The sequence below is a fragment of the Nitratidesulfovibrio sp. HK-II genome (assembly GCF_003402415.2).
Classification (GTDB): domain Bacteria; phylum Desulfobacterota; class Desulfovibrionia; order Desulfovibrionales; family Desulfovibrionaceae; genus Cupidesulfovibrio.
The window spans coordinates 1,057,412-1,172,754 of record NZ_AP036014.1; the positions used below are offsets into that span (position 1 = coordinate 1,057,412).

General features: G+C 67.8%; 87 protein-coding genes, 1 other RNA gene and 2 pseudogenes (1 of these 90 cut by a window edge). 52 read left to right on the forward strand and 38 right to left on the reverse strand.

Translation table 11 applies throughout. The annotated features are described in order from the left end of the window. Nucleotides 1-425, reverse strand: the 5' portion of a protein-coding gene (locus RVX_RS04250; RefSeq protein WP_230404365.1) for a TerC family protein. It extends 694 nt beyond the left edge of the window; 425 of the gene's 1,119 nt are visible here — the first part of the coding sequence; the start codon lies at nucleotides 423-425; its stop codon lies off the left edge, out of view. A 350-nt stretch (nucleotides 426-775) separates the two neighbouring features. Between RVX_RS04250 and RVX_RS04255 the strand changes: the two genes are divergently transcribed. From RVX_RS04255 to RVX_RS04275, 5 genes are all read left to right on the forward strand, one after another. Then, nucleotides 776-904: a hypothetical protein gene (locus tag RVX_RS04255; RefSeq protein ID WP_268914464.1), complete on the forward strand. Its 129-nt coding sequence runs from the start codon at nucleotides 776-778 to the stop codon at nucleotides 902-904. 608 nt (nucleotides 905-1,512) lie between these two features. After that, complete coding sequence (locus RVX_RS04260) at nucleotides 1,513-1,872, forward strand: TraR/DksA family transcriptional regulator (RefSeq protein WP_116304867.1); 360 nt, start codon at nucleotides 1,513-1,515, stop codon at nucleotides 1,870-1,872. Between the two features lie 337 nt (nucleotides 1,873-2,209). Next, nucleotides 2,210-3,772: a fused MFS/spermidine synthase gene (locus tag RVX_RS04265; RefSeq protein ID WP_116304868.1), complete on the forward strand. Its 1,563-nt coding sequence runs from the start codon at nucleotides 2,210-2,212 to the stop codon at nucleotides 3,770-3,772. Nucleotides 3,773-3,999: 227 nt separating this feature from the next. After that, nucleotides 4,000-4,425: a CreA family protein gene (locus RVX_RS04270; RefSeq protein ID WP_116306328.1), complete on the forward strand. Its 426-nt coding sequence runs from the start codon at nucleotides 4,000-4,002 to the stop codon at nucleotides 4,423-4,425. 191 nt (nucleotides 4,426-4,616) lie between these two features. Further along, a complete protein-coding gene (locus RVX_RS04275; protein WP_116304869.1) occupies nucleotides 4,617-5,351 on the forward strand; it encodes a DUF4412 domain-containing protein in 735 nt (244 codons plus the stop codon). 184 nt (nucleotides 5,352-5,535) lie between these two features. On the opposite strand, the gene RVX_RS04280 is transcribed toward RVX_RS04275, so the two are convergent. After that, complete coding sequence (locus RVX_RS04280; protein ID WP_116306330.1) at nucleotides 5,536-5,841, reverse strand: DUF5334 domain-containing protein; 306 nt, start codon at nucleotides 5,839-5,841, stop codon at nucleotides 5,536-5,538. A gap of 55 nt (nucleotides 5,842-5,896) precedes the next feature. Continuing rightward, on the reverse strand, nucleotides 5,897-6,676 hold the full coding sequence (gene msrB / locus RVX_RS04285) for a peptide-methionine (R)-S-oxide reductase MsrB (RefSeq protein WP_420192414.1): 780 nt from the start codon (nucleotides 6,674-6,676) through the stop codon (nucleotides 5,897-5,899). A gap of 371 nt (nucleotides 6,677-7,047) precedes the next feature. Between msrB and RVX_RS04290 the strand changes: the two genes are divergently transcribed. The 4 genes from RVX_RS04290 to moaA all read left to right on the forward strand — a co-directional run bounded on the left by RVX_RS04290 (nucleotide 7,048) and on the right by moaA (nucleotide 10,785). After that, nucleotides 7,048-7,959 (forward strand): formate dehydrogenase accessory protein FdhE, encoded by a 912-nt coding sequence (locus tag RVX_RS04290; RefSeq protein WP_116304870.1) that lies wholly within the window; start codon nucleotides 7,048-7,050, stop codon nucleotides 7,957-7,959. Next, complete coding sequence (locus RVX_RS04295) at nucleotides 7,960-8,772, forward strand: formate dehydrogenase accessory sulfurtransferase FdhD (RefSeq protein WP_172596515.1); 813 nt, start codon at nucleotides 7,960-7,962, stop codon at nucleotides 8,770-8,772. Further along, nucleotides 8,769-9,581, forward strand: coding sequence for a molybdenum cofactor guanylyltransferase (gene mobA, locus RVX_RS04300; RefSeq protein WP_116304872.1), 813 nt, complete (start codon nucleotides 8,769-8,771; stop codon nucleotides 9,579-9,581). The genes RVX_RS04295 and mobA overlap by 4 nt, the downstream gene beginning before the upstream one ends. Nucleotides 9,582-9,663: 82 nt before the next feature. After that, a complete protein-coding gene (gene moaA / locus RVX_RS04305) occupies nucleotides 9,664-10,785 on the forward strand; it encodes a GTP 3',8-cyclase MoaA (protein ID WP_230404366.1) in 1,122 nt (373 codons plus the stop codon). 112 nt (nucleotides 10,786-10,897) lie between these two features. Here the strand turns inward: moaA and RVX_RS04310 are convergent, their stop codons facing one another. From RVX_RS04310 to RVX_RS04345, 8 genes are all read right to left on the reverse strand, one after another. Continuing rightward, nucleotides 10,898-12,316: a carbon starvation protein A gene (locus RVX_RS04310; RefSeq protein WP_116304874.1), complete on the reverse strand. Its 1,419-nt coding sequence runs from the start codon at nucleotides 12,314-12,316 to the stop codon at nucleotides 10,898-10,900. A 647-nt stretch (nucleotides 12,317-12,963) separates the two neighbouring features. Beyond that, nucleotides 12,964-14,382 (reverse strand): carbon starvation protein A, encoded by a 1,419-nt coding sequence (locus RVX_RS04315; protein ID WP_116304875.1) that lies wholly within the window; start codon nucleotides 14,380-14,382, stop codon nucleotides 12,964-12,966. Between the two features lie 650 nt (nucleotides 14,383-15,032). Next, nucleotides 15,033-16,436 carry a carbon starvation protein A gene (locus RVX_RS04320; RefSeq protein ID WP_116304876.1) on the reverse strand — a complete coding sequence of 468 codons (1,404 nt, stop codon included), beginning with the start codon at nucleotides 16,434-16,436 and terminating at the stop codon, nucleotides 15,033-15,035. 144 nt (nucleotides 16,437-16,580) lie between these two features. Beyond that, complete coding sequence (locus tag RVX_RS04325) at nucleotides 16,581-18,368, reverse strand: LytS/YhcK type 5TM receptor domain-containing protein (RefSeq protein WP_172596516.1); 1,788 nt, start codon at nucleotides 18,366-18,368, stop codon at nucleotides 16,581-16,583. 12 nt (nucleotides 18,369-18,380) lie between these two features. Further along, nucleotides 18,381-19,184 carry a LytR/AlgR family response regulator transcription factor gene (locus tag RVX_RS04330; RefSeq protein WP_116304877.1) on the reverse strand — a complete coding sequence of 268 codons (804 nt, stop codon included), beginning with the start codon at nucleotides 19,182-19,184 and terminating at the stop codon, nucleotides 18,381-18,383. Nucleotides 19,185-19,465: 281 nt separating this feature from the next. Next, entirely contained in the window at nucleotides 19,466-20,224 is a 759-nt protein-coding gene (locus RVX_RS04335) for a response regulator (protein ID WP_116304878.1), read from the reverse strand. Continuing rightward, nucleotides 20,205-22,271: an ATP-binding protein gene (locus RVX_RS04340; RefSeq protein ID WP_116304879.1), complete on the reverse strand. Its 2,067-nt coding sequence runs from the start codon at nucleotides 22,269-22,271 to the stop codon at nucleotides 20,205-20,207. Before RVX_RS04340 ends, RVX_RS04335 begins: the two co-directional genes overlap by 20 nt. Continuing rightward, nucleotides 22,268-23,608, reverse strand: coding sequence for an ABC transporter substrate-binding protein (locus RVX_RS04345; RefSeq protein ID WP_371682103.1), 1,341 nt, complete (start codon nucleotides 23,606-23,608; stop codon nucleotides 22,268-22,270). The genes RVX_RS04340 and RVX_RS04345 overlap by 4 nt, the downstream gene beginning before the upstream one ends. Before the next feature lie 444 nt (nucleotides 23,609-24,052). Here RVX_RS04345 and RVX_RS04350 point away from each other — a divergent pair, with 444 nt between their 5' ends. From RVX_RS04350 to RVX_RS04370, 5 genes and pseudogenes are all read left to right on the forward strand, one after another. Then, nucleotides 24,053-24,838, forward strand: a complete 786-nt coding sequence (locus RVX_RS04350) for a TlpA disulfide reductase family protein (RefSeq protein WP_116304880.1) — start codon at nucleotides 24,053-24,055, stop codon at nucleotides 24,836-24,838. A gap of 71 nt (nucleotides 24,839-24,909) precedes the next feature. After that, on the forward strand, nucleotides 24,910-25,788 hold the full coding sequence (locus RVX_RS04355) for a transposase (protein ID WP_116306338.1): 879 nt from the start codon (nucleotides 24,910-24,912) through the stop codon (nucleotides 25,786-25,788). Between the two features lie 799 nt (nucleotides 25,789-26,587). Then, nucleotides 26,588-29,614 (forward strand): formate dehydrogenase-N subunit alpha, encoded by a 3,027-nt coding sequence (gene fdnG / locus RVX_RS04360; RefSeq protein WP_116304881.1) that lies wholly within the window; start codon nucleotides 26,588-26,590, stop codon nucleotides 29,612-29,614. A gap of 2 nt (nucleotides 29,615-29,616) precedes the next feature. Then, nucleotides 29,617-30,324, forward strand: a complete 708-nt coding sequence (locus RVX_RS04365) for a 4Fe-4S dicluster domain-containing protein (protein ID WP_116304882.1) — start codon at nucleotides 29,617-29,619, stop codon at nucleotides 30,322-30,324. A 320-nt stretch (nucleotides 30,325-30,644) separates the two neighbouring features. Beyond that, nucleotides 30,645-31,364: pseudogene (locus RVX_RS04370) on the forward strand (molybdopterin-guanine dinucleotide biosynthesis protein MobB); the annotation flags it as partial. Nucleotides 31,365-32,141: 777 nt separating this feature from the next. Here RVX_RS04370 and RVX_RS04375 read toward each other — a convergent pair. Further along, complete coding sequence (locus tag RVX_RS04375) at nucleotides 32,142-33,794, reverse strand: methyl-accepting chemotaxis protein (RefSeq protein ID WP_116304884.1); 1,653 nt, start codon at nucleotides 33,792-33,794, stop codon at nucleotides 32,142-32,144. Between the two features lie 340 nt (nucleotides 33,795-34,134). Here RVX_RS04375 and RVX_RS04380 point away from each other — a divergent pair, with 340 nt between their 5' ends. From RVX_RS04380 to RVX_RS04450, 15 genes are all read left to right on the forward strand, one after another. Beyond that, nucleotides 34,135-35,700, forward strand: coding sequence for a sigma-54 interaction domain-containing protein (locus tag RVX_RS04380; RefSeq protein WP_230404367.1), 1,566 nt, complete (start codon nucleotides 34,135-34,137; stop codon nucleotides 35,698-35,700). A gap of 88 nt (nucleotides 35,701-35,788) precedes the next feature. After that, a complete protein-coding gene (locus RVX_RS04385) occupies nucleotides 35,789-36,172 on the forward strand; it encodes a dinitrogenase iron-molybdenum cofactor biosynthesis protein (RefSeq protein WP_230404370.1) in 384 nt (127 codons plus the stop codon). A 376-nt stretch (nucleotides 36,173-36,548) separates the two neighbouring features. Continuing rightward, a complete protein-coding gene (locus RVX_RS04390; RefSeq protein ID WP_116304886.1) occupies nucleotides 36,549-36,977 on the forward strand; it encodes a histidine kinase in 429 nt (142 codons plus the stop codon). A 250-nt stretch (nucleotides 36,978-37,227) separates the two neighbouring features. Further along, a complete protein-coding gene (locus tag RVX_RS04395; RefSeq protein ID WP_230404371.1) occupies nucleotides 37,228-37,536 on the forward strand; it encodes a hypothetical protein in 309 nt (102 codons plus the stop codon). Nucleotides 37,537-37,754: 218 nt separating this feature from the next. After that, nucleotides 37,755-39,734 carry a HAMP domain-containing methyl-accepting chemotaxis protein gene (locus RVX_RS04400; protein WP_116304888.1) on the forward strand — a complete coding sequence of 660 codons (1,980 nt, stop codon included), beginning with the start codon at nucleotides 37,755-37,757 and terminating at the stop codon, nucleotides 39,732-39,734. A 24-nt stretch (nucleotides 39,735-39,758) separates the two neighbouring features. After that, a complete protein-coding gene (locus RVX_RS04405; protein ID WP_007523466.1) occupies nucleotides 39,759-40,292 on the forward strand; it encodes a chemotaxis protein CheW in 534 nt (177 codons plus the stop codon). 325 nt (nucleotides 40,293-40,617) lie between these two features. Continuing rightward, nucleotides 40,618-41,022: an ArsR/SmtB family transcription factor gene (locus tag RVX_RS04410; protein ID WP_172596579.1), complete on the forward strand. Its 405-nt coding sequence runs from the start codon at nucleotides 40,618-40,620 to the stop codon at nucleotides 41,020-41,022. Between the two features lie 22 nt (nucleotides 41,023-41,044). Further along, on the forward strand, nucleotides 41,045-41,683 hold the full coding sequence (locus RVX_RS04415) for a DUF3124 domain-containing protein (RefSeq protein WP_230404373.1): 639 nt from the start codon (nucleotides 41,045-41,047) through the stop codon (nucleotides 41,681-41,683). A 267-nt stretch (nucleotides 41,684-41,950) separates the two neighbouring features. Beyond that, nucleotides 41,951-42,667, forward strand: coding sequence for a FadR/GntR family transcriptional regulator (locus tag RVX_RS04420; RefSeq protein ID WP_007523461.1), 717 nt, complete (start codon nucleotides 41,951-41,953; stop codon nucleotides 42,665-42,667). Between the two features lie 187 nt (nucleotides 42,668-42,854). Beyond that, complete coding sequence (locus tag RVX_RS04425; protein ID WP_116306344.1) at nucleotides 42,855-43,874, forward strand: alpha-hydroxy-acid oxidizing protein; 1,020 nt, start codon at nucleotides 42,855-42,857, stop codon at nucleotides 43,872-43,874. A 205-nt stretch (nucleotides 43,875-44,079) separates the two neighbouring features. Beyond that, nucleotides 44,080-44,877 carry a sulfite exporter TauE/SafE family protein gene (locus RVX_RS04430; protein WP_116304890.1) on the forward strand — a complete coding sequence of 266 codons (798 nt, stop codon included), beginning with the start codon at nucleotides 44,080-44,082 and terminating at the stop codon, nucleotides 44,875-44,877. 215 nt (nucleotides 44,878-45,092) lie between these two features. Next, the gene (locus tag RVX_RS04435) at nucleotides 45,093-45,611 is read left to right on the forward strand and encodes a hypothetical protein (RefSeq protein ID WP_230404375.1); all 519 of its coding nucleotides are present in this window, start codon (nucleotides 45,093-45,095) and stop codon (nucleotides 45,609-45,611) included. Nucleotides 45,612-46,103: 492 nt separating this feature from the next. Next, nucleotides 46,104-46,967: a YitT family protein gene (locus RVX_RS04440; RefSeq protein ID WP_116304891.1), complete on the forward strand. Its 864-nt coding sequence runs from the start codon at nucleotides 46,104-46,106 to the stop codon at nucleotides 46,965-46,967. Nucleotides 46,968-47,035: 68 nt separating this feature from the next. Next, nucleotides 47,036-48,286 (forward strand): TRAP transporter substrate-binding protein DctP, encoded by a 1,251-nt coding sequence (gene dctP, locus RVX_RS04445; protein ID WP_116304892.1) that lies wholly within the window; start codon nucleotides 47,036-47,038, stop codon nucleotides 48,284-48,286. Continuing rightward, complete coding sequence (locus RVX_RS04450; protein WP_116304893.1) at nucleotides 48,283-49,575, forward strand: ABC transporter substrate-binding protein; 1,293 nt, start codon at nucleotides 48,283-48,285, stop codon at nucleotides 49,573-49,575. Before dctP ends, RVX_RS04450 begins: the two co-directional genes overlap by 4 nt. A gap of 216 nt (nucleotides 49,576-49,791) precedes the next feature. Here the strand turns inward: RVX_RS04450 and RVX_RS04455 are convergent, their stop codons facing one another. Further along, a complete protein-coding gene (locus RVX_RS04455; RefSeq protein WP_116304894.1) occupies nucleotides 49,792-50,097 on the reverse strand; it encodes a hypothetical protein in 306 nt (101 codons plus the stop codon). A gap of 177 nt (nucleotides 50,098-50,274) precedes the next feature. Between RVX_RS04455 and RVX_RS04460 the strand changes: the two genes are divergently transcribed. Then, a complete protein-coding gene (locus RVX_RS04460; RefSeq protein ID WP_116304895.1) occupies nucleotides 50,275-50,547 on the forward strand; it encodes a hypothetical protein in 273 nt (90 codons plus the stop codon). 476 nt (nucleotides 50,548-51,023) lie between these two features. Here the strand turns inward: RVX_RS04460 and RVX_RS04465 are convergent, their stop codons facing one another. Next, entirely contained in the window at nucleotides 51,024-51,341 is a 318-nt protein-coding gene (locus tag RVX_RS04465; protein WP_007523442.1) for a TusE/DsrC/DsvC family sulfur relay protein, read from the reverse strand. A gap of 864 nt (nucleotides 51,342-52,205) precedes the next feature. On the opposite strand from RVX_RS04465, the gene hrcA reads away from it, so the two are divergent. The 4 genes from hrcA (at nucleotide 52,206) to RVX_RS04485 (ending at nucleotide 55,533) form a co-directional block, all read left to right on the forward strand. Next, nucleotides 52,206-53,273 carry a heat-inducible transcriptional repressor HrcA gene (hrcA, locus tag RVX_RS04470; RefSeq protein ID WP_116304896.1) on the forward strand — a complete coding sequence of 356 codons (1,068 nt, stop codon included), beginning with the start codon at nucleotides 52,206-52,208 and terminating at the stop codon, nucleotides 53,271-53,273. A gap of 93 nt (nucleotides 53,274-53,366) precedes the next feature. Next, nucleotides 53,367-53,987: a nucleotide exchange factor GrpE gene (locus RVX_RS04475; RefSeq protein ID WP_116304897.1), complete on the forward strand. Its 621-nt coding sequence runs from the start codon at nucleotides 53,367-53,369 to the stop codon at nucleotides 53,985-53,987. 258 nt (nucleotides 53,988-54,245) lie between these two features. Then, nucleotides 54,246-55,295: a DMT family transporter gene (locus RVX_RS04480; RefSeq protein WP_116304898.1), complete on the forward strand. Its 1,050-nt coding sequence runs from the start codon at nucleotides 54,246-54,248 to the stop codon at nucleotides 55,293-55,295. Between the two features lie 49 nt (nucleotides 55,296-55,344). Next, entirely contained in the window at nucleotides 55,345-55,533 is a 189-nt protein-coding gene (locus RVX_RS04485; protein ID WP_116304899.1) for a hypothetical protein, read from the forward strand. A gap of 142 nt (nucleotides 55,534-55,675) precedes the next feature. Here the strand turns inward: RVX_RS04485 and RVX_RS04490 are convergent, their stop codons facing one another. The 4 genes from RVX_RS04490 to mqnE form a co-directional block, all read right to left on the reverse strand. Next, nucleotides 55,676-56,668: a DUF429 domain-containing protein gene (locus RVX_RS04490; protein ID WP_230404377.1), complete on the reverse strand. Its 993-nt coding sequence runs from the start codon at nucleotides 56,666-56,668 to the stop codon at nucleotides 55,676-55,678. Nucleotides 56,669-56,722: 54 nt separating this feature from the next. Beyond that, nucleotides 56,723-57,586: a menaquinone biosynthetic enzyme MqnA/MqnD family protein gene (locus RVX_RS04495; RefSeq protein WP_116304900.1), complete on the reverse strand. Its 864-nt coding sequence runs from the start codon at nucleotides 57,584-57,586 to the stop codon at nucleotides 56,723-56,725. A gap of 231 nt (nucleotides 57,587-57,817) precedes the next feature. Continuing rightward, nucleotides 57,818-58,936, reverse strand: coding sequence for a cyclic dehypoxanthinyl futalosine synthase (gene mqnC / locus RVX_RS04500; protein ID WP_116306350.1), 1,119 nt, complete (start codon nucleotides 58,934-58,936; stop codon nucleotides 57,818-57,820). 32 nt (nucleotides 58,937-58,968) lie between these two features. After that, nucleotides 58,969-60,144, reverse strand: coding sequence for an aminofutalosine synthase MqnE (gene mqnE, locus RVX_RS04505; RefSeq protein WP_116304901.1), 1,176 nt, complete (start codon nucleotides 60,142-60,144; stop codon nucleotides 58,969-58,971). 248 nt (nucleotides 60,145-60,392) lie between these two features. Here mqnE and RVX_RS04510 point away from each other — a divergent pair, with 248 nt between their 5' ends. Continuing rightward, the gene (locus tag RVX_RS04510) at nucleotides 60,393-61,277 is read left to right on the forward strand and encodes a 1,4-dihydroxy-6-naphthoate synthase (protein ID WP_116304902.1); all 885 of its coding nucleotides are present in this window, start codon (nucleotides 60,393-60,395) and stop codon (nucleotides 61,275-61,277) included. A gap of 236 nt (nucleotides 61,278-61,513) precedes the next feature. Then, nucleotides 61,514-62,284, forward strand: coding sequence for a substrate-binding periplasmic protein (locus RVX_RS04515; protein WP_116304903.1), 771 nt, complete (start codon nucleotides 61,514-61,516; stop codon nucleotides 62,282-62,284). Nucleotides 62,285-62,414: 130 nt separating this feature from the next. On the opposite strand, the gene rny is transcribed toward RVX_RS04515, so the two are convergent. The 5 genes from rny to glmU form a co-directional block, all read right to left on the reverse strand. Further along, complete coding sequence (gene rny / locus RVX_RS04520) at nucleotides 62,415-63,974, reverse strand: ribonuclease Y (protein ID WP_007523416.1); 1,560 nt, start codon at nucleotides 63,972-63,974, stop codon at nucleotides 62,415-62,417. Between the two features lie 279 nt (nucleotides 63,975-64,253). After that, a non-coding RNA gene (gene ssrS / locus RVX_RS04525) (6S RNA) lies at nucleotides 64,254-64,439 on the reverse strand. 22 nt (nucleotides 64,440-64,461) lie between these two features. Continuing rightward, nucleotides 64,462-64,725 (reverse strand): cell division protein ZapA, encoded by a 264-nt coding sequence (gene zapA, locus RVX_RS04530; RefSeq protein WP_007523415.1) that lies wholly within the window; start codon nucleotides 64,723-64,725, stop codon nucleotides 64,462-64,464. Nucleotides 64,726-64,740: 15 nt separating this feature from the next. Continuing rightward, the gene (zapB, locus tag RVX_RS04535; RefSeq protein WP_007523413.1) at nucleotides 64,741-64,977 is read right to left on the reverse strand and encodes a cell division protein ZapB; all 237 of its coding nucleotides are present in this window, start codon (nucleotides 64,975-64,977) and stop codon (nucleotides 64,741-64,743) included. A gap of 31 nt (nucleotides 64,978-65,008) precedes the next feature. Then, the gene (gene glmU / locus RVX_RS04540) at nucleotides 65,009-66,376 is read right to left on the reverse strand and encodes a bifunctional UDP-N-acetylglucosamine diphosphorylase/glucosamine-1-phosphate N-acetyltransferase GlmU (RefSeq protein ID WP_116304904.1); all 1,368 of its coding nucleotides are present in this window, start codon (nucleotides 66,374-66,376) and stop codon (nucleotides 65,009-65,011) included. Nucleotides 66,377-66,650: 274 nt separating this feature from the next. On the opposite strand from glmU, the gene RVX_RS04545 reads away from it, so the two are divergent. Beyond that, on the forward strand, nucleotides 66,651-67,121 hold the full coding sequence (locus RVX_RS04545) for an HAD family hydrolase (RefSeq protein WP_116304905.1): 471 nt from the start codon (nucleotides 66,651-66,653) through the stop codon (nucleotides 67,119-67,121). Nucleotides 67,122-67,203: 82 nt separating this feature from the next. Here RVX_RS04545 and RVX_RS04550 read toward each other — a convergent pair whose 3' ends face one another. From RVX_RS04550 to cbiD, 7 genes are all read right to left on the reverse strand, one after another. Beyond that, a complete protein-coding gene (locus RVX_RS04550) occupies nucleotides 67,204-68,013 on the reverse strand; it encodes a substrate-binding periplasmic protein (RefSeq protein WP_116304906.1) in 810 nt (269 codons plus the stop codon). A 139-nt stretch (nucleotides 68,014-68,152) separates the two neighbouring features. Further along, nucleotides 68,153-69,886, reverse strand: coding sequence for a multicopper oxidase family protein (locus RVX_RS04555; RefSeq protein WP_116304907.1), 1,734 nt, complete (start codon nucleotides 69,884-69,886; stop codon nucleotides 68,153-68,155). A 129-nt stretch (nucleotides 69,887-70,015) separates the two neighbouring features. Further along, the gene (locus tag RVX_RS04560) at nucleotides 70,016-71,227 is read right to left on the reverse strand and encodes an ATP-binding protein (RefSeq protein ID WP_116304908.1); all 1,212 of its coding nucleotides are present in this window, start codon (nucleotides 71,225-71,227) and stop codon (nucleotides 70,016-70,018) included. A 228-nt stretch (nucleotides 71,228-71,455) separates the two neighbouring features. Continuing rightward, nucleotides 71,456-72,295: a precorrin-4 C(11)-methyltransferase gene (gene cobM, locus RVX_RS04565; RefSeq protein WP_116304909.1), complete on the reverse strand. Its 840-nt coding sequence runs from the start codon at nucleotides 72,293-72,295 to the stop codon at nucleotides 71,456-71,458. Next, nucleotides 72,276-73,235: a substrate-binding periplasmic protein gene (locus RVX_RS04570; RefSeq protein WP_116304910.1), complete on the reverse strand. Its 960-nt coding sequence runs from the start codon at nucleotides 73,233-73,235 to the stop codon at nucleotides 72,276-72,278. The genes cobM and RVX_RS04570 overlap by 20 nt, the downstream gene beginning before the upstream one ends. Next, entirely contained in the window at nucleotides 73,232-74,638 is a 1,407-nt protein-coding gene (gene cbiE, locus RVX_RS04575) for a precorrin-6y C5,15-methyltransferase (decarboxylating) subunit CbiE (protein WP_116304911.1), read from the reverse strand. The genes RVX_RS04570 and cbiE overlap by 4 nt, the downstream gene beginning before the upstream one ends. Before the next feature lie 77 nt (nucleotides 74,639-74,715). Then, nucleotides 74,716-76,185 carry a cobalt-precorrin-5B (C(1))-methyltransferase CbiD gene (gene cbiD / locus RVX_RS04580; RefSeq protein ID WP_116304912.1) on the reverse strand — a complete coding sequence of 490 codons (1,470 nt, stop codon included), beginning with the start codon at nucleotides 76,183-76,185 and terminating at the stop codon, nucleotides 74,716-74,718. A gap of 52 nt (nucleotides 76,186-76,237) precedes the next feature. On the opposite strand from cbiD, the gene RVX_RS04585 reads away from it, so the two are divergent. The 3 genes from RVX_RS04585 to RVX_RS04595 all read left to right on the forward strand — a co-directional run bounded on the left by RVX_RS04585 (nucleotide 76,238) and on the right by RVX_RS04595 (nucleotide 78,375). Next, a complete protein-coding gene (locus RVX_RS04585; protein ID WP_420192415.1) occupies nucleotides 76,238-76,849 on the forward strand; it encodes a MauE/DoxX family redox-associated membrane protein in 612 nt (203 codons plus the stop codon). Nucleotides 76,850-76,954: 105 nt separating this feature from the next. Further along, entirely contained in the window at nucleotides 76,955-77,476 is a 522-nt protein-coding gene (locus tag RVX_RS04590) for a rhodanese-like domain-containing protein (RefSeq protein WP_116304913.1), read from the forward strand. Between the two features lie 128 nt (nucleotides 77,477-77,604). After that, nucleotides 77,605-78,375 carry a C-GCAxxG-C-C family protein gene (locus RVX_RS04595; RefSeq protein ID WP_230404378.1) on the forward strand — a complete coding sequence of 257 codons (771 nt, stop codon included), beginning with the start codon at nucleotides 77,605-77,607 and terminating at the stop codon, nucleotides 78,373-78,375. 29 nt (nucleotides 78,376-78,404) lie between these two features. Here RVX_RS04595 and RVX_RS04600 read toward each other — a convergent pair whose 3' ends face one another. From RVX_RS04600 to RVX_RS04610, 3 genes are all read right to left on the reverse strand, one after another. Next, nucleotides 78,405-79,409 (reverse strand): quinone oxidoreductase family protein, encoded by a 1,005-nt coding sequence (locus tag RVX_RS04600; protein WP_116304914.1) that lies wholly within the window; start codon nucleotides 79,407-79,409, stop codon nucleotides 78,405-78,407. A 415-nt stretch (nucleotides 79,410-79,824) separates the two neighbouring features. Further along, nucleotides 79,825-82,884, reverse strand: coding sequence for a hypothetical protein (locus tag RVX_RS04605; RefSeq protein ID WP_116304915.1), 3,060 nt, complete (start codon nucleotides 82,882-82,884; stop codon nucleotides 79,825-79,827). Between the two features lie 354 nt (nucleotides 82,885-83,238). Further along, nucleotides 83,239-84,213, reverse strand: a complete 975-nt coding sequence (locus RVX_RS04610; RefSeq protein ID WP_172596518.1) for a diaminopimelate epimerase — start codon at nucleotides 84,211-84,213, stop codon at nucleotides 83,239-83,241. A gap of 418 nt (nucleotides 84,214-84,631) precedes the next feature. Between RVX_RS04610 and RVX_RS04615 the strand changes: the two genes are divergently transcribed. The 5 genes from RVX_RS04615 to RVX_RS04635 all read left to right on the forward strand — a co-directional run bounded on the left by RVX_RS04615 (nucleotide 84,632) and on the right by RVX_RS04635 (nucleotide 89,613). Further along, complete coding sequence (locus RVX_RS04615) at nucleotides 84,632-85,795, forward strand: ABC transporter substrate-binding protein (RefSeq protein ID WP_116304917.1); 1,164 nt, start codon at nucleotides 84,632-84,634, stop codon at nucleotides 85,793-85,795. Nucleotides 85,796-86,080: 285 nt separating this feature from the next. After that, complete coding sequence (locus tag RVX_RS04620) at nucleotides 86,081-87,001, forward strand: branched-chain amino acid ABC transporter permease (protein ID WP_012612308.1); 921 nt, start codon at nucleotides 86,081-86,083, stop codon at nucleotides 86,999-87,001. Between the two features lie 30 nt (nucleotides 87,002-87,031). Then, nucleotides 87,032-88,108 carry a branched-chain amino acid ABC transporter permease gene (locus RVX_RS04625; protein WP_116304918.1) on the forward strand — a complete coding sequence of 359 codons (1,077 nt, stop codon included), beginning with the start codon at nucleotides 87,032-87,034 and terminating at the stop codon, nucleotides 88,106-88,108. Nucleotides 88,109-88,120: 12 nt separating this feature from the next. Next, nucleotides 88,121-88,888, forward strand: coding sequence for an ABC transporter ATP-binding protein (locus RVX_RS04630; protein WP_116304919.1), 768 nt, complete (start codon nucleotides 88,121-88,123; stop codon nucleotides 88,886-88,888). Further along, entirely contained in the window at nucleotides 88,888-89,613 is a 726-nt protein-coding gene (locus RVX_RS04635; protein ID WP_116304920.1) for an ABC transporter ATP-binding protein, read from the forward strand. The genes RVX_RS04630 and RVX_RS04635 overlap by 1 nt, the downstream gene beginning before the upstream one ends. A 265-nt stretch (nucleotides 89,614-89,878) precedes the next feature. Here the strand turns inward: RVX_RS04635 and RVX_RS04640 are convergent, their stop codons facing one another. Then, complete coding sequence (locus tag RVX_RS04640; protein ID WP_116304921.1) at nucleotides 89,879-94,891, reverse strand: beta strand repeat-containing protein; 5,013 nt, start codon at nucleotides 94,889-94,891, stop codon at nucleotides 89,879-89,881. Between the two features lie 387 nt (nucleotides 94,892-95,278). After that, nucleotides 95,279-95,602 (reverse strand): annotated as a pseudogene (locus RVX_RS04645) (IS481 family transposase); the annotation flags it as partial. Nucleotides 95,603-96,425: 823 nt separating this feature from the next. Between RVX_RS04645 and RVX_RS04650 the strand changes: the two are divergent. The 7 genes from RVX_RS04650 to RVX_RS04680 all read left to right on the forward strand — a co-directional run bounded on the left by RVX_RS04650 (nucleotide 96,426) and on the right by RVX_RS04680 (nucleotide 110,776). Continuing rightward, complete coding sequence (locus RVX_RS04650; protein ID WP_172596519.1) at nucleotides 96,426-98,594, forward strand: autotransporter outer membrane beta-barrel domain-containing protein; 2,169 nt, start codon at nucleotides 96,426-96,428, stop codon at nucleotides 98,592-98,594. Between the two features lie 734 nt (nucleotides 98,595-99,328). Continuing rightward, nucleotides 99,329-101,224, forward strand: a complete 1,896-nt coding sequence (locus tag RVX_RS04655) for a sensor histidine kinase (RefSeq protein ID WP_230404380.1) — start codon at nucleotides 99,329-99,331, stop codon at nucleotides 101,222-101,224. Further along, entirely contained in the window at nucleotides 101,211-101,858 is a 648-nt protein-coding gene (locus tag RVX_RS04660; RefSeq protein ID WP_116304924.1) for a response regulator transcription factor, read from the forward strand. The genes RVX_RS04655 and RVX_RS04660 overlap by 14 nt, the downstream gene beginning before the upstream one ends. Before the next feature lie 1,548 nt (nucleotides 101,859-103,406). Further along, nucleotides 103,407-105,593, forward strand: coding sequence for a type I secretion system permease/ATPase (locus tag RVX_RS04665; RefSeq protein WP_230404643.1), 2,187 nt, complete (start codon nucleotides 103,407-103,409; stop codon nucleotides 105,591-105,593). Nucleotides 105,594-105,807: 214 nt separating this feature from the next. Then, nucleotides 105,808-107,145 carry an HlyD family type I secretion periplasmic adaptor subunit gene (locus tag RVX_RS04670; protein WP_116304926.1) on the forward strand — a complete coding sequence of 446 codons (1,338 nt, stop codon included), beginning with the start codon at nucleotides 105,808-105,810 and terminating at the stop codon, nucleotides 107,143-107,145. A gap of 155 nt (nucleotides 107,146-107,300) precedes the next feature. Then, complete coding sequence (locus RVX_RS04675) at nucleotides 107,301-108,461, forward strand: transglutaminase-like cysteine peptidase (RefSeq protein WP_116304927.1); 1,161 nt, start codon at nucleotides 107,301-107,303, stop codon at nucleotides 108,459-108,461. A 98-nt stretch (nucleotides 108,462-108,559) separates the two neighbouring features. Next, entirely contained in the window at nucleotides 108,560-110,776 is a 2,217-nt protein-coding gene (locus RVX_RS04680) for an HD domain-containing phosphohydrolase (RefSeq protein WP_116304928.1), read from the forward strand. A gap of 129 nt (nucleotides 110,777-110,905) precedes the next feature. Here RVX_RS04680 and RVX_RS04685 read toward each other — a convergent pair whose 3' ends face one another. The 3 genes from RVX_RS04685 to RVX_RS04695 all read right to left on the reverse strand — a co-directional run bounded on the left by RVX_RS04685 (nucleotide 110,906) and on the right by RVX_RS04695 (nucleotide 115,172). Further along, on the reverse strand, nucleotides 110,906-113,326 hold the full coding sequence (locus RVX_RS04685; RefSeq protein ID WP_172596520.1) for a Cache 3/Cache 2 fusion domain-containing protein: 2,421 nt from the start codon (nucleotides 113,324-113,326) through the stop codon (nucleotides 110,906-110,908). A 324-nt stretch (nucleotides 113,327-113,650) separates the two neighbouring features. Beyond that, nucleotides 113,651-114,457 (reverse strand): RNA methyltransferase, encoded by an 807-nt coding sequence (locus RVX_RS04690; RefSeq protein ID WP_116304929.1) that lies wholly within the window; start codon nucleotides 114,455-114,457, stop codon nucleotides 113,651-113,653. A 205-nt stretch (nucleotides 114,458-114,662) separates the two neighbouring features. Continuing rightward, on the reverse strand, nucleotides 114,663-115,172 hold the full coding sequence (locus tag RVX_RS04695; protein WP_116304930.1) for a DUF456 domain-containing protein: 510 nt from the start codon (nucleotides 115,170-115,172) through the stop codon (nucleotides 114,663-114,665). Between the last annotated feature and the right edge of the window lie 171 nt (nucleotides 115,173-115,343).

Consider the following 115,343-nt stretch of genomic DNA (forward strand, 5'->3'; position numbering starts at 1 on the left):
GTGACCACCAGAAAGCCGCCGAACACGTAGATCACCCAGTGGAAGGCCGCAAGGATGGCCGCCCCGGCCAGGATCAGCCCGGCGCGCATGGCCAGCGCGCCCAGGATGCCCCAGAACAGCACCCTGTACTGCAACGCGGCGGGCACGGCGAAATGGGTGAACACCAGCACGAAGACGAAGATGTTGTCGACGCTGAGGCTCTTTTCGATGAGGTAGCCGGTAAGGAATTCCAGCCCCTTCTGCTCGCCCATGAAGACGAACACGCCGCCCCCGAAGGCCAGCGCCAGCACGAAGTAGGCAAGGCTCATCCACAGCGCGCCGGACAGGGACATCTCCTTGTCCTTGCGGTGCAGCACGCCAAGGTCGAAGGCCAGCAGCACGAGCACGAAAAGGTTGAAGCCGCCCCAGAGCATGTAACCGGACATGGACGTTCTCCCTGGCGATGGGTGTGGTGCGAAAGGCACGCCGAGGGCGCGCTTTTCCGATTCGCGCCAATCTAGCAGGTGGGCGGCGCGGAAGCAACGCGGCAGGGCACGTGGCGAGAAGGCCTGCGGGTGCGGCGGCCTGCGCCGTGATGAATCGCGCCGCGAGAGTGGCCGCTTTGTTGCGCAATGTTTTGCACCATGCGGAGAAACCGGGCATTTTGTCTTGCGCGACGCCCCATCCCGGACTATAGCGCTTGCAACGGGGACCGCATTGCGCAGGCAGGCGCTTCGTGCTCCAGCCGCGCCACCTTCAACCGTCGCAGAAGGATGTCCGTTCGATGAGGTACTTGTTGCTGGCCATCATCATTCTCACATCGGCCCTGTTCACGTTCGTCCATGCGCAGAACGAGGTCGCCCGCGGCGCGGCCGCCGAAACGTCCGCCGTCGCGCCCGCATCCGCACCCGCACAGGACCGCTGAATCTGCCGACATGCATCGTCGGTCGTGCGCGCCGATTGGCCCCTGGGGCTGATCGGCGCGTTCCGTTTTCCGGGGCGGCATGCGAAGGACGCCCGGTCATGGGCGAGGCGGAGCGGCGTTGCCGCTGGCGGGCAGGCTGGGCGCGCACCGTGCACGCCGTTTGAACTTTCTTGCGAACGCAAGATAATTCATGCTGTTGTGTGGTGTGGTGCAGCCTCGCGCAACGCCGGGAAAAAACATCCTTTCAGGGCTTGCATTGTCCGTGGGATGATGTATTGTACAGACGTTGCGTCCGAAATATTTTATCGTGAAGCATGCATGTTTCGCGAAATCCAGATGAACAAGGAAGCTCCCATGCGTTTCATTTCCGTTCCGTCCACCGCCACCGCATTCATCGGTTCCGACCGGTGCTTTGCCCGTGGGGAACGCTTCTCCGGGACGGGGAGGGGCGCATAGCGGCAGCATCCGCACGCACACGCTGCACGCGGCCCCGTCCACCACTCTGGTAGGCGGGGCCTTTTCATTTCACCCCATATGGCATCCGGCGCATGGCCGTCCGGCCCGCGTTGCTCGCGGGCATGACAGGGCCGCGCCGAAGGAGGACCAAGATGCGCGAAGAAACCATCGCCGTGGTACGGCGCAGACTGAAGCAGGAAATCCGCGACCTGCGCGAGGCCCTGGACCGTTGGCGCGGCCTGCAGGGCGTGGAGGACGCGGGCGACCCCGAACAGCTGCCCGACGTGGAAGGCATGACCTACCGTTCGTGGAAGCAGCGCACAGAGGCGCGCCTGCAGGTGCTGCGCGCCACGCTGGAGAGGCTGGACGACGAGGACTTCGGCTACTGCGACGACTGCGGCAACGAGATTCCCGCCGCGCGGCTGCTGGCCGTGCCCACCACCACCTGCTGCGTGCACTGCATGTCCGCGCGCGAAGAGCGCGGCGTGCAGGCCCGGCCCATGGTGTTCTAGCAGGGGGCTCCGCATTGGCGGAGCCCTTTTGCGTGCGTGGTCGCCCGTTTTCGCGGGGGGACGTCGCACCCTTCATCCCCCGCGCTCGTCATCCCCGCGCATGCGCGCCGTTGCCTGTCCTCCGCCCGCCTTCCGGGCCATTTTCCTGCCTCCCCCGCCCGCCTGTTCCCCTTGAACTGCCGTTGCCTCGCCGCCCCGGCCCCTGTTACAGCATGGGCACGGCCCTTCGCGCGCTCAACGGTCCCGGCCGCGTCTGCAGCATCTGCCTGCATCTGGCCGCATTTGGCCGCATTTGGCCGCCACCCCCGCCGGTTCTCTTCCCCCTTCAGGAGGCCCCATGCTCGACGCCATCATGTTTCTGTCCGGGGCCATGGTCATGGTGCTCGAAATGGTGGGGGCGCGTCTCCTGGCCCCGCACCTGGGCACCTCGGTCATCGTCTGGACCAGCCTCATCGGCGTGGTGTTGGCCAGCTTGAGCGTGGGCTACTGGCTGGGCGGACGCCTGGCCGACCGCACCCTGTCGCGCCGCACCCTGTCACGCATCCTGGCCGGGGCCGCGCTTTCGGTGCTGGCCGTGGCCCTGGCGCACGGCCGCGTGGTGGGCTGGGTGGCCGGGGGGCTGGATTCGCTGTACGTGGCCGCCGTGGTGGCCGCCGTGGTGCTGTTCGCCGTGCCGGGCGTGCTGTGCGGCATGGTTTCGCCCTACGTGGTGCGGCTGGCCCTGTCGGACATGGACACATCGGGCGCGGTGGTGGGGCGGCTGTATGCCGTGTCCACCACGGGCAGTATCCTGGGCACGTTTCTGGGCGGCATGGTGCTGGTTTCGTGGTTCGGCAGCACGCTGATCCTGCACGGGGTCGCGGCCTGCCTGCTGGGGGCGTCGCTGCTGGCGCACCCGCGCGCGCCGCTGGCCCGGCTGGCCATGCTGGCGGCGGTGGGCGGGCTGGCCTGGGCGTCGCACGCCTACGCGGCCTTTTCCGAGCGGTACTACGGCGTGCGGGTTACCGAAACGCCGTACAACCACATCCGCGTCTACGACGCCACGCAGGCCGGGCGGCCCATGCGCCTGCTGGCCACGGACCCCGGCCGCTACCAGTCCGCCGCCTACCCGGACGACATGGCTGAGCTGGCCCTGCCGTACACCCGCTTCTACGCCCTTGGCCCGGCGCTGGTCCCGCAGGCGCGCCGGGTGCTCATGCTGGGCGGCGGCGGGTATTCCGTGCCCAAGTGGCTGCTGTCGGGCCGGGCCGGGCTGGACGCCGATGCGTTGCGGGTGGACGTGGTGGAACTGGACCCCGGCATGACCGGGGTGGCCCGCCGCCACTTCGGCCTGGCCGACGACGCCCGGCTGCGCATCTTTCACGAGGACGCGCGGGCCTTCCTGAACCGGCGGGCGGCGCGGCTGGCCGGGGGCGAAGGCGGCGCGGGCGGTATGAGCGGGCCGAATGGGCCGAACCGCTACGACCTTATCTTCACCGACATCTTCAATTCGTACTATTCCGTGCCCTTCCACGTGGGCACGGTGGAGGCGGCCCGCCACATGCGCGCGCTGCTGGCCGACGACGGCGCGGTGGTCATGAACATCATCTCCGCCGCTGGCGGCGAGGACGGGCGGCTGTTCCGGGCCATTCGCGCGGCGTTCGCCGCGTCGTTCGCGGACGTGCGGGTGTATGCCGTGGCCACGGCGGATTCGGCGGACTACGTGCAGAACCTGATGCTGGTCGCGCGGCCGGTGGCCGGGCTGCCGGAGGCTCCCGCCGCGTCCCTGCCGCCCGAGGTGCGCGAGATGCAGGCCCGCCGCCTGAATCTGCCGGATGTGCCCCGCGACGGCGTGCCGCCCCTCACCGACGAATACGCCCCGGTGGAGCGGTATGCGCTGGGGTTGGTGCGCTGGCGGTAATCCCTCCGTATTTCCTCCTCGGCATCCCCGGCCTTGCATCATCCGCGCGATGCGTTATCCTGAAGGCTGGTTGCGTTCGCCCGACCTCACGAAGCCTAAGGAGCATCGACATGCATCCCCGCACCCGTATCGCCCGCCCCCGCGCCGTGGCCATTGCCGCCACCCGCGACGACACCGCTCTTTCGTTGGCCCTGCTGGCCCCCATCCTCCTGCTTGTGCTGCTGGGCATGCTGGCGTTGGCCGCGCCCGCGCGCGCCGACGACAGCGAAATAGGCTGCGTGACCACGGAATGGAAGCTGCTGGGCGCCAACCACCAGGTGTGCGTCTTCGCCTTTCAGGACCCGCGCATCCCCGGCGTGTCGTGCTTCATCAGCCAGGCCAAGACCGGCGGCATCAGCGGCAGCCTGGGCCTGGCCGAGGACCCGTCCAACTTCTCCGTTTCGTGCAGCCAGACCGGCCCCATCACCATTCCCGACAAGTTGCCCGCCAAGGAAAACGTGTTCAAGGAATCGACCTCGGTGTTCTTCAAGGCCACCCGCGTCACCCGGCTGTGGGACAAGCAGCGCAACACCCTGGTCTACCTGGCGGTAAGCCGCAAGATCATCGACGGATCGCCCTACAATTCGGTGTCCACCGTGCCCGTGCGCCCGTAGCGCCCTTTTTGCCGTCGTCAGGCCCTCGCGCAAATCGGAAAGCCCGCCATGAGAGTGGCGGGCTCTTTTGTTGCCGTGGGTTTACTCGTCGCGTGGGGTGTGCGATACCATGCGCGGGGGGCCGGAAAACGCCCGGCGCGCATGCGGACGGGCAGACACGCGGAGGTATGCGGATGCAGGAGATGCGTGGAATGGGCCGCCGCAGGGCGGCGCGCGCGGCGCTGGTCGCCGTGTGGAGCCTTGCCGTCGCGGTGTTCGGCTGTTCGGCGGCCGTGGCGGGCAGCATCAAGGATTACGCCGGTGACATGGTGTCGCTGGACGCGGCGGGCAAGGTGGAAAGCACCAGCCGCCTGTTCTTCTCCGGCGGCAACGTGCGCGTGGAGATACCCGCGCAGGAGGACATGGGGCCCATGGTGATCATCGTGCGGCCCGACCGCAAGGTGCAGTGGATGATCGACGTGAAGGCCAAGACATACTTCGAGCAGCAGCTGGACGAAAAGACCATCGCCGACATGAGCCGGGGCGGTGGGGCGGCCATGCCCATGGGCGAACACGTCGTGAAAGAGGAACCGCTGGGCAGCGAGAAGGTGAACGGCTACGACACGCGCAAGAAGCGGGTCACCTCCACGTCCAAGGTCATGGGCAAGACGTACACCTCCGTGTCCACGGTGTGGATGGCCGACGAATTCGACGTGCCCCTGCGCGAACGCGACGAGCAGGGCGGGGCCGAGGAATTCCGCAACATCGTGGTGGGCGCGCAGCCTGCCGCGCTGTTCGAGGTGCCCAAAGGCTACGCCAGGGGCAAGGGCATGCCGGGGATGCCGGATATGGACATGCCCGACATGCCGGACATGAAGAACATGCCGGACATGAAGGCGCTGGAAGGCATGGGCATGCCCCCCGGCATGAAGATGCCGGGCCAGTAGGCCGCGCCGCCGCCACCCATACGATCGGTCACGGATACAACGTCAAGGGCCGGGCATGTACATGCCCGGCCCTTGCTCGTCCGGCAACGGTCGGTGCGGTTTCAACCGCACGACCGACCGCATGGTGAGGCGCGCGGCAAAAGCGCGCGCCTGCCCGTTCGGGGTGCTCCGAAGCCCCGCGCGCCTAGCGCGCTTCCATCACCAGAATGCGCGTGCGCCCTGTGTCGGACTCGCGCACGGTGATCTCCACGGTGCGGGCGTTGTTCTTCACGGCGTCCACCATCAGCGTGGCCGTCTCCTTGGTGTCGCAGTCGTACACGTCGACCATTTCGCCGCGCATGGGCACGGTGTCCACGTCGACTTCCACGAGGTGGCCCGATTCGGTGTCGAATCCGTCCCACGCCAGGGCGGCGCAGGGCAGGGCCAGGGACAGCAGCGCGGTTCCGGACAGCAGAAGGGTACGAACGAACGGACGGATGGTGTGCTTCATCCGGCCCATGTAGCAGAGCCGGAACGGGGGGGCAAGCGCCAATTTTGCCAACGGGTTACGGCAGCTGGTCGAGGAATTCCCCGTAGCCTTCGGCCTGCATGGCCTCGCGCGGGATGAACCGCAGCGACGCGGAATTCATGCAATAGCGCAGGCCCGTGGGGGCCGGGCCATCGGGAAACACGTGCCCCAGATGCGACCCGGCGATACGGCTGCGTACCTCGGTGCGCACCATCCACAGGGTGCGGTCCATGTGTTCGGTCACCGCGTCCGGGCGTACGGGCCGGGTGAAGCTGGGCCAGCCGGTGCCGGAATCGTACTTGTCGGACGAAAGGAACAGCGGCTCTCCCGACACCACGTCCACGTAGATGCCGGGGCGTTTTTCGTCCCAGTATTCGTTGCGGAAGGCGGGTTCGGTACCCTCCATCTGGGTGACCTCGTACTGCATGGGGGTAAGGCGGGCGCGCAGCTCCTCTGCCTTGGGCTTGGAAAAGCGCTGCCATGGTGCGGGTGCGGTCATGGCTGTATCTCCGGTGGCGTCATGCGCCGCTGGCGCGGCGGCATGGCCTTGCGTCTGGTGTGTGGGGGCGTTCGCCCCGGTTTCGCCCGTGCTCCCCGCTCCGGCATAGCTGGGCTGGCCCGCCAGCAGGGCGAACACCAGCACGGCCAGCAGCAACCACAGCAGATCGGGCAGGCCGTCAGGCTTGCGGATGCGGCTGATCGCGCGGCCGGTGGCGAGGGGCTGCGCCGTTTCGGCGTGCGCCGGGGCGCGGCGCGTGCGCGGGGGGGCGGCCGATGCGCGTCGGGCAGTGCGGGTGGGAATGCGGACGTGGATCATGGCAACCTCCCGGCGGCGGGCGCGCCGCCCTGGCACGATGCCCCGGAGATGTCCGGGGTGTCCATAATACAGGTAGAGCCTGCGCGGGGCGTGTCAAGCCGGTCTGCGTGCCCGGCGGGCCGCGCGACAAATCCGTCCCGGACGGTTCACAGGGGCGTGGAATATGGGTACCGTACCCTTCCGCACCGGAGCATGGTTGGCCAGGGACGACCCAGGGCGACCTTGCGACGACGGGTTCCGGTGCAAGACCTTGCGCAGGAGCCCCTGGCATTGTGGGGGGCCGCCAAGGGCGGTAGGGTGGTTTCAAACCGGGCGGGCAGCCCGGCCCGGAGGGGCTCGCGCCCTTTCCCACGTTCCATTCAGGAGAACGCATGAGCTTCGATTTCGACCACGAGATGCAGCGCCTTGAAGGCAAGCTGAAGGCCCTGCGCAGCAAGGAATACATCCCCGACGCGCTGCTGGAGATCGTGGCGCGCACCGCCGCCATCCAGGTGGAGGCGCGCGCCGCCGTGCAGGCGGCCCCGCTGCCGGAACTGGCCACGCCCGATGCCCACGCCCAGGGCGCGCCGCTGCTCCCGCGCGACGCCTTCACCTACGACCGCTCGCGGACGGCGGCCACCTTCGGCCGCCTGCTGGCCATGATGCGCGCCGCCGGGGGCAGCCTGGGGGCCGCCGCCGAGGTGGTGCGAGAGGCCATGGAAAAGGGCGAGCTGGCCGTGGAGGACGCCTGCGACGCGGCCCTGCGCGATGATGTGGCCTGGTTCGACGCCTGGGCCCTGCGCCTGACCGACGCGCCCAGCCTGGTGCGTTTTCTGGCCATGGGCAGCGTGGTGCCCTCGGTGGAGGCGCTGGCCGCGCAGGTTGCCGCCGAAGATGCCCGCCGCACCGGCGCGGACCAGCCGGGCGCAACCCCGGTGGTCTGGCAGCACGGCCACTGTCCGGTGTGCGGCAGCGCGCCGCTGGTGGGCCGCCTGGTGGGCAAGGAAGGGGCGCTGCACCACACCTGCTCGTTCTGCCGCCACGAATACCGCGCCAAACGGCTGCAGTGCCCGTTCTGTCTGGAAGAAGAATCCAAGAACCTCGAATACTTCACCGCCGACGGAGAGCCCGGCTTCCAGGTGCACGTCTGCAAGTCGTGCAAGGGGTACATCAAGGTGGCGGATTTCCGCGAGTTCGACCGCATCTCCATCCCGGTGCTGGACGACCTGGAGTCGCTGGCCCTGGACATCGTGGCGCGCCAACAGGGCTACAAGCGGCCCACGGCGTCGGCCTGGGGGTTCTAGATGAGCGGACGCGACGCGACGCAATTGCCAGGCGGTGCGGACGGGGCGGTGCCGCGCCAGGTTTCCGTGCGCCGCTACAAGGACGCGGCCTGGCATGACGTGGACGACGTGCTGAGCCGCGAGGTGCCGGTGCGCGTGACGTGGGATGCCGCGCCCGGCGAGGCGGGCATCGCTGCGGGTTCCGCCCGGCTGTGGGCCTGGCCGCACGGCCTGGCCGACCTGGCCCTCGGCCACGTGCTGCTGGACCGGGTGCACCCCGCCGTGACCGGGCAGGAACCGGGGGCGTGGGGCATCCGCCATGCGGGCGCGGTGGCGGAAGCGGGGACGGGCGATGAGCTTGCCTTTCAGGTGGCGTTGCGCGCCGTGGCCCCCGCCCGTGCGCCGCAGCCGCCCATGCCCATGCCCGCCGCCGTGCTGCTGGACGCCATGCGCGCCTTCATGGGCGAGGAAGGGCTGTGGGACGGCACCGGCTGCTTCCACCGCGCGGGCGTGTACGACCCCGTGGGGGGGCGTCTGTTGCGCCGGGCCGAGGACATTGGCCGCCACAACTGCATAGACCGGTTGGCCGGGTGGGCCGCGCGCGAAGGCGTGGAACTGGCCCCCAGGCTGCTGCTGGTATCCGCGCGGGTGACGGCCAGCCTGTTCGCCAAGGCGCGCCGGGCGGGCTTTTCGTTCATCGTCAGCCGCTCGGCCGTGACCACCGCCTCGGTGGACATGGCCGAGGCGCAGGGCGTCACGCTGGTGGGCTTCGCGCGGGACCGCGAGGAGCGCTTCACCGTGTTCGCCGATGCCGGGGGCAGGGTGCTGGAATGAGCCGCGGCCGGGGAACGGAGCACACGGCGGACATGCCGGAGGAGGGCGCGGACGCGGCCCCCGGCCTTGCCGTGGCGACGCCCCCCGGCGCGGGGGGCGTCCCCGTTTCCGACGGTTCCGACGGTTCCGAAGATGCCGCTCCCGCCCCGGACAGGGGGGATGCCGATACCGTCGCGGACGTCCCGGCGGCGCACGGCGTCGTCGGCGTGGTGCTGGCGGGCGGGCTGTCCACCCGGTTGGGGCAGGACAAGACCCGGCTGCACCTGCACGGCGATGCCGCCCCGGACATGCTGGCCCGCACGGCCGCGCTGCTGCACTCCGTCACCGGCGAGGTGTGGATATCGTGCCGTGGCGGCCGTCCGTGCCCGGTTGCCACGACGGGTGTTGACGGCCCCTATTACCGCCTTAATGACGAGGTGGAGGGCATGGGGCCGTTCGGCGGGGTGATCACCGCCCTGCGCGTGGCCCAGGGGCCGGTGCTGGTGCTCTCGTGCGACCTGCCGTTCATGGAGCGCGCCGTGCTGGACCGCCTGCTGGCCCGCCGGGCCGCGCGGCGGCCGGGCACGGTGATGACCACCTTTCGGCAGGTGGAGACGGGCTTCATCGAATCGCTGGTGGCCGTTTACGAATTCGAGGCCCTGCCGCTGTTCCGGCAGGCGCTGGAGGACGGCGAGCGCAAGCTGAGCCGGGTGGTGCCGCCGGACCTGCGCGAGCACATTCCCTATTCGGTGCAGGACGCCCTGCCGTTCTTCAACATCAACTACCCCGCCGATCTGGAAATGGCCCGGCGGATCATCGGTTCGCTGTAGCCCGGCGCGCCGCAACGGAAGGGGCCGCAACGCCCCGCAAGACGCCATGCCCAGGGATGTCGCCATGCCCGGAGATGCTGTCATGACCAGAGATTCCGCCCCCCAGCCGGACGCCGCAGCCGCCCCCGCTCCCGTGCCCGGCCAGGGCAGCCTGACCGACGCGCACGGCCGCAAGGTGCGCTACCTGCGCCTGTCCGTCACCGACCGTTGCAACCTGCGTTGTTCGTACTGTTGGGGGTGCAGCGAGATGCGCTTCATCCCCCACGACGACGTGCTGCGCTACGAGGAAATGGCGCGCATCGTGGACGTGGCCGTGGAAGAGGGCGTGGAAAAGGTGCGCCTGACCGGGGGCGAACCCTTCGTGCGCAAGGGGCTGACCGGGTTTCTGGACATGCTGCACCAGCGCCACCCGGCACTGGACATCCGCATCACCACCAACGGCACCCTGCTGGCCCCGCACGCCGCCGCACTGCGCGGCCTTGGCGTGAGCACGGTGAACATTTCGCTGGACACCTTTCGGCGCGACCGGTTCGCGGCCACCACAGGGCGCGACATGCTGCCCCAGGTGCTGCAGGGCATCCACGCCGCGCTGGACGCGGGCCTGGGGGTGAAGATCAACGCCGTGGCCCTGAAGGGCGTCAACGACGATGAACTGGCCGCCTTTCTCGATTTCGCACGCACCCACCCTGTGGACGTGCGGTTCATCGAGTTCATGCCCATGGGCGGCGGCACCAACTGGACCGAGGACCAGTTCTGGGGCGCGCCGGACATTCTGGCGGCGGCGGAACGGCTGGCGGATCTGGTCCCCCTGGCCCCCGGCGAGCGGCGCAAGGGGCCGGCCAAGCTGTGGGGCATTGCCGGGGGGCTGGGCCGCTTCGGGCTCATCACGCCCCTGTCCGACCACTTCTGCGGCGACTGCAACCGCCTGCGCGTGACGCCGGACGGACGGCTGCGCACCTGCCTGTTCTCCGACCGCGAATACCGCCTGCGCCCGCTGCTGCGCCATCCGAAGCTGGGCATGGACGCGGTGCGCAGGGTGCTGCGCCTGGCCAACCGCCGCAAGCCCCTGGGCTACCAGTTGCTGGCGCGGGTGCGCGCCGGGCAGTTGGCCGAGTTGCGCGGCGCGGGGCAGGAATTGCCCAACGCCCCGTGCGAGGGCGGCGCGGCCGTGGCCAACCGCCGCATGAGCGCCATCGGCGGGTAGGCGGCATCATCGTTTTTTCCGTCGTCCAGCCGCCAGGTGGCGGAAGACGAAAAGGCGGGGTCCTTGCGGACCCCGCCTTTGCATTTTCAGGTTATATAACCAACGGTCCCGGTTATGCTGGCGACGCCTCGAACTTCTTGCGCTTGGTCAGGAACAGGATCAGCGATCCGGCGGCCACGGCGAGGCCGATCCACGTGGAGACGTTCAGCGGCATGCCCAGGCCGATCTTTGCGTAGCACAGGTAGGTGGTGCACACCGAAGTCATGAAGGTGGCGGGCACGCTGGCGATCCAGTGGAACATGCCGCGCCGCACCAGGTAGGCGGCCGCCGCCCACAGCACGATGGTGGCCAGGGTCTGGTTGGCCCACCCGAAGTAGCGCCAGATGATGTCGAAGTTCATCTGCGACAGGATGGCCCCCACCACGAACAAAGGCACCGCGATGACCAGCCGCTTCACCTGTTCCACCTGCGAGAAGTTCAGGAAGTCGGCAATGGTCAGGCGGGCGGAACGGAAGGCCGTGTCGCCCGAGGTGATGGGCAGCACCACCACGCCCAGGATGGCCAGGATGCCGCCCACGGGGCCCATGAGCGCGATGGACACGTCCTTGACCACCTTGCCCGGGCCGCCCGCGGCCAGGGTGGCGTTGAGCGCGTCGGGGGTGTCGTAGAAGGTCATGCCAAGGGTTGCCCAGATCAGGGCGATGACGCCCTCGGCGATCATGGCCCCGTAGAAGATGGGGCGGCCGCAGTTTTCGTCGGGCACGCAGCGGGCCATCATGGGCGACTGGGTGGCATGGAAGCCCGAGATGGCGCCGCAGGCGATGGTGATGAACATCAGCGGCCACAGGGGCAGGCCCTTGGGGTGCTGGTTGGTCCACTGGGCGGCGGGGTAGAAGTCGAAGCCCTTGATGAACAGCATGGTGGTAAGACCCACGGCCATGATCAGCAGGATCACGGCGAACAGCGGGTAGATGCGCCCGATGATCTTGTCCACCGGCAGGATGGTGGCCAGGAAGTAGTAGGCGAAGATGATCACCACCCACACCAGCAGGGTCCAGTCGGTCATGCTGGCCAGCAGCGCCGCCGGACCGGTGACGAAGACCACGCCCACCAGCAGCAGCAGGACCACCGAGAAGAAGCGCATGAACTGCTTGAAGCCGTTGCCCAGGTTGTAGCCCACCACGTCGGGCACGGACTTGCCCGCGTAGCGCACCGACAGCATGCCCGAGAAGTAGTCGTGCACGCCCCCGGCAAAGATGGAGCCGAGGACGATCCACACCAGCGCCCACGGGCCGTACAGCGCGCCCAGGATGGGGCCGAACACGGGGCCAAGGCCCGCGATGTTCAGTAACTGGATGAGAAATATCTTGCCGGGGGACATTTTTACGTAGTCAACGCCGTCGGCCATGGTGCAGGCCGGGGTTGCCTTGCAGTTGTCCGCCCCGAAGAACCGCTCGACTACACGGCTATACACCATGTAGCCGATGATAAGCGTGGCGACGCTTATGATGAAATACATTACTGATGGCATGGTCTCCTCCTTTCATTGTTCCGCCGTGTCGCAGTTTGACATTGACGGAGTGTTGCCTGTGTATATTTTTGTGCCGTTTTGTGTGTTTATTATGATTTACTGAAAAAATTATGCGTGAGTTTTTATTGTTTTTGCATGAGTAGTTTGTTCATTTTGGTGGTTTTGTGCTTAATAAATGTTGTTGATTGTGATAGGTGTGTTGGCGCTGGAATTGATTTTGTATTTTAGTGTATGAGCATTGGTGTTTTTCTGTGGGCTATGATGAAGCGGCGCAAATGTTGAAATTTTAGGGTGTCATGCTGTTTCAGTGATGCTTTTGTGTGCAGTAGTAATGTGCTGTGGTTTGTTTTTTCAACTGGTGTTTGTGCATTTGTCGTTTTTCGTTTCCGAAAGGTGCTTTTTGAGGGCCAAGCGGATGCTGGCGCGTGTCTGACGGGGACAGGGGGGGGGGAGGGGCGGGCCATGCCATGTCGCCGTTTCGGCCCCGTCCTGGTTGGCGCCATTGTCTTCCGCCTTCTGTTCTTTCGACGTTTCCGGCCGCGCCAACGCGAAGCGCCCCGTCTGCGTGTGCAGGCGGGGCGCTGGTTGTTTGTCGGGCGGGTTGCGGCGTCGTGCCGCTGCCCGTCACGGTGCTTGCGTTGGGCTGGCTAGGCTGGCGATGCCTCGAAGGCCTTGCGCTTGGACAGGAACAGCCCAAACGACCCAACGGCCACGCCTATGCCGATCCAGGTGGAGATTTCCAGCGGGATGTTCAGGCCGATCTTGGCGTAGCAGATGTAGGTGGTGCACACGGCGGTCATGAAGGTGGCGGGCACCGATGCCATCCAGTGCAGCATGCCGCGCCGCACCAGGTAGGCGGCGGCCGCCCACAGCACGATGGTGGCCAGGGTCTGGTTGGCCCAGCCGAAGTAGCGCCAGATGATGTCGAAGTTCACCTGCGACAGGGCCGCGCCGATGACGAACAGCGGCACGGCGATCATCAGGCGCTTGCCGTTTTCCACCTGCGAGAAGTTCAGGAAGTCGGCGATGGTCAGGCGGGCCGAGCGGAACGCCGTGTCGCCCGAGGTGATGGGCAGCACAACCACGCCCAGGATGGCCAGCACGCCGCCGATAGGGCCCATGAGGGTCATGGAGACGTCGTTGACCACCTTGCCGGGGCCGCCCGCGGTCAGGGCCGCATTGAGCGCTTCGGGGGTCTGGTAGAAGGTCATGCCCAGGGTGGCCCAGATCAGGGCGATGACGCCCTCTGCGATCATGGCGCCGTAGAAGATGGGGCGGCCGCAGTTTTCATCGGGGATGCACCGGGCCATCATGGGCGACTGGGTGGCGTGGAAGCCCGAGATGGCGCCGCAGGCGATGGTGATGAACATCAGCGGCCACAGCGGCAGGCCGGTGGGGTGCTGGTTGGTCCACTGCGCGGACGGGAAGAAGGCGTAGCCCTTGATGAACAGCATGGCGGTAAGGCCCACGGCCATGATCAGCAGGATGGCCGCGAAGATGGGGTAGATGCGCCCGATGATCTTGTCGATGGGCAGGATGGTTGCCAGGAAGTAGTAAGCGAAGATGATCGTCACCCACACCATCAGGCCCCAGCCGGTCAGGTTGTCGAGCAGCTTGGCCGGGCCGGTGACGAAGACCACGCCCACCAGCAGCAGCAGGACCACCGAGAAGAAGCGCATGAACTGCTTGAAGCCGTTGCCCAGGTTGTAGCCCACCACGTCGGGCACGGACTTGCCCGCGTAGCGCACCGAAAGCATGCCCGAGAAGTAGTCGTGCACCGCACCGGCGAAGATGGAGCCGAGCACGATCCACACCAGCGCCCACGGGCCGTACAGCGCGCCCAGGATGGGGCCGAAAACGGGGCCGAGGCCCGCGATGTTCAGCAGCTGGATGAGGAAGATGTTCTTGGGGTTCATCTTCACGTAGTCCACGCCGTCGGCCATGGTGCAGGCAGGGGTTGCCTTGCAGTTGTCGGCGCCGAACATGCGTTCCACAACGCGGCCATAGACGAAGTATCCGCCTATGAGCGCGGCCAGGCTGAGCAGAAAATACATGACAGGTGGCATTTCTGTGCTCCTTTTTCTGAACGTTTCGTATTTTACGCTGCTATTATTCGCTGTGTCTTTTATTCATGGGTCGTTTGGTATATTGAGAAAAACATCACTTTTCTTGGATTGTTGAAGAAAATTCCATATGAATATGAGACAGTGATCAAATGATGAAGATCTTTCAAGTGAATACTTTTGTATTTATACATTCGTGAGGCAATGAATGTTGACGGATACGCGAAAATTTCAGGCAAATTCATGAGGCTGTTGATATGCAGTAGGGGCATGCATCCAGTTTTGCCTGAAGAATAGGGAGATTCAGCGCACAAGTTTTTTCATGGTTCTTCTTCTACGGAATTTGGCGGACAAGGCAATGAGACTCATCCGAGATGTAGGATTTTAGAGGCGAAAGGTCTGTTTGCCGGTATGGGGCGCAGGGGGTGGGCATGCGTACGAGCCAGCGCGCATGGGACGGAAAAAATGTGCGCCGTCCGGCGATATGCAGGACGGCGCAGGCGGGGATGTGGGAAAGGTGGATGTTTCCGCGCGGTTCTACGGGGCGGTGGTCTTGACCGGCGCGCGGAAGGAACCCGGCATGGAAAGGCCCCGGTCGGGCTGGGGGGACCAGCAAAGGGCGGCCCCGACACGGCGCATGGCGGCGTGGGCCATCAGGCCTTGCGGCGGCAGCGGGAGAGGAACAGGGCCAGCGCCAGCACGGCGGCGGCGCCCCCCATCCACGAAGAAACGTTGAGCGGCAGGTTCAGGCCGATGCGGGCATGGCAGATGTAGGTGGCGCACACGGCGGTCATGAAGCTGGCGGGCAGGCTGGCCGGCCAGTGGAACACGCCCCCCCGCGCCATGAATGCCGCGACCGTCCACAGCACCAGCGTTGCCAGCACCTGGTTGGCCCAGCCGAAGTAGCGCCAGATCACCTCGAAGTTGACCTGCGACAAGATGGCCCCCAGCGCGAACAGCGGCACGGCGATGAGCAGGCGGCGGCCACGTTTTCTCTGCTGTATGCCGAGCACGTCGGCGATGGTCAGGCGGGCGGAGCGGAAGGCCGTGTCGCCAGAGGTGATGGGCAGCACGATGACCCCCAGGATGGCCAGAATGCCGCCCGCCGGGCCCATCAGTTCCATGGATACGTCGTTGACCACCTTGCCCGGCCCCCCGGCGGCGATGGCGGCCTGCAACTTCGCGGGGTCGGGGTACAGGGCCATGCCAAGGGTGGCCCAGATGAGCGCCAGTGCGCCCTCGACGATCATGGCCCCGTAGAACACGGGCAGCCCGCTGCGTTCGTCGGGCAGACAGCGGGCCATCAGGGGCGATTGGGTGGCGTGAAAGCCGGAAATGGCCCCGCAGGCGATGGTGATGAACAGCAGCGGCCACATGGGCAGGTCCGGGGGGGGGGCGGCCCAGGCCAGGGGGGCGCTGGTGGCGTACCCTGTCACGAACAGGGCGGCGGTAAGGCCCACGGCCATGACCAGCAGCGAACCAGCGAAGATGGGGTAGACCCGCCCGATGAGCACGTCTATGGGCAGGATGGTGGCCAGGAAATAGTAGGCGAAGATGACCACCACCCAGGTCATCACCGGTATGGTGGTCATGTCCGACAGCAGGCGCGCCGGGCCGGTGACGAACACCACCCCCACCAGCACGACCACCACCAGCGAGAAGACCTGCATGAAGCGGCGCATGGAGGCGCCCAGATGGTCGCCCACCACGTCGGGCAGTGAAAGGCCGCCCCGCCGCACGGAAAGCATGCCCGAAAAATAGTCGTGCACCCCCCCGGCGAAGATGGACCCAAGCACGATCCACACCAGCGCCCATGGCCCGTACAGCGCGCCCAGGATGGGCCCGTACACCGGACCGATGCCCGCGATGTTCAGCAACTGGATGAGAAAGACGCTCTTGGCGGGCATCTTCACGTAGTCCACCCCGTCGGCCATGGTGCAGGCGGGGGTGGGCCGGGCGTTGTCCGGGCGCATCAGGCGCGCCATCAGGCGGCCGTAGAGAAGGTAGCCGCAGAGAAGTGCGGCAAGGCTTATGGCAAGGTATGCCCCGGGCGGCATGGGTGCTCCTTGGAGAGATGGCGCGGACGGCATGGTGGCCGACGACCGGCGGGAAAATACCCGCAACCGCGGCGCATGGCAACGCGGCGCGGGGGACGCACGCGGGGAGGGCCAGGGGAGCGCGGCAGGCCGTTCCGCCCGGCGCTACTGCAACTGCTGGCGGGGAATGCGGAACGAGATGCGCGTGCCCCGGCCGGGTTCGCTGTCGATGCGCATGGCGTAGGAGGGGCCGTACATCTGCACCAGCCGCTGGTTGCAGTTGCGCGCGCCGATGCCGTCGTTCAGGCTTTCCCCGACGGCGGCGGGGCAATCATGCACGGCCTGCATGGCCTGCGCGGCGTGGGGGCCAAGGTCGCTGGCGGCGGGGGCCAGGATGGCGCTGCGGGTGTCGTCGTCCATGCCCGCGCCGTCGTCCTCCACGGTAACCAGCAGGTGGTCCCCGTCGGCGTGGGCCGAAAGGCGCACCAGCCCGCCTTCCTCGCGGGCCAGGATGCCGTGGCGCACGCTGTTTTCCACCAGCGGCTGGATGAGCAGCGGCGGAATCAGCCAGTCGGCCGTGCCGGGGGCCAGGTCGATGTCGGCGCGGATGCGGTCGCCGAAGCGGGCCTGCTCGATGACCAGGTACGAACGGACCTGCTCCAGTTCCTCGGACAGGCGGATGGCCCCCCGGCTGGAATCGAGGTTGCGGCGCATGTACCGGGCCAGGTCCAGGATCAGGTCGCGCGCCTGGCCGGGCGCGGTGCGGCAGAACGAGGCCACCGTGTTCAGCGAATTGAACAGGAAGTGCGGGTTGATCTGGGCCTGCAAGCGCCGGATTTCGGCGCGGGCGATGAGCTGGTTCTTGATGCCTATCTCCTCCAGTTCGATCTGGGTGGAGAACAGGTCCGCCAGCCCCTTGGCCAGTTCGAAGCGGGTCTGGTCGAGCGGGCGCTTCTTGGTGCCGTACAGCTTCAGGCACCCCAGAATCTCGCCGCCCTTGCGCAGCGGCACGATGATGGCGTCGGTCAGCGGGCAGCCGGGCTGGCGGCAGCCGATGGAATCCCGGTCGCGCACGAACAGCGGCTCCCCCGTTTCCGCCACCCGCCGGGTGGCCAGCGTGCGCACCTGAAAGCCGGGCATGTGGTGGTCGCCCCCGGCGCCCACGTGGGCCAGCACCATGTCGCCCCCGGTCAGGGCCACGGCGGCCACGTGGGTTTCGTCCAGGATGATCTCCGCCGTGGCCTGGGCGGAGGCGCGCGTGAGGCCCGCGCGCAGGTGCGACAGCGTCCGGTTGGCGATGGACAGGATCTGCCGGGCCTGCGTGGAATCGCGCAGGTCGCGGAAATGCAGTTGCAGGCGCAGGGCCTGCACGAACAGCGCGGCCCCCATGGCGTTGATGAGGATCATGGGCAGGCTGATCACCCGCACCAGTTCCACGGCCTCGGTGAACGGCTCGGCCAGCCCCAGCACGAGGGCCATGTGGTAGGTTTCGCCCACCAGTCCCAGGGTCAGGGCCGTGGCCCAGTCCAGCCGCCGTTCCGGAAAGCGCCATGCCACAAGCCCGGCCAGCACCCCTTCGCTGAGCGTGGCGAGGCCGCACGGCACCGCGCTGAACCCGCCCACGTCGATGAGGTAGCGGTGCCCGGCGGCGATGAGCCCGGCCCCCGCGCCCACCACCGGCCCGCCGAACAGCCCGGCGGTGATCACGCCCATGGCCCGCAGGTTGGCGAACGACTGGAACACGAAGTTGCCGGTGTAGGTGCCGAGAATGCCGAACAGCCCGAACATGACCACCAGCAGGGCCGTGGCCCACAACGGGCGCGAACGGCCCGGCCCCACCTTGTCCAGCGGGGCGAAGGTCATGATGGCGAAGCCCCCGGCCAGCAGCAGGCCGAAGCGCTGGGTGAGGGTGATGAACAGTTCGGGAACGTGGGGTGAGAGTATCGGGTCCATGCTGCGTCCTTGCTAGACGCCAAGCCGGGCGCGAAAATCCCGCGCGCGGTTGCGGCTGACGGTGACCTCGGTGCGGTCCGCGTCGTTCATGACGATATGGTACTTGCCGTTGATCCACGGCGAAAATTCGGCAATGCGCTCCAGATTCACCAGCACGGCCCGGTTCACCCGAAAGAACGGCAGCCCGGCCAGGCGTTCTTCAGCGCGGGCCAGGGTGTTCATGTTGTGGCAGGGCAGGCGGCCTTCGTCGGTGACGGCCACGATGCGCTTTTCCTCGGCCTCTATCATCACCACGTCGCGCGTGGGTATGAGGCTGATGCGCCCCCCGTGCTCGACAGCCAGACGGTCCACGGGCAGGCGGTCCATCGGCTTGGCGTGCCCCAGCGCGCCCAGCAGGGTGGCCATGGCGTTCTGCAGAGGATGCGCCCCGTCGGCGGCCAGACGGCCGCGCACCCGGTCCAGGCAGCGGGCAAGGCGGCTGGGGGCCACGGGTTTCAGCAGGTAGTCGAGGGCGTTTTCCTCAAAGGCGCGGATGGCGTGCTGGTCGAAGGCGGTGACGAAGACGAACAGCGGGGCGGCCTCGCCCGACTGCACCCTGGGCAGCAATTGGGCCTCGCGCAGCACGTGGAAGCCGTCGTGCCCCGGCATCTGGATGTCCTGGAGCACCAGGTCGAACCGTTCGTCGGCCAGCTTGCGCAGCGCCTCCGCCGCCGACGCGGCCTCGGCCGACTCCACGTCGGGGTGGGCCGAGAGCAGGTAGGCCAGTTCGTCCCTGGCGGGGCGTTCGTCATCGACGATGAGGACGCGGATGGTCATGGCAAGCCTTTCTGTGGGACGGCCGTTTGGGAAAGGAATCCATTGGGGGGGCGCGGTGGCGCCGGCGGCGCCCGGTGTCCGGTGTCAGGTGACTGGGCGCGGAAGGCAGTGCCGGGGGCAACTGCGCACCCGCCGACGCGTGCGCTGGCGGTGGCCCTTTGCGCCTATCTAGCGCCGGGCAGGGGGGCTGTCCAGAGGGGCGGAAAGGGCCTGAAAACGCGCCGCGCGGGCCTGTGCGGCGCGCGCGGCAAAAGATGGTCGCGGCGGCTGCGGGGCTTCGCCTATTCCATGGTCCGGGCCACGTCCACCGTGGCGTTGCGGGCAATGCCCACCACGTCGAACACGGTGGACAGATTGGGGGAAACCCCGGTGATGCGCACGGCGCGCCCCAGGCTGCTGGCGTGGCGCACCAGTTCCGCCAGCACGGCGATGCCCGCGCCGTTCACCGACACGGAAGGCTCGAAGTCCAGCACCACGGTGGGCGCGCCGGTCAGCAGCGCCTCTTCGAACACGTGGCGCAGCACCGGTTCGGCCGGGCTGTTCACCGTGCCGCGAATGCGCACCACGGCGGCTTTGTCCAGTGCCGCCGCGCCCGCGTCCCCGCCGTCCTGCGCGGCGTCGGTATTCGCGATTCCCGGCCCGGCCACCAGGCGGATTTCCTCTTCCTTGGCGCGCTTGAGGCGGATGCGTTCCTCGGCCCGGGCCAGGGCGTGTTCCAGCGCCTCGCGCCGCACCGGCTTGTTGATGAAGTCGGTGGCGTCCAGGTGCAGCGATTCTATGGCCAGTTCGGTGTCGCCGTGGCCGGTGATGACGATGACCTCGATGCGCGGATCGGCCTCCTTCAGGGCGCGCAGCACGTCCATGCCGTCGATGCCAGGCATCTTGATGTCGGTCAGCACCACGTCGGGGCGCTCGCGGTCGAAGCGGATCAACCCTTCCTCGCCGGATTCGGCCGCGATGGGCTCATGCCCCAGCGCCTCCAGCAACAGGCCGAACATCTTCAGGGTGGGCACCTCGTCGTCAATCACCAGAATGCGCATGGCTGTCGTCCTTCTTCCCGCCGTGGGGCGGGGTATCGCGGTGGGCGGGCAGGCGCACGTGGAACGCGGTGCCCTTGCCCTCTGTGCTTTCGATGCGGATGTCGCCGCCGTAGTCGCGCACGATGCCGTACACGATGGCGAGCCCCAGGCCCATGCCCTGGCCCGTGACCTTGGTGGTGAAAAACGGTTGGAATATCTGGTCGCGCAGGGCTTCGGGAATGCCCGCGCCGTTGTCGGCCACGGTGGCCACCACGGTATCGCCCTCGGCCCGCGTGGAGATGGTGATCACTCCGCGCAGGCCCCCGTCGGTGCGGGCCCGGTCCAGGATGGCGTCGCGCGCGTTGGTCACCAGGTTGAAGAACACCTGCTGCAAGCGGTTCTCGTGCGCGCGCACCGGGGGCAGGCCCTCGGCCAGGTCCAGCTTCACCTCCACGTTCTGGAGCAGGAACTGGCGCTCCACCAGCGGCAGCACGGCGCGGGTGGGCCGGTTGATGTCCAGCGGCTCGATGACCGAATCGGACTTGCGGCCGAAGGAGCGCAGGGTGTTGATGATCTCCGTGGCGCGGTCCACCTGGGTGCAGATGTCGCGCGCCACCTCGTGCAGGCGCGACTGCGGCACCGGCAGCCCCTGCTCGATGACCAGCGACAGAAAGTCGCTGCCCATGCGGATGGCGTTGAGCGGCTGGTTCAGTTCGTGGGCCACCCCGGCGGACATTTCGCCCAGCGACTTCATCTTGGCCGCCTGGATGATCTGGGCGTCCTTGTCCATCATTTCGGTGATGTCGGTGGTGGACACGATGATGGCGGGCCGCCCGCGATAGCTGATGGGGCAGGCGTGCAGATTGACGTGGAACACGCTGCCGTCCTTGCGCACCTGCATGGCCTTGGGAATGTTCAGGCAGCCGCCCGCCGCGTCGCCCCCGTCGAACACGGTGTCGAACACGGCGCTGCACTCGCGCACGGCGTCGCCGCCCAGCACGGTGAGGGGCAGGCCCTTCAGTTCCGCGCGGGTGTAGCCGTACATCTCCACGGCGCGCGGGTTGGCGTCCAGAATGCGCAGGTCGGTGCAGTCCACCACGAAGATGGGGTCCGGCCCGCTGTCGAACAGCGAGCGGTACTTGCCCTCCGATTCCTGCAACCGCTTGCGGTACAGCCGGATGGACCACACCATGTTGCGGAACGAGTCGGCCAGCTGGATCACCTCGTCGCCGCCGCGCTTGCGGTAGAACACGCAGGTGACGCAGCGGTGCAGTTTTTCCGGCTCGTGTATGTCGGGGGCGGGGCGCACGCGGCGCTGCTCGTCAAAGTGCCAGCACGGCAGGTCGGTGTCGCTGTAGGCCGGGCAGTCGTGGATGTCCCAGCCCGCGTCGGGCACGTCGAGGTCCACGGCGGTGTTGAAGTTGCCGCGTGAAAGATCGTCGGAAATGCGCGTCAGCCGCGTGACCGGCGCGGTGATGTACCGGGCGAGGTAATGGCTGATGAAGAAGGTGATCACCACCACCGCCGTGATGAACCCCAGAAAGGTCACCCGCAGCTTGCCCACCAGGCTGTCCATGTGGTCCTTGCTCAGGCCCACGTGCACGTCGCCGATGCGGTACAGCCCCTCCTTCACCGGCACGGCGATGTCGTAGGCCGACATGCCGAACACGTCCACCAATTGCACGCTCTTGGCCGCCCCGTCGGCCAGGGGGTTGGCCGTGCGCAGGTATTCGGGAAAGGGCTTGATGAAGGTGTGGGCCAGCACCGCGCCTTGCGGGTCGGTGACGAAGATGTAGGCGATGAACTGGTGCCGTTCGCGCAGTTGGGCCTCGTCGAAGATCAGCCCCACGAGCTGCGCGGCGTCGTTGTCCAGGATGTACCCCGCCCCGCGCGCGGCAACGCTGTGCGCGATGGCCGCCCCGCGCAGCTCCAGTTCCGCCGTCAGGCCGGAGACCAGGATCCACCGGGCCAGCAGGGCGATGGTGCCGCTGATGGCCATGATGACCACCAGGATGGTGATGAAGAACTTCTGTTGCAGCCCCAGGCGCTGGAAACGGCGCAGGATCATGGCAGCGCCCCCGCTGGCCGCCCGTCGGCGGATCGTTCTTCCGCAGGCTGTTCCTGTTCGGGCTGGGGAGCCGTGGCTTCCGGCGCGGGACCGCCCGCCCGGCCGGACAGGGCCACGGGCAGGGGGCGCACCTCGCGGAAATCGCGGATCAGGTCGAAGCGGCCGTCCTGCAGCCGGGTGAAGTACACCTGGTTCATGCCCTGGCGGCTTTCGGGCGAGAAGGACACGTAGGTGCTGCCGCCCAGGGGGTAGTCGCGCAGCGATTCCAGCGCCTGCACCAAGCCTTCGCGGGTCAGGTCGCGCCCGGCGCGGCGCAGCCCCTCCACCAGGATGCGCGCGTTGACGTAACCCTCAAGACCGATGGTGTTGGGGGCCTCGTCGGGAAAGTAGCGGCGCAGCAGTTGCACGTAGTCTGCGGCGGCGGCCAGCAGGTCCGGGGTTTCGCGCGCGCCGGGCGGGGGCACCACCTGCGACATGATCACCGGATTGACCGGCGAGTTGCCCAGCAGGCGGGCCAGTTCCTCTGCCCCGGTGAACGACAGGCAGTGGAACACCGCGTGCAGCCCCGCCTGTTCCGCCAGCCGGATGAACCGGGCCGAGGGCTCGTAGGTGCCCACCATGACCACGGCCTGGGCGTCGGATGCCAGGATGCGGCGCAGCCCTTCCTCCACCTTGGTGGTGCCGCGCACGTACGAGCCGCGCGCCACCGGGGCCAGGCCCAGTTCGCGCAGGGCTATTTCCGTACCGGTCAGCCCGTCGAAGCCGTAGGCGTCGTACTGGTAGAACACGGCGATGCGCGTCAGCCCCAGGTCGCGCACCAGGTGGCGCACGGCGGCCGCCGTTTCCTGGTAGTACGAGGCGCGCACGTTGAACACGTAGCGGTTGAAGGGCTCGCGCAGACCGTTGGCCCCGGTGAACATGCCCACCAGCGGGATGCGCGCCTCCTCCACCAGCGGCAGCACGCGCATGGTGGTGGGCGTGCCCACGTAGCTGAACAGGGCGAACACGTCGCCGTCGATGAGAAAGCGCTGGGTGTTGGTCAGGCAACGGGGCGGGTCGTAGCCGTCGTCGGCGGCGGTGACCAGGATGCGCCGCCCATGCACCCCGCCGGTGTCGTTGACGTGGTTGATGTATGACAGCGCGCCGCGCAGGGTCTGCACCCCAAGATAGCTGGCGTGCCCGGTGAGGGCTAGCGACGAGGCGAGGTGGATGGCGTCGTCGGTGACGCCGGGCGTTCCGGTGTGGTCCGGTTGGCGCGGGTTGTCGGTGTTGCAGGCGGCAAGGAAGGGGCACAGCGCCAGCAGGAGCAGCACGGGCAGAAGCAGCGCGCGGCGCAAAGTGGCGCGGCGGCGCGGCCCGAACCCGTCAGACCGGATGCCTCCGGTGAGCCCGATGGGCTCGGTGGCCCGGGCTCCGTTTGCCAAAGAGGGCTGGTGGGCCGGGCAGCGGGGGGCGGTGCGCGGTGGTGCGGTGCGCGGGGTCACTCTTGCTCCCTTGCGTGTGGTGCGGGCGGATCGATATCGCGCCGAGCGGACTGTAGCCTGACGACGGCGGAAAGTTCAAGGGCGCGCGACGTGCGTCCAAAGGGGGCAAAGCGGCGGGCACGACTGGCGAAATGTCTGCCGTGGCGCGAAAACCGGCGCGGGGTGTCGGTTGCTGGGCGGTGGCGCTGCACGCGCCCCGTTGTCAGGAATGCGGAGCGGGGCTACACTTTTTGATGGCGCCACGGAACGTGGCCCGGCGTCGGCCCCCTCTTGCCGCGCCCACCCACAGGAGCCCGGATGACCTTCGTTCCTTATCGCGATGCAGGGCGTGCGTCCCCACGCAAGAGCGCAGGGGGGGCTGCACGGCTGGTCGCCCTGTTCCGCTTCGGGCTGCCTGTGGCGGCCTGCCTGCTGGTGCTGGCCGCCAGCCTGGTCCGCGCCGCCGATGGGGGGCAGGCCGCCTCGCCGTCCGCCGTGTCTTCCGTGCCTTCGGGCTCACCCCAGGGCGCGCCCCAGGCCGCCGTGCTGCCGGGGCCGCAGGACGCATGGCCCGAGGGCGCGGCCTTTCCGGACATCGCCCTTGCCATGCCGTCGCCGGATGCGGGCTGGAACGGAGGGGCGGACGTGGCCGTGCCCGCGCCCCTGCCGGGAGAAACCCCGGCCCGCGGCCAGATGTTCCGTCTGTCCGACCTGCGAGGCCAGGTGTTCATCGTCAACCTGTACAGCTGGTTCTGCGCCCCCTGCCAGGAAGAAGCCCCGGCCCTGCGGGCGCTGGACGCGCGCATTTCGTCCGCCGGGCCGGGGGGGCTGGCCGGGCGGGTGCGCCTGGTGGGCATTGCCGCCGGGGACGACTGGAACCTGGTGCAGTCCTTTCGCCAGCGGCACGGGCTGGTCTTTCCCCTGTTCGCCGATCCGGAACTGGCCCTGCACGGCCAGCTTGGCGGCCTGCCGGTGCCGTTTACCTGGGTGGTGCGGCGCGAGGCCGACGGATTCCGCGTGCTGTTCACCCTGTCCGGCGCGCTCACCGGCACCCCGGCCCAATTTCTGGACCGCGTGCTGGCGGCGGCCGGGCCGTTGCCGTGAGCATGGGGCATGCCGGCCGCGAGGACGGGGGCGCATTGCGCCCACGGGGTGACTTGGGCTACCAGAAGAATATGGAATCGCTGCATGAAGAGCCGTGCCTGGCCTCGGAAGAGGCGGCCCTTGCCCACCTGCTGGACCATTGCTGGCCGGGCGGGCGCAGCTTCTGTCCGCGCTGCGGCGGCGGGCGGCTGTACGAACTGTCGGCCGGGCGCTGGCGCTGCGCGGGCTGCAAATACACCTTCCATCCCTTTTCCGGCCGCTGGATCAACAACGGCAACCTCACGCCGCTGACCTGGCTGCGCCTGCTGCACCTGTACGCGGGCGAGGCCACGGTGCATACCCTGGCCGCAGAACTGGGCCTTTCCTACAACGCCGCCTACAAGGCGGTGACCACGGCGCGCTTCGCCATCCTGGCTCACGCCCCCGACGCCCGGCAACTGCTGGGGCCGGAAACCGGCCTTGGCAGCTACCTGAAGGGCAAGAAGCTGACGGGCGAACCCAGGGGCGGCGGCGGACAGATGTCCATTCCGGTGTTCGGCATCCTGGAGCGCAACGGGTGGGTGTTCATCGACCTTGTGTCCGGGCTGTCCGCCGAGACGGTGTTCCATTTCAACCACAATTTCCACCTGCGCATCGAGCGGGCGGGCAACCTGGTGCACACCGCCCCCTACCGCCACTATGACGCGCTGGTGCTGTGCGGCGATGATTCGCTGCCCTACGAGTACATCCGGCGGCGGGCCGACGGCCCGGCGGAACCGCCGGGCGAGTTCTGGAAATTCGCCGGAGGGCGGCTGCGGGCCTTCAAGGGCGTGTCGCCGCAGCGTTTCCCGCTGTACCTGAAGGAACTGGAATTCCGCTTCAACCACCGGCGGGAGAACCTGTTCGCCACGCTGGTGCGCTACCTGTGCGATATGGTGCCCGACGTGCCGGAGATGGACGAGGCCAGGTAGAGCCCCCTGAGCGATACTGACCCGAGGGACAGCCCCCTGCGTGTGGGTGGCGGGCGGTCCTTCCCGCCCCCGCCCCCGCCCCCGTGCCCCGCATTCCACCCACACCCCCGCCGTCACCACGCGTACCGGCCAGACGTCCCTTTTTTGCACCCGACTCGTGATTTTTTGTCCCGCATCCGGATTTCTGGAGGCGGGGCTTTTTTATTGGTTACGGTGTGTTGCGATGAGGGGTGCGGTGGTTGGGGCAGTGTGGTGTGGTGTCAAAGCGTAATTATATGTTTTCTGACATCATGTAACAGCCGCGAATGACGGCACAAAAAAACGCGCCGTGGTGCAGGACCGTGCGCAGGAAACACGGCATTGATGCGCCGCACAGTCACGCCTAACACCGTGCTCTAACAGGAAAGATGTCCCGTTTGCGCCGCCGGGAACGGCGCGGAGGGGGCAGGGCGCGGCATGTGGCCGTGCCCACAGGGAAAGGGGACCACCATGTTCGCATACCCTGCAACACATGAGGTGCCGGGGGAGACCCCGCTGCCGTTCTCGGGCCTGGGACACGATCTGGGGCTTGCGGCATCGCACGCCCGACTGCTGGCATGGATCCCCGTGCGGCGGCCGCGCGATGCCAGGCCGCATGCGGCGTGGCGGCGCGTTACGGCGCGTGCGTGCCGCAGCGCGGGCTACGCGCTGCAGATCGAACTGGGCAGGGAAACAAGAGGGCGCTGAGCCGGGCGCGCCACGGCGCACTCCGGCCCAGCGCTCTTGCGGCAACGGTGCATCCGGTACGCAAGGAGGCATGATGACTGTCAATCGCAGGCAATTTCTCAAGCTGAGCGCGGGCGCCACCCTGGCGGGCGCGTTCGGCGGGCTGGGGATCAGCCTTGCGCCCTCGGTGGCGCGGGCCGAACTCCAGAAACTCCAGTGGGCCAAGCAGACCACCTCGATCTGCTGTTACTGTGCGGTGGGCTGCGGGCTCATCGTCCATACCGCCAAGAATGGTGACGGCCGCGCCGTCAACGTGGAAGGCGACCCGGACCATCCCATCAACGAAGGTTCGCTGTGCCCCAAGGGCGCGTCCATCTTCCAGCTGGGTGAAAACAACGCCCGCTCGCCCAAGCCCCTGTACCGCGCGCCCAACAGCGGCGAGTGGAAGGAAGTGGAATGGGACTGGGCGTTGAGCGAAATCGCCAAGCGCGTCAAGAAGACCCGCGACGAATCCTTCCAACTGGCCAACGCGGCCGGTGAAAAGGTGAACCGGACGGAGGCCATCGCCTCGTTCGGCTCCGCCGCCATGGACAACGAGGAATGCTGGGCCTACCAGGTCATCCTCAGAAGCCTCGGCCTGGTGTTCATCGAACATCAGGCGCGGATCTGACACAGCCCCACTGTACCGGCTCTGGCAGAGTCGTTCGGTCGCGGCGCGATGACGAATCACTGGAACGATCTTGCGAACAGTGATTGTGTGTTGATCATGGGCAGCAACGCTGCCGAAAACCACCCCATTTCCTTCAAGTGGGTGCTGCGCGCGCAGGACAAGGGCGCCACGGTCATTCACGTGGACCCGCGCTTCACGCGCACGTCGGCCAAGGCCGACATCTACGCCCCCATCCGGTCGGGCGCGGACATCCCCTTCCTTGGCGGCCTCATCAAGTACATCCTCGAGAACAAGCTGTATTTCGAGGAGTACGTGAGCGAGTACACCAACGCCTCGCTCATCGTGGGCGAGAAGTTCTCGTTCAAGGACGGCCTGTTCAGCGGCTACGACGCGGACAAGCGCAAGTACGACAAGTCGCAGTGGGCCTTCGAACTGGATGAGAACGGCGTGCCCAGGCGCGATCCGTCGCTGAAGCACCCCCGGTGCGTCTTCAACCTGATGAAGAAGCACTACGAACGCTACACCGTGGACAAGGTGGCCGACATCACCGGCACGCCCAAGGACCTCATCCTGAAGGTCTACAAGGCCTACGCGGCCACGGGCAAGGCGGACAAGGCGGGCACCATCATGTACGCCATGGGCTGGACGCAGCACTCCGTGGGCGTGCAGAACATCCGCGCCATGGCCATGATCCAGCTGTTGCTGGGCAACATCGGCGTGGCGGGCGGCGGCGTGAACGCGCTGCGCGGCGAATCCAACGTGCAGGGGTCCACCGACCAGGGCCTGCTGTCCCACATCTGGCCCGGCTACAACCCCACGCCCACCACCAAGGCCTCTACGCTCGACGCCTACAACGCGGCCACGCCGCAATCCAAAGATCCCATGAGCGTGAACTGGTGGCAGAACCGGCCCAAATACATGGCCAGCTACCTGAAGGCCCTGTTCCCGGATCTTGCCCCGGCGGACGCCTACGACATCATGCCCAAGCTCGATGCGTCCAAGCCCGCCACCTACTACTTCTGGCTGAACATCTTCGACAAGATGGACAAGGGCGACGTGAAGGGCTGCTTCGCTTGGGGCATGAACCCCGCCTGCGGCGGCGCCAATGCCAACAAGAACCGGCGCGCGCTGGGCAAGCTGGACTGGCTGGTGAACGTGAACATCTTCGAGAACGAAACATCGTCGTTCTGGAAGGGCCCGGGCATGAAGCCCGAGGAAATCGGCACGGAAGTGTTCTTCCTGCCGTGCGCCGTGTCCATCGAGAAGGAAGGCTCGGTGGCCAACTCCGGCCGCTGGATGCAGTGGCGCTATCGCGGGCCGAAGCCCTGGGGCGAAACCAAGCCCGACGGCGACATCATGCTCGAGATGATGCACAAGATCCGCGACATCTACGCCAAGGAAGGCGGCGTGCACGCCGACCCCATCCTGAAGCTGAACATCAAGGACTGGGAGGAACACAACGAGTTCTCCCCGGCCAAGACCGCCAAGCTCATGAACGGCTACTTCCTGAAGGACGTGGAAGTGGGCGGCAAGCAGTTCAAGGCCGGGCAGCAGGTGCCCTCGTTCGCCTTCCTGACGGCGGACGGCTCCACCTGTTCCGGCAACTGGCTGCATGCCGGGTCGTTCACCGACGCGGGCAACATGATGGCCCGCCGCGACACCGCGCAGACCCCCGAGCAGGCGCGCATCGGCCTGTTCCCCAACTGGTCGTTCAGCTGGCCGGTGAACCGGCGCATCATCTACAACCGCGCCTCCGTGGACAAGACCGGCAAGCCGTGGAACCCGGCCAAGGCCGTCATCGAATGGAAGGACGGCAAGTGGGTGGGCGACGTGGTGGACGGCGGCGGCGACCCCGGCGCCAAGCACCCCTTCATCATGCAGACGCACGGCTTCGGCGCGCTGTACGGCCCTGGCCGCGAGGAAGGTCCCTTCCCCGAGCACTACGAACCGCTGGAGTGCCCGGTTTCCAAGAACCCGTTCTCGAAGCAGCTGCACAACCCGGTGGCCTTCAAGATCGAGGGCGAAAAGGCGGCGGTGTGCGATCCGAAGTACCCCTTCATCGGCACCACCTACCGCGTCACCGAACACTGGCAGACCGGCCTGATGACCCGCCGCTGCGCGTGGCTGGTGGAGGCGGAGCCCGAGATCTTCGCCGAAGTCAGCAAGGAACTGGCCAAGCTGCGCGGCATCAAGAACGGCGACCGTGTCAAGGTATCCAGCCTGCGCGGCTCGCTGGAGGCGGTGGCCATCGTCACCGAGCGCATCAAGCCCTACAAGGTCATGGGCGCGGAGATCCACATGGTGGGCCTGCCCTGGCACTACGGCTGGATGGTGCCCAGGAACGGCGGCGACACGGCCAACCTGCTCACGCCGTCGGCGGGCGACCCGAACACCGGCATCCCCGAGACCAAGGCGTTCATGGTCGACATCCGCAAGGTGGGAGGTAAGTAGTCATGGGAAAGATGTTCTTCATCGACCTTACCCGCTGCACCGGCTGCCGCGGCTGCCAGATAGCCTGCAAGCAGTGGAAGAACCTGCCCGCCGAGGAAACCCGCAACACCGGTTCGCACCAGAACCCGCCGGACCTCTCGTACGTCACCCTGAAGACGGTGCGCTTCGAGGAAGGCGTGTTCGACAAGAAGATGGACTGGCTGTTCTTTCCCGAACAGTGCCGCCACTGCGTCGAGCCCCCCTGCAAGGGCCAGGCGGACGTGGACCTGGAAGGCGCGGTGCTGAAGGACGAGGCCACCGGGGCCGTCCTGTTCACCGAGCTCACCGCCAAGGTGGACGGCGACATGGTGCGCTCTGCCTGCCCGTATGACATCCCGCGCAAGGACGCTGCCACCGGCCTGCTGTCCAAGTGCGACATGTGCAACGACCGGGTGCAGAACGGCCTGCTGCCCGCCTGCGTGAAAACCTGCCCCACCGGGTGCATGAACTTCGGCGACGAGGCGGAAATGTCCGCCCTGGCCGAAAAGCGCCTGGCCGAGGTGAAGAAGAAGTACCCCAAGGCCGTCCTGGGCGACCCCAACGACGTGCGCGTGGTGTACCTGTTCCAGCGCGACCCCAAGAGCTACTTCGAGCACGCCGTGGCGGAACTGGAATCCGGCCCGCTCACCCGCAAGCAACTGTTCGCCAGGCTGTTCCGGGTGCGTGCGTAGCTGAAGACGAGCATTGACCAGACCCGCCGCGCCGGTCTTCGGACAGGCGCGGCGGGCTTGTGTTTTCCTATCATCCCTGCCTCCTTGGGCGCGGGGGCGGTTTCCCGCCTTCCCCCGTGCCGGGCGTCGCGGACGACCATGCACATGGTTGCCCGTCGTCGCGCAAGGCGGCATCCCGCGCCGTCCGTGCCTGCCACCCATGGCGGGTGCGGGCGGCGTTCCTTTTTTCCGCTCCGGCTTGTGCCGGAACCGGGGCAACGCTAGGATGAAACCAGTTAGGAGGGCAGGGGGCGCACGCCCCGCACCGCACCAGCCACAGGGAGGACGCCGTGAAGGCAGTGAGCATCATCGGGTTCAAGAATTCGGGCAAGACCACCTGCACGGCGCTGCTGGCCGACGCGCTGGAGGCGCGCGGCCTGACCGTGGCCGTGGCCAAGCACACCCACCACAACCTGGACAAGGCGGAAACCGACACCGCCCGCCTGATGAAGCCGGGCCGCACGGTCATCGGCATCGCCGAGGGGGAATGCGCGGTGTTCTGGTCCACCCGGCGGCACCTGGCCGACCTGCTGCCGCTGGTGCGCGCCGACGTGCTGCTGGTGGAGGGCGGCAAGAGCCTGGGCTGGCTGCCGCGCGTACTGTGCCTGCGCGAGGCGGGCGAGGCGCAGGCGCTGGACAGGGGGCTGGCCCTGGCCACCTTCGGCGCGGTGGAGGCAGAGGGGCTGCCCCGTTTCGACGCCGCCAGCGTGGACGCGCTGGCGGAACTGGTGACGGAGCGCGGCTTCGTGTTGCCGGGGTTGGACTGCGGCGCGTGCGGGCAGCAGGACTGCGCCGGGTTCGCCCGCATGGTGGTGGCCCACCAGGCCGCGCCGGGCGACTGTTGTTCCGTGGACGGGCCGTTGTCCGTCACGGTGAACGGGCACCAACTGGGGCTGAACCCCTTCGTGGCGCGCATCGTGTCCGGTGCGCTGAAGGGCATGCTGGCGGAACTGAAGGGCTATTCGCCGGGGGCGGAAGTGGTCATCCGCCTTGCGGAGTAGGAATTGGCGGAAAAGCGTGTGGCCACTCCTGCGGAAAATAGTGGCAAAGATGCTCTAATGGGCAGCATTTGTTCGCTAAAAAAATCACGAAAACCTGTGGCGAAATGCTGGACTCCTGCCGGGAAGTCGACTAATCAGGAATTGTGTCTGGTTGGTTGAACAGTTTGCGCAACTGCCGGGCACACGCCGCAGCGACTGCCGTGGCCGGTCCTGTATCGGCCCGGATGGCGCGGCGGCGGGGAGACGAGAGTGCCCACGCCCCGAAAAGCGGGCCGCCGCCCTGCCCGGGGCGCTTTTGAGAGACGAGAACAACGGGGCCAGTGCTCCCGGCCCCGCCGATCATGCCTGTTCGGTTCTCCCTCTTGCCCTGCGGGGCCAGGGCGCCCACACCCCTGGCCCCCCCTCTCCTCCCTGTCGCCTTCCCTGCCCGCCCCGCGCAGTCGACGCGAATTTTTCCTATCGCCTTGCCTCCACACGGCGAATCCGCCCACCGCGCGGTCCGGCATGTCGGCAGTCCCGGACCATTCCGCGACGGCGGTGCGCGTCCGCCGGTTCCCGGTTCCGCCCGTGGCGGAACAGGCGCGACGACGCAGGACAGGCCCGGTGCCCCGTGCACCGGGCCTGTTGCCTTTTTCGGGACATGGCGGGGACGGCGCGGGCCGCGCCATGGTGCTCCTGCCCCATGAAATGAAGCCGGGCGGACACATGATCGTGTCCGCCCGGCTTGTTTGTTCGATGCCGCCTGGCCGTTGCCAGGCAAAAGAAGGGGGGAGGGGGTCAGCGCTGTCCGCTGCCCATCTGCTGGATGATGGCACGCAGGCGCTCGGCCATCAGGGCAAGCGCCCGCACGGCCTCGCTGGCCGCCTCCATGCCCCGCGCCGATTCGGCGGCCACGTCGTTCACCTCGGTCACGGCCCGGCTGATCTGGTCCGACGCGGCCGACTGCTCTTCGCTGGCGGCGGCGATGGACTGCACCTGTCCGGCGGTGTTGTCCGCGAATTCCACGATGCGCCGCAGCGCCCCGCCCGATTCCTCGGCAAGGCCCGTGGCGTCGGCCACGGCCTGGGTGGCCGTGTCCATGTTGCCCACGTTGCGCTGGGCGGCGGTCTGGATGGCCGAGATGCGCGTTTCCACTTCCTTGGTGGCGTTGGTGGTCTTTTCCGCCAGCTTGCGGACCTCGTCGGCCACCACGGCGAAGCCGCGCCCGGCGTCACCGGCGCGGGCCGCCTCGATGGCGGCGTTCAGCGCCAACAGGTTGGTCTGGTCGGCGATTTCGTTGATGACGTTGATCACCTCGCCGATGGATTCGGCGTCGCGCCCCAGCGATTGCATGTCCGCGCGCAGGCGGGTGGCGATTTCATGCACCCGCGAGATGGACTGCCCGGCGGTCTGCACCACCTGCGCGCCCTTCTGGGCCTCCTCGCGGGTGGACTTGGATGCGTCGGCGGCCAGGGTGGCGTTGCGGGCGATCTCCATGACCGTGGCGTTCATCTGGTCCATGGCGGTGGCGGTTTCGGCCATGCGGGCGCGTTGCACCTCGGCCCCGGCGCTTACCTGCTGGGTCTGGGCGGCCAGTTCCTGCGAGGCGTCGGTAAGGTCTCCGGCGATGGCGGCGGCCTCGCCAGCCACCCGGCGCATGGTTTCCACCAGCGCGCTCACTTCCTGCTCGCGGGCGGTGGCCGCGTCCATGGCGGCGCGGGCCTGCTCGGCCTGGTGGCGGGCCTCGTCGCCCTTGGCCGCGCTGTCGGTCAGGGTTTCCTTCAACCGGTCCACCATGGCCGCGAGGTCGTCGCGCAGCAGGCCAAACTCGCCCGGCAGGTTGCCCTGCGCCGTGGCGTCCAGCCTGCCCGCCGCCACCTCGCGCGAGAATGCCTGCAACACCGCCAGCGAACGGGTTATGCCAGAGATCACCGCCAGCACGAACAGGGTTATCAGAACGCCCATGCCCATCTCGATGACCGTATTCACCGTCTTGACCAGATCAGAGAGTTCATCCGCCTTGTCTTCATAGGCCTTGCGGATGTCCGCCAGGGCCGGTTCCACGGCGCGGCCCGCCTGGATCATGGCGTCGGTTTCGGCAACCACCCTGAATACCTCGTCCAGCGAGGCGTTGTAGCGGGAAAGTGTTGAGCGGCCCTTGTCGCACATGGCGGCATTGCCGGGGTCCGCCGCCGCGATGCGCTTGAGCAGCGAATCCACGGTGGCGATGTGCTTGCGGGTCTTGTCCGCCCATTGCTGTTCCTTGCGCATGAGGAAGTTCTTTTCCTGCCTGCGGGCCTGCAACAGTTCCGTGTTGGCGTCCACGGCCAGTGCGCGCAGTTCCAGGGCGTGCTCGACCTTGGCCGATCCCACCCAACTGGCGGCCACGATGGCGGCCAGGGCCACGAGAACGGAGGCAAGCAGCAGGTACAGTCTGGTTTTGATCCCCATGGGTATGCTCCTCTTTGAAAGCGGGGGCGATGGTGCGTGGCTGCGGGCGACGGGTGTCGATGGCCGGGGCCTGGTGTACTGGGGCTTCGAGGCGACCGGCATGGCATCGTGCTGTATGCGCTCACCCCGCCTTGGGTCGCTGATCCGATATGAGCAAGCTTCGTTCCATAATTCACATGTCGATGTTGCAGTTTGATTTCAGCGTGTTGGCCATTGTGTGAGCTGCCTGCCTTGCCCTGGGCCGGGGAATGCGCTACCGCTGTGAAAAGTTTTGCAACGTTTTGCATCGTTCTGCCGTTTCGGACACGCGGGCGGTTTGAAGCGGGCAGGGGGGGGCGGAATGACCACTGCGACAAGGGAAGGCATGGCTTCGGAGTTGTGGCCGCTGCTGCAGGGGCTGTTCGACCGCCCGGTGGCGGCGCGCACCCTGCTGGACCGCATCCCCCTGCCGCTGGCGTTGGTTTCGGCCGAGCGGCGGGTGGTGTTCCTGAACCAGGCTGCCTGCGCGCTGACGGCCATGTCGCGCGAACGGGCCCTGAACCTGCCGTGCCGGTACGTGTTCCGGTGCAGTCTGTGCACCGTGGGCTGCCCGCTGGACGTGGTGGACAAGTCGCCGTCCGCCGCCGTGGCCCCGGTGGCGCGCGAGGCGGACATCGTCAACGCCGACCGGGCGCGCATCCCCGTGCGGGTGACCTGCGGCGCGCTGACCGGGGCCGACGGCAGCCGGGTAGGGTATTTCGAGACGCTGGAAGACCTGCGTCTGTTCCGTCCGTCCGAGGCCCGGCCGGAATGGCCGCAGGGCTTCGGCGACATGCTGGGGCACAGCCCCGAGATGGAGCGGGTGTTCCGGCTGCTGCCGGGCATCGCGCAGACCGATTCCTCGGTGCTGGTCACCGGAGAGACGGGCACCGGCAAGGACCTGTTGGCCGAGGCGGTGCACAACGCCTCCAACCGGGCCAAGGGGCCGTTCGTCAAGGTGAACTGCGGCGCGCTGCCGGAAAGCCTGCTGGAATCGGAACTGTTCGGCCATCAGAAGGGGGCCTTCACCGGGGCGTCGGAGAACAAGCCCGGCCGGTTCCGTCTGGCTCATAACGGCACGCTGTTCCTCACCGAGGTGGGTGACCTGCCCTTGCCGTTGCAGGTCAAGCTGCTGACCTTCCTGGACGACAAGATCATCCACCCGCTGGGGTCCACGCGCGGGGTGCACGTGGACGTGCGGATCATCGCCGCCACCCACCGGGACCTGCGGGGCATGGTGCGCGAAGGGCGCTTTCGCGAGGATCTGCTGTACCGCCTGAACGTGGTGCGTTTTCACTTGCCGCCCCTGCGCGAGCGGGGCGACGACGTGGCCCTGTTTCTGGCGCACTACCTCAAGGTGTACGCGGGCATGTTCGGCAAGCGGCTCTCCGGCTTCACCCCGGCGGCGGAGCAGGTGCTGCTGCGCCATGCCTACCCCGGCAACGTGCGGGAATTGCGTAACATCGTGGAGTATTGTGTTAACGTATGCCAGGACACCCACGTGGACCTGCCGCATCTGCCCCGGTATCTGCTGGAGGAGGGCGGCGAGGCCCACGCCGAGGCGCGCGGCGGTCGGCCAGCGAGGGGCACGGCCTCGGCGGATGGCCGGGCGGAAGTGCCCCGCGCCGTATCCCCTGCCACGCCCGTTGGCGATGCGTCCGGCAGGCCCCCCGGCGTGGGAGAGGCCACGTGGACCGAGGCGGCCGGAACAGGCGCGATGGGGGCGGTTGGCGCGGGCGCGGAGGGCACCTGGGCAGACGCGGAGCGCCGCCTGATCATGGAGGCGCTGGTGCGGGCGCGGGGACGGCGCGGCGCTGCAGCCGCCGAACTGGGCTGGGCGCGCACCACGCTGTGGCGCAAGATGCGCCAGCATGGGCTGGATCAATGACCTCCGGTCCGGTGAAGGCACGCGGGCTCAGGCGCGGTTCAACAGAGACGGCCATATCCGCATCTGATGCGACAGAGGAGGTGGCGGAATGAGCGATGCAACGCCCCGGAGCAGGACAACGAAGGCACCGCCCCTGCGCGGCAACGTGTTGGTGGCCCTGCACCGCGATGCGGTGGCCCCCCGGTTCGACCGGGCCACCGAGGCGTGGCTGGGCCGCATCGACGGCGAAGGTGGGCTGGCTCGCTCGCGCACCATGGTGCTGGCCAATGCCTCGGCCGAGGAGCTGTGCCGGATCATCCTGACCGAGAACGTGACCACCGTGGTTTGCTGCGGTATCGAACAGGAATTCCACGACTATCTCACCTGGAAGCGCATCACCGTGCTGGACGGGGTGGTGGGCGGCCGCGACGCCATCATCGGCGCGCTGCTGGCGGGCACCCTCAGGTCCGACGCGGTGCTGGGCGGGGTGTAGCGCCCGTCCGGCACCCCGTCCGGCCCCGCGTCGGGCGCGACCGGGCTGGCGGTGTCTCGATGGTCATCCCCCGCACGGTGCGCCGTGTGTGTCGCAAAATGTTGCATAATGGTGCATCGTGCGTGTTCTTGCGGCTATTCGCACCCCGTCCAGTCCTGCTCGGTGCGGTCTGACCTTCTCCAACATGCCGCCACATTGTGCGAAATATTGCTGGAACAGTGATTGCTATGTATTTCACGAGTCGCCGCAATCGGTGCGAGTGATCACTGTTTCCAGATATCCAACCTCTGCCTGGCGGAGCGATATCCGGAACCGGCCCCGGCCCGTCCGGGCCGGGCCGCTCCCCTTCGCCGGACAGGCCAAAGGCCGGTGCACCATGTGGATGACCTCGGTGCTGGTGTTCGATACCGATACCGCCTTCGCCCGGCACGTGGCCGAATTGCTGGGGGGCGGGGGCAGCGCCTGCGTGGTGGCGGCCGAGCCGGACGACGCGCGCCGCCTGCTGGCCACGGGGGGCTTCAGCGTTTTCCTGTTCGGCTGCGCCGAAGGGCCGCCCTGCCCGCTGGGACTGCTGGATTCCGCGCGCAGGCTGGCCCCCCACGCGGGGGTGATCCTGATGGTCCGGCCGGACCAGGTGCGGCTTTCCATCCAGTGCATGAAACGCGGCGTCGACGACGACATCCTGATTCCGTTCGACATGGACTGCATGTTGCGCAAGGTGGCCGCGGTGGCGCAGCGCCGCCGCCTTGTTCCCCCGCCGTCGGTCGCGGACCGCGACGCGCCCGGATCGCACGACCCATCCTGACGCCGCGCCTGCGCGTCTTGCCGCCCGCCACGCCGTGCCGCGCCGGAATGCCGCGCGGCACGGCGTGGCCCACGGCTTTTCGTCGCGTCCGTCATCCAGGGGCGAGAGCGGCACCTCGGCGTGGCGACGTATAGCCTCCCGCATGCGGGGGCACGCCTGGCATTCTCCTGCATCCGCTTGCGCATGCGCCCACTGGGGAGTAGGGTAGGGCGCCCGCACGGTCGGGCATGACAGGAGAATGCAACAAAATATGAATCCACGTGTACTCGCGGACCTCAGGAAATTTCTGAAAATTGCCGATCATACTCCAGGCCGGTTGCGGCTGAAGGTGGACCTTGCCGTCCTGCGCCACCCGTCCGCCACGCAACTGCGCGCCCTGACGCCCGAAACGTGGCCGGGGCTGCGCGGAACCCGTTTCGACGTTTTCACCTCCATGCTCACGCTGGACTACGATCCGGCGGTATTGCCGGGGGAGCTGTTCGATGAATTGCTGGCCGCGCCCGACGAGGCGCAGGCCGAGCGAATAGCGGCCAGGCTGTGCGGCGTTGCGCCCGCCTGACCGATACGGGGAAAATCATGTTGCGCTGGCGGGGGCATGATTAGGTTGTTCTGGGTGAAATAGGGCAGAGCTGGACAAACTGGGCAGAAGCGGGCCGGACTGGGCCATGGCGCGACAGTGCCGGAGGGCACGGCAGCTTGCCGGCCCGCGAAGCGCGGGTTGGGGGGCGCGGCCGAACGCGGCGCCACGACGTGAACGTTCCGGACGGGAGAAGACACATGACGCTGGCCAAGAAGCTGATTCTGGGGTTCGGTCTTGTTCTGGTGCTGCTGGTGGCGATGGGGGGCATTTCCTACAAGGCGTTGTCCGACGCCACATCCGGCTTCGACGATTACCGGCGCACCGCGCGCGGTTCGCTGATGAGCGGGGGCATTCTGGCCGATCTGCTCAGGATGCGCCTTGGGGTGGTCAGCTACCTGAACACCTCGTCCGAGACGGCGCTGCGCGCCTACGAGGAAGCGCGCGCCGAAATGGCCAAGGGGCTGGACGAGGCCGAGAAGAGCATCAAGAATCCGGAGCGCCGCAAGCACCTTGGCGTGATGCTTGATGCGTTCAAGGAATACGGCGCCGCCGTGGATGAGTTGCGCAAGCAGACCGTTGCCCGCGCGACCGAGGCCGACCGCTTGAGCCAGCTTGGTCCGCAGCTCATGGATGTGGCGCGGCGCGCGGCGGAAGCGTCGGAGCGCGAAGGGGACATTGCCGGACGGGGCAAGGTGGAAGAAGCCATGCGCCTCATACTCGAGGCGCGGGTGCCCACTGCCCGACTGCTGGCCGACGCCGACCGCAAGTGGTACGATCTCGGCAAGGCTGGCCTCTCCAGCGCGGCTGGCGCCGTCGGCCGCCTCCAGACCGATCTGCGCGGCATGAGCGCGCGGGAGCATGCGCGGGAGCTGCAATCCCTGTTCGGCCAGTACACGTCGGCCTTCGAGCCCATGGCCCAGGCGGGCTTTCGCCGACAGGAAGTCTATGACACCCGGCTGGTCAAGCTGGCCCCAGTCATCACCGAGGCCAGCGATGCCATCCAAAAAAGCTACGAGGCGGAGCAGCGCGAGATCGGCCCGCGCGTGCAGGCGTCCAACGAGCAGGCCCAACTGCTGACCGGGGGCATCGCACTGGTGGCCGTGGTGGCGGGCGTGGCCATTTCCTGGCTGCTGATCCGGGTGGTCATGGCCCAACTGGGGGCGGACCCGGCGGCTTTGGCCGCCGTCACCCGGCGCATCGCGGCGGGCGACCTGGACGTGTCCTTCGACGCGGACGGCGGAAGGCTGCGCGGCGTGTACGCCGACATGAAGGACATGGTGGACGGCCTCGTCTCGGTGATCACCGAGGTGCGCGCCGGGGCGGAGAACGTGGCCTCGGGCAGCGAAGAGCTTTCCGCCTCGGCCGAAACCCTGTCGCAGGGGGCCACCGAGCAGGCCGCTTCCATCGAGGAAATTTCCTCGTCCATGGAGGAAATGGCCGCCAACATCCGCCAGAACATGGAAAACGCCCGCCAGACCGAAACCATTGCCGTGCAGGCCGCCACCGACGCGGAAGCGGGCGGCAAGGCCGTGGGCGATACGGTGGGGGCCATGCGCGACATCGCGGCCAAGATTTCCATCATCGAGGAAATCGCCCGCCAGACCAACCTGCTGGCCCTTAACGCGGCCATCGAGGCGGCACGAGCCGGGGAACACGGCAAGGGCTTCGCCGTGGTGGCGGCCGAGGTGCGCAAGCTGGCCGAACGCAGCGGCGAGGCCGCATCCGAGATCAGCGACCTTTCCTCGTCCAGCGTGGCCGTGGCAGAGCAGGCGGGCGAGATGCTGACCAAGATGGTGCCCGGCATCCGCCGCACGGCCGAACTGGTGCAGGAAATCGCCGCCGCCAGCAACGAGCAGAACGTGGGCGCGGAACAGGTCAACAAGGCCATCGCCCAACTCGACCAGGTCATTCAGCAGAACGCCTCGGCCTCCGAGGAAATGGCCTCCACGTCCGAAGAGCTCTCCAGTCAGGCCGAGCAGTTGCAGGCCACCGTCTCGCGCTTCCGCGTGGCCTCGATGGACGGCGGCGCGGTACGCGCGCCGCGCCGCGCCCAGCCCGCAGCGGCCCCGCGCGCCGTGGCCGCCCAGGCCCCGCGCAAGGCGGTGTCCGGCAAGGGCGGCAACATCGCCCTGGACATGGGCGCGGATGCGGACGACAGCGAGTTTGAACGCTTTTAGCGCCTGACGCCTTCGGGAGGCAGCATGTACGAGACCAGCCAGTATCTTACCTTCACCCTTGGCGAAGAGGTGTTCGCGCTGGACATCGGCACCGTGCGCGAGGTGCTGGAACTCACCGCCATCACGCGCATACCCCGCACGCCGGAGTTCATGCGCGGGGTCATCAACCTGCGCGGCCGCGCCGTGCCCGTGCTGGAATTGCGGCGCAAGTTCGGCATGGACCCGGTGGCGGACACCGTGAACACCTGCATCATCATCGTGGAGGCCGAGCTGGAGGGCGAGGCCGCCGTCATCGGCGCGCTGGTGGATTCGGTGCGCGAGGTCATCGAGATTCCGGCCGACGCCGTGGAGCCCGCGCCGCGCATGGGTACCGCCGTGCGGCAGGACTTCATCCGGGGCATGGGCCATCGCAACGACGGCTTCGTGATCATCCTGGACGGCAACCGCATCTTCTCGGTGGAGGAACTGGCCGCCAGCGGCGTGGCGGTGGGCGGAACGCTGCCGGGCGAGGACGCCATGCCCGCCGCCGTGGCTTCGGGCGACGGCGCGGCCATGTAGCCGCCTGAACGGCCCGCCTGCGGCGGGCCGGAGCAGGAAGGAAAGGACACGACGGGGCCGGGCGCATGCGCCCGGCCTTTTCCGTCGCTGCGGCGCGGCGGGTGGGCCTTGCGTCGCCCCGGTGTTCCGGGTAGCCTTGGGGGTATGGTCCGAAGCCCGCGACACCCGGAACGGGCGTGCGGCGGCATCGGGTATCGTTCACAATGTGCGGCAGCAGCTTGCCGCGGGAGTCATGCCAGTGAGCGCGACAGACGCCACGCAACCCGCCGCCGGAACCGGCGGCCGCACGTCGGGCCGCACGGCCAAGCGCGCGTGCGCGCCGAGCATGCCCGACGGTCCGGACGCGGTTGCCGCGCCGGGCGGGGCCGATCTTGCCGACGCCCCGGTGTGCCAGCAGCACTGCGAGCACACCGAGGTCATCGCGCGGGTGCGCGCGCGGCTTGCCCCGGACGAGGACATGGCCGAACTGGCCGCCACCTTCCGGCTGCTGGGCGACCGCACCCGCGTGCGCATTCTCGAGGCGCTGGCCTGCGACGAACTGTGCGTGTGCGACCTGGCCGCCGTGGTGGGCCACAGCCAGTCGGCCGTCTCGCACCAACTGCGCCTGCTGCGCGCGGCCAAGCTGGTGCGGGTGCGCCGCGACGGCAAGAACGCCTTCTATACCCTTGATGACGACCACGTGCGGCACCTGTTCCGCCAGGCGCTGGACCACGTGCAGGAAAGCCGCTGACCCGGCGGCGGGAGAACGCCCCATGACCCAGCCCGGCCAGTCGGCCCCCACGCGTCCGTCGCAGGGGCCGTCCCGCGTCCTTTCGGCCCCACCCCTTTTGTCCCGGCCCGTTGCCGCCCGCGTCCCGGCAGTTTCGGTCGCCCGGGTGCGCACGTTGGCCCTGCGCGTGGCGGCCTGCCTCGCCCTGTGCTGCGGCCTTGCCGCGCTGCCCATGCCCACGGGCATGCCGCGCGCGGGCATCCTTCCGGCGGTCGCGCAGGCCGAGATGACCGTGGGGCAGACGGTGTACGTGCCGGTGTATTCCTCGGTGGTGTACGGCAACCGGGGCCGCACCCTGAACATCACCACCATGCTTTCGGTGCGCAACACCGACCAGCGCATTCCCATCACCCTCATGGAGGTGCGCTACGTGGACGAGAACGGCAAGACCGTGCGCACCTACCTGAACGAGCCGCGCCAGTTGCCGCCCCTGGGCTCCGCCCAGTTCGTGGTTGAGGAATCGGACACCCTCGGCGGCGCGGGCCCCGCGTTCATCGTGGTGTGGCGCGCGGCGGCGCAGGTGTCGCAACCCCTGGCCCAGGGGGTGATGATCGGCACCGTGTCGTCGCAGGGCATCTCGTTCATCACCGAGGGAAAGGTGGTCGGCAACGCCGCCAGGTGACCGGTTTCGCAAGGGCGGCGCGGCGTGGGTTCACACCCGCATCTTGCGTCCATGTTCCAGGGATGATGGCGCGGTCCTTCGGGCCGCGCTTTTCTTTTCCGTCGGTTGCGGCCCCTTGGCAATCGCGCCGCCTTGCCCGCCGCTCGCCGTCCGGCGCGGATTTTCGTTGACAGAGGGGGCACGTTCGGGTGAATTGGTTCAACCAGTGAATGGTTGTACCAATTTTGCAGCCGTTCGCGCATCCCACTGCCCCGGGAGGGCCGTTGCGTGAAAGCGCAGATGACCCCCGCCTTCAAGCCCGCGCGCCGCATCCGCCTGCACGAGGAAATCGTGGGGCAGATTCGCGACCTCATCGAGAAGGGCGAACTGAAATCCGGCGACAAGCTGCCCCCCGAACGCCGCCTGGCGGAACTGTTCGGGGTCTCGCGCCATTGCGTGCGCGAGGCCATCCGCTCGCTGGAGCAGCAGCGCATCGTCACCAGCCGCCTTGGCGACGGCACCTACGTGCTGGACGACACCGAGGAAACGCTCATCGAGCCGCTGGCCGCCATCATCGAACAGCGCCGCGCCAAGCTGCGCGAGGTGCTGGAGTTCCGCCGTCTGCTCGAACCGCAAATCGCCGCGCTGGCCGCGGCCCACGTCAGCGACGGCGACCTTGCCGCCCTGCGCCGCGCCCTGGACGCCCAGGTGGCCGAGATAGAAGGCGGCAACACCGGCTCCGACGCCGACGTGGAATTCCACATGATCATCGCCCGCGCCACCCGCAACACGGTGGTGCAGGAAGTGCTGACGCGCCTGCACGACATTCTCAGCGACAGCCGGGACTTCACCCTGCAGACCGAAGACCGCCGCCAGTGGGCCGTCGCCACCCACGCCAACATCCTCGCCGCCATGGAGGCGCGCGACCCCCAGGCGGCCTTCCGCGCCATGCACGAACATATTCTGCACGTCGAGGAAATAGCCCTCGAATGGTCGGGGGAATGACCCCCATGAGCACCCACGCATGACCACGCAGGCGGCAAGACCACTCACCACGCGCCCCGGCGCGTCCGGAACGCCCGGCGTATCCGGAACGCCCGGCGCGCATCACGGCATCGACGCCCAGGGCGAGGCACGCCCGGTGCGGGCAAGGCCCGCGCCGCCCATGTTCGCCTGGCAAAGGAGGGACATGATGAAGGAAGTTCGCGACAAGGCACGCCAACTGATGAAAGGCTACTGTCGGGTTTGCCCGGTATGCAACGGCAAGGCCTGCGCGGGCGAGGTGCCCGGCATGGGCGGCCTGGGCACCGGCGCGACCTTTGCCGCCAACCTTGACGCCCTGGCCGCCGTGCGCCTGAACATGCGCCTGGTGCACGACGTGAAGGAGCCCGACACCTCCACCACCGTGTGCGGCATGGCGCTGGACATGCCCGTGCTGGCCGCGCCCATCGGCGGCGTGTCCTTCAACATGGGCGGCGGCGTGAGCGAGGAAGACTACGCGGCCGCCGTGGTGGGAGGCTGCGCCGAGCGCGGCATCATCGGCTGCACCGGCGACGGCGTGCCCCCGTTCATCATCGACGCGGGCTTCGCGGCCATCACCGGCGCGGGCGGGCGGGGCATTCCGTTCATCAAGCCGTGGGACGGCGCGGAACTGGACGAAAAGCTCGACCGCGCGCTGGAACTGGGCTGCCCGGCCATCGGCATGGACATCGACGCCGCAGGCCTCGTCACCCTGCGCAAGATGGGCCGCCCCGTGGGCCCCAAGACCCCGGCGGAACTTTCGCGCATCGTGGCCAAGGTCAAGGCCAAGGGCATGGCGTTCATTCTCAAGGGCATCATGACCACCATCGACGCCAGCCTGGCGGTCGAGGTGGGCGCCGACGGCATCGTGGTGTCCAACCATGGCGGCCGCGTGCTTGACCATGCCCCGGGCACGGCCGAGGTGCTGCCCGAGATCGCCGACGCGGTGAAGGGGCGCATCGCCATCCTGGCCGACGGCGGCGTGCGCGACGGCGTGGACGTGTTCAAGATGCTGGCCCTGGGGGCCGACGCCGTGATGCTGGGCCGCCCCTTCTCCATCGCCGCCGTGGGCGGGCTGAAGGAGGGGGTGACCATGCTGGTGGATTCCATCAAGGGCCAGCTGGTGCAGGCCATGGTGCTGACCGGCAGCGCCAATGTTGCGGCCATCGGCCGTCACGCCCTGCGCATGTAATTGCAAGGGGGAGTTCCGCTTGCCAGCCTTGCCGGCATGCGAAAATCCCCGTCTGCAATCCTGAAGGATATCCGGTCCGGCGGCCGCCCGCATGGCGCGCCGCCGGGTCATCAACCCCGCGCCCGGACCGACGCCAACCCCGTCGCCGCGCGCCACGGCCGAAACCTCGCGGGCCGCGCAATGCCCGCATCGCGGAGTGCCAGACATGCTTCTTTCCCTCGCGCTGTACCTGATTCTTGGCGCCATCGCGGGCATCCTTGCCGGGCTGCTCGGCGTGGGCGGCGGGCTGGTCATCGTGCCCATGCTCAATTTCGCGTTCGAATGGCAGGCCATTCCCCACGAATTCATGCAGCATCTGGCGCTGGGAACCTCCATGGCCAGCATCATGTTCACCTCCATCTCCAGCTTCCGGGCGCACCACAAGCGCGGAGCGGTGCTGTGGAACGTGGTGTGGCGCATCACCCCCGGCATCATTACCGGCACGCTGGTGGGCACATGGGTGGTGGCCCAGCTTTCCACCAATTTTCTCAAGGGCTTCTTCGTCTGCTTCCTGTACTGGGTGGCGGCGCAGATGCTGCTGAACATCAAGCCCAAGCCCTCGCGCGAACTGCCCGGCAACATGGGCATGTTCGGCATGGGCAACGTCATCGGCGCGGTGTCCAGCCTGGTGGGCATTGGCGGCGGCACGCTGTCGGTGCCGTTCATGGCGTGGTGCAACGTGGCCATGCATACGGCCATCGGCACCTCTGCCGCCATCGGCTTTCCCATCGCGGTGTCCGGCACCGTGGGCTACATAGTTAACGGGCTGGCTACCCAGGGCCTGCCCGCGAACACCTTCGGCTTCGTTTACCTCCCCGCCCTGGTCGGCATCGTCTGCGCCAGCGTGCTCACGGCCCCCCTTGGCGCCCGGTTGGCCCACAGCCTGCCGGTGGCCAAGCTCAAGAGCATCTTCGCCGTGCTGCTCATCGTCATGGCGACGCGCATGCTGATCGGTCTCCTGTAAACGAAACTCCTCCCGCTGAAGGTCTTCTCACGCACGGCCCCCGGCGCCCCTACGCCGGGGGCTGCTGCGTTGAAGGGGGCCGCGCCAGCGCCGTGCCGTTTCGCTCGGCAGGGCGGGGGGTTGCCTTCGCGGGGCGCGGCATATAGATGGGCTGGATGCCAGCGCATCTTTACAAAACTTTACATGGGCCCGGTGGCGGGGCGGGGGTGGCGCGCATGCGCGGGCTGCGCGTGGCCGCCGTGTGCGCGGCGCTGTGCGCGGCACTGTGGAACTTCGGGGCGGCCGGTCCCGCCGCATGGGCGGCGGGCAGTACCCTGGGGCAGGATGCCGACGTGGTGGAAGGGTTCATCCGCACCGGCGTGGAGCTTGCCGACGCATATGCGGCCGGGCCTGTCTGCGGGCGCCTGGACGACGACATGAAGCGGGTGCGCGGCACGCGCGCGGCTTCCGACGCTGCCATGAAGCGGCTGCTGCTGGTGGAGAACGACCCCAGGCAGGAGATGCTGCGCGGGGCATTCCGCCGCGCCAACGAATCTGCCGCGCGGCTTGCGGCGGCCATCGACGGCGCGGGGGCGGTGTGCCGCCAGGGGGGCGATGCCCGCATCGACGCCACGGGCTACCGCCTGCGCCTGGAAAACGAGGCGCTGTTCCTGGCCGAGAACGGACGCACCCTGTGCCGCATCCTGACGGCGGAAGTGCCTGGCCTGGTCTGGCCCGACTGCGACCGCCCCTGACAGGTGCGCCTGACTGGTGCGCCTGACAGGTTCGCCTGACCCGTCACGCCTGACCGGTTATACTCCCGGCGCGTTCACGCCTCTGGTAGACCGCGCGCCCGGCATGCCCGGTTGGCTGCCTCGTGCCTGCGCCACCCGTCCGGCAAATCCGGCCCCATTTCTTTCGGCAGCGTTCGATCCTGACTCCTTCAGGCCCGCCCTTGCCCGTGCGGGCTCCACGCATTCTCTCCGTTTGCTCCACAACCACGCGTCTGCCGTCACCATCCATGCGTGCCCTTCGCATGTCCGCCGGATCCTGTTGCTTCTTCGCCCTTGCCCGCGCGCCGCATCCGGGATAGAGGCACGGGCAACGCGACCCGGGCTGCACGATCACGGGAATGCGCAGTGATCTGAACTGAACTGGGCGCGCCGCCGCGAGGTTGGGCGTGCCCCCGTTTTTTTCATGCCGGTCCGCGACCCGCCGATCAGACGCGGGCGGGCAGGGAGGTTTGCATGTTCACCAGAAAGGAACTGGCCTATTCCGTCCGCTGGAACCTGCTGCTGCTCACCGTGGGGGCGGCCCTGTTCGCCCTGGGGGCGCAGGGCATCGTGGCCCGGCACGGGTTTCTCACCGGCGGCATCTACGGCATCGCGCTGCTGACATGGTATCACACCCATCTGCTGTCCCCGGCGGCGTGGTACCTGCTGTGCAACATCCCCCTGTTCGTGCTGGGATGGCTGCAAGTGGGGCGGCGGTTCCTGCTCTACAGCCTGTATGGCATGCTGGCCACCACCCTGTTCGCAGAGGTGTTCTCTGGGGTGGACCTTGGCGTGCGCGACCAGTTGTACGCCGCCGTGGCCTCCGGGGTCATCTGCGGGGCTGGCGGCGGCATGATGCTGCGTTCGCTGGGGTCCGGGGGCGGGCTGGACGTGGCGGCCATCATCCTGCACCGTCGCTTCGGCCTCGGCATCGGGCGGTTCGGCTTCGGCTTCAACGCGGTGCTGTTCGCGGCATGTCTTGCCTCCATGCCGGTGGACATGGTCATCGCCTCGCTGATCCAGGTGTTCATTGCGGCGGTGACGATGGAATACGTGCTGGCGCTGTTCAACCAGCGCAAGGTGGTGTTCGTCATTTCCGCGCACAGCCGCCGCATCGGGCACGACCTGGTCACCGAACTGGGGCAGGGGGCCACCTTTCTGCAGGGGCGTGGCGGCTATTCCGGCGACGACCGGGAAATCGTCATGACCGTGACCAACAACGTACAGCTGAAGCGCATGGAGGAACTGGTGTTCACGGTGGACCCCGATGCGCTGTTCATCGTCGAGAACACCTTCACCGTGCTCGGGGGACAATTCACGCGGAGAAAGGTGTACTGACGCGGGCGGTTGTGGCATGCTGAAGTGCATTCGTACCGCCCGTTATCGCACCTTCCCGTGGAGGCCGCATGACCAACCTTGTTCCGCAACGCGTACCCGCGCGCCCGTCCCTTTCGCGGCCGCGTCTGCCGGGTTGCGTGACCGCAGTGGCGCTGTGCGTGCTCCTGCTGGCCGTCGCCGCGCCGTGGGCGCAGGCCGCGAATGCAGAACTCTCGAACGCGGAATCTGCGGACGTCCCGGCGGCTTCCCCGGCCGACACGCCCACGGGAGGCCCCGTGCCGGTGCTGCGCATTTCCACGGAGAACGGCCCCGCGCACTTTCAGGTCAAGGCCCTGCGCCGCTTCGCGGAAGACGTGGAGCGGCGGCTGGCCGGGCGGCTGCGGGTGGAGGTGCATGACAGCGCCAGCCTGTACCGCGACCGCGACGTGCTGCAGGCGCTGAATCTGGGCCGCGTGGAAATGGCCCTGCCCGGCACGTGGGTGTTGCATGCCGCCGTGCCCGACTGCGGGGTGTTCATGCTGCCGGTGTTTTATGGCGCGCCAGCCAGCGCCAGCCTGGCCGTGGCCGATGGGCCTCCGGGCCGGATCATTGATTCACGCATCGAGCGCAACCTGCGCGTCACCGTGCTGGGGCGCTGGCTGGAGTTGGGGCACGCCAACCTGTACCTGGTGGACCGCGCGGTGCGGCGGCACGAGGACATCGGCGGCCTGCGCATTCGCGTGGCGGGCGGCCCGGCCAATGAACTGCGTCTGGCCGCCATGGGCGCGCGGCCCCTGGTGGTGCCCTGGCACGACCTGCCGCACTGGCTGCGGTCCGGCAACCTCGACGGCCTCATGTCCACCCACGAGACGGCGGTGTCCGGCCAGCTCTGGCGGTACGGGGTTTCGCACGTGTTCGAGGACCGCGCCTACTTTGCCATGTACGTGCCGCTGGTCAGCCGGATGTTCTGGGAACGGCTGCCCGACGATGTGCGCGCCGCGCTGCGCGATGCCTGGGAGGCCCACGTGGACGGCGCCCGCGCCCAGGCCGCCGAGGCCCAGGCCGAGGCCCGCGAGACGCTGCGTGCCAGGGGGCTGGCGTTCGCCGTGCCCGACGATGCCGTGCTGCGCCGCTGGCGCGAGCGGCTGCGCCTTGGCGAACGCGAGGTGGTGGATTTCGTGGGGGTGGACCCCACGCTGTATGAAACCGTGAAGGCCACGGCGTGGCAGGCGGAACAGGCGGGCTCAGAGCCGGGGAAGGCCGTTGAGCCTGGGGGCAGACCAGCTGCCGGGACCCCTGTAAGCCCCTCCGCCAGGCCCATTACCAGGGAGGTTCCATGATTCTGTCGAGGACGGCCCCGAGGGCCGGTGTTGCATGCCGCGTTGCGCGTGGCCTGCTGGTTGCGCTGGCCCTGTTGCTGTGCCTGTCCGTGGGGCGGAACGCCGTGGCCGCCGGTAATGGAACCGCGTCGGCAGGGCAGGCGGCTTTGCCCGCCCCGGCCTCGCTGCCGTGGGCTGAGGTGGAGGCCGTAGCGCGCGGCGGCACGGTGCGTTTTCATATGTACGGCGGCATGGCCACGGCCAACCGCTACGTGGATGGCTACGTCGCGCCGGAACTGGCGCGGCGCTACGGCATCAGCCTGGTGCGCGTGCCCATGGAGGCCCCGGTGTTCGTCTCCCGGCTGCTGGCGGAAAAGGCGGCGGGCAGGGCCACGGGCAGCATGGACCTGCTGTGGATCAACGGCGAGAATTTTCGCAACGCGCGCCTTGGCGGTGTGCTGTGGGGGCCCTATGCCCCGGCCCTGCCCAACATGGCCCTGACCGACCCGGAACAGGGCGCCACGGACTTCGGCTATCCCGTGGACGGCTATGAATCGCCCTACGGGCGTGCGCAGTTGGTGCTGGAATACGATACGGCCCGCACGCCGGAGCCGCCGCGCACCATGGCCCAACTGGGCGAATGGGTGAAGGCCCATCCGGGCCGGTTCACCTACCCCCAGCCGCCGGACTTCACCGGGTCGGCCTTCATCCGGCAGGCGTTCTACGCCCTCACCGGCGGACATGCCCAGTACATGCGCCCGCTGGACAGGGAGTTGCTGGCCAGCAAGGCTCCGGTCCTGTGGGGTTGGCTGCGCGATCTCGCCCCGCACCTGTGGCAGGCCGGGCGCGCCTACCCGCGCGACGCCGCGGCGCTGGACGGGCTGTTCGCGCGGGGCGAGGTGGACTTTTCCATCTCGTACCACCCGGCGCACGCCCAGGCGCTCATCGACGACGGCACCTACCCGGCCACGGTGCGCACCGTGGCGCTGGACGACGGGTCGATCTTCAACACCCATTTCGTGGCCATCCCCTTCAACGCGCCGAACAAGGCGGGGGCCATGGTGGCAGCCAACTTCCTGCTGTCGCCCGAGGCCCAACTGGCCAAGATGGACCCGGCCTGGTGGGGCGATTTTCCGGCCATCGAGGTGGGGCGGCTGCCCGATGCATGGCGCGCCCGTTTCGCCGCCGTGAAGATGGGCGAGGCCACCCTGTCGCCCGACGTGCTGGCCAGGCGGGCCGTGCCCGAAATTCCCGCCGACTGGCTGGAGGCGCTGGAGCGCGGCTGGGATGCCGAGGTGCTGCGAAAGTAACCGGAATCCCCCGTGACGACACGTGGCGACACGGGCATGATCGGGCAGTCTATGCGCTGTACGGGCCGTTCCCACTGGGGGCGGCCCTTTCTCATGCGTGGGGGGGGAGGACGCAGGGCGCGTAACTGGGATGCAATGGGCCGCGACGGGCCGAGAATATCGGCAGGCAGCGGGCAGGGCCGGGAGGCTGGTGGCGACCAGTGGGCCGGGTGGAGACTAGTCGTGCCCGCCGTACTCGCGGGCGTGCCAGGTGCGCAGCCCGCGCGGCTTGTCGCGCAGGTAGCCGGAAACAAGATGATCCAGCAGGTTGCGGGCGGCCCGTTCGGAAAGCAGCAGCAGCGGGGTGTCCGCCCCCTGGGCTTCGAGCAGCAGCAGGCTCGCGTCCTGGGTGCACCGAAAGCGTTGGCCGGGGCCGCGCGTGCGCAGGGCAAGGCACAGGTCGCACAGGTCCCGTTCGCTCAACGGCGAAAGGGCGGCGAGCCAGGACATGGCGTCGGTGGTGGCGTTTGCGTAATCGAACATGACGTATTGCCCTGTGTATTGTGCGGCGCGGCTTGCGTCAAGTGCGGGCGCTCTCGCACGGCGCGCGGGCGGCGGGGGAAAATATAAATGACCGGCGGTCGCGCCCCCTGCTAGACCGTAACGGGTGTCGACGCGTGCAGGCGCGCGACGCCTAGTTCCTACAATGGGGTTCGCAACGTGAAGCATGACATTGATGGTTTATTGGGCAACGTGGGCAAGGAGCTGACGGGCCTTTCCGTATCGCTGGACGGGCTGGAGCGCACGCCGGACGGCGCGTTCATCGTGCCTGCATCGGTGCTGGTCTCCATGGTTCATTCCGTGCAGCAGATACTTTCCCTGTGGAAGAAGGCCCACTCGACGTTCAGCATCGCCATGGCGTCGAGCGTCCTGTGCCGCGAAGAGGCGCTGAACACGCTGTTCGATGCCGCCGAGGACGGCACGGAACACTGAGTTCGGCCGGTCTCACCCGCACCCGCTTCGCAGTCCGAAGCCCGCAACCGGCGCGCCCGAACTGGCCGGGCGTGCCATCGCAAATCAAGACGGGCGGGAGCGCAAGCTCCCGCCCGTCTTGCGTGCCGGGAAACCGGTCTTGCCGGTTTCCCGGGCACGTCGCCGCGCAGGCGCCGTCGGCATGCACTGCCGACGACAAGCGCCGAAGCGGTCGTGTGTTGCGCGCCCCGGCCCGGGGAGCGCCATGGAAATGAAGGACGGGCGGGAGCGCAAGCTCCCGCCCGTCTTGCGTGCCGGGAAACCGGTCTTGCCGGTTATCCGGGCACGTCGCCGCGCAGGCGCCGTCGGCATGCACTGCCGACGACAAGCGCCGAAGCGGGCGTGTATCGCGCGCCCCGGCTTCCGGTAAGCGCCGTCAAAATGAAGAAGGGCGGGAGCAAGCTCCCGCCCTTCCGATGAACAATGGGCCGTATGGACTACACGCAGCCGGTGGGCTTGGGCAGGCCGGCCATCTTGCAGGCGCCCTTGCCGGGGCCGGAGGGGAACAGTTCGTAGATCTCCTTCAGCTTGAAGCCGGTGTTCTTGGAGAGGATACGAACCATCGGGGCGATGCCGTTCTTCTTGTAGTAGTCCTGCAGGAAGTCGATGATCTTCTGGTGATCGGGGGTGATGTCCGCGATACCTTCGGATTCCTTCACGAATTCAACCCACTCGGTGCTCCAGTCATCAAAGCGAAGAAGGAAGCCGTCTTCATCGACTTCGAAGCTCTTGCCCTTGTAAGTGACTTCAGCCATGCGTGTCCTCCTTGGACAGGTTCTTGGCAGTGAAAGGGATGCACGACAAACGCCTGACCTTCGCATCGTGCGGCGATGCGCCGGCCGATGATAAGCAGCGATCCGCTGCCTCTATCCGAATGATGGCCAGCCCGGGGCAGGCAACTGCCCGCTGGATAAACCGTGGCCACCCGGCGTGTCAACGTGGACCCTGGTCCCGGAGGACCATGGGTGCCGGAGAACCGAACGCGCGGGTTTTTCCGGGTTCCAGACATGCGGACGAGGCACAAGATGCCACAATGTCATGAAAAATTCAAGGTGGGTGGGGGTGTTTTTTCGGCAAGCATTACAGCACCCTACGGGTGAGCGGGTAAACAGTTGCTCACTCGCCGCTGCGCGCTGCACGTAAGGGGCGCGGAACGGGCCGTGTGGGTGCATTATGAAGGAGTCAGAGCAGTGCTGCATGCGGCGGTGCAGTTTCACGCCGCCGATGACAGGTGTACTGTAGTGGGTTGCCGGTTGCGTGTCAATGCATGTGAAATAATGCACAATATATGAAGAGGTGCAACACGGCGCATACAGTGGGCTGGCGGGGCGGGCGGGTAAATGGGGCGGCCTGGTACATTTCTGACATCACCATGAAATAGTATGTTTTTTTAGGATGCGCCCTGCTCCCTTGGCGGTAGATTGTGATTTTATTCACGATGACAACGGTGCCTGTTCCCCTTGGAGCATGCGCGACCCCGTTCCTTTCCGCGTTGCCCATGGGACGCGCGGGGCGGACGCCGACGGCGCGGCGCCCCCGCCAACCTTGACAGCCCCCACCCCCGTTGTTACCCGTTTGTGCTACTGCAAGAACTGCATCCTCATGATGCCGGAGCCTTCATGCCCACCCTCGGACAGCGCGAAACCCAGGTGCTCGCCACCATCATAGAAAGCTACATCGCCTCGGCCTCGCCCGTGGGGTCTCGCGCCGTGGCCGAACACTCCGGCTTGCGCCTTTCTCCGGCCAGCATGCGCGCCACCATGTCCGACCTGACCGACCTCGGGTATCTGGAGCAGCCGCACACGTCCGCGGGCAGGGTGCCCACCGCGCGGGCCTTCCGGCTTTACGTGGACAGCCTGCTGCGGCCGTTGCCGCTGGGCTGCGCCGAGCGCGAGGCCATCGCCGACGAACTTACCCGGCAGGAGCTGGAAATTTCCGGTATCCTGCGCCGCGCCGCCAACCTGCTGTCCGGCCATGCCCGGCAGCTGGGCATGGTGGTGGCCCCCAGCGAGGACGAGGCCCGCTGGCGCAGCATCGAATTCGCCCCGGCGGCCGAAGGGCTGGTGCTGGCGGTGCTGATGTTGGAAGGCGGGCTGGTGCGCACACGCACCGTGCGCGTGGACGAACGCTACGCGCAGGATGAACTGGTGCGCTTCGGCAACTACCTCAACGAACATTTCCGGGGCCTGCCCCTGTCCGAGGCGCGCGACCGCATCGGCCGCGAGCTGGCCCGCGCCGGTTCGCGCCTGGAAGAGATGTGCATGCGCGCCCTGGCGCTTTCGCGCCGCGCCGTGGAGCACATGGGTGACGACCGCGAACTCATCGTCAACGGCACGCTGAACATGCTGGAGCACGCGGAATTCACCGACGTCTCGCGCATGCGCGACCTTTTGACGGCCATCGAGGAACGCTCGCGCCTGCTGGAACTGCTGGACCGCACCCTGTCCGAGAAGGACGTGCGCATCACCTTCTGTCAGGACGTGCCCGAAGGCGCGCCCGACGGGCTGCGCGGGTGCAGCGTGGTCAGCGCGCCCTACGGCGGCGACACGCCGCGCGGGGTGGTCAGCGTGGTGGGCCCGTTGCGCATGGACTACGCCAAGATCGTGCCGGTGGTGCAGTGCGTTTCGCGCTCGCTCACCCAGCTGTTTCGCGAGCGCTTCGCCGCCGCGCCTTCCCTGCTGCCGTAACCCCGGACATACCCCCGATGCATGCAGCCCGCCTTCGCGGGCTGATGTTCAACGACGCTTTCACGCATCAGGATTCCAAGGAGATTCAGGAACATGCCCCCTAGTAACGTGTTCAAGGACAATGTCGAGATCAGCCCCGAGGCCGAGGCCCTGCGCGCCGAGTCCGACGCGCCCTCGCGCAATCCGGCCGCTTCCGGCGCGGGTTCCGGCGCGGCCCCCGTTGCCGCGATGGACGATGACGACCTGCGCGAACAGTGCGCGGTGCGGCTGTGCCCGGAATGTCCCGAGCGGGCCGAGGCCGACGAGCAGCGGCTGCGCGCCCTGGCGGAAATGGACAACTTCAAGAAGCGGTTGCAGCGCGAGAAGGACGACCAGGTGCGCTACGCCGCCGAGGTGGTGCTGGCCGATCTGCTGCCCACCCTCGACAACTTCGACCTGGCCCTGCAGTACGGGCGCGGCAACCCCGCCTTCAAGGACATGTTGGTCGGCGTGGAAATGACCCAGAAGCTCCTGCTCGACGCGCTGAAGCGCCATGGGCTGGAGCCGGTGGGCGAGGCGGGCGAGCCGTTCAGCCCGGAAATCCACGAGGCCATCGGGGCCGAGGTGCGCCCCGACCTGCCCGAAAACACCGTGTGCGCCCTTATGCAGCGCGGCTACCGCCTTAAGGAACGCCTGCTGCGGCCCGCCAAGGTCACGGTGAGCCGCCCGGAATAGGGTCCGCGACACGCCGGGCAGCCCGGCGAGCCCGCATGATGGAACATTCGGCGGCATGCCCCCGGCGGGGCGTGCCGCCTTTGCGTTGCGAAGCCGCCGTAGGCGGTCGTCCGGCAGGGCCTGGGCGTGGGCTGCCAGTCCGGCCAGCCTGACCAGTCCGGTCCGTCCTGACAATCTGGCCAATCCGGGCAACCTGGGGCCGACCGGGCATGCCGCCCGCATTTGCGCTTCACCCGGCTTCGCAGTATGGGGGGCCGCATGAGTACACACCGCTCCCCCTGCCTTGATGCGGGAGGGCTGCTGCGCGTTGCCGGGGGCGGCGTGCTGATCAGCTTTTCCGCCGTGTTCGTGAAGCTGGTGCATGTGGGGCCCAGCCAGTCGGCCTTCTACCGCATGTTCTTCGGCGGGCTGGCCCTGCTGTGCGTGGCCCTGGCCCGGCGCGAGCGGCTGCGTGCGCGGCCCGGCGTGTGGGGCGTGATGGTGGGCGCGGCCGTGCTGTTCGCGCTGGACCTGGAATGCTGGCACCGCAGCATCCTGCTTATCGGGCCGGGGTTGGCCACCATCATCGGCAACTTCCAGGTGTTCTTCATCGCCATCGCCGGGGCGGTGCTGCTGCGCGAGAAACTGTCCGCGCGGCACATCACGGCCATACCGCTGGCCTTGGCCGGGCTGTGGCTGCTGCTGGGCGTGAGCCCGGCCGAGTTGCTGCCCGTGGCGGCGGACGGGGGCCTGGTGGTGGGCGATTCGTTGGCCGGGGTGGGCTACGGGTTTGCCACGGCACTGTTCTACACCGGGTTCATCTTGCTGCTGCGCCAGTCGCGCGGCATGGCGGGCATGCTTTCGCCGGTGGCCAACATGGCCGTCATTTCCCTGGCCTGCGCCGCGGTGAGCGGCGCGGGCATCGTGGCGCGGGGCGACAGCTTTGTCATTGCCGATGCGGCCAGCGGCGGCTACCTGATGGCCTACGGCGTGCTGTGCCAGGGCGTGGGCTGGGTGCTGCTGTCCACCGGGCTGCCGCGCCTGCCCGCCTCGCTGGCGGGGCTGGTGATGCTGGTGCAGCCTGCGCTGTCGTTCGTATGGGACATCCTGTTGTTCAAGCGGCCCACCGATGCCTGGGGCATGGCAGGGGCGGGCGTTGCCCTGTTCGCCATCTGGCTGGGCCTGTCCGGTGCGTCGGGTGGCGGCGCGGGCGGTTCGGGCGCGCGGGTATGCCGCCCGGGCGAGTTGGCGGAGGCCTCGGATGCCGTGCCCGCGAAGGACGGGGCGGCCCCCCGTAGCGACGCGGACCGGGATTCCGGGGCGGCATGACGGCGGCCCACAACCCAGGCGCAGCGCGCCGCAACCGGACGGGGAGACGATGATGAAGATTCTGGGCCTGATATTCGTGGCCGCCGTGGCCGGTGTGGTGGGCTGGCTGCTGCTGCGCGGTTTGCTGGCCGCCGCCGGATGCGTGTTGCGCCTGTTTTTGGGGTTGCTGCTGCTGGCCCTGCTGGGAGCCACCTGGACCATGCTGTCCTTTCTGGTAACCGGCGGGGCGGGCTGGTAGCCGGGCGCGGACTGCTGTCAGCGAGACGGCGTCCCATGCATTGCGCAGACAGGGCGCGTGGCGGATGGCCGTCGCGCGCCTTTTTCTTTTTTTTGGGGGGGGCGGGGGCTGCGAAGTATGGTGGGCGATGCGGGTGGAGCGGCTATTCCTCCGGCGGCAACCCGGCGATCCAGCCTTCCACGCGCAGTTGCGCGGCAGTTATGCCGCACGGCGGGGCGGTAGGGGCCGGAAGGCCGTAGCCTGACCGCAAGGTCGAGACGGCGGCCTGCACGGCGCAGAGCAGGGCGTCCAGCAGGTCCGCTTCCGGGTCGTCCAGCATGCGGGCCTCGTGGTCAGCGTTCCAGCGGACGGCGAGGGACGGGAGCCCCGCAAGCCCCCGCAACAGGGCCGCGCGAGCCTCGCGCCGGGCGGGTCGGCTCGCGGCGTCGCCGCCCTTGTACGGGGCGCGGCCGATCAGCTGGCGGGCCAGCCAGCCGGGGTATGCTTCCAGCGCCACGCGATCCGCATGCGGCAAGGGGCGCAGGGCGGGCACATGCACCGCGTGTGCGGCAAGGCGGGGAGCCACGGCGTGGAACATCAGGGCCACGGGCGGGCGCACCGTGTTCATGGGGCTGGCGGCCCCGGCTGCCCGGTCGCAGGCGCGGTACAGGTACTTTTGCCCGGCGGGCCGGGTGGCGGACACTCCGCGCAAAAGGTCGCGGAAGTCTGCGCGGTCCATGGCCCCGCACAGGGCGGCATATCCGGCCCAATCGCGCGGCCAGCCCAGTTCCTCCACCAGCTCCAGCGGCAGGCCGAACGGGGCGTCGATGCCCAGCACCCAGCCGCCCCCGACCGCACCATCGCCCCCTGCGAAGCTGGCGTCCAGTTGCCCGCCGAACAGCCGGTCAAGGTCGTCCAGCGCATGCAGTTCACGCAGTTCGTGCAGGGTGAGCACGGGCGGCGCGTCCGCCCCATACGGCGCATTCCCTTTTCCCGGCGCAAGGTCGCACACCGCCAGCGTCAGCGGCTTGCGCGGGCCGGGCGTGGCCGTGACGTCAAGGCCCAGAATCCGCACGGGCAGGGTGCGGGGGGGATGCGGCGCGGCTGTTGGAGGGGGGCTGGCGGATGGCTGGATATGAAGGGTGTGGTTGTTCATGGCTGGCCGCGAACGCAAGGCGGCCCCGCGTCATGTTCGCGGGGCCGCCTTGCGCTACATGCTGAAGAATTCCAGGTCCGGTGCGGCGGGTATTTCGCCCGCCTCGGCCAGCCGGTGATAGAACAGGCGCAGCCCTTCCATTTCTGGAAAGCCCATGTGGAAGACCAGGCCGTGGTAGTACTGGCGCAGTTCCTCACGGGACAGGGGGCAGCCCTGCAAGGTCAGGTCGAGGATCACGTCCATGTGCCGCTCGCCCCAGTTGCGGGCGCGCTGCAAGAGTTCGCACGGGTCGCTGGTGAAGCAGCCCGCTGCCGCCGCCGCGCGGCTGACCACCCACACCCCGAACACGAAGGGCAGGCCGGTCCACTGACGCCACGCCTCGCCCAGGTCCAGCCGGTGCGGAAACTCCGGGTGGTTGCGCAGGCGCAGGGCCTCGTCGCCGATGGCCAGGAACGCCTCCGGCGGGTTGCCCGACGCGATGCGCCCGGTGGCCGACCCCACCTCGTAGCGCACCGGAAACTTGTAGTAGTCGCGGAACAGCAGGCGCAACAGCGCGGCCGAGGTGTGCGTCTCGGCGCTGACCAGCACCGGCTGGTCGGCCAGGTCTTCCACCGGGCGGCGCGACAGCAGCAGCACGCTCTGCACCGGCCCCCGGCTGCCGATGGCGAGATCGGGCACCAGCAGGTAGTTCTGCCACCGGTGCGCGTACTCCACCGACGAGTTGGCCGACACGTGCAGGTCGCCCCGGGCCATCATGTTGTTCAGCACCGCGGGCGGCCCGGCCACCAGTTCGTACTCGTGCGGGATGATGCCCGTCTCCAGCGGGTGGTAGATGGGCAGCACGTTCAGGTACCCGATGCGGCCCAGCCGCAACGGGCGGGCGCATGACGACGGCGTGGTGGTGGGGTTGTTGCTCATTGGCGGATTCCGTTTTGGCTGCATTGCGAGGAGAGCGTTTTTTTGCGCTTTCGGCGGGCAGGGGGCAAAGCCCCTGCACCCCCGATTTGGGGTGCAATGAAGACGTTTCTTGCGCTAAAGCGGATGGTTGATGTTTTCAGTTGCCCAAATGAAAAGTTTGGGGGGATGGGGGGGGCGGGGGAAGGTGACCCTTTCCAAAGGGTCCCTTCCCCCGATTCTCTTGAGATGCCTTTAAATCTCCCCTTCCACCACGGGTTGGGGCGACACGGGGGTGTAGTTCATGGTGCGTTGCACGGGGGTGAACCCGGCGGCGCGGATGCAGTTGTGGATTTCGCGGCGCGAGAGGCTGAAGCTGACGCCTGCGGCGGCCACCACGTTTTCCTCGATCATGAGCGAGCCGAAGTCGTTGGCGCCGAAGTACAGGGCCAGTTGGGCCACTTGCGGCCCCATGGTCACCCACGAGGCCTGCACGTTGTCCACGTTGTCCAGCACCAGGCGCGACAGGGCCAGCAGGCGCAGGTAGGCGGGCGCGGGCTCCGGGTCGCGGTGGATATTGGTGTGGGCGGGCTGGAAGGTCCACGGGATGAACGCGGTGAACCCGCCGGTGCGGTCCTGCACCTCGCGCACGGCGAAGAGGTGATCCAGGCGGTGGCTGGGCTCTTCCTCGTGGCCGAACATCATGGTGGCGGTGGTGCGCAGCCCCTGGGTGTGGGCTTCTTCCATGACGCCCAGCCAGCGCCCGGCGGAACACTTGTTGGGCGAAACCAGCGTGCGCACTTCGTCCACCAGGATTTCCGCGCCGCCGCCGGGGATGGAATGCAGCCCGGCGGCGCGCAGCCGGGCAATGACCTCGGCCACGGTGATCTTTTCGAGCTCCGCGAAAAAGACGATTTCGGGCGGCGAAAAGGCGTGGATGTGGATGGCGGGGTAGGTGTCGCGAATCCAGCCGATCATGCCTTCGTAGAACGACAGGGGCAGATCGGGGTGGTGCCCGCCCTGCAGCAGGATCTGGGTGCCGCCGAGGGCCAGGGTTTCCTCTATCTTCCTGCCCAACTCCTCGCGCGTCAGCACGTAGCCCTCGGGGTGGCCGGGGGCGCGGAAAAAGGCGCAGAAGCGGCAGGCGCACACGCAGATGTTGGAATAGTTGATGTTACGGTCGGCCACGTAGGTGACCACGGGCTGCGGATGCTTGCGCAGGCGCACGGCGTGGGCCAGGTGCCCCAGGGTGTGCAGCCCGGCGTGGGCGTACAGCAGGTCGGCGTCGGCGCGGGTAAGGCGCTGGCCGTCCAGCACCTTTGCGGCCACGGCGCGCACGTCGGCGGATTCGCCAAGGGACGAGCCGCCCGGCATGATGGGGGCGTTGGTGGCGTTGGCGGCGGTGCTCATGCCCGGACCTCCGGCGTCGCGGCGTGCCCGGCATCATGCCCGGCATCGTTCAGGATGGCGTCCGGGTCGGCCACGGGGTTGAAGTGCGAGTCGCGGCGCACCGGGGTGAAGCCGGAGCGGCGGATCATCAGTTCCAGTTCGGGCACGGTGAGCGACTGGGCGGAATCGGCCCCGGCGTCATGGCCGATGCGCTCCTCGACGATGGTGCCGTCCAGGTCGTCGGCCCCGAAGTACAGGGCGGTCTGGGCCATCTTCACGCCCATCATCACCCAGTAGGCCTTCACGTGGGGGATGTTGTCCAGCATCAGGCGGCTGACGGCCACGGTGCGCAGCCGGTCGAGGCCCACGTGCTCGCCCACCCGCTCGGGCGGCAGCTTGAGCAGGCTGTTTTCCGTCAGGAAGGGCAGGGGGATGAAGCAGGTGAACCCGCCGGACTTGTCCTGCTGCTCGCGCAGGCGGCACAGGTGGTCCACGCGGTGCTCGAAGGTCTCGATGTGCCCGTAGAGCATGGAACAGTTGGTGCGGATGCCGAGGGAATGCGCCTCGCCCGCCACACGCAGCCATTCATCGGCCGTGGCCTTGCGCGGGCAGATTCTGGTGCGCACTTCCGGCGCGAAGATTTCGGCCCCGCCGCCGGGCATCATGGCCAGGCCCGCGTCCTGCAGGCGGCGCAGCACGTCCAGGGTGGAGATGCCTTCCATGGCGGCGAAGTGGGCGATTTCCACCCCGGTGAACGCCTTGACGATGCTCTGGGGGCGGGCTGTGCGAATGCGCCGGATGACGTCCTCGAACCACGCCAGGTTCAGGTCCGGGTGGCAGCCGCCCACGATGTGCACCTCGGAAAACGGGGTGCCCCGGTCGTCCAGCACGCGGTGCAGGATGTCGTCGGGCGTCAGGGCGAAGGAACCGGCCTGCCCGCGTTCGCGCTGAAAGGCGCAGAACAGGCAGCCGTTGACGCAGATGTTGGTGTAATTGACGTGCCGGTTGAGCACGTAATAGGTTCTGTCGCCGTGCAGGCGGGTGCGCGCGTGGTGGGCCAGCGCCCCCACGGCGGTGATGTCCGGGCAGTTGAACAGCGCCAGGCCCTCTTGGGGCGAAAGGCGCGCGCCCTGCATCACCTTTTCGAAGGCGGTCCCAAGCCCCAGGCGGGCGTAATGGGCAGCGTCGAGCATGTGTCCTCCGGTGTGGCGGGACTGAATATCCTGTGGTAGACGGCCGGGCCGCCAGAGTGGGCGGGGCTTGCGCATCCCGGACGGAAGGCGGAGTATCGACCCGGCGTGCGCCCGTGTCAACACCGTCGGCAGGCCGTGGCGACTGCCCTCCGTACCGGTCCCACAACCTTTCCGCCGTTCATTGTTCCGCCATGCCCCCATCCATTCCATCCGTCCGGCCAACCGGGCGGCGCAGCAAGGTCGATTGCATGTCTTCCCCGTCCGTACAGCCCCAGTATGCCGTCCCGCGCACCCTGTCGCTGGGCATTTCCCCCTGCCCCAACGACACCTACATCTTCCACGCACTGGCCAAAGGGTGCATAGACCTGCCCTGCGGGTTCGACCTGTTCATGGCCGACGTGGAGGAACTGAACGGCCGCGCCCGCGCGGGCACGTTGCAGGTGACCAAGCTGTCGCTGGCGGCCATGGCCCACGTGCTGGACGACTACGTGCTGCTCAATTCCGGGGCGGCGCTGGGGCGCGGCTGCGGGCCGCTGCTGGTGGCGCGCGAGCCCTTGTCCCCCGCCGACCTGGCCGGTGCGCGGGTGGCCATACCCGGCCGCATGACCACGGCCAACCTGCTGCTGTCGCTGCATGGCGTGCTGCAAGGCCCGCGCGAGGAAATGGTGTTCGACCAGGTCATGCCCGCCGTGGCCTCCGGCAAGGCCGACTGCGGTCTGGTCATCCACGAGGGGCGGTTCACCTATGGAGCCTTCGGCCTGCATTGCGTGCTGGACCTGGGCCAGTGGTGGGAATCCGCCTACGGGCTGCCCCTGCCGCTGGGGGCCATTGCCGCGCGGCGCGACCTGGGCATGGAAACCATTCTGGCCGTGCAGGACGCCATCCGCCGCAGCCTGGAACACGCCAACGCCAACCCGGCGGCTTCGCGCGCGTGGATACGGGAACACGCGCAGGAAATGGCCGACACGGTCATCGACAGCCACATTCGCACCTTCGTCAACGATTTCAGCCTGGATTTGCGCGACGAGGGCCGCGCGGCCATCCGCGTGCTGCTGGAAAAGGCCGCCGCCCTGGCCGGACGGCCGCTGCCCGGGTCTGCCACGTCCGGCTGTTCCCTGTTTGCCGGAATATAGGGGGCGCGCGCATGCCCCTTTATAGGATGGGACGGCGCGACGCATTGACAATGGACCGGACGCATCATAGCTGTTCATAATGTTGGGTAAACGCTCAACGGTGCGACCGGGCGTTGCCTGGCGGCGTTGCGAGGGCCGCACCGCCCTCGCAGTCATGCGGCAAGGGCGGGCGGAAGCCAGAGACCAGCCATCGACACGCGGACTGCGGGGCGGCCATGCCGCCGGGGGGGGGACCCATGTCGCGGCCATCGGGATTCCTGCTGCATCTGACCATGCTGGGAGCGGGCGTGGCGCTGGCGCTGGCGCTGCTGGGGCATCCGGCGGCGGCGCGCCCCGCGTCGCCAGCCGTGCTGTGCAACGACGAGCATTTTCCCCTTTCCTATCGTGACGACGCCGGAAGGCCAGCCGGGCTGTATCCGGAGATCCTGCGCGAGGCCGCGCGCCGTTCCGGCGTGCCGCTGGACATTCGCGCGGTTCCGTGGACGCGCGCCCTGCGCGCGCTGGAAACGGGCGAGGCCGCCCTTGGCGGCGCCTTCGCCACCACGCGGGCGCGAGGCCAGTGGCGCGTCAGCCTGCCCCTGCACCATGAGCGCATCGTGGCCGTGCTGCCCGTGGAGACCCCGTTTCACGGCAGCCGCCTGGCGGATCTGCGTCCGTACCGCACCTGCATCGTGGAGGGCTGGAACTATGGCCCTTCGTTGGATGCGATGCAGGCCGACGCGGCATGGCGGCTGGACCCCGCGCCCAGCGAGGCGCTGTGCCTGCGCAAACTGGAGGCGGGCCGTGTGCAGGTGGCGCTGGTGGGCGAGGCCGGGGCCGCGCGCCTGCTGGACCCCGCCGAATCTCCCCGGATGCGGACCGAGGCCGTGGGGCTGGAACTGCCGGTGCACGTGTTCTGGCCGCTGACCGTGCCGGATGAGACGGTGCGCCGCATAGACGTGGCCCTGCGCCGCATGGAAGAGGACGGCACGCTGCGCCGCCTTGCGCGCAGGCATCTGGAGCAGTGACGGGCGGCGGTGAGCGTGCCGCCGCGACGGATGCGACGTTCCCGGCGCGGCCCGTTCCCCGGAACGCGAAAAAGCCCGGCCTTGCGGCCGGGCTTTGATGCATGCGGAGGAAAGGCGCTCTGCGCGCGGGCTACTTGGCGAAGCCCACGGCGCGGCGTTCGCGGATGACCGTGACCCGGATCTGGCCGGGATAGGTCAGGTTCTTTTCGATCTTGCCCGCGATGTCCTTGCACAGCATGTAGGTCTGGTCGTCGTCCACGTTGTCGGAATTGACCATGACGCGGATCTCGCGGCCCGCCTGGATGGCGTAGGCCTTGGCCACGCCGTCGAAGCCGGTGGCGATGTTTTCCAGGTCTTCAAGCCGCTTCACGTAGTTTTCCAGCAGTTCCTTGCGCGCGCCGGGGCGTGCGCCGGACAGGCCGTCGGCGGCCTGCACCAGCACGGCCAGGGCGGACTTGGGCGGGGTGTCCTCGTGGTGGGCGGCGATGGCGTGGATGATTTCCTTGCTCTCGTTGTACTTCTTGGCGATGTCCGCGCCGATGATGGCGTGCGGCCCTTCCACCTCGTGGTCCACGGCCTTGCCGATGTCGTGCAAGAGGCCCGCGCGCTTGGCCTTCTTGATGTCCATGCCGAGTTCCGCGGCCATCATGCCACACAGGGCGGCCACTTCCAGCGAGTGTTGCAGCACGTTCTGCGAGAAGCTGGTGCGGTACTTCAGCTGGCCCAGCAGGCGCACGATGTCGGCGTGGATGCCGTGCACGCCCGCGTCGAAGGTGGCCTGTTCGCCCACCTCGCGGATCTGCACGTCCAGTTCCTGCTCGCACTTGCGCACGATGTCCTCGATGCGCGCGGGGTGGATGCGCCCGTCCTGGATCAGTCGTTCCAGGGCCATCTTGGCCACCTGGCGGCGCAGCGGGCTGTAGGCGGAAAGGATGACCGTCTCGGGGGTGTCGTCGATGATCAGGTCCACGCCGGTGGCCGCTTCCAGCGCGCGGATGTTGCGCCCCTCGCGGCCGATGATGCGGCCCTTCATGTCCTCGCTCGGCAGGGTCACGGCCGTCACCGTCTGCTCGCCCACGTAGTCGCCGGCGTAGCGCTGGATGGCGTTGGCGATGATTTCCTTGGCCTTGCGGTCGGCGGTTTCCTTCGATTCGGTTTCGATGAGCCGGATCATCTTGGCGGCTTCATGCCGGGTGCGCGCCTCGATGTCTTCGAAAAGACGCGATTTCGCCTCTTCGGCGGTCAGGCCCGAGATTTCCTGCAGGCGGCGTTCCTGTTCCTCGATGCGGCTGGATATCTGCTCCTCCATTTCGGACATGCGTCGTTCGCGGCGGGTCAGTTCCTTCTCCGCGGCGAGCACCTCATGTTCCTTCTCGGTGGCCTTCTCCAGCTTTTCCTCAAGGCGTTCGCCCTGTTCCTGCATCTTGCGGTCGCGGGCCTTCAGTTCACGCTCGCGCTCCTTGAATTCGTGCTCCAGTTCGCGCTTCTGATGAAAAATTTCGTCCTGGCCCTGAAGCAGGATTTCCTTCTTCTGGGCCTGTGCTTCCTTGCGGGCTTCCTCGACGATGCGCTTGGCGAGTTCGTTGGCATCGGCGATGCGCTTGGAGCTGACGTAGCGGTGCAGGGCATAGCCCGATGCCGCGCCGATGATCGCTCCCACGACGACGTAGATGATTTCCATGAGCCCCATACTGCAACTCCCGTTATGGTGTCGGACCAGCGTCCGATGTCGCTTCCGGCAACGGGCCGGTGTGCGTCGCGCGGGCCGTGCGGGCGGCCGCCCAGCGTGGGGCGGCGGGCCATGCGACGGAGCAGGGACGCACCCGGTCACCGTGCCGATTCCATGAGCACGGGGAAGACGAGCACTCGGGCAAGGAGGGACGGGCGGCCACGTCGCCGGGGTCCGCGCACTCTTGTGCTAAACGCGGACGCCCCGCCGGGCGGGCCTTGTTGGGGGCGAGGGGCATGTGGAAGCCCCGGAGCGCCGTGTGACGTGCCAAAGCAGGACCTGACTATGTCAGGGTGGGGACCTCGGGCGGGCCTTCAGGCTCCCCGGCGCGGGGCCGGGTGTGCACACCGGTCCGCCGTACAGGTCCCCTCATTTTTTCTTGTGAGGTCAGCGATGGCAGGTCAATCACGCACACTCCAGGGATCGTTATGCATCGGCGCAACGGGAGTTACGCAGATTCCTCTATTTTCGCCAGCAGGGCCTCCATGCGCGCGCGCATTTCGTCCTTCTGCTGGGTAGACTGCAACAGGTCATCCGCCAGTCCCAGTACCAGAAAGGTCAGCAGCTTCTCCTTGCTGAGCTGTCTTCCGTGGAACTTCAGTCTGTTGAACCGTTCTTCCACCAGGGCCTTGGCGGTTTCGACCCTTGCGGGGTCGGCCTCGGCCTTGAAGGAAACCTCAAGCCCCAGGACGGTGAGGTTGTATGTACGCATGGGGCCTCGACGCGCCTAGGCGTCGCCGGTTTGGTCCTTGAGGCGGAGCAGCAGCGCGTCGATGCGCGTAAGCACCGCATCTTTCACGGTGCGCTCTTCTTCAAGGGCTTCCCTGAGGGTTCGGTTCTCTTCCGCCAGCGCCGAAAGTCCGCCTTCTACCTCTTCCTGAAGGCGACGGTTCTCCTCGCGCAGGGTTTCAAGCTGCGACAGGAGCGCCGTGACGCGGGTTTCAAGCAGGTCAATCAGTTCCATGTCCGATAACTAGCCGTTTCACGGCGTGAAATCAAGGGTTCCTGCGGCGCGGCAGGTTCGTCTGGCGGCCCCGCGCGATGGCCAGCGAATCGTCGGGCACGTCCTTGGTGATCACCGACCCCGCCCCCACCAGGCTGCCCGCCCCCACGGTCACCGGGGCCACCAGCGCGCTGTTGCTGCCGATGAAGGCCCCTTCGCCGATGACGGTCTTGTGCTTGTGCGCGCCGTCGTAGTTGCAGGTGATGGTGCCCGCGCCGATGTTGGCCCCCGCGCCTACCTCGGCGTCGCCAAGATAGGTCAGGTGGTTGGCCTTGGCGCCCTTGCCCAGGCGGGCCTTTTTCATTTCCACGAAGTTGCCCACGCGCGCGCCTTCTTCCATCACCGCGCCGGGGCGCAGGCGGGCGTAGGGGCCCACCACGCAGTCGGGGCCGATTTCGGCCTTTTCCACGTGGCTGAAGGGATGCACGGTCGCGCCTTCGGCCACCACGGCATCGCGCAGCCAGCAGTGCGAATGCACCATGGCCCCGCGCGCGATGCGCGAAGCCCCGTAGATTTCGCAGGGGCCGTAGATTTCCGCGCCCGGTTCAAGCACGGCGCGCGGGCTTACGCGCACGGTTTCCGGCGCATGGATGAGCACGCGCTTCTCTATCCAGTTCATGACGATGCGCGCGCGCACCAACGCCTCGGACCGGATCAGCTCGGCCGGGTCGTTGACCCCGAGCAGGTTGGGATCCTGCCCGCATTCCACGCCGATGACGTCCATGCGCTCGGACACGGCAAGGCCCACCAGGTCGGTGATGTAGTATTCGCCGCTCTTGTTGGCGTTGGTCAGGCGCGGCAGCAGTTTTTCCACCGCGTCCATGCGCAGGCAGTAGATGCCCGCGTTGATCTCGTCCGGTTCCGGGCCGTACAGGGTTTCGTCGTAGTCCTTGGCCTCGACGATGGCCACCACGCGGCGGTTGTGGCGCACCACGCGGCCGTACGCGCCGGGGTCGGGCAGGGTCAGGGTCATGAAGGCCACGTCGCAGTCCATGGCCTCTTTCAGAAAGGTGGCCACGGTGGAGGTGGGCAGGAGCGGCGTGTCGCCGTTGACCACCACCACGCGGTCAAGGCCCGCGGCCTTCAGTTCGTCCCACGCGGCCTGCAGGGCATGGCCGGTGCCCAGTTGCTTTTCCTGCACCACGAAGCGGCGGTCTTCGCCCTTGAACGCCTCGCGCACCATATCGGCCTTGTGGCCGATGACGGTCCACACGTTGTCCCCGAAGACCGGGGCCAGCGCGTCGTGCACGAAGCGCAGCATGGGTTCGCCCAGAATGGACTGCAATACCTTGGGCTTGTCTGAATGCATGCGGGTGCCCTTGCCCGCTGCCAGTATGAGAGCGCCGGTGATGGACGCCATGTGTCCTCCGTTGCGAAGGGATGTGTTTCGGGGGTGCGCAACCGGCGGCCGGTTGCGTCGTCTGGCTTCTAGCCCCCCGTGCACGGGCTGTCCAGTGGGGAAGGCAGGGGCGAGGCGGGGCGGCTGCGCCACCGGGCGGGGACGCACGCGTTGCCTCGCCCGGCGCAACGGGCTACAGGGACGAAGCGCGCACCGCGCGGGGGAAACAGCGGGGGGGCCGCATGCGTCCCGATGGTCCGGAGGGGGACAGGGACGCGCAACCGGGGTAGGCGACATGCTCAGACTTGAAATACCGGGCCGCGAGGCCCTGGAACTGGAACACCTGGTGCTCGACTACAACGGCACCATGGCAGCCTCGGGCGCGCTGGTGCAGGGCGTGGCCGAACGCATAACCAGGCTGTCCGGCGAACTGGCCGTGCACGTGGTCACGGCCGACACCTTCGGCACCGTGGCCTCGGCGCTGGCCGGGCTGCCGGTGCGCCTGCACGTGCTGCCGCCCGGCATGCAGGACGAGGCCAAGCGGCGCTACGTGGCCGACCTGGGCTCGCTGCGCACCGTGGCCGTGGGCAACGGGCGCAACGACCTGCTCATGCTGCTGGAGGCGGGGCTTTCCGTGGCGGTGATGGGCGACGAAGGGGCTTCGGTGCAGACGCTGTGCGCCGCCGACGTGGCCGTGCGCCACATCTGCGACGGGCTGGACCTGTTGCTGCATCCGCTGCGGCTGGTGGCCACGTTGCGCCGCTAGGGCACGCCCCCGTTCGCGGGGCGGATGCCCGCGCAAGTCCCGGCGGGGTCGGCAGGCCGCGCCGGGAAGCCGTGCCCTTTGGCTACTGCCCGTTCAGGGCGCGCTCAACGATGCGGCGGTGGGTGCCGTCCGCGCGCATCTCGCGGATGGCCGCGTCGAAGGCGCGCAACAGCGCGCGTTGGCCCGCCTGCCTGCGAAAGGCCAGATGCACCGGCATCACCGCCAGCGGGCGGGGGGCCACCGTTACGAGGCGGGTCAGCCCCAGCCGTTCCTGCAGCCATGCCGCCCCTTCGCGGGAGACGATGGCCCCGTCCAGCCGCCCTCCGGCCACCTTGAGCATGTTCTGGGCCTCGCTGCCCGCTTCTTCAGCCGTGAACGCGCCCGAGGCGCGGGCTGCGTCCAGCGCGTCGCCGTAGCTCCACCCGCGCACCACGCCCAGGCGCATGCCCCGCAGAGCGGCGAACGTATCGCTTGCCGCGCCGGTGGGCGTGGCAAGGGCGGCGGGCACTGTCGCGCTTGCCGGAATCACCAGATGCAGGTGCTCCTCGAACATGGGAGACGAAAAGTCGTGCCGCAGCAGGCGCTGGCCGGTGACGTACAGGCCGCATACTCCGGCGCGCCCGGCGTCCAGCGCGGCCATGGCCCGGGCCCAGGGGGCCGGTTCCATGGCCGGGTGCAGGCCCATGCGCCGGAACGCCTCTGCCGCCAGTTCCGGATAGATGCCGCGCGGCTGCTGGCTTTCTGACGAAGGCCGGTAGGCGTAGGGGGGCTGGTCCTCGTCGAAGAGGATGGTCGGCGGGGCGGAATGGCTGATTGGGCCGGGCTGGCGGGCGTCGTCCGCGCACTGTCCTGCGGGCGCGGCCAGCAGCAGGCAGGCGGCCAGCCCCAGCATGGCCACGGTGCGGACCAGACGCAGGCCCCGTGGTCCGACCGATCGCCTGGCCGACGACGCGCCAGGCCGATGGGGCCGATGGGGCCAGCGGGGCCGCAGGGCGAGAAATCCGGTGGAATCTGCCGGGGGGGGCGGGCAATCAGGGAACGGCCACATCCTGCACCATCCCGTCATCCAGACATTCCAGCACGCGCGAATACAGCGCGGCGCGCTGCGGTTCCGCCGGGCTGTCGCGAAAATCCACCAGCACCTTCACCGTTTCGCCGGGCCAGACCAGCACCGTGTCCTTGATGCCCGTCTCGGCGGCGGAACGGCCGCTTGCGTCCACGGCCAGCGCCGCCACCTGCGGGGGGCTTGCGCGCCGTTCCAGCACGCGCATCTGGTAGCCCGCCAGGTGCAGGGGGTGGGGGATGGACACCGCGTCGTTGGACAGTTCCCACACTTCCGCCTCGCGCCGGGGCACGCGCTGGGCCGGAAAATCGTCGGGCAGGTCGGCCCCCGTGTCGTGGCGCAGGGCAAAGGGCTGGCCGTTCAGCAGCCACGAGGGGCGGCCCATGACCTCGCCGCGCGCGACGTGCAGACGGCGGGGCGGACCCTGCGGCACGGCGGGCGCGGGGGGGGCTTCGCACAGCCGCACGGGCACGGGCAGGTCATAGTCCGCGCGCTGCATCACCCGCAGCCGCACGAGGCGCGCCGCCTCTCCCTCGCCGGGCGACCCGGCCCCGCCGGACGCGGCCCCGGCCCGGCGCATGGGGTCGAAGGGCAGGTTGACCACGTAGAGTTCGTCGCCGGGGCTGGCGGCGCGCAGATCCACCAGGATGTCGGCCCGCTCGCCGGGGCCCAGGAACAGGCGTTGCACGGGCAGCGGGCGTTCCAGCATGCCGCCGTCGACGCCCATGAGCAGGAAGGGCAGCGGCCCGCCGTCCGCGCGGGCCAGCCCCGCGTGCAGGATGCGCGCGTTGCACATGTTGACGAGGCGCAGGCGGTACATGCGGGTGACCACGTCCAGCCGCGCGCCGGGCACGCCGTTGACCGTGAGCACGTCGCCGATCAGGCCCGAAACCCGGTCGTCCAGGTTGGGCGCATAGACCGGCACGCCGTCGCGGTCCAGGCGGCGGTCCTGGAACAGCAGGGGGATGTCCGAAGGGCCGGAGCCCTGGTCCTGTCCCCACCTGCGGTAGGCCCCGGTCCCGGAGGCCCCCAGCGGCTCGATGTCCATGGCCGCGAGGGCGGCGCGCTCTTCCTCGTCGTCCACCAGGCACAGGCCCGTCATGCCCTGGTGGGTCTGGCGGCCCGCGAACCCGGGCGCGATGGCATGGTACGGGTACACGCCCGCGCGGTTGCGCACGGTGATGCGGTACTCGAATGTCGCGCCGGGCAGCAGCATCATCACCGGGTGGCCGCCCATGCGCCAGTCGGCGGTCAGGCCGTGCCAGCGCAGCAGCGTGGGGGCGTCCAGCCGGTTCACCAGCCGCACCCGCAACGCGGCGCCGCGCTGGATGACCAGGGTGGGGCTCCAGTAGGGGCGGCCCGCGTGGTCTGTTTCCAGACACAGCGGGGGCGCGGCGGGCGTCTCGTCTGCGGCCTGGCGGGGCGCGGCGGTGGCGGAAAGTTCGATGCGCGCCGCGCCGTCCATGAGGCCCATGAACGAATGGTCGCCGGGCAGGGGCAGGGGGGTGTCGAACGTGGCGGCGGTGGTCAGCCCGGCAAGCGGGCGCGGCGCGGGGAGCGGAACGGCGATCGGGCGCGGGGCGGAGGCGTCCTGCGCGGCGAGGGCCGTGGCCCATGGGCCGGGGCGCAGGGCCCAGACCGCCCCGGTGAGCGCGGTCGTCCCGGCCAGTTTCAGGAAACGTCGTCTGCCGATGCGCCGCATGGTTGCTCCTGCGTTTTCGGTGGGCTGCGTCTCGTGTGCGCCTGCGCCCGCAATAGCCCGAAATAACATGCACAGAATAGCGCGGATGCCCGCGAAAGTGAAGCGCGTGCGGTATCGCGCTGCGGCGCGCTAGCCGGGGGTGCTGGCGCTGCCGCCCGTGGACGGCGGTTCCGCGCCGCGCTGGCGAGCGGCCCGGTTCCCGACGGAGGCATTCGACCTCGCGGCGTCTGGCCGCGACAGGTCCGGATGGGCCAGCGCCACCGGGGCCTCCTCGCCGGGCAGCACCAGCGGGGCGGGCTTGTCCGCCGCAAGCGCGAGGTGGATGGCCTTGCCGGGGCAGCGCAGTTCGCACACGCCGCAGCCCATGCAGGCGGCAGGGGCGATGACCGGGCGGGCGCTGCGGTGGGTGTCGGCGCGGCGGCTGGGCGCGGCGGCGGCCGTGTCTGGCAACAGAGCGTCCGGCACCGGCGTGTCTGGCCTGGTCTTGTTTGGCGCGGGCGTGCACGGTGCGGGCGGTCTGGCCATGCGCACCGCCTCGAAGGGGCAGACGCGCGCGCACAGGCCGCACCCGGTGCAGGCTCCTTCGTCCACACGGGCCACGTAGCCGGATGAAACCAGCATGGGCGTGCCCTCGCGGTGGGCCTGCATGGCCCCGCAGCAGCAGGTGCAGCAGTTGCAGATGGCGTAGTAGCGGCCCAGCACCGCCTCCTTGAAGAACGCGTGCGAGACGTGGCCGCGCCGGTTTTCCGCCTCCACCACGGCAATGGCTTCGTCCGGCGTCACGCGGCGGGCCTTGTCCGGGTGGTGGTCCAGCACGAAGTCCACCACCGGCCCACCGGCCAGGATGCATACGTCCACCGGGGTGCAGTGGTCCTCCTTGGTCAGGCGGCAGGGGCAGTCCAGCAGTGCCAGGGCGTCGGCGTTGTCGAGGATGATGTCGCGCGCCATGCGGAAGGGCAGCACCGTTTCCGGCACCGTGGTGCACACCGCCCGCGCCACCGCGATGAGCCGGGGCGCGGTGCCCGGCGGCATGACCTTGCCGTGGTAGCCCTGGGCGAATTCCGGCCCGAAGGTCTCGATGGGGCCCCATACCCCCAGCAGGCCGCCCAGCCGGGCCAGCGGCCCCGCCAGCCAGCGGGCCAGCGGGTGCCGCCCGGTGCCCACGCCGATGTAGAAGAACGGCCAGCGCAGGTAGACGTAGCCGTGCAGGGCCTCGATGAAGCTGCCGTGCGGGCGGTTGAGGGCGGCGCGCCAGAAGGCGCGGGCAGAGGGCCGCAGCGGCGCGAGCAGCAGCCGGAGCAGGCCGCGGGACAGGGCGCGCAGGATATCCGCGGGGCGCATGGGACCTCCCGTTGGCGGGCGGGGGACCGGGCTGGGCAAACAGGGCCTTCAGGACATTGCCGTCATGATGCCCCCATCCGGAAGGCGATGCAACCTTGCGGCGCATTGTCACGCAAAGGTCGCATGGGGCGCGCCGGGCCTGCCGAGGACAGCAGCGGCCGTCAGTGGGGATTGGCGGGATATGGCGGGGCGGGGAGATGGCGGGAATTGCCGGGCGCGGCGGCCGGGTCAGCCCTCGCCGCCCGTTCCATCCTTGTCCGCCTGGGGGGCGGCGCGCCAGCCGTGGGCGAAGTCGGCCGCGTACAGGCGCGATGCCGTGTCCCCGGCGGCCTCGCCGGGCAGCACCAGGAACACCGTCTGGCGCGAAAAGCCTTGCCGACGCACGGTTTCGGCCAGCCCGCCCGCCGTGGTCCAGGCCAGGGCCTGGTCGGGCCAGCCCACCCGATGGGCCGCCAGTACCGGCGTGTGCGCGGCGATGCCCGCGGCGGCCAGTTCCTCTTCCAGCCGTTCCGGGGCGGCGGCGGAAAGGTACACGGCCATGGAGCAGCCGTGGCGGGCCAGTTCGCGCAGTTGTTCCGTCTCCGGCACGGGGGTGCGGCCTTCCAGCCGGGTGATCACCAGCGATTGGGTGACCTCCGGCACGGTGAACGACACCCCGGCGGCGGCAGCGGCGGCGAAGGCCGCCGTCACCCCCGGCACCACCGAGCAGGCGATGCCCTCGGCATGCAGCAGGCGCATCTGTTCGCGCACGGTGCCGTACAGCGAAGGGTCGCCGGTGTGCACCCGTGCGGCCACGCCGCCGGAAAGGGCCGTTTCGCGCAGCAGGGCGTGGGTTTGCTCCAGCGTGAGCGGGGCGGAATCGACCACCCGCGCGTCCGGCCGGGCGCATGCCACCACTTCCGGCGGCACCAGCGAACCCGCGTAGAGCACGAGGTCGGCCGTCCCGATGATGCGCCGGGCCTTCAGGGTGAGCAGTTCCGGGTCGCCGGGACCGGCCCCCACGAACCATACGTGGCCCCGCGAGGGAACGGGGCCGCTGCCGGTGGCGTCATTGCGGGTAATGGGCATCGTGTATCCTGAAGGCTTCCGCGATGATGGCGGCGTATTCGCCAGAGGCGCGCATCTGCCCCATCAGCCGGTCGAAATCGCGCGCCAGGGCCAGGTTGGATTCGCTGGGGGCGAAGGCCATGTACGCGGAAACATAGTCGAAGGGCGGTCCTGCCAGCGTGGGGGCGCTGCCGGGGGCCAGCCGCCGGACCAGTTGACGCAGCGTGAGCCGGTCGCCGGGCGCCCCGCCCACGCGGCCGTCCAGCAGCGCCTGCACGGCCTCTTCGAGCGAATAGACGTTGGAAATGCGCACCATCCCCGGCTGGGCGAACAGGGTATCCAGCGTGGGCCCGTAGCTGTAGCCCAGCACCACGGCAAGGGGCTTGTCGCCGTAAAGGGCGGCGTCGCGCACGGTGCCGGAGTCCGGCGGGGACGTCTTCGAGGGGGAAGCCTCCGGAGAGGGGGCCGCCGGTGTGCCGGGGGCGTTGCCGGAAACGGGGGAGGGCACCAGCATCACCACCTCGTCGTCGTACAGGGGCACGCTGCTGAAATGGAAACGCGTCTCGCGTTTCGGGGTGCGGTACAGCCCCAGGGCCGCGTCCAGCTTGCCCTGCGCCACCAGTTCGACCCCCCGGTTGAAGGGCAGCATCTGGAATTCCACGCTGCGGCCCAGCCTGTGCAACACCACGCGCGCCACCTCCACGGCTCCGCCCACGGCCTGGCCGCCGCAGGTGTAGGACCAGGGCGGCTGGTCGAGGATGAACACCCGGAGCGGCGCGGCTTCCAGGGCGTCATGGGTAGCGATGGGGGTAGGGTTGGGGGTAGGGGCGGGGGCAGCGGCAGCGGCCCCGGCTGGCCGGACCGTTGCCGGGAAAAGCCCGGCAAGAGTCAGCAGGGCGGCCGACAGGACGGCCAGCAGCGCGGCGAGGCACGGCGGGATGCGGTGTGGCGCGGGCGTCATCGGGCGTCACCTCCGGGTTTGGCGGCGGCCACGATGAACACGGGGTTCAGGGCCGCAAGGCGCAGGTCGCCCGCCAGGGGCACGGCTTCGCTGGCCTGGATGCACGAAATTTCGGCGGGCCAGCCGTGCCGGGCCAGCGCGGCGCGCACCCGTTCCAGCGTGCCCAGCAGCACGCAGTGGACAACCAGCCGCCCGCCGGGGGGCAGGCGGCGGCACACCGCGTCCAGCAGCGGGTCCGCGTGAGGGGTGTGTCCGTCTCCCCCCAGCCCGCCGCCGATGAACACCCGGTCGGGGTCGGGCAGTTCGTCCAGGCAGCCCGGCAGGTCGGCGTGGACCACGTGCAGGTTGGGCGCGTGGAAGCGGCGGCGGTTTTCCTCGATCAGGGCGATGCGGGCGGCGTCGCGCTCCACGGCCACCACCAGGCCGTCGTGGGCCAGCGCGGCGGCCTCGACGGACACGGCCCCGCTGCCCGCGCCAAGGTCCCACACGGTGTGGGCGGGGGCGATGCGCAGGGCGGCCAGCCCTGCGGCGCGCACCGGCCATTTGGTGATCAGCCGGGCCTGCACGGCGAAGTCGGCGTCGGCAATGCCCAGCGCGGGCGGCGCGCCCTTTCCGCCAGCGGCGTGGGGGGACGGGGCCGGGGCGGGGCGGGGAACCAGCAGCACCGTGCAGTTGCCGCCCAATTCGTCCAGTTCGTCCAACTCGTCCAGCGCCTCAAGTTCGTCCAGTCTGTTTCGTCCGTTCAGGCCGCCACGTTGCGCGGGGGCGGCGGCATCCGCCGTGGCGCGGGCGTCGTCCCGGCTTCCCTGCCCGCCGTGCGGCAGGTCGAGCACCACGTGGCGCTCGCTGGCGCTGCCCATGTCGGCGAAGGCGTGCAGGCGCAGGCCGCGCACCCCGCGCGCGAGCAGGAACCGGGCGATGGCCCCGGGCGTGTTGCGCCCATCGGTCAGCACGCATACCGGGCAGCCCGACCGCAGGGCGGCGCGCAGGGCCGCCGTGAGCGGCCGGAAATCGTCGCGGCCGTGCAGGGAGACGCAGCGCGCCTCCTGCCACGGCAGGGCCAGGCGGGCGGCGGCCTCTTGCAGGCTGGACGCGCCGGGCAGCACCCGCAGCGCGTCGGGGCCGAAGTGGCGGGCCAGCCGCGCGCCGATGCCGAAGAACAGCGGGTCGCCGTCGGCCAGCACGGCCACGCGCAGGCCGCGCGCCCGGCACGCGTCGATGGCCGCCAGCGCGGGGTCCAGCGGGGCACCGATGACGATGCGCTCGCCGGGGTGGTCCGCGAAGGCTTCCAGCAGCCGCGCCCCGCCCGCCAGCGCCTGCGCGTCCGCGATGGCGGCGGCGTGGCCGGGCGGCAGGGGGCTGCCGCGCAGGCCGCAGCCGACAACCGTCAGCGGGGGCGTCATCAAGAAGGCCGGGGAGGCCGGTCGTGCCCCGCCCAATGTTGCATCCGGGGAAAGTGGGTGTGGGGTCGCCGCGTGCGTCATGCCGTCACCAGACATCTGCCGTCCATGTGGAAGAGGTGCACGGTCACCGTGACGGTTTCCGTTCCGCCTGTCCAGCGGTGGGCCGTCGCGCGGGCCCGTTCGGCCACGTGCCGCAGCACGGCGGGGTGGGCCGGGTCGGCCAGCAGGATTTCCAGGGCCTGTCCGGCGGTGTTGGCGGCGGCGATGTGCGCGCAGGCGGCCTTGCCCGCGCCCGCGTCCAGGGCCCATTGCGCCAGCAGGGGCAGATCCAGCGGCGCGGTGTGGGCGTGGGTGTGCGGCAGCCCCTGCGCCAGCTTGACCAGCTTGCCGAAAAAGCATCCCCAGGCCACCCGCGTGAAGCCCCGCTGCGCGGCGGCGGCCAGCGAAAAGGCGGCGAAGTCCGCCGCCTGCACGAAGGCCAGCTGCGGCAGGGCGGGGTGGGCGCGCATGAGCAGGGTTTCGCTGCGCCGCCCCGTGGACAGGCAGACCTCTGTCAGTCCGGCGGCCCTGGCCACGTCCAGCCCCTGGGCCACGGCAGCCTGCCATGCATCGTGGCTGTAGGGACGTACCGTGCCCCGCGTGCCGAGGATGGAAATGCCCCCCACGATGCCCAGGCGCGGGTTGAGGGTGTGGCGGGCGATGCGCTGGCCTTCGGGCACCCGCGCGGTGACGCGCACCGTGCCGCGCCAGCCCGCCGCCGCGCACTCGTGGTGCATGGCGAAGGCCAGTTGCCTGCGCGGTTCCGGGTTGATGGCCGGTTCGCCCACGGCCACGGGCAGACCGGGCAGGGTGACCAGACCCACGCCCGCGCCGCCGCGCAGCAGTACGGTGACGCCGTTGGAGGAAGCGGCAATGGGCGGCGGAAAGGGTGCGGCAGCGCCCGTGGCGGCGCGCGGCGGGGCGTCGCGGGGGAAGGTCAGGAGCAGATCGGGCAGGTTGGACGCACCGGCCGGGGATATGCCTTCTTCCTGCGGTGTTGCGCCGATTTCCGGCAGGGCCGTGCCTTCGGCCGCGCATTCCACCAGCGCCTCGATGCGCGCGCCATGGGTGGCGTCCGGGTCGTCGCCGCCGTCCTTGACGACCGCGCCCAAGGCCGCGCCAGCGCCCATGTGCATGGGAGCGACCCGTGTGGCCTCCGCCACGGGCACGTCCAGCCAGCCCGCCGGGGCGGCATGGTCTTCACCGCTGGAGAAGGGCGGCAGGGGCACGGACACCGTGGCCGCGCGCCCGCCGCGCAGCAGCAGGCGCAGGGCTGCCGTGGCCGCGGCGGCCAGGGCGGACCCGGTGGTGAATCCTTCGCGCAGGGTTGCCCCGTTCTGCGGTGGGGCGTCCCCGTCAGGCGAAGCTTCGGCGGCCAGCGAAACGTTGGCGGATGCTGGCGCGCCATCGGCCGTCGCTGCGGCACCCGTCCATGGGGCTGCGTGGCCCGGGAAATCTCCCCGCGCGGACAGGGCGGAGGATGGTGCGCTGGGGGTGCTATCACTCATGCAAATACTTTTCATTTTAAACGATTGGAACAATCGATTTGACGCAGGCCCGATGCTTTGCAACCACCGGTACATGCTATCAGGAAACGCCCCGTCACGCAGCAGTGGGGAGGGCGGATACGCCGACCAGCTTCCTGGCGGCGTTTCCGCATCACCGGATTGCCGCGCCGCCGCGCCCCGCGACCGCCTGTCGCACCTGCTGCCGCGCCCGCTGTCGTGCCTGTTGGCCAGCGTGTGGTGCCAGCGCGCGGTGCGCGTGGCGCTGGCGCTGGTCTTCGTGGCGGCGGGCGGGGCCAAGCTGGCCGACGTGCGTGGGTTTGCGGAGATCATCCAGCATTACGCCATCCTGCCCGTGTGGGCGGTGGGGCCGGTGGCGCTGCTGTTGCCCCTTGCGGAGGTGGCCGCCGGGGCGGGCCTGCTGTTCGCCGTGCGCGGCAGCCTGGCCGCCATCGCGGCCATGTGCCTGCTGTTTCTCGGCGTGCTGGGATACGCGCTGGCGGCGGGGCTGTCCATTGGCGACTGCGGCTGCTTTGCCCCGGGCGAGTTGCCGGAGGGCGTGCAGGACGGTTCCGCCCTGCGCGGGGCCTTTTGGCGCGACCTCGTGCTGTTGGCCGGGGTTGCCTACCTGTACGCATGGCGGCGGCTGCGCCGCCGCATGGGCTGACGTTCCCGCCCGATGCCATGCCTGCGCCCTGTCCGGACGCTGCGTCCGGAACGCCCACGTGCCGGACGTGAAGAATTTCGTTCCACAAACAATGAGGAGGTTGCGATGTCGTTGAAGAAGCTGGTTGCTCCGTTGATGCTGCTCGCCGTGCTCGGTCTTGCCGGGTGCAACAATCCCTTTGCCGGGCCGTCCGAGGTGGACCTGGAGGCCAAGGCCGTGAAGCTGGCGCGTGATACCGCGAAGGGCGGCTACGGGCTGCTGACCGTGGCCGAACTGAAGAAGTGGCAGGACGAGGGCAAGAACATGCTCATCATCGACACCATGCCCTTCGAGGATTCGTACAAGAAGAACCACATTCCCAATGCGGTGCAGTTCCTGTTCCCCATTCCGGACATGCCGGAATGGAAGATGACCGAAACCGGCGACAAGACCGAACAGGACTTCGAAAAGCTGCTCGGCCCGGACAAGGACCGCCCGTTGGTGTTCTACTGCGGCTTCGTCAAGTGCACCCGCTCGCACAACGGCGCGGTGTGGGCCAAGAAGCTGGGCTACACCAACGTGTACCGCCTGCCCGGCGGCATCGTGGCCTGGAAGGAAGCCGGATACCCCGCGAAGACCGTGAACTAGCCGATTCCGGCGGGGCGGCGCATGCCGCGTCGTCCCGCCTTTCCTGCCTGCCCGCCGGGCGCCTCCAATCCGGCGGCCCGCCGGACGGCCCGCTTGCCTGGCCGCGTGACGCGGCATACCCTACCGACATGAAGACAGTCACCCTTCCCGATCCCGGCACGGACGCCTCGCCGTGCACCGCGCCCGGCGGCGCGGGCTGCGGCGGCGCGTGCGGCGAAGGGGAAGGCGGGTGCGGCGGCTTCGCCGGTTCCGAATGCTCGTCGGGTGATGCCCTGTCCGTTGCTGATCCGCTGACTTCCGGTCCGGTGATTTCCGGCCCGGCCGTTGCCGAACCGTCCGAAGCCGCTTTGTCCGATGGCGACCCTGTCGTCGAGGCCATTCGCCGCCGGGCCGAAAACCTGTTCGACACCCGGCAACTGCTCTGCGCGGAGGCCGTTCTGCACGCCGTGGCCGAGGCGCTGGGCGGCCCCCTCTCGCCGGACGAGGCCGCCGCGTTGGGCACGCCGTTCTGCCAGGGCATGGGCGGCGCGGGCTGCACCTGCGGCGCACTGAGCGGCGCGGTGGCCGCCGTGGGGCTGTTCCGGGGCAGACCGGAGCGCGGCGCGGGCGGCGCCAGGGGGCGCGCGCTGGCCCGCCGGATGCACGATGATTTTCGCGCCGCCTGCGGGGCCACCTGCTGCCGGGTGCTCATCCGCCACGTGCATCACGACAAGGCCGCCCATTTCGCCCAGTGCCGCAGCCTGACGGGCAAGGGGGCCGTGCTGGCCGCCCGCGCGCTGCTGCGCGAGGGCGTGCGCCCGCGTGACGGGGCTTTCCCCCTTTCTGCGGACACGGTGCGCACCCTGTGGCGCAACCGCCTGCGGGCGCTGCTGCGCCTGCCCTTCCGCCGCCGGGCCTGACCCGGCGGCTTCGTCCCTTCTTCCGCTCCCTACACCAGCAGCACGGTAGAACCCGTGGTCCGGCGCGATTCCAGGGTGCGGTGGGCCTCGGCCGCCTGCTCCAGCGGGAAGGTCTGGTTCACCTGCACCTGCACGATGCCCGCGCGCACCACGTCGAACAGGTCGCGGGCGTGGGCCAGCAGGTCGGCCCGTTGCGCCGTGTAGTGCATCAGGCTGGGGCGGGTGAGGAACAGCGAGCCCTTGGCCGCCAGCAGCGAGGGGCTGAACGGTTCCACGCTGCCCGACGACTGGCCGAACGACACCAGCGTGCCCATGGGCCGCAGGCAATCCAGCGAGGCCATGAACGTGGCCTGCCCCACCGAATCGTACACCACGTCCACGCCGCGCCCGTCGGTGAGTTCGCGCACCTTCACCGCCACGTCTTCGTTGCGGTACAGGATGACGTGCTGGCAGCCGTTGGCCAGCGCGCGCTGCGCCTTGGCCTCGTCGCCCGCCGTGCCGATGACCGTGGCCCCCAGGTGCCGGGCCCACGGCACCACCAGCGAGCCCACGCCCCCGGCCGCCGCATGCACCAGCATGGTGGTGCCCTCGCGCACCGGGTAGCAGCCGTACAGCAGGTAGCGCGCGGTCATGCCGCGCAGCATCATGCCCGCCGCCGTGACGAAGTCGATGTCGTCCGGCAGGGCCACCAGCCGGTGGGCGGGTATCAGGCGGCGCTGGGCATAGGCCCCCACCGGGTTGCCCGCGTATGCCACCCGGTCGCCGGGGCGCACCCCGGTCAGTTCGGTCACGCCCTCGCCCACGGCCTCCACCGTGCCCGCGCCCTCCATGCCGGGGATGGCGGGCAGCGCGGGCAGCGGGTAGAGCCCGGTGCGGTGGTACACGTCGATGAAGTTCAGCCCCACGGCCCCGTGGCGCACCAGCGCCTCGCCGGGGCCGGGCGTGCCTGGGACGTGGTCTTCCCAGCGCAGCACTTCCGGCCCGCCGGTTTCATGGAAGAAGATGGCCTTGGATGTTTCGGGCGAGTGGGACATGCGTGCCTCCCTCGCGGGCTTGCGCCCGCGTCGTTGCCGGTGCGGGTGTGCCCCGCCTGTTGTGTTCGGCGTGTCTGGCGTGTCTGGCGTGTCCGGCCCGGACATGCGGATCGGCGGATCGGCGGATTGGCGGACTGCGGACCGGGGCGGTATTTCACCCTGGATGGTAGAGCAGCTTGGGGGTTCGCACAAGGCGGCACCGGAAAGTTACGTGGTAACCCCGTGGTGACGGTGACTGAAGAGGCCGTGGTGACGGGGCGGGGTATGGGCGGGTGACGGCGGCGCGGGCGCGGGACGTGCCCCGCAAAAGGAAAGCCCCGCCGAAGCGGGGCCAGTGGGGCGAGCAAAAGCGGTAAACCGCGGCTCGCGCCGCCTGTATGGCATGAAAGCGCGGGCCGGGCAAGGGGGCGGGAGGCTACACCGGCGAGGCGATGCGGTTGCCCACCGTGTCCACGCCGGTCAGCTGCGACATGGCCGTCAGGTATTCCACGTTGCGGTCCAGATAGAAGGCCAGGGGCTTGGAGAAGTTCTTGCCCACGATGCCGTCCACGAACAGCTGGCTCACCTCGCGCTCGCGGGTCAGCACCATCTGCGAGCGGGCCAGGATGGCCTTTTCCTCCGGCGACATGTCGCGCACCAGCAGCGAAAGCACGCTGCGCGCGCGCGGCTGGTACATCCAGAAGTACATCATGTCCAAGGCGTTGATGATGATGGTCCGCTCCAGGTCCTCGGCCTCGGCCTCCACCGCGCGGATGAACTGCTTGGGCTGCGAGAGCAGTTCCAGCACGTCCTCTTCCGGGAACAGCAGTTCCAGCTTCGAGAAGGCGTCGAACAGCTGGTATAGTTTGCTGTCGTAGTCCCAGCGGCGGATGCGCATGTTGTTGTTGCGGTCGGCGTAGCCTTCGATGAGCGCGGCCACCGTGTCGGACGCGGTCTTGGAGATCACCGCCGCGCCCTGTTGCAGCATGTCGAGGGGGTTGTCCACCCCGGCAAGGATCAGCAGGTCGTCCAGCAGGAGGTTGTAGAGCATGGCCACGGGGATGGCCAGCACGCTGCGGAAGATGTTGCCGAGCACCGCTTCTTTCGGCAGGCCCCGGTAGATGTTGTGCGAGGCGATGTAGGCCCCGTTGGCTGCGGCGATGAGCGTGTAGACCAGGATGGGGTGGTTGCCCACGGTGAAGCCCAGGGTCTGTTCCAGCACCAGCTTGCGCATGACCAGTTCCAGCAGCAGCACCGAGATGCCCGTGAACATCAGCGAGTCGGACAGGCGGCTCCAGCTCACGTAGTCGTTCCAGCGCAGCAGGGGCGAACGGCTTACGCCGCCGCCGCCCGTCACCGCCTGGATGACGTTGCGCACCCCGGTGATCAGGAACCAGATCACCGCGCCGAACCACGCCAGCACCCACCAGTGCTGGGTGTGCTGGAAGGCCAGCAGGGCCGGTATGAACCCGGCCAGCACCTTCAGCGCGTTGGATACCCCGGTGTTCAGGTAGCGCATGCCCATCCACCGGGCGCAGGCCGCACCGCCGCGCATGTGCAGCGAAAGGCCGTTGCCCGCGCTGCGCGCGAAGCCCCCCAGCGTGGCGATGTTGCCGTGCGGGGTCACGCGCGAGGTGTCGGTGCGCACCACCCATTCGCGCACCCGGCGAAAGCCGAAGCGCGAAAATCCCGGCAGCCGCCGCACCAGGTTCACCATGGTGGTGCTGGGCAGCACCGGGGTGCGGCGCTCCAGCATGCTTTCGCGCAGGTACACCTCTGTATGTACGGGAATGATCTGGCGCATGGTGTCGCGCGGGTCGTCTATCTGTTTCTGGGCGCGGGGGGGCAGCGTGTCGCGGAACACCAGGCCCATGCCGTGCACCCGGTGCGAACGGCTGGTGGAGTCGCTGCCGATGCGCGACTTGAGCTGCACCGTCTTGTAGAACCCCTGCAACCTTGGGATGTTGCGCAGGATGCGCCGGAACTTTTCGCAGCGTTCGCAGGCGTCGTCCGCGCCGGAATCTGCGTAGTCGCGGATCAGCGCCCGGATGAGCCGCTTGAGCCTTGGCGCGCTGCCGCTGTTGATGGCCAGTTGCAGTTCGTTGATGGCCCGGATGTTGGCCACGTGGGCCTCGTCGCCCTCGGCCCAGTCCTTGAGGTTGAACAGCTCAAGGTGGGTGACCAGCCCCTCGCAGTCCCACAGCAGCTCAAGCACGTCGGCGGCCGTGAGTTCGGTGAGGTTGAGGGTTATGCGGTAGCCGCTGTGCAGGCTGGTCAGCCAGTCCAGCAGGGCGCGCGGCGGGGTGCGCAGGATGTCGGGCACGTCGGCCCCCTCGCGGGGGACGAAGGCGGAAGGAATGTCTGGGTTGCGCGCGGGCACCAGCCACAGGTCGTGCACGGTTTCCGCGTCCAGCCCGTCCAGCCGGGCCACCAGGGCCTCGATGGCCTCGCGTTCCGGCGGCGTGGCGATGGCCCACTCGTCGCGCAATTCCTCCATGCGGCCCTGTAACGCGGGCACCAGGCGTTTGTGGATGAATTCCGCCAGGTGCAGCAGCGACGGCTGACCGGTGCCCACGAAGGCCAGGAATTCGTCGCGGTGCAGCGGCTCCAGGGTCAGCCCGAATTCCTCGTTGATGGTCCGGCGATGGCGCTCGTTGTAGCGCTGCAACACACGCAGGACATATTCCGCAAGGTATTGCGAGGCCTTGCGACCCTCATGCATCAGGTGCTGGGTGGGCGTTTCCGACAGGAACGAAAGAAAGCCCTGCGAGTCGGAAAAGCCGCGCGGCACCCAGATGAGTTCAGCGTACTTGTTGCGCGCGGGCACCCGGAATTCCACCCCGATGCGGACGGAAACCCCCATGATGTCGGCGGCCTGCATGAGCTCGCGGGCGGCTGCCGATTCCACGAAGTTGTAGTAGATCACCGTAAGGTGCCGGATGCCCTTGATCCACGCGTCCATGATGAGGTGGGTGGGGTTCTTGCGGCCCTTGGTGTTGGCGTCGTGCACGTGGTTGTCGAAGGCCAGCTGGTTCCATTCTTCCGGCATTTCCAGCAGGTGGTAGTGGGCCAGCAGGGCGCGCACGATGCGCGGCTTGCCCGACGCGGCGCGGCGGAAATCGTGCGCCAGCTTGAGCTGGCGGCAGGTGTCGCCGTGGGCGCGCACCAGGTCCTTCATGATCTGGATGAGCACGCGCGCCGTGTTGCGGCGCAGGCCCGTCTGCGCGCTGTACAGCACCTCGTCGCGCAGGGTCTGCAGGGCCAGCAGGCGTTCTTCCGCCAGGCCCGCCTCCAGCGAGTCCAGCAGGTTGATCACCGCGTAGGCCACGCGCAGTTCGCGCGAGACGGAAAGCTCCTTGATGCCGTGCGGGTGCAGGCTGGCGTCGAACAGCTTGCGCACGAAGGGGCTGGGGGTGCGGGTCTTCTCCAGCACCTTGTTGACCATGAGCAATAGCTCGTGGTCCTGCTGGTCGAAGAAAAGCGTGCGGAATGCCATGATGTTTCGCAGTGACGCGGCGCGTCCGTGGAAGGTGCGGGGAGCCGGTGCAGGGCTCCGTGAATGTCCGTTCGTGACCGTTCGTGATCGGGAGGTGCCCGGTAAATGACCGGGTGAGCCCCCGTGATTTCGGGAGGTTCCCGTGCATTCATTGTTACGGAAAGGTTACGGCGCAGTCAATCGGGGTGGGAGACAACTGGTCGGAACGGGGCGGCCGGTACGGATTGCGTGGCGGCCTGGGCCGTGCCCTGCAAGGGCCGAGGGCGATTGTTCGGCAAACCCCTGGAAAACCGGGGGCCGGTGCATGTTGTCGCGCGTGCTCCAGAAACAGGAGCATGCCGGGCGTGCAGGCGGCTACGCCGCGCCGTCTCCATACAGGTAGGCGGTGCCGCTGGCCACGTGGCGCACCGCGCCGCCAATCCATGCCTCTGGCGTAAGGCCGTCGCGCCGGGTTACCGAAACGCGGATCGCCGCGCCGCTGGGTTGCCGCACCGCCAGCGAGGTTTCGCCGTCTGCGCTGGCGGCGCGCAGCAGGCCGTAGGCCAGCGAACCAGACCCGCATGCCGATTCCAGGATGATGCTGTCCGTGTCGCGCACGCGCACCACCGGGGTGATGCCGGGCGCGGCCAAGGGGCCGTGGTGCCAGATGCACCCGGCCGCGGGCTCGTCGGACAGGCCGTGCAGATCGATGAGCGCCCGCGCACGGTCGCGCCATGCCTCCGGGAAGGGATGCAGCGCGGCGTCCAGCAGCAGATGGGCGATGCCCGGCAGCCGCACCAGCGCCAGCCCCTCGCCCGGGTAGGTGACCATGCGGGAAAGGTCCTGGGCGCAGGGTGGGGCGTTGCCCGTGGGGGCGGCATTGCCAGCGCCTGTTTCCATTTCGTCGGGCGCGCCTTTTCCTTCAGACGCATCCTTTCCGCCAGACGCGTTCCCGGCGACAGGGGGCAGGGGCAGGGGCATGCGCACGGCGGCGTCCGGCCCCTGGGCGGTAAGCACCACCCGCACGGGCAGCGGCCCCTCCACGCCGGAACTTTCGATCTCGCCGGACATCAGCCCGCCCGGCCCCGCCACCAGCACGCGCTTGAGCGCCAGCAGCGCCGCCAGCGAACGGCAGGCGTTGCCGCAGAATTCCCCGCCCATCATGTCGATGCGCGGTCGGACCCCGGCCAGCGAGACGAACCCCACCTGTTCGGCGTGCACGTGGTGCTCGCCCATCAGTTCCGCCGCCACGGCGGCGCGCAGGCGCACCGGCACCAGATCTGTGACGAGGATGGTGGTGTTGCCGCCGGGGCTGAACTTGTGAAAGCGCAGGGCGTTGGGATGGTACATGGCGAGAGATGGGTTGAATGAACAATCTTGTCGTGTCAAGCGGCTTCGGCCAGGCCGGGCGCGGCATGGACTGGGTGCCGCAAAGGCTGTCCGAACGCGGCCACATGGCCGGAAAACAGCGCCACGCCTGGGTTGGGCGGCTTTCTGCCCGGATGCGGCCACTCCACGTCGCGTTAAATCCATGTCGGAAGCACGCCGTACGCCGCAACCCAGGGCGTCTTGCGCATGATGCCCGAGGGTTATCTAACTGTCTAGTATAGCGGCGGAAACTGTGGTGACAAAATGGTTAATCACCAACATACTGTAATGGTTTGCAATTTACAAAAAAGACATTATTGAAGAAACCGGTTCCCATCACAGCCTGATTGGGATACTAAACCGCTATCAAAAACCCTAGTTTCCCTGCGAGGAGGCAAAGATGAAGAAGACAGTATTGCTCGTGCTGGCGCTTCTGCTTGTGCTGTCGGGTCAGGCGTTCGCCGCCGACACCATCAAGCTCGGCTTCGTCATCCCCCTGACCGGTGACATCCCCAAGGTGGGTGAGGCCGCGAAGTTCGCCGCCGAAATGCTGCGCGAAGAAATCAACGGCAAGGGCGGCCTGGATGTGGGCGGCAAGAAGTACAAGCTCGAATTCGTGTTCGAGGACAACGAAGCCAAGCCCGAATCCGCCGTCAACGCCATGCTGAAGGTCATCGAGCGCGACCAGGTGCTGGCCGTGGTCGGCCCGCAGTCGTCCAAGCAGGCCGTGCCCGCCGGTGGCGTCGCCAACGACAACGAAACCCCGATGATCTCGCCCTGGTCCACCAACCCGGATACCACCAAGGGCCGTCCGTGGGTGTTCCGCGCCGCCTTCCTCGATCCCTTCCAGGCCCCCGTGGTGGCCAACTTCGCCACCAAGCAGTTCAAGGCCAAGAAGGCCGCCGTGCTGTTCGACATCTCCAACGACTACTCGAAGGGCCTTGCCGAGTTCTTCAAGGCGGAGTGGGAGAAGATGCACGGCGCTGGCGCCGTGGTGGGCATGGAATCGCATGGCACCAAGGACCAGGACTTCTCGGCCCAGCTGACCAAGGTCATCGCGGCCAAGCCCGACTTCATCTTCCTGCCTGAAAACTACAACATCGTCGCCCTTATCGTGAAGCAGGCGCGCGACCTTGGCTACAAGGGTCCCTTCATGGGCTCCGACGCCTGGGGTTCCGCCGAACTGATGGACCTGTGCGGCAAGGAATGCGTGGGCCAGTTCTTCTCCACCCACTATGCCGCTGCTGGCGCCACCGGCGCCACCAAGGAATTCATCGACAAGTACAACAACAAGTACGGCTACATCCCCGACGACGTGGCCGCCCTGACCTGGGACGCCACCCGTATCGTGCTCCAGGCCATCCAGAACGTGGGCAAGGTTGATTCCGACGTGCGCAAGATGCGCAAGGCCGTGCGCGACGCCATGGTCGGCATCAAGACCTTTGACGGCATCACCGGCAAGATGAGCTTCGACGCCGAAGGCGACCCCATCAAGTGCGCCGTGGTCGTCAAGATCAGCGAGAAGGGTGAATTCACCTTCGCCGAATCGGTCTGCCCCAAGTAGTATGATGATTCCCCGCGCGGCCCACCGGCCGCGCGGGGCCTTTTCCGCCGCACGCACTGCGCGGCTTCCGCTTCCATCCGCGCCGCCATGGCGGCGCGCCGGGTTGCCGCCCGGCCAAGGTGCCGCCCTGCGCGGGTTCCCATCCGGAACCTGGCACCTGCGAAGCGGAACATACGAATCACCTTTCACGGACGGCGCGCACGACGCGCCGCCCGTGTTCTGCCCCCCTGACGCGCGCACGGCGCGCGCCAAGGGGCAAACCGTTCCACGGAGGGTTTCGGGACTGTGGAAATCTTCATCCAGAACCTGTTCAACGCGCTCCAGTGGGGCAGCTTCTACGCGCTGATCGCCCTGGGCTACACCCTTGTGTACGGCGTGCTGCTGCTCATCAACTTCGCCCACGGCGACATCTTCATGGTGGGCGCGTACATCGCATTTTTCGTCTCCTCGCTGCTGCTCGGCGACCTCTTGGGCGTGTTTAACCTGCCCGGCTGGGCCGCGCTTGCGCTTACCGTGCCGCTGACCATGCTGCTCACCGCCGGGGTGGGCGTGACGCTGGAACGCATTGCCTACCGCCCCCTGCGGCGCAAGGGCGCGCACCGGCTGTACGTGGTCATCACCGCCCTGATGTGCGGGCTTATCCTTGAGAACGGCAACCTGGCACTGCTGGGCGCAAGCCGCCGCAAGTTGCCCGACATGGTGGACAAGGTGGTGTACACCTTCGGCTCCGTGTCGGTGACCAACCTGAAGGTGTGGGTCATCATCACGGCGTTCCTGGTGTTCTTTCTGCTGCAGTTCATCGTCACGCGCACCCGCATCGGCATGGCCATGCGGGCCGTTGCGTGGGACAAGTTCGCGCTGCCGCTGATGGGCATTCCGCTCGATTCGATCATCGTGTTCACCTTCGTGCTGGGGTCGGGCTTCGCGGGCCTTGCCGGGCTGCTTTTCGCCATGTCCTACCCCATCCTCGACCCCTACATGGGCGCCATGGTGGGCTGGAAGGCCTTCATCGCGGCGGTGGTGGGCGGCATCGGCGACATTCGCGGGGCGTTCATCGGCGGTTTTCTGCTGGCGTTCATCGAGATCATGGTGGCGGCGTTCCTGCCCTCGACATTCAGGGACCTGTTCGCCTTCACCATCCTGCTGATGATCCTGTGGCAACGGCCCACCGGCCTCTTCGGCGTGGCAAAGACCACCAAGATCTAACCCGCGACGCACGCCAGAGGATACGCGAACATGCAGAAATACACCCTCAACGCCGCACTGGCGGCGCTGTGCCTTGGCCTTGTGCTGCTGGCGCAGTTCAATCTGATTGACCAGTACACCCAGACGGTGCTCATGTTCATGGGCATCAACATCATCTTCGCCAGCAGCCTGAACATCGTGAACGGCTACATGGGCGAGTTCTCGTGCGGGCACGCCGGGTTCATGTGCGTGGGCGCGTATGCTTCGTCCGTGCTCTCGGTGGTGCTGTTCACCTCCAACAAACTGGTGGGCGATGCGCTGCTGCCGCCGGAACTGGCCCCCATGCTGTTCCCGGTGGTGCTGATCGTGGCAGGGCTCGTGGCCTCGGTGTTCGGCCTGCTGGTGGCGCTGCCCTCGTTCCGCACGCGCGGCGACTACCTGGCCATCATCACCATCGCGGCTAACTACATCGTCATCTCGGTCATCGAGAACCTGGACATCATCGGCGGCCCGCGCGGCTTTCACGGCATGAAGCGGGTCATCAACGGCATGCGCGACCTGGTGGACATTCCCTGGATGTTCATCTGGGTCATCCTGGGCACGCTGTTCTCGGTGTGGATTTTGCGCCGCCTGGTCAATTCCACCTACGGCAAGGGCATTTCCGCCGTGTGCCAGGACGAGGTGGCCGCCGAGATCATGAGCGTGGACACCAACCACGTGAAGCTGGTGGCCTTCATGGTTTCCTCGGGCCTCGCCGGGGTGGCGGGGGCGCTGTACGCCCACGTGTACGGCTACGTGAACCCGCAGGCCTTCAACATCCTGAAGTCCACGGAAGGCCTGGTCATGGTCTACCTTGGCGGCATGGCCTCGCTGTCCGGCTCGGTCATGGCGGCCATCCTGTTCACGCTGCTGCTCGAGTCGCTGCGCTTCGTCATTCCCGGCCTGGATGCGGCCCTGCACGCGGTCAACCTGTTGCCCGCCGGATACGAACTGAGCCAGGTGTGGAAGTGGGTGCTCATCCCGCTCATCCTCATCCTGCTCATGCAGTTCCGGCCCGAAGGCATCATGGGCAACCGCGAGCTTTCGGGCGTCTTCCCGAAGCTGCGCCGCTTCTACACGTTCAAATAGGGGAACGAGGACATGCCGCTGCTTGAAATGAAAGGCGTGACGCAACGCTTCGGCGGGCTGCAGGCCGTTTCCGACTTCAACATATCGGTGGAAGAGCGCAAGCTCATCGCGCTCATCGGCCCCAACGGCGCGGGCAAGACCACGGTGTTCAACCTGGTCTCCGGGTTCTACCAGCCCACCGAAGGACAGATACTGTTCGACGGCCAGCCCACGGCGGGCCTGCGGCCGCACCAGGTGACGGCGCGGGGCATCGCCCGCACCTTTCAGAACATCCGCCTGTGGCACGAGATGAGCGTGCTGGACAACATCCGCATCGCCCAGCACCACCGCCTGGGCTATACCATCTGGGACGCCTTTCTGCGCACCGGCCGCTTTACCAGAAGTGAGGGCAACATCGACGCCATCGCCTGGGAAATGCTGGAAGCCATGGACCTGAAGGACGCCGCCCACGAACTGCCCCGCAACCTGCCCTACGGGTTGCAGCGCCGGGTGGAGATCGCCCGCGCCATGTCCATCAGGCCGAAGCTGCTGCTGCTGGACGAACCGGCGGCGGGCCTGAACTCGGCGGACGTGGACGGGCTGATCAAGCTCATCGGCTGGATTCACAAGGAGTTCGACATCACCATCTGGATGATCGAACACCAGATGAAGGTGGTCATGAGCCTGTGCCAGTGGATCAAGGTCATCGATTTCGGTAGCACCATTGCCGAAGGGACGCCGGAGGAAATCCAGTCCAACCCGGTCGTCATCAAGGCATACCTGGGAGACGATACGATCTGATGCTGCTCTCCATCGAGAATCTCTACGTAAAGTACGGCAATATCGAGGCGTTGCACGGCCTTTCGTTCCATGTGAACGAAGGGGAGATCGTCACCCTCATCGGGGCCAACGGCGCGGGCAAGTCCACCACGCTGAAGTCCATCATGCGCCTGCCCCCGCCGGAAGCGCCCAAGGTCAGCGGCGGCGACATCCTGTTCAAGGGCACGTCGCTGCTGAACGTGGAACCGCACGACGTGGTCAGCAAGCTGCACATCGCGCTGGTGCCCGAAGGGCGGCACATCTTCGGCAACCTGACGGTGATGGAAAACCTGATGCTGGCCACCTACGCCCGCAAGAACGACCCGGCCATAGCGCGTGACCTTGAACGCATCTTCGACCTGTTCCCCCGTCTGGCCGAGCGGCGCACCCAGCGCAGCGACACCCTGTCCGGGGGCGAGCAGCAGATGCTGGCCGTGGGCCGCGCACTGATGACCAGCTGCGAGGTGCTGCTGCTGGACGAACCGTCCATGGGCCTCGCCCCGCTGCTGATGTACGAAATGTTCCGCACCCTCAAGGAACTGAACCGCGAGGGTCTGACCATCATCGTGGTGGAGCAGAACGCCCGCCTCGCCCTGCAGGTGGCCAGCCGCGGCTACGTGCTGGACACCGGCGAGATCGTGGCGCAGGGCCCCTCGGATTCCCTGCTCAACGACCCGGAAGTCAAGAAGGCCTATCTCGGCGGGTAGGGGTTGCTCCTGACTTGTCTTTTCGTCCGTTGGCGGTGTCAAACTTCGCCTGCCATATCGGTCGAATACGAGAAGAGTATACTCCCTCATGGCAGACTCGTTTTCCTTGCCAACGGACGAAAATCCTACGTCAGGAACAGCCCCTAGGGGCTGCGCGGACCGAACATCGCAAAGTCGCCAAGCCAGGAAATGCGGCGGGCCGCCCCGGAAGGGGCGGCCCGTTTTGCGTTCGTGCGTTGCGTGCGGGTGGGCTGGCGCTGGCCCGCTAGCCGGTGGTCTGCACGATGATGTCGTGCTGCACCAGCAGGGTGTGGGTTTCCGAGCCCGAGGTGCCGGTGTACACGTCGTAGGTTACCCCGTTCACCGTCTGGCTGGCGTGGGTGTTGGTCCAGCCTGAGCCGGAAAGGTTCACGTGGTCGGCGGATGTGCCGCTGATGGTCAGCGAGTTGCCGGTGTCCATGGTGGCGGAAAGGTCCAGCAGGTCCGCCGCCGACAGGGTGACCGCCTGTGCGCCTGTGGCGGTGAGGTCGATGGCCTCGATGCCGGTGACGGCGGTGCTGCCGATGTGGGTGAAGTCCAGCGTCGCCCCGGCATCGTCGATCACCAGGGTGTCGTACCCTTCGCCGCCGTGCAGCCCGGTGAAGTCCGAGCCGTTGATGGCGTCGTCTGCGTTGGTGTCGTGCGCCACCAGGGTGTCGTTGCCAGCGCCGCCGTACAGGGTGTCCACGCCCATGCCGCCGTCCAGATGGTCGTTGCCGTCGCCGCCGTACAGCGTGTCGTTGCCTCCCTGGCCGTACAGATGGTCGTCGCCCGTGTCGCCGTACAGTGTGTCATCGCCGCCCTGACCAAACAGGGTGTCGTTGCCGTCGCCGCCGTGCAGCACGTCCGCCGCCCCGCGCGATTCGCTCGACCCGCCGGACAGCGCGTCCTGATGGTCGGCGATGTAGGTGCGCAGTTCGTCGTTGCTGGCCTCGTGCCCCAGGGTGGCGGACAGGTAGGCCTTGACGATGGCCAGCGAGTCGCCCGAGGTCAGCGAACCGTGGTCCCAGCCGGATTGCGCCAGCAGGTAGTCTGCGTTCAGGGCGTCGCCGAACAGGATGTCGTCGCCCGCACCGCCGGTGAGGGTGTCTGCGCCGGTGGCCTCGGGGTTGAGGTCGGTGGTGCCCGCATCCAGGGCGGCGGCCAGTTGCGAGGCGTCGGTGATGATCTGCGCGCCGCCGGTGTTGTCGTAGGGGTCGAGCAGGGTGGTGCTGGTGGTGCCGCCCGGCCCGTGCACGAAACTGCTGCCGATGCCGATGGCGTTCACCGCCACGTCGTTATCCAGTTGGGCCAGCAGACGGGCATACGCCGCCTCCGACTGGTCGGTCTCGGTGTCGCTGGTGGAACCGCCGGTGCCGCCGAGCACGGAGACCGAGGTGGTGGTCCACGTAGTGCCACCATTGGTCGAGTATTCCAGGTAGCCCTCGGCGTTGATGCGCGCGGTGCCCGCCGTGTTGTACACCACCTCGCCCAGCACGTAGTCGTCGGGAACGTCCACGCTGTAGGTGGTGGATTGCCCGCCGCCCTGTCCCGGTCCGCCCTGACCGGGACCGCCGTACCCGCCGCCCTGGCCCGGTCCGCCCGTGGTGTAGGTATAGGAAACGGAATCCTTGTAATAGTAGGTCGGTTCCCCGTCGGTGACGAAGTACACCACGTTTTCGCCGCCGTTGTCCGCGATGGAGGAGGAGGCGAACCACTCCGAGGCCTCGTTGAAGGCGGCCTCGTAGTTGGTGCCGCCGCCGCTCTGGACGTCTTCCAGCATGTCCAGCACCTGCGAGATGGTGCTTTCGGTCAGCACGCCGCTCCAGGTGTTGCTGATGCCGGTGTCGAAGTCGATGACCTTCAGGTTCACCGTGCCTTCGTAGTCTTCCAACTGCTGGATGAGGTTGGTCAGGGCCGCGATGGCCTTTTCCAACTGCGAGTCGGACATGCTGCCCGATGAATCGAGAATGATGGCCACGTTGTAGGTGGCGTACACCGTGGTTTCGGTGACCCCGCCGGGGTCGCCCACCAGCACGTCGTTGCCCGAGCCGCCCATGGCCACGGTGTCGTCGCCCGAGGTGCCGGTGGCCAGCCTGTCCGGCACCAGCGACAGGGTGAGCGTGGCCGTGCTGGTGCCGCCGTGCCCGTCGGACAGGGTGTAGGTGAAGGTGTCCGCCAGGCTGGCCGCGCTGGTGGAGGTGCTGGAGAACAGGTTCTGCACCGCCGGGTCGGTCATGTCCACGGTGTAGGTGTAGGAGCCATCGGCGTTGATGACCAGGGTGCCGTAGTCCAGGGTGTAGGTGCCCGCATTGGCCACGGACAGGAGGTCGCCGTCAGCGTCGCTGTCGTTGTCCAGCACGCTGCTGCCGATGCTGACCGTCACCGCACCGGTGGCCGGGTCCACGTCGCTTTCGTGGATGGTGGCCGTGTCGCACTGCGCCACCGGCGGGGTGTTTTCGTTGGCTCCATGCACCGTGACGGTGAGGGTGGAGGACGTGGCGTCACCGTCGGCGTCGGTGAGGGTGTAGGTGAACACGTCGGCCACGGACTGGCTGGCGTTCAGGGCCTGCACCGCCGCAAGGCTGTTGTTCAGGGTGTAGGTGTAGGAACCGTCGGCGGCGATGACCAGGGTGCCGTACAGTCCGGCCACGGTGGTGGTGCCATCCGCGTTCACGGTGGTGCTGCCCGTGGAGGTCGCCATGACGGTCACCGTGGCCCCGTCCGCGCCCTGTGTGTCGTTGTCCAGCAGGCTGCCGGTGGCGGTGGCGGAGGTGTCCTCGGTGACGCTGGCCGTGTCGGCCAAGGCCGAGGGCGCGTCGTCCACGATGGACACGGTGAGGGATGCGCTGTCCGCATCGCCGTCCCGGTCCGTGGCGGTGACGTCAAAGGTGACGGTGGCCGCGTCGCCGCTGGCCAGTGCGTTGTCGCCAAGGGTGAAGGCGTAGCTGACGGTGCCCGTGTTGGCGTCGTACCCGGTGATGACCAGGGTGCCGGTGTCCGTGGTGATGGTGCGGGCGGCCACGTCGGCCGCCAGTACGCCGCCGGAGATGACGGTGACATTCCCTACGCTGATGGTGTCCAGCCCGTCAGCGGCGGTGACGGTGAAGCTGCCGGTCTGGACCAGGGCGAGAGCATCGGGCGCGCTGCCGTCCGCCAGGGCGCTTTCGTGCACGGTCACGTCGGTCCCGGTGGCGCAGAAGCCGCCCAGGCTCACGCCGTCGTCGCTGCCGTTCACGGTCACGGTGAGCGTTGCGGCTGCGGGGTCGCCGTCGCCGTCGGCGATGACGTAGGTGAAGGTGTCCGTAAGGTGTTCGCCCTCGGTCAGGTGCTGCACCTCCGTGGAGGCGTTGTTCAGCGTGTAAGTGTAAGTGCCGTCGGCGGCGATGGTCAGGACGCCGTACTGCCCCGCCATGACGAAGGAACCGTCGGGCTGGGTGATGGCGGGCATGCCGGTGGCGTCCGTGCCGGACTGGGCGAAGACCACCACGGCCCCGTCCGCGCCCTGGGTGTCGTTGTCCAGCAGGTGCCCGGTGGTGCTGACCACGCCGCTGTCGTTCCAATCATCCTCGGTGACGCTGGCGGTGTCGGCCACGGCCAGGGGGGCGTCGTCCAGGATGGTCACGGTGAGGTTGGCGGTGTCGGTGTCGCCGTCGCGGTCGGTGGCGGTGACGGAGAAGGCCACCGCGGCCGCGTCGCCATCGGCCAGGACGTTGCTGGCGAGGGTAAAGGTGTAGCTGACCGTGCCCGTGCTGGCGTCGTACCCGGTGATGACCAGGGTGCCGGCGGCGGTGACGATGGTGCGGTCGGCCTCGTCGGCGGCCAGCACGCCGCCGGAGATGACGGTGACGTTCTCCACGCTGAGGGTGTCCAGCCCGTCGGCGGCGCTGACGGTAAACGTGCCGCTTTGGGCCAGGGCATCGGCGTCGGGCGCGCTGCCGTCCGCCAGGGCGCTTTCGGATACGGTGAGGTCGCCCGCCTCGTTTCCGATCCCGGTCAGGGTTACCCCATCGTCGCTGCCGTTGATGGTCACCGTCAGGGCGGCCGTGGCGGTGTCGCCGTCGCCGTCGGTGAGGGTGTAGGAGAAGGTTTCGGAAAGCGTCTCGCCGGTGGTCAGGTGCTGCACCGTGGAGGAGGCGTTGTTCAGGGTGTAGGTATAGCTGCCGTCGGCGGCGATGGTCAGGGTGCCGTACTGCCCGGCAATGTCCGTGCTGCCCGTGGCGGCGACGCTGGCGTCGCCCACGCTGGTCACCGTGGCCCCGTCCGCGCCCAGGGTGTCGTTGTCCAGCAGATGGCCGGTGGCGCTCACCACGCCGCCGTCGTTCCCTTCGTCCTCGGTGACGCTGGCCGCATCGTCGGCGGCAGTGGGCACGTCGTCCGTGATGGTGATGGCGATGATGCCCGTGGCCGCATCCCCGTCGGTGTCCGTGGCGGTGACGGCCATGTTGAAGGTGTAGGCGTCGCCCGCCGCCAGCACGTTGCCGGTCAGGGTGTAGGCATAGCTGACGACGCCGGTGGCCGCGTCGTACCCGGTGACGACCAGCGTGCCGTAGTCCGTGGTGACGGTGCGCGCGGCTTCGTCGGCCGCCAGCGCGCCGCCGGAGATCACGATGACCCCGCCCACGCTCACCGTGGCGATGCCGTCGGGCGCGGACACGGTGAACGTGCCGGTCTGCGTGGCGGCGGATGCTTCCTGTGTTCCCAGTTCGCCCAGCAGGCCGCGTTCCGCCACGGTGACGGCGGAACCGGTGACGCCGATGCCGTAGTCGATGTCCGGCGTGGTGGGGTCATCGGTCAGCGCGCCAAGGGCGGTGGCGCCAAGGGTGGAGGTGGTCAGCGGGTCCAGCCCGGACACGCCGGAAATCAGGCTGCCCGCGTCATCGCTGTATTCGCCCACGCCGCCGCCCGCCGCGCCGCCCGCGCCCGGCCCGGCGGCGGGCAGCAGGTCCGGGTCCAGCGCGGCAAGGAATTCGTAGCCGGAGATGGTGCCCCCCTCCGGCAGGGTGAACTGCGGCAGGGCGTCGGTGTCGCCCGCCGCGAAGAACCCGGCCAGCACGATGCGCCCGCCGTTCTCGAAGTTGAAGACCAGGTCGTTGCCGCTGCGCGCCAGGCTGGCGTCCTCGGCGGCGAAGGCCAGTTCAAAGAGCGCCCCGGCGGCCGCCTCGACCACCCGGACCTGTCCCGCGCCAGGAGCGCGCAGGGGCGTGCCCGACCCGCCTCCCTGGCGGCCGGACGACTGGATGTTGGCTGACGTTTCCATGGTTCCCCCCTGTGCGGTGGCTGCGGCGGTTGTGAATGACGTGCCGTGCTGCCTGTGCCGTATGGGCCGTGGCTTGGTGCGACGCCATTCCGTTCACGGCCATGTATCTTTGATGATGTTGCGTGGAGTGCACGTTCCGATGTTGTGCGCTCAAGGCCTTGATGGCCGCATGATAGAATATTTCATGTGGTGATACGACAATGTGCAGCGATAAAATAAAACAATAGAGCTTAAGAATTGTTAAGATGTGGTTTTGTGTGGAGTGCACGCGGGGCGTGCTGCTGTGTTGCGCAATGTAACAGAGTGTTGCGCGGTGTCTTTGCTGGTGTAGTGCGGGGTGTGCAGGGTGGTGCTCGCCTGGCGCTGCCGTGCCCGGCGTGGTGCAGATCAGGCGGCCTGCTGCCCTTCGTTGTCCTCTTCCGCCTGCCCCTTGGACGGCCATCAAGTAAGGCCTGGTGGGGAGTCCGACCGTTAATGGTTCTTGCTTGGTGCGCCCGTTAACGGTTGTGGTGGCGTGGATGCGTGTCGAGGTCCGTCTGCATTTCATTCAATGGCTCGTTCCAATTAGCGCGCCATGCATTCTGAAATGCTCGTGGAGCAACGTTCTGTGCAGACGTTCCCCAAAGACGTTGCCTTGCGGCGTCTGACGCGGGTTGTCCGGTGTTTGATGCCCTCCAGTTGCGGGGGCAGTTCGTAGGGATGTCTGTCGGGCAACGCGTGCCGCGCCGCGCGCCGGGAATGCAGCCCTATGCAGCGGGTTCGATCCCGTTCAACTCCACCACGCACGAAAAGGCGGTCAGGCTTGAAGCCTGACCGCCTTTTCGTGCTGTTAAATGTTCGCTTCAGTGTCTGTTGGCGATTCGGATTCTTGCTGCAGGCGCTTGGGATGTATGAGGGCTATCGATACGGAGCCGGAGAGGATTGAACATTCTGTAGCAGGCTGTTTGCTCCGGTTGGTGCGGCAGGGCTGTTGTCAGGCAGGCGCGTTCGCGAAGGGTATATTTCCAGCAGCTCGGTTTCCCGCCCCTCATCGCTTCCTTCCTTGTTCTCCGCTTTCTCCATCTCCTCAGCCAGTGTCGTAACGCGGCGTATTGACCATCCGTGTGCCACGCGTCCTGCAGTCTTCGGAATGGCAGGCGACATATGTGGCGGAGCCGATCTTTCAACGCTCCGACAAATTGCACCTGTATGTGTTTTCCCGGACAGACGGAGAGCCATGAATGGATTAGGGGGTGAGCGGAAATATCCATGCGCACGGGAGTCAGGGGGATACGAACCGAACTCCAGCGCATCCCGAGGAGTTCGCCATGTCTCTGGCATGCGCTATAGGCCGTCCTTTTGAATGGGCGGGATGTCCGCTGCTCGTTCTGTTGTTTCTTGTCTTTGCAGTAAGGTGCAGCGCAGTATGGGGCTGCATGAGTCCGAGAAGAGGGCTTTTAAAGACTGGCTAGATTCGCATCAACGCTATGCAAAGCGCACATTGTGTGCCCGAAATTCTTGATATGAAAATCAAAGAAAGCATCTGGAGCAGTAAATGTATTTTTTAAGATATGTTAGCGCGTTGTTGCGCGGTGTAAAGTTCCCCTCGCCGTATCGTGTTGTCCTGCTGCTTTTTACCGTGGCATCTCTTGTATTTGTCTTTATGGTTCCGCAGCATGGCGCTGCGGCTACTGTTAATTATACTTCAAATTATAAGGACGTTATAGGCAATGCTCCTTTTTTGGACGGTCCGATAAGCATTGGGGGAACAAACAATATAGCAAGTCATGCTGATAATATTTATTCATATGGCAATACAGTTAATATCAATGGAGGGGTTGTCGATTTCGGCATATATGGTGGGTATTATAGCGGTGTTGCAACAAATGTCGCAGTATCATCAAGCGATAATATAGTGACAATTGGATCTGGCTTTGTGGGCAGCAATGGTATCGATATATATGGTGGTTTTGCAAAAAGCGTAAATGCCTTCTCGATGACCGCTTCCGATAACACCGTGACCATCAACGGTGGGACAGCGCATGACGTATATGGTGGCTACGCCTATGTGGACAGCATGACCGGCCCATGTGTCGCCACGGCATCCGGAAATACCATCAACATCAACGATGGTTCCATAAGCAGTGTCTATGGCGGGTATGCTCTTGCTGGCTATGTAGGTGGAACACACTCGGCCTCTGGCAATACCATCAATGTCAGCGGTGGCACCGTAGCCGATATTGTTGGCGGGTATGTCAGCGCGCCCTATGGCACGGGACTGGCCACAAACAATGTCGTGACCATCAGCGGTTCCCCGAATCTGACAACCGCAGGTCTCTACGGGGGCTATTTGAGTATGACCACCAGTGGTGATGCTTTCAGCGGCAATACCCTGAACGTGAAAACCTCTGGGCTGACGGTGGCAGCACTTTCTAATTTTCAGTATGTCAACTTCTATCTGCCTTCCTCCTTGTCGGCGGGGGATACGGTGCTGACCGTGACGGGCACTGCGGATCTGACGGGCAGCTCCGGGCGGTCTTCCATCGTCAATGTGGGAATTGACGGCAGTTCTTCGCCCCTGCAGGTAGGCGACACCATAACACTCATTGACGCCGGAACGCTGGTCACGAACAGCGGCCTCAACTCCACAGCGCGCGGTACGGGCATGCAGGGTGTGACCTTGGTATACAACTTTGACCTGGCAACCGAGAACAACAAGCTGTTAGCCACGGTATCCGCCGAAACCGAGCCCACGGTGAACGAGCAGACCAAGGCGCTTTCAGAAGGTTTTGTTTCTGGCCTGGGCATGATACTGCAAGGCGCGGACGTGACCGCCGGGCAGGGCATGGATTCTGCCGTTTCCGCGGCCAAGGCCGGGGGGGCGGGCAGTGGCGGCGCCCCGGCCGGGTTTGGCGCGCTTTCCGGCGGTTCCGTGCGGTACAATACCGGGTCGCATGTGGATCTGGACAGTGTCTCCCTGATGGCAGGGCTGGCCTGGGGGGGCAATATGTCGCTCGGCCGTCTGACATTCGGGCCGTTTTTTGAATACGGCAACGGTTCGTACAATACCTACAATTCGTTCAGCAATGCAGAGTCTGTCGAAGGAGACGGCAACACCCGTTACCTTGGCGGCGGCATTCTGGGCCGTATGGATTTGGTCGATACCGGACCCGGCCATATCTATGTTGAAGCCTCGGTTCGGGCTGGCGAACTGCATAACGAATACGATAGTTCCGACCTGCGCGATGCCGCCGGGCGGAGCGCTGAATACGATTCGTCGGCTGCGTATTACGGGTTGCATATGGGAACCGGCTATGTCTGGAACGTAACGGAGAATGCTTCGCTTGATCTCTACGGCAAATATTTCTGGACACGGCAGGAGGGCGACTCCGTCACGCTGTCTACCGGTGACCCCGTCGACTTTAAAGATGTGGACTCAAACCGTCTGCGTCTCGGTTCGCGCTTCAGTTACATGGTGAATGAACATATCACCCCCTACATCGGCGCGGCATATGAACATGAGTTTGACGGTACGGCCCGCGCCAGCACCAACGGGTATGCCATGAAGGCCCCGTCCATGGGCGGCGATACGGGCACCGGTGAACTGGGGCTTGTGTACACGCCGTTGGCATCGCTGCCCGTGTCCTTCGACCTCGGCGTACAGGGCTTTGCAGGGAAACGTGAGGGCGTGACCGGCAGCTTGCAGCTCAAGTATGAATTCTAGCCGCAGGAATGCACTGCGGCCCAGATGAGGCCTTGCCCTCTTGGACATGGCAGACCGTTATCTCGTGAACCAGCCTCTTCCGCATGACTTACGGACATGGTGCGGCCGCAGGGCATAGCGCCGCGGCCTGAGGGGGGGGATGAGGTTCAAGGGGATGAACGTTCACATCCTTTCATCCCGACCGCTCCGTGCCCGGGTCCAGATGCCGGTGTTCTCGAACAGCCCAGGAAACGCCCGCAGGCCCCGCCGCATGGCTGGTGATGTCGCTAGCCAGAACCGGTGAACACACGGCAAGCAGCGCCAGGGATATCTGGGCGAACAGCGGAACAGCCGTTCGGGCGGGATGCACGGGCGACGACACGGCTCTGGCAGCATGGCGGGCTCCTCGGAATGCGCCGGAAATCGAGGCGTATCACCAGGGCTTCTCTCTGCGCATGGGCATTTGTGAAGTCCGTCAGCCCATCCAGGGCGGTCTGTCTGTCCGGAACATGTCGAGAGGGTGGAAAGGCGCCCCGCCGCGTATAGAGTCCGCCTGTCGCATGGAGCGCGCGCCCCATCCCCCCACCCGACCCATGATGCACAGAAACGCACCGCTCCCTTCCTGCCTGCTCCGGATGGTCCGGGCATTCCACCCCGCTCCGCGGTTTGTGGCGGCGCTGCTGCTGGCGGCCGCTTTTCTCTTGCTGCCGTGCGGCCGGGCGGCGGCGACCGATGGCCCTCGGGCCGAAAACGGCGTGCTGGATCTGCGGCGCTTTGATCCGGCGACCATGGGCCCCGCCCGGCTGGACGGCGCATGGGAATTCTACTGGAACCGTCTGCTGACGCCGCAGGACTTCGCCGAGGGCACCGCCCCTTCGCCGTCGGGCCTGCTTTCGCTACCCGGCACATGGAAGGGAATGCGCGTAAATGATGCAGAGCTTGGCGGCACGGGGCAGGCCACCCTGCGGCTGCGTCTGCGCCTCTGGCCGGAGGCGCGCGAGCTTACGTTGCGGCTCTTCGACATCCCCATGGCCTACCGGCTGTGGGCCAACGGCCAGTTCGTGACGGGCAGCGGCACCGTGGGCACGGATGCAGACAGCGAGACGCCTCTGCGATCGCTGGTGTTGGCCAGCATCACCCCCAAAGGGGAAAATCTGGAACTCGTGCTCCAGATATCCAACCACCATTTCCGCGCCGGCGGCGTGCCGGAGGGGCTACGGCTCGCCCCGCCCGGACCCCTGGAAGCCGAACGCGACAGAACCTGGACCTTTTCCTATTTCTTCGCCGGCTGCCTGCTGGTCACACTGCTGTACCACCTCTTCCTGTTCCATCTGGACCGGAAGCAGGTTTCGGCGGGGTACTTCAGCGGCTTCTGCCTGTGCATGCTGTGCTACTGCATGACCTCCAACACATCCTTCTGGGCCATCAACCGGTTCCTTCCGGCCCTGCCGCCCCATTGGTCCGAATACGTCCCGCTGTTCTTCTATCTGGCCTGCGCCCCCATGCTTTTCCGGTTCTACGACACGCTTTTCCCGAAGGTCTTCCACCCCGCCGTCCGCTATCTGGTGGACCTCCGCCTCGCGGTATTCTTTCTGCTGCTGCCGACCGCGCCGGACCACCGCGTTTCCCAGTACATCGCGTTCAGCATTTTTGTCGGGCTGGGCTACGGCGTCTATTACGTCCTGCGCCTGTTCGCCTGCGCACGGCGCGGCATGAGCGGCGCGGGATTGCTGCTGCTCGGCAGCGGGGTGCACCTGCTCGCCTGCCTGAACGACGGCCTCTCCCACGCCAAGCTCATCAACACGCCCTACCTGATCAAGTTCGGCATGCTCTTTCTGGTTGTCACCCAATCGCTGGCCCTGGCCAAACGCTTCACCCATGCGTTCACATCCGTGGAAAGACTCTCCGAGGAACTGGAGCGCAAGAACCAGTCGCTCATGGCCGAGATGGAAGAGCGCAACCGGCTCGAACAGGAAGTGATCAACATCAGCGAGGATGAACGCAGGCGCATCAGCCACGAACTGCACGACGGCCTGTGCCAGAAACTCACCGGAGCCCGGCTGCGCGCATCCATCCTGAACAAGCGGCTTGCGGGAACGGACAACGCCACGACCATGGCCAGTCTTGCGGCCCTGCTTGACGCCTCCACCGACGACGCCTACCGCACCTCGCGCGGTCTCTGGCCCGTAGAGCACGACCCCGCGACGCCGGGCCCCTCGTTGGACGACCTGGCCCGACGCATCGCCAAGGATACGGGCATAAACGTACGGCTCGAAATGCGCCGCCACTGCGGGCAATGCACCAATCCCAACATGCGCACGCTGTACCGCATCGCGCAGGAGGCACTGACCAACGCGGCCAAGCACGCACAGGCACGCACCATCCGCGTGCAGCTGTTCTGCCCCGCCCAGGGCGGCGTCACCCTGACCGTTCGCGACGACGGCATTGGCCGCAAGGCCTCCGCACGGCAGGGGGCCCGGATGGGAGGGCTTGGCCTTGGCATCATGGCCCACCGTGCCGATGTCATCCACGCCAAGCTGACTATAGAGGACGCACCAAGGGGCGGCACCGTCGTCACCTGCGCAGCCCCGTGCGACAAACACGCTTCCCCCACCTCCACAAGGATAATCCGCCCAGATGCTTCCCGCTGACCCACCCCATACCCCCGCCGATTGCCGTTTTCTGCTCATCGACGATCACCCTGCCGTGCGTCAGGGGCTGAACCTGCTGCTGGAGTCCAACGGTTACACGCCCGGCGTGGAAGCCGGAACCTGCGCCGACGCGAAGGAATGTCTGGAACAGGCCGCCTTCGATCTCGCGCTGCTGGACCTTTCATTGGCGGACGGCAGCGGCCTGGACCTGCTCGCCGATCTTGCCGAACACGGTGTCCGCACCCTGGTCTATTCCATGCATGAAGACCCCGGCACCATAGACCGTGCGCTGCGCTGCGGTGCGAACGGCTATGTGACCAAGCGCGAGGAGCCAGGCGTGCTGCTGGATGGGATAGAGGGCGTGCTGCGCGGTGAATGCTTCCTGAGCGACCGCGCCGGATTGAGCCTGGATGAAACGGCTGGCTCTCCGGCCACGGACCCGCTCTTTCTGCTCAGCGATCAGGAGCGGGCCATTTTCTCGGCCATGGCGCGCGGTGTGAGCAACATGGAGGTTGCCGCAAACCTGGGTATCAGCCCCAGGACAGTGGAGACATATCTGACGCGGATGGTCAACAAACTGGGGCTGCCGAACGTGCGTACCCTGCGCAAATTCGCCATCAACGGACGGGAGTAGGAGCCACCCCGGGACCGACCCCGCCTCAGAAAGCAGCGCGGGCCAGAGGTCGATCCAAGCTCCGCTGCCATCCCCCAGCCCCGGAATCATACGTACGACAGCAGACGCCTTGGCTCCCGGACGAGCCACAACGGAATCCGTCATCTGCCCGGCGACGTTGCTGCCGCCCCTTACAGGTGGCACTTGCTGTGTCATGACAAGGGGTTGAAGAGGGGTTGGGCTATGCGTCAGCAAATATCCCGTTATCGCCACATCCCAGGCGTTGCGTTGATGCGCCGTGCTGGTGCGCGCCGCGAAGTGGTGCGTCCGCCAGGCGGTGCGACGTGGTGCTTCCCATGCCCCGGCTAGGGGGGCTGCTTTTGCGCGGTCGTCGCGTCAGTCGTCGCGGAGGCTGGTTTTTTCGGCCTTCGGACGCGGGAAAGCAGAAAGGAGGAGCGCCATAATCCGGTTGCGCGGCAGGGGGGCCGCGCGTATAGGATGAAATGTCCGGAAAGGGGGGCCGGTTGCCGTCCCCCCCGCTGCGCCATTGGTCATTCACCTCACGAGGGGTCCGCCGTGTCAGACAAGCCTTCTTCCCCGCCTTCCGCTCGCCCCGACGCCACGCAACCCGGCAAGGAGCCGGACAAGGGACCGGACAAGGGTTCGGGCGCATCGCCAGGGCGGGTTTCCGCCGTCAGCCCCGCGTCGGCGGCAGCCACCGCCGCGCGCCCGGCAGGGCCGGATGCGGGCAAGCCCGCCGAGCGCCCCCTGGCGCGGTTTTCCGAACGGGCGGCGGAACGCGCGGCCGACAAGCCGTCGGGCAGCCCCGCCGACAAGATTTCCGACAAGGCCGCCAGCCGCCCCGACGAACGTTCCCCGGGCCGACCTGCTGACCACCCTGCGGATCGTCCCGCCGACAGGTCTGGCGACAGGCCGCCCCGGCCGTCCTACGGATTCGCTGGCCGCCCGGCCACGGGAACCGGCAGCGAGACCGGCAAGGCCCCCGGCGTCGAAGCTGGCAAGGGTGCCGGTGGCGACGCGGCGAAAGCCGCTGCCGCTCCTTCGTCGTCGCCCCCGTCACCTGGCGTGGCCACGCCCGCAGGCACGGCCAGGCCCGCCTCCGCGCCTGCCACGCCTTCGGGCGCGGCCAGGCCTGCCGATGCGACCACGGCGAAGCCCGCAGGGGCCACACCGCCGTCTGGCGCACAGTCGTCCGCCACGCAGCCGTCTGGCACGCCACCGTCCGGCGGTCCCGCCGCCAGCCAGGCAGCCGGGCCGCCCCCCCTGCACGCCACGGTGACGCCGGGCAGGCCTTCGTCCGGCATGGCAACCCCGCCGGGGGTGTCCGTCACCCCCGCGCCGCGCCCGGCCCTGCCGCCCGATCCCTATCGCGCCGCCGCCTTCGCGCCGGAAGAACCCATCCCCGCCGTGGGCGCGCCGCGCCCCGTGCCGCCCCCGCCGCCCTCCGCCATCCCGCGCGATGCCGCAGCCGCCACCGCCGCCGCGCTGGAAGGCCCGCAGCTTGACGCCGCGCTGGAGCCCCCGGTGCCGCAGGCGGGCATTCCCGACATGCGCGGGCTGGACCCGGCCGACGTGGACTACACCCCGCCGCTCATCGAGTGCATGAGTTTTCTGTTCCGCCTGCACGGCAAGCCGGTGTCCACGCGGTTCCTCATCGCCGGGCTGCCCATGACCGACGGGCCGGTGCACCCGTCTGCCTGCATCCGTGCCGCGCGCACGGCGGGCATGGCCTCGAGCGTGGTGTACCGCCCCACGCTGGACCGCATCTCGTCCCTGACCCTGCCGTGCATCCTGCTGCTGCGGCAGGAAAAGGCCTGCGTGCTGCTGTCCCTGCAAGGTGACAAGGCCGAGGTGCTGTTTCCGGAAACGGGCATGGAACCGCGCATGGTGCCCGTGGACGAGCTGACCAAGGAATACACCGGCTACGCCATGTTCGCCCGGCTGGAAGGCAAGCTGGACCGCCGGGCCAGCGAGATAAAGCTGCTGAAGGCCAAGCGCTGGTTCTGGGACACGCTGCTGCACTTCCTGCCCATCTACAAGCACGTGCTGTTCGCCAGCGTGGTGGTGAACCTGCTGACCATCGTCAGCCCGCTGTTCTTCATGAACGTGTACGACCGCGTGGTGCCCAACAGCGCCACCGAGACGCTGTGGGTGCTGGCCATCGGCATCGGCATCGCCTACGTGTTCGATTTTCTGCTGCGCAACCTGCGCAGCTACTTCGTGGACGTGGCGGGCCGCAACGCCGACATCGTGCTGGCCAGCCGCCTGATGAACCAACTGATGAGCCTGCGCCTGGACGCCAAGCCCGATTCCACCGGTTCGCTGGCCAACAACCTGCGCGAGTTCGAGTCGCTGCGCGAGTTCTTCGGCTCCACCACGCTGCTGGCGCTGGTGGACCTGCCCTTCCTGGTGCTGTTCGTGCTCATCGTGTGCTTTATCGGCGGCCCCATCGGGGTGGTGCCCATGCTGGCCGTGCCCATTGTGGTGGGCATCGGCATGCTGCTCCAACTGCCGTTCCAGCGTCTGGCCGAGGCGGGCTACAAGGAGGGCATGCAGAAGAACGCCCTGCTGGTGGAGATCATCAACGGCCTGGAAACCGTGAAGTCGTCGCTGGCCGAAGGCCGCATGCAGCACGCCTGGGAGAAGGTGGTGGGCATGAGCGCCTCGTCCAACGCGCACACCAAGGGGCTGGCCAACATCTCGGTGACCATGTCCATCCTGTTCACCCAGTTGGTTAGCGTGACGGTGATCATCTGGGGCGTGTACCGCATTTCCGACGGCCTGCTGACCATGGGCGGGCTCATCGCCTGCAACATGCTGGCCTCGCGCGCCATGGCCCCGCTGAGCCAGGTGGCGGCCATGTTGGCGCGGCTGCAGCAGTCGCGCATGGCGCTGAAATCGCTTGATATGCTCATGAATTTGCCCACGGAACGGCCAGAGGACCGTCCGTATGTCGATTTCGGCCCGCTGGAGCATTCCATCGTCTTCGAGAGCGTGTCCTTCGCCTATCCCGGTTCCGAGCGGCTGGCGCTGGAAAACGTGAACATGACCATACGCCCCGGCGAGCGGGTGGGCGTCATCGGGCGCATGGGGTCCGGCAAGTCGACCATGGGCCGCCTGGCCATCGGGCTGTACCAGCCGCGCGACGGCGCGGTGCGCTTCGGCGGGGTGGACATCCGCCAGATGGACATGGCCGACCTGCGTTCGCGCGTGGGCTACCTTGCGCAGGACAACTACCTGTTTTACGGCTCGGTGCGCGACAACATCGCCATCGGCGTGCCCAACGCCGACGACCGCATGATCCTGCGCGCCGCCACCATCGCGGGCGTGGTCGATTTCGTGCGCGGGCACCCGGCGGGCTTCGGCATGCCGGTGGGCGAGCGGGGCATGGCCCTTTCGGGCGGGCAGCGCCAGGCCGTGGCCCTGGCGCGTTCGCTGCTGCACGACCCGGACGTGCTGATACTGGACGAACCGTCCAGCAACATGGACAATTCGTCGGAAATGGCGCTCAAGCGCCGCCTTGCGGAAATATTGGGCAAGAAGACGCTCATCCTCGTCACCCACCGGGTGAGCATGCTTGATCTGGTGGACCGGCTGGTGGTGCTCGACCACGGCAAGGTGGTGGCCGACGGCCCCAAGCAGGCCGTCCTTGCCGCGCTGCGCGGCGATCAGGTGCGCGCGGCCGGGGCCGCACGCTTCACGGGCGCGCCCGCAGCCGCCCCTCGTCAGGGCTAACGGGAGCATGACCATGGAAAACGACAAGAGCACAGCTGGCGGGACTTCATCGAACACGGCGGGCGGCACGGCGGGCGGCACGGCGGGCGGCACGGGGGGGGCAACGCCTTCCGGCATGCCCCCCGGCATGCCTCCGGGCATGGCCCCGGGCCAGACTGGTTCCGGTGCGTCCACCCTTGGCCAGCGTCTGGCCGGGGCTGTCCGGGGCGGCTCCATGGGCAACGGGGCCGAGCAGGGCGTGCGCCGCGACGACCTGGAATTCATGAGCGAGGTGGATGCGGCCCTGCACCGCAAGGGGCACCCGCTGGCCTTCCTGCTGTCCGCCTCGCTGGGCGTGTTCTTTCTGGTGTTCATCGTCTGGTCGGCCTTCGCGCCGCTGGACGAGGTGACGCGCGGCCAGGCCCAGGTCATTCCCTCGCAGCGCATCCAGGAGATCCAGAACCTGGAAGGCGGCATCATCAGCGAGATTTTCGTGCGCGAAGGGCAGATAGTGGAAAAGGGCACGGTGCTGGTGCGTCTGGACAACGAATCGGCGGCCAGCTTCTTTCGCGACGCGGTGTCCAAGTCGTACGAGCACATGGCCGCCATCGCCCGGCTGGAGGCGGAAATGGCGGGCAAGGACCCGGTGTACCCGCAGGAGGTGATCCAGAAGGCCCCGCAGGTGGTGGCCGACCAGACCTCCATCCACAACGCGCGCAAGCGCCAGTTGGAACTGGAACTGAGCGTGCTGGAAAGCCAGCTTTCGCAAAAGCGCCAGGAAGTGGACGAAATGGTGGGGCGGCAGGGGCAACTGGGCGCCAGCCTGCGCGTGGCGCAGGAGCAGCGCGACATCGCCCGGCCGCTGGTGGAGAAGCAGATATACTCCAAGGTGGACTACCTGAGCCTTGAGCAGCGCGTCATCCAGCTGCGCGGCGACATCAGTTCGCTGGCCGTGAACATTCCCAAAGCCCGGTCCGCCGTGCACGAAGTGGAGCAGCGGTTGTCGCACCGCAAGGCAGAGGTGCGTTCGCAGGCGGTGGAAGAAATCAACAAGCGCCGCGTGGAACTGAACTCGCTGCGCGAAACCCTGTCCGCCGGGGAAGACCGCGTGACCCGCACCGACCTGCGCGCCCCGGTGCGCGGCACGGTGAAGCGGATCATCATCAATACCCAGGGCGGGGTGGTGAAGCCGGGCGAATCCATCCTGGAGCTGGTTCCGCTGGACGACACCCTGCTGGTGGAGGCGCGCGTCCGCCCGGCGGACATCGCCTTCCTCCATCCGGGGCAGAAGGCCATCGTCAAGATCACCGCCTACGACTTTTCCATCTACGGCGGGCTGGAGGCGGGGCTGGAGCAGATCAGCGCGGACACCATAGAGGACCGCAAGGGCGAGTTCTACTACCTGGTCAAGCTGCGCACCAAGAAGAACGCCATCACCTATCGCGGCGAAAACCTGCCCATCATGCCGGGCATGACCGCCACGGTGGACATTCTTACCGGCAAGAAGACGGTGCTTGATTATCTGCTGAAGCCCATCTTGAAGGCGCAGCAGAATGCCATGCGGGAGCGTTGATGCGAAATGGGGCCATGGGCGTGGGAACCGGCGCGGGAAGCGCGCCGAGTCTCCCCGGCCCGCCGGTTGCGGCGGACCGGGCCGGGGGGGCGCGTTCGCGCCGTGAACCCGGCGCATGTGGACCCGGCGCATGTGGGCAAGGTGCGCGTGGCCTGATGCAGGGTGTTGGTGATTTCCCTTCGGTTCCGGTCCTGCTGCTGTGCGCCCTGCTGGCGATGGCGCTGGCGGTCGGGACCGGCGCGTGGCGCGGGACGGCCATGGCGGGCGGGTCCGCCCCCAAGGCCGCGCCCATGCAGGCGCAGGACGGCGATGCGACCGCGCGGCAGCAACCACCGGCCCCCGCCGAGGTGCGCGGGGCGGTGGACGGGACCGGAAAGACGCAGGAAGCGCGGCAGGCCTCCGGCGAGCCGCCCCGGCAAGACGCGCGGGCGGAAGTGGTGACCACCGGGCCGGACAAGGGTGATGCTGGGGGCGATGCAGGGGACGGCGCGGCGGGCCATGCGGCCGGGCCTGGCGATGTGCCCAATGGCGCGGTCGGCGCGGTCGGCTCCGAGCGTCCCGACCGTGATGGCGTGGACAAGACGGCTGGCGAGGTCGCGGGCAAGGGCGCGGTGGGCGTGCCCGACGCGCCCCTGGTGGCCCAGGCTGAGCAGCCGGGGCAAGCACGCCAGCCGGGCCAATCGGGCCAGCCGGGCCAGCCCGCCGCGGAGGCAACCCCCGCGCCCAAAGGCTCCACCGGCATCAGGCTGTTCAAGACCATCGAGTTCCGGGGGCCGCTGAAGAACCTGCCCAAGTGGGACCGCGTGCTGGGCGTGGACCGCAAGAACCCCGGCCTGATTCCGGAGCGGGCGCTGGGCGGGCGCAATGCCCTGTGGGGCGAGTTGCGTTCGGAATGGCGCGGGCTGTCCACCATGGACAAGCTGCGCAACGTGAATTCGCTCTTCAATCAATGGCCCTACCGGCTGGACAGCGAAGTGTGGGGCGTGGTGGACTACTGGGCCGCTCCGGTGGAGTTCCTGCGCAAGTCGGGCGACTGCGAAGACTACGCCATAACCAAATATTTCGCCCTGAAGCAGCTTGGCGTGCCTGTTTCCGACATGCGTATCGTCATCCTGCTCGACTCCATCCGGCGGCTGGCACATGCCATCCTGGTGGTGTACACGGGCGGGGACGCCTACGTGCTGGACAACCTTTCCAATGTGGTGCTGTCGCACCAGCGTTACGGACATTACGTGCCGCAGTACTCCATAAACGAAGAACACCGATGGGCGCACATTCCCGTAAGGGGCGGCCCCGGCACCCGAAGAATGCAATAGGCATTTCGACATCGGAAACGTCTGTCGAGAAATGCCCCGGCGGCGCGAAAAGCGCCGCCCGCCCCGATTGAAAATTTGCTCTAGACCGCGGAGGACCCATGGCAGAGAACAGCGCATCGACAGGCACGCCGGACCGCGACAGACCCGCCGGCCGTTCGCGGCTTCTGTGGTTCGGCATCGTGGTGCTTGGGGTCACCGTGGCGGCCGCCACGGTGGGGGCCTACTGGAACATCACCGACGCCCGGCACAAGCTGGAGACGGACATCGCCCAGCGGCAGGCCGTGCTGACGCTGGCCCGCGTGGAGTCCGTGAACCTGTGGCTGGATTCCATGACCGAGCAGGGGGCGCGGCTGATCAACGCCGACCTGTTCCGGCTGTTCGCCTCGGAGGTGAACCAGCTGGACGGCGACGTGGGCCTGCTGCTGAACAAGCCCGGACAGGGACCCGGACAGGGTGCCGACAAGGCCGCGCAACCTGCCCAGCCCGGCAAGAACGGGGACAAGGCGGGCAAGCCCGGCGTTCGTGCCGACGATGACGACATCTCGCAGCTGGCAGCGCAACTGCCGCTGATGCGCAACCTGCTGCGCGAGTTCGTGACCTATTCCGACTTCGTCTCCGGGCGCATCGTGAACACCCGCGCCCAGACCTACATTTCCACCGACGCAACGCCGGTGCCCCTGTCCGAAGACCAGCAGGCGGCCATCCGCGCGGTGCTGGAAACGGGCCGGATGCGCTTCTCGCACGCCCGCTCCACCCAGACCGGGCTGGTGCTGGACCTGTTCATGCCCATCCTGCCGCCCCAGTTCGAGGCGACCACCGGCGCGCGCCCCGTGGCGGTGCTGCTGCTGTCCAAGATCATCTCCGGCAAGGTGGGCGAGTTCCTGGCCGCCTCGCCGCTGGTGGAGAAGGGGCAGGTGTCGCGTCTGGTGCAGCGCACCCCGCGCGGCTTCGAGGAAATCGCCCCCTCGGCCCAGGAAGGGCTGCAGAACGTTTCCCCGCCCGCCTTCGCCGAAACCGGCGACCTGCCCTTCGCGCGGCGGATTTCCGTGGACGGCGCGACGTCGGTGTACTCCACCGGGCGCAAGTTGCCGCAGCTTGAATGGTGGACCGTGGAGGAAATTCCGGCGGAACTGGCCCTGGCCCGCCTGGCCGAGCGCGAACGCACCGTGGTGGGGCTGGCCGTGCTGTGCACCCTGCTGCTGGTGGTGGCGCTGGCCTCGCTGTGGTGGTGGCTGGTGGGCCGTGAGCAGCGCGAGATAGCGCGCGACTTCAAGGCCCTGTTCGAGGTCATCGACGACCAGAAGCAGTTGCTGGACGGCATCAACTCGGCCATGACGCACCCCGTCTCGCTCACCGACGACCAGAGCGTGTTCCAGTACGTGAACCGGGCCTTTGCCCGCGCCGTGGGCCGCAGCCCCGAAGAACTGCTGGGCATGGACATGCAGGCGGTGTTCGGCTTCGACACCGCCCGGCGCATCACCGCCCCCGACGCCCAGGTGCTGATGGGAGGCGACCCGGCCACGGTACACGAGGTGGTCTACCTGCAATCGCGCAAGCGCCACTTCCAGATCGTCAAGGCCCCGCTGTTCGGGCCGGACGGGCGGCAGGTGCGCGGCGTGGTTTCGGTGTTCCACGACATCACCGACCTCGTGGAGGCGCAGGAGCGCAACCGCCGGGTGGTGCAGCAGACCATCGACGCGCTGGTGCGCGCCATCGAGCAGACCGACCCCTATCTGGCCGGGCATTCGCGGCTGATGGGCCTTGCGGCCAGCCTGACGGCGCGGGTCATGGGCCTTGGCGAGCGCGACGTGGCCACGGTGGAGGCGGCGGCCAACCTTTCGCAGGTGGGCAAGATGTTCGTGCCGCGCGACATCCTGAACAAGCCCGGCAAGCTCACAGCCGAGGAAAAGCACGAGATGGAGCGCCACGTGGAATACGCCCGCGACGTGCTGTCCTCCATCGAGTTCGACCTGCCGGTGCTGCCCGCCATCATCCAGATGAACGAGCGGCAGGACGGCAAGGGCTACCCCGATGGTCTTTCCGGCGAGCAGATATCCGCCCACGCGCGCATTCTGGCCGTGGCCAACGCCTTCTGCGCCATGCTGCGCCCGCGTTCGTACCGCCCGGCCCTGCCCCTGGAAAAGGTGCTGGACGCCCTGGAAAGCCAGACCGACAGCTACGACGTGAGCGTGGTGCACGGCCTGCGCGATGTGCTGGATACCCCGGCGGGCGAACGCCTGTTGGCTCAAATTGGAGCCCAGCCCGGCTCCCAGGCGGGCGTCCAGACCGGCAACGGGGGCAACGGGGCGGCGTAACCGCCAGCCGGATCGGCATCGGCAGGATGTCCGACGCCGCCGTCCGCATGCGGACATGACATGAAGGGGGACGCCATGTGGCGTCCCCCTTTCGCGTTGCCGGAAGGCGGAATGTCGCAGCCGCGCCGGTCAGGCGCGCATCTCGGCGGTGAGCCTGCGCAGGTCCCCGGCCAGGCCGGCCAGTTCGTTCACGGCCGATGCCGAGCGGGACATGATCTCCGCCGTGTCCTGCGCGATCATGTTCACCTCTTCGGTGGACCGGCTGATCTGCTCGCTGGCGGCGGACTGCTGCTCCGACGCGGTGGCGATGGAGCGCACCTGGTCGGCGGTCTGGTCCACCATGCTCACGATCTCCTTCAGCGTGCCGCCGGACTTTTCGGTGAGTTCGGTGGAGCGCATCACCGCGTCCACGGCCGCCGCCGTGGCCTGCACGTTGTCGCGCGCGCCGGTCTGGATGGAGGCGATGGCCTGGCCCACCTCACGGGTGGCCCCCATGGTCTTTTCGGCCAGCTTGCGCACCTCGTCGGCCACCACGGCAAAGCCGCGCCCGGCGTCGCCCGCCCGCGCCGCCTCGATGGCCGCGTTCAGCGCCAGCAGGTTGGTCTGGTCGGCGATGTCCTCGATGACCTGCATCACCCGGCCGATGTCCTCGGCCTGGCGGCCCAGCCCTTCCATGTTGGCGCGCAGGTCCACGGCCAGGTCGCGCACGCCGGTGATGGCCTGCACCACGTCGGCCACCAGGTGTTCGCCCTCGTCGGCCTTGGCGCGCGCGCCCTCGGCGTTGCCCGCCGCCTGCGAGGCGTTGCTGGCCACCTCCAGCATGCTGGCGTTCATCTGCTCCATGGCGGTGGCGGTCTCTGCCGTGCGGGCGCGCTGGCGGTCCGCGCCGCCGTTGGCCTCGTCCACCTGGCGGGCCAGTTCCTCGGCCGCCGTGGCAAGCTGGCGGGCGATGGCGTCGGCCTGCTCGGCCACGCGGGTGATGGCGGCGTGCTGGGCCTCTGTCCGGGCCTGCTGGGTGCGCAGCCCGGTGACGTCGGCGTAGATGGTGAAGGCCCCGATGAGCCTGCCGTCCAGGTCGTACAGCGGGGCCACGTCCACCTGGGCGTGTACGGTGTTGCCAGTCTCGGTGGTCAGGTCCACGCTCAGGTTGCATTCGGCGTTGCCGTGTTGCAGACACCGGCGGGTGGCCATGTCGTCCACGGCGCGCCCGTACACGAAGCGGTCAAGCGGCTTGCCCACCCAGTCGGCGGGGGCACCGGGCCGTTCCAGCAGCTTCACCAGCGCCTCGTTGGTGAACACCACCTTCTCGTCGGGCGAACTGATGGCGAAGGGCACGGTCATCCCGTTCAGCACGCCCTGGGTGAAGCCGAGCTTGTTCTTCATCTCGGCCACCATGGCGTTGACGGCGGCAATGGTGTCGCCCACGGCGTCGCGCGCGGCATAGTGCATGACGGCCGAAAAATCGCCCCCGGACACGGTGCGGGCATAGGCGGCAAGCTGGCCCATGGGCTTCATCAGTTCGCGCACCAGCACCCACACGAACAGCACCGCCAGCGCCAGGGCGGCCACGCCGCCGCCCGCCGTCCAGCGCAGCATGTCCGTGTCCGCGCCCTGCAACATCTCGTCGCGGGTCATGGCCACGGCCAGGTACAGGTCCCACGGCTCGAAATAGCGCACGAAGCCCACCTTGTGGCCCTGGTATTCCCATTCCAGGAAGCCGTTGCGGGTTTCCAGCATCTGCTTGCCGTAGCTGTCCTGCAGGATGTTGGTTCCGGTGCGGGTGGGGTGCAGCGCGCGGGTGCCGTCGGGCGTGAAGATGAAGGTATAGCCGCGCCCACCCACCTTGGCCTGGCCGAACATGGTGCGGAAGGCCTCGCTCAGCAGCGGTTCGCCCACGAACAGCGCGCCGATGACCGTGCCGTAGGCGTCCTTCAACGGGCGGTAGTGGGTGCGGTAGGCGTGCCCCATGACCGTGGCCCGGCCGGTGTAGTCGCTGCCCGAGGCAATGGCCTTGTACACCGGGCTGGACTCGGGGATGTAGGTGTCGATGGCGCGCTTGCCCTGCGCGTCGGTGATGGTGGTGGCCACCCGCAGCAGCTTGCCGGGCAGCAGCGCGAACAGGGTGGCGTCCGACCCCACCGAACGCTTGTGCTTTTCCACCAGCGTGTTGGGCGAGAAGGGCAGGGGCATGCCGTCGCTGCTCAGCTCGAAGTCCGGCACGGCAACGCGGGTTTTGGCCCCGCTGGTCTGGTCGACAACCTCGTGCTCCGACTTGCCGGTGGCGCTGAGGTACAGTTCGCCTTGCCCTATCAACGAGCTGGCCAGCGCCTCCAGGCTGTTGTGCAGCGCTTCGCCGCCAATGCGGTCCTGCATGGCGGCCACGTCGCACATGGCGTCCATGAAGCCTGCAAGATTGTCATGGCCCATCTTGTCCAGCGTGCGCTGGGTGCGCCAGGCCACGATCCCGGACAGGAACACGATGGTGCACAACACCACCATGATGACCCCGGAGTACATCTTGGTGGTGATTTTGAGCGAGTCTAGCCGCATGGTCGTCGCCTCCCGTTGACGTTCCCCCACAGGTACGCAAGGCCCCACTTCTTTGGTGGGGGGTTGCACCATTTTTCACAAGAGGTCAATCGATTTTTGCATACGCGTGCGTTGCAGTGGTGCTTCAACATGTTGAATCAGAAAACTAAAAAATGAGTTTCCGAGGTGAGCGTCCTGTGATGGCGGCTGTGTGCCGTGTCGAATACGCAAAAACGGCCCGGTTCAGTACACCGGGCCGTTGCGTTGCGCCGTTTCGGGGCGCGGGCGGAAGGCTGTGCGGGAATAAGCGTGGCGGGCAGCGCGGCAGAGCGCGAGGGGCTGCTTTTACCTGTCTTCCGTGTCGTCCGGAGTGCTCTTTTTTTCGGTGGGTGCGCTGGTGCCGGTGGCGGCCAGGGTCGCCATGCGCTTCACTTGGCGGCACACGCCCATGACCAGATCGAATTCGTGGCGGCGCAGCCGGGTGCGGCCCAGAAAGCGGCGCACCGGCATCATGAAGTAGTCGGGGTTGTCGGCGCGCAGGTAGTCGATGGCCAGCAGGGTGTCGCGCAGGGTGTCGTGCAGGCGTTCCAGTTCCGCGTGGGTGGCCAGGCGTGAATCAGGTCCGGGGCCGGGGCGGAAGGGGTGCGCCGCCGTGCCCTTCAGGCATTCGTACAGCACCACCAGCACCGCCTGCGCGAGATTCAGCGAGGATGCCTCCGGCGCGGTGGGGATGGTCAGCAGCCTGTGGCAGTGCTCGATCTCGTCGTTGGTCAGGCCCCGGTCTTCCGGGCCGAACACCACGGCCACCCGGTCGCCCCCGGCCAGCACCGGGCAGGCCTCCGCCGCCGCCCGTTCGGGCGAGAGCAGTTCGCGCCGCCAGCCGCCCGTGCGCGCCGTGGTGCCGAACACCACCGCGCAGTCGGCCACCGCCTCGGCCAGCGTTGCCACCACGCGCACCCCGGCCAGGATGTCCTGGCCCTTGGGCGTGGCCAGCGGCACCGCCTTGGCCGGGTCGCCCGCGTCCTCGCTCCAGCGCTCCGGGTCCACCAGCACGATGTCGCGCGCGCCCATGTTGGCGCACGCCCGGGCCACCATGCCCACGTTTTCCGGGAACCGGGTCTTTACCAGCACCACAGTCAGGTTTTGCAGCATTGTCGTATGGGGAAGAAGGTTGGGTTGGGAAAGACAGGATAGGGGAGAATTTGGGGGAAAGGGGAGAAACTTTGCGCGCTGCGGTCGCCATCCGTAAGACTCGCGCTGCGCGCTCGCCTAACGGCTGCCGCAAAGTTTCTCCCCTTTCCCCCAAACCCCCATTCCCCTCTTCAAACTTTATATTTGGTCCGTTGAGCAAAGGGGGCTACGCGGGCCAGACCTGTCCCGCGCCCATGACGGCCACCACGGCCCCGGCGGCGAACTTGAGCGACAGGCCCAGAAACTTGCCCACGAACGCGCCCCAGGCGGCCTGGCGGGCCGCGTCGCGCGGGCGTCCGTGGCTCAGTTCCGCAAGGTAGCAGCCGAACCACGCCCCGGCCAGCGCGCCGGGCAGCGCACCCAGGCCGAACAGGAAGGGCGCGCCCAGGATTGCCCCGGCAATGGCCCCCAGAATGCCGCCCAGGTTGCCCCGGCCGGTGGAGCCGTAGCGCTTGCCGCCCAGCATCTGCACGCCGAACTCAAGCACCTCGCCCACGGCGGCGGCCCCGACGACCGTGGCGAAGAACCACGTGTCCATGCCCGGCGCGGCCGGGGCCAGCAGCTTCCACAGCGCCAGCACGCCCACGGCCAGCCAGTTGCCCGGCAGCCCGAACACGTTGAGCCCGATCATGCCGAACAGCACGATGATGCAAAGGGTGGCGAGAATGTAGTCCATGGGAGTTCCGTTCGGTAGGTTTGCGTCACGATCCGCATGCGGCCGCGCGTTGCTTTGAAATCATATCCCCCAATCGAAAAGTTTTGAAAGAGGGAAGGGGGCATGGGGGAAGGGGGAAAACTTTTCGCTCTGCGGTCGCCATCCGTAATGTTCGCGCTGCGCGCTCACAAA

What these genes read in the sequence shown, in the direction of transcription:
- RVX_RS04260 (WP_116304867.1), top strand. Translation starts at nt 1,513, where the DNA reads ATGCGCGAAGAAACCATCGCCGTGGTACGGCGCAGACTGAAGCAGGAA.
- RVX_RS04265 (WP_116304868.1), top strand. Translation starts at nt 2,210, where the DNA reads ATGCTCGACGCCATCATGTTTCTGTCCGGGGCCATGGTCATGGTGCTC.
- RVX_RS04270 (WP_116306328.1), top strand. Translation starts at nt 4,000, where the DNA reads ATGCTGGCGTTGGCCGCGCCCGCGCGCGCCGACGACAGCGAAATAGGC.
- RVX_RS04275 (WP_116304869.1), top strand. Translation starts at nt 4,617, where the DNA reads ATGGGCCGCCGCAGGGCGGCGCGCGCGGCGCTGGTCGCCGTGTGGAGC.
- RVX_RS04280 (WP_116306330.1), bottom strand. Translation starts at nt 5,841, where the DNA reads ATGAAGCACACCATCCGTCCGTTCGTTCGTACCCTTCTGCTGTCCGGA.
- msrB (WP_420192414.1), bottom strand. Translation starts at nt 6,676, where the DNA reads ATGATCCACGTCCGCATTCCCACCCGCACTGCCCGACGCGCATCGGCC.
- RVX_RS04290 (WP_116304870.1), top strand. Translation starts at nt 7,048, where the DNA reads ATGAGCTTCGATTTCGACCACGAGATGCAGCGCCTTGAAGGCAAGCTG.
- RVX_RS04295 (WP_172596515.1), top strand. Translation starts at nt 7,960, where the DNA reads ATGAGCGGACGCGACGCGACGCAATTGCCAGGCGGTGCGGACGGGGCG.
- mobA (WP_116304872.1), top strand. Translation starts at nt 8,769, where the DNA reads ATGAGCCGCGGCCGGGGAACGGAGCACACGGCGGACATGCCGGAGGAG.
- moaA (WP_230404366.1), top strand. Translation starts at nt 9,664, where the DNA reads ATGACCAGAGATTCCGCCCCCCAGCCGGACGCCGCAGCCGCCCCCGCT.
- RVX_RS04310 (WP_116304874.1), bottom strand. Translation starts at nt 12,316, where the DNA reads ATGCCATCAGTAATGTATTTCATCATAAGCGTCGCCACGCTTATCATC.
- RVX_RS04315 (WP_116304875.1), bottom strand. Translation starts at nt 14,382, where the DNA reads ATGCCACCTGTCATGTATTTTCTGCTCAGCCTGGCCGCGCTCATAGGC.
- RVX_RS04320 (WP_116304876.1), bottom strand. Translation starts at nt 16,436, where the DNA reads ATGCCGCCCGGGGCATACCTTGCCATAAGCCTTGCCGCACTTCTCTGC.
- RVX_RS04325 (WP_172596516.1), bottom strand. Translation starts at nt 18,368, where the DNA reads ATGGACCCGATACTCTCACCCCACGTTCCCGAACTGTTCATCACCCTC.
- RVX_RS04330 (WP_116304877.1), bottom strand. Translation starts at nt 19,184, where the DNA reads ATGACCATCCGCGTCCTCATCGTCGATGACGAACGCCCCGCCAGGGAC.
- RVX_RS04335 (WP_116304878.1), bottom strand. Translation starts at nt 20,224, where the DNA reads ATGCGCATTCTGGTGATTGACGACGAGGTGCCCACCCTGAAGATGTTC.
- RVX_RS04340 (WP_116304879.1), bottom strand. Translation starts at nt 22,271, where the DNA reads ATGATCCTGCGCCGTTTCCAGCGCCTGGGGCTGCAACAGAAGTTCTTC.
- RVX_RS04350 (WP_116304880.1), top strand. Translation starts at nt 24,053, where the DNA reads ATGACCTTCGTTCCTTATCGCGATGCAGGGCGTGCGTCCCCACGCAAG.
- RVX_RS04355 (WP_116306338.1), top strand. Translation starts at nt 24,910, where the DNA reads ATGGAATCGCTGCATGAAGAGCCGTGCCTGGCCTCGGAAGAGGCGGCC.
- RVX_RS04365 (WP_116304882.1), top strand. Translation starts at nt 29,617, where the DNA reads ATGGGAAAGATGTTCTTCATCGACCTTACCCGCTGCACCGGCTGCCGC.
- RVX_RS04375 (WP_116304884.1), bottom strand. Translation starts at nt 33,794, where the DNA reads ATGGGGATCAAAACCAGACTGTACCTGCTGCTTGCCTCCGTTCTCGTG.
- RVX_RS04380 (WP_230404367.1), top strand. Translation starts at nt 34,135, where the DNA reads ATGACCACTGCGACAAGGGAAGGCATGGCTTCGGAGTTGTGGCCGCTG.
- RVX_RS04385 (WP_230404370.1), top strand. Translation starts at nt 35,789, where the DNA reads ATGAGCGATGCAACGCCCCGGAGCAGGACAACGAAGGCACCGCCCCTG.
- RVX_RS04390 (WP_116304886.1), top strand. Translation starts at nt 36,549, where the DNA reads ATGTGGATGACCTCGGTGCTGGTGTTCGATACCGATACCGCCTTCGCC.
- RVX_RS04395 (WP_230404371.1), top strand. Translation starts at nt 37,228, where the DNA reads ATGAATCCACGTGTACTCGCGGACCTCAGGAAATTTCTGAAAATTGCC.
- RVX_RS04400 (WP_116304888.1), top strand. Translation starts at nt 37,755, where the DNA reads ATGACGCTGGCCAAGAAGCTGATTCTGGGGTTCGGTCTTGTTCTGGTG.
- RVX_RS04405 (WP_007523466.1), top strand. Translation starts at nt 39,759, where the DNA reads ATGTACGAGACCAGCCAGTATCTTACCTTCACCCTTGGCGAAGAGGTG.
- RVX_RS04410 (WP_172596579.1), top strand. Translation starts at nt 40,618, where the DNA reads ATGCCCGACGGTCCGGACGCGGTTGCCGCGCCGGGCGGGGCCGATCTT.
- RVX_RS04415 (WP_230404373.1), top strand. Translation starts at nt 41,045, where the DNA reads ATGACCCAGCCCGGCCAGTCGGCCCCCACGCGTCCGTCGCAGGGGCCG.
- RVX_RS04425 (WP_116306344.1), top strand. Translation starts at nt 42,855, where the DNA reads ATGAAGGAAGTTCGCGACAAGGCACGCCAACTGATGAAAGGCTACTGT.
- RVX_RS04430 (WP_116304890.1), top strand. Translation starts at nt 44,080, where the DNA reads ATGCTTCTTTCCCTCGCGCTGTACCTGATTCTTGGCGCCATCGCGGGC.
- RVX_RS04435 (WP_230404375.1), top strand. Translation starts at nt 45,093, where the DNA reads ATGCGCGGGCTGCGCGTGGCCGCCGTGTGCGCGGCGCTGTGCGCGGCA.
- RVX_RS04440 (WP_116304891.1), top strand. Translation starts at nt 46,104, where the DNA reads ATGTTCACCAGAAAGGAACTGGCCTATTCCGTCCGCTGGAACCTGCTG.
- dctP (WP_116304892.1), top strand. Translation starts at nt 47,036, where the DNA reads ATGACCAACCTTGTTCCGCAACGCGTACCCGCGCGCCCGTCCCTTTCG.
- RVX_RS04450 (WP_116304893.1), top strand. Translation starts at nt 48,283, where the DNA reads ATGATTCTGTCGAGGACGGCCCCGAGGGCCGGTGTTGCATGCCGCGTT.
- RVX_RS04455 (WP_116304894.1), bottom strand. Translation starts at nt 50,097, where the DNA reads ATGTTCGATTACGCAAACGCCACCACCGACGCCATGTCCTGGCTCGCC.
- RVX_RS04465 (WP_007523442.1), bottom strand. Translation starts at nt 51,341, where the DNA reads ATGGCTGAAGTCACTTACAAGGGCAAGAGCTTCGAAGTCGATGAAGAC.
- hrcA (WP_116304896.1), top strand. Translation starts at nt 52,206, where the DNA reads ATGCCCACCCTCGGACAGCGCGAAACCCAGGTGCTCGCCACCATCATA.
- RVX_RS04475 (WP_116304897.1), top strand. Translation starts at nt 53,367, where the DNA reads ATGCCCCCTAGTAACGTGTTCAAGGACAATGTCGAGATCAGCCCCGAG.
- RVX_RS04480 (WP_116304898.1), top strand. Translation starts at nt 54,246, where the DNA reads ATGAGTACACACCGCTCCCCCTGCCTTGATGCGGGAGGGCTGCTGCGC.
- RVX_RS04485 (WP_116304899.1), top strand. Translation starts at nt 55,345, where the DNA reads ATGATGAAGATTCTGGGCCTGATATTCGTGGCCGCCGTGGCCGGTGTG.
- RVX_RS04490 (WP_230404377.1), bottom strand. Translation starts at nt 56,668, where the DNA reads ATGAACAACCACACCCTTCATATCCAGCCATCCGCCAGCCCCCCTCCA.
- RVX_RS04495 (WP_116304900.1), bottom strand. Translation starts at nt 57,586, where the DNA reads ATGAGCAACAACCCCACCACCACGCCGTCGTCATGCGCCCGCCCGTTG.
- mqnC (WP_116306350.1), bottom strand. Translation starts at nt 58,936, where the DNA reads ATGCCGGGCGGCTCGTCCCTTGGCGAATCCGCCGACGTGCGCGCCGTG.
- mqnE (WP_116304901.1), bottom strand. Translation starts at nt 60,144, where the DNA reads ATGCTCGACGCTGCCCATTACGCCCGCCTGGGGCTTGGGACCGCCTTC.
- RVX_RS04510 (WP_116304902.1), top strand. Translation starts at nt 60,393, where the DNA reads ATGTCTTCCCCGTCCGTACAGCCCCAGTATGCCGTCCCGCGCACCCTG.
- RVX_RS04515 (WP_116304903.1), top strand. Translation starts at nt 61,514, where the DNA reads ATGTCGCGGCCATCGGGATTCCTGCTGCATCTGACCATGCTGGGAGCG.
- rny (WP_007523416.1), bottom strand. Translation starts at nt 63,974, where the DNA reads ATGGGGCTCATGGAAATCATCTACGTCGTCGTGGGAGCGATCATCGGC.
- zapA (WP_007523415.1), bottom strand. Translation starts at nt 64,725, where the DNA reads ATGCGTACATACAACCTCACCGTCCTGGGGCTTGAGGTTTCCTTCAAG.
- zapB (WP_007523413.1), bottom strand. Translation starts at nt 64,977, where the DNA reads ATGGAACTGATTGACCTGCTTGAAACCCGCGTCACGGCGCTCCTGTCG.
- glmU (WP_116304904.1), bottom strand. Translation starts at nt 66,376, where the DNA reads ATGGCGTCCATCACCGGCGCTCTCATACTGGCAGCGGGCAAGGGCACC.
- RVX_RS04545 (WP_116304905.1), top strand. Translation starts at nt 66,651, where the DNA reads ATGCTCAGACTTGAAATACCGGGCCGCGAGGCCCTGGAACTGGAACAC.
- RVX_RS04550 (WP_116304906.1), bottom strand. Translation starts at nt 68,013, where the DNA reads ATGCTGGGGCTGGCCGCCTGCCTGCTGCTGGCCGCGCCCGCAGGACAG.
- RVX_RS04555 (WP_116304907.1), bottom strand. Translation starts at nt 69,886, where the DNA reads ATGCGGCGCATCGGCAGACGACGTTTCCTGAAACTGGCCGGGACGACC.
- RVX_RS04560 (WP_116304908.1), bottom strand. Translation starts at nt 71,227, where the DNA reads ATGCGCCCCGCGGATATCCTGCGCGCCCTGTCCCGCGGCCTGCTCCGG.
- cobM (WP_116304909.1), bottom strand. Translation starts at nt 72,295, where the DNA reads ATGCCCATTACCCGCAATGACGCCACCGGCAGCGGCCCCGTTCCCTCG.
- RVX_RS04570 (WP_116304910.1), bottom strand. Translation starts at nt 73,235, where the DNA reads ATGACGCCCGCGCCACACCGCATCCCGCCGTGCCTCGCCGCGCTGCTG.
- cbiE (WP_116304911.1), bottom strand. Translation starts at nt 74,638, where the DNA reads ATGACGCCCCCGCTGACGGTTGTCGGCTGCGGCCTGCGCGGCAGCCCC.
- cbiD (WP_116304912.1), bottom strand. Translation starts at nt 76,185, where the DNA reads ATGAGTGATAGCACCCCCAGCGCACCATCCTCCGCCCTGTCCGCGCGG.
- RVX_RS04585 (WP_420192415.1), top strand. Translation starts at nt 76,238, where the DNA reads ATGCTTTGCAACCACCGGTACATGCTATCAGGAAACGCCCCGTCACGC.
- RVX_RS04590 (WP_116304913.1), top strand. Translation starts at nt 76,955, where the DNA reads ATGTCGTTGAAGAAGCTGGTTGCTCCGTTGATGCTGCTCGCCGTGCTC.
- RVX_RS04595 (WP_230404378.1), top strand. Translation starts at nt 77,605, where the DNA reads ATGAAGACAGTCACCCTTCCCGATCCCGGCACGGACGCCTCGCCGTGC.
- RVX_RS04600 (WP_116304914.1), bottom strand. Translation starts at nt 79,409, where the DNA reads ATGTCCCACTCGCCCGAAACATCCAAGGCCATCTTCTTCCATGAAACC.
- RVX_RS04605 (WP_116304915.1), bottom strand. Translation starts at nt 82,884, where the DNA reads ATGGCATTCCGCACGCTTTTCTTCGACCAGCAGGACCACGAGCTATTG.
- RVX_RS04610 (WP_172596518.1), bottom strand. Translation starts at nt 84,213, where the DNA reads ATGTACCATCCCAACGCCCTGCGCTTTCACAAGTTCAGCCCCGGCGGC.
- RVX_RS04615 (WP_116304917.1), top strand. Translation starts at nt 84,632, where the DNA reads ATGAAGAAGACAGTATTGCTCGTGCTGGCGCTTCTGCTTGTGCTGTCG.
- RVX_RS04625 (WP_116304918.1), top strand. Translation starts at nt 87,032, where the DNA reads ATGCAGAAATACACCCTCAACGCCGCACTGGCGGCGCTGTGCCTTGGC.
- RVX_RS04630 (WP_116304919.1), top strand. Translation starts at nt 88,121, where the DNA reads ATGCCGCTGCTTGAAATGAAAGGCGTGACGCAACGCTTCGGCGGGCTG.
- RVX_RS04635 (WP_116304920.1), top strand. Translation starts at nt 88,888, where the DNA reads ATGCTGCTCTCCATCGAGAATCTCTACGTAAAGTACGGCAATATCGAG.
- RVX_RS04640 (WP_116304921.1), bottom strand. Translation starts at nt 94,891, where the DNA reads ATGGAAACGTCAGCCAACATCCAGTCGTCCGGCCGCCAGGGAGGCGGG.
- RVX_RS04650 (WP_172596519.1), top strand. Translation starts at nt 96,426, where the DNA reads ATGTATTTTTTAAGATATGTTAGCGCGTTGTTGCGCGGTGTAAAGTTC.
- RVX_RS04660 (WP_116304924.1), top strand. Translation starts at nt 101,211, where the DNA reads ATGCTTCCCGCTGACCCACCCCATACCCCCGCCGATTGCCGTTTTCTG.
- RVX_RS04665 (WP_230404643.1), top strand. Translation starts at nt 103,407, where the DNA reads ATGCGCGGGCTGGACCCGGCCGACGTGGACTACACCCCGCCGCTCATC.
- RVX_RS04670 (WP_116304926.1), top strand. Translation starts at nt 105,808, where the DNA reads ATGGGCAACGGGGCCGAGCAGGGCGTGCGCCGCGACGACCTGGAATTC.
- RVX_RS04675 (WP_116304927.1), top strand. Translation starts at nt 107,301, where the DNA reads ATGCAGGGTGTTGGTGATTTCCCTTCGGTTCCGGTCCTGCTGCTGTGC.
- RVX_RS04680 (WP_116304928.1), top strand. Translation starts at nt 108,560, where the DNA reads ATGGCAGAGAACAGCGCATCGACAGGCACGCCGGACCGCGACAGACCC.
- RVX_RS04685 (WP_172596520.1), bottom strand. Translation starts at nt 113,326, where the DNA reads ATGCGGCTAGACTCGCTCAAAATCACCACCAAGATGTACTCCGGGGTC.
- RVX_RS04690 (WP_116304929.1), bottom strand. Translation starts at nt 114,457, where the DNA reads ATGCTGCAAAACCTGACTGTGGTGCTGGTAAAGACCCGGTTCCCGGAA.
- RVX_RS04695 (WP_116304930.1), bottom strand. Translation starts at nt 115,172, where the DNA reads ATGGACTACATTCTCGCCACCCTTTGCATCATCGTGCTGTTCGGCATG.